This window comes from Virgifigura deserti (assembly GCA_003576685.1).
GTDB lineage: Bacteria > Pseudomonadota > Alphaproteobacteria > Dongiales > Dongiaceae > Virgifigura > Virgifigura deserti.
The window spans coordinates 1-112,606 of record QOZR01000010.1 but is presented as its reverse complement, the minus strand read 5'-3'; the positions used below and the strand labels follow the sequence as shown (position 1 = coordinate 112,606).

Sequence of the window (112,606 nt, the reverse complement as noted above, 5' to 3'; positions counted from 1 at the left end):
TGCGGGAGACAGTTTCGTCGGCGGCTTGGCGCTGGCGCTCGCATGGGGCTGGCCACTGCCGGAAACCTGCCGGTTCGCCGCCGCCGCCGCCGCCGCAACCCTGCTGACGCCCGGCACCGAACTCTGCCGTCGCGAGGACGTCGAACGGCTTTACGCCGCACTCAGCGCCGGCCATGCCTGATCTCCACGACTGGCGGACAAGCGGAACCGTTTCCGCAGCTCTCGTAAGGCGCAGAAATCCCGAAGCGATATAGTTGCGACGGCGAAGACGTTTCGCCGCCCTTGCAGTGGTCCGGCGCACCGCCGAACATGCGCAGCTTCGCTCTCCTCTGCCATGACCCCGATGCACCGTCGGGTCTGTTCCAGCACTGGGCGGCCTATGACATACCGCGGGAGTGGACGGGACTTGCGGAAGGTCACGGGCCAGAGACGTTGGCCGACGGCTTCCGGCAGGCAATCAACGACTTCGGCCAGCGGGGCCGAAGTCGCGCGCCTAGCGCAGCCGGAGGTGCTCCCGAGGCCGAGTTGATCGGCGTCTATTCGCGCTGAATTCTTTTCCCTGCCTATCGAGGCTCGCATGGTCCGCTCATAGCCAGGTGTTTCCAGCCTTGTCGCGCATCCGAAGCGCTTAGCGCTGGACTTCCTACGGGTCGGCATGAGTCCTGCCGCGCTTATTCATCGGAAAATCCGATTTGAAGGCGCTATAAAATTCGTTTGTCAAAACTCATTCTCAGTTGCATTTCTTCTATATCGGTTGTTCATGCTGTCTGTGAGGACTTGTCCATGCAGCCCGCCCCATCGGACCTCGCGGAGGCGCCAGCCACCGCGAGGACTCTGCGCCCTGCCGAGGTCGTCAAGCTCCATGAGGACGACGAGGAAGTGTCCGTCCACCCGATCGTGGATCTCGTCCAGGGGATTATTTATTGGTCGATTCTTGCGATCGGTGTCGTGGTTCCGCCGATCGGCGCTTTATACAACGCCCTGAAAGGCTGATCGTCGGGTCCGCAGCGATCGGACGCGCCCGGCAGGTTTCAGTCCGTATCCGGCTCGTCGATCGGGACCGGGCAGGGCCAGTCTTTGGGCCGGACGAGCCCGGCCGGGAGTGCGGTGTCGAGATCACCGCAGGCCTGATCGAGCTGCGCCTGCGTCAACCCGCGGGTCTGCGCCAAGTCGACGCCGTGCAGCCGGGCGTTGTAGAGATCGGCGCCGGTCAGATCCGCACCTTCGAGCCGAACAGCTTTTAGGCTCGCTCGGTTGAGATCGGCCTTGATGAGGCTTGCCTGCCGCAAGTCGGCTCCGTCCAGCTTGGCCCGGCCCAGATCGGCCTTGTCAAGCTTGGCACGATTGAGCCGCGCCTCGACGAGAACAGCGCGGGCAAGCTCCGCCTTGGTCAGATCGGCATCGCTTAGATCGGCCTCGCTCAGATCGGTGCGGCCGAAATAGGTCTTGTGGAGCGTCGCCCCGTGAAGCCGGGTTTTGACCAGTGACGCCTTGCCGAGGTCCGCACCGCTCAGGTCGGCGCCGCCGAGGTCCGCGCCAGCAAGGTTGGCGCGGCTGAGATTTGCCGACGTCAGCGTCGCCGCGCGAAGGTCGGCGGCGCGCAGATTGGTCCGGCTGAGTTCGGCTCTGGCCAGATCGGCCTCGTGCAGGTCGGCCTTGCCGAGATCCAGCTTGTATTTGTCGCAGCCCGACCAGTCGACATTCGGTTCCGGCGAGTCACCGCAGTCGGCCAGCGCGGATGTCGCCGCCGGAGCCATCGCGAACCAGGCCGACGCGAAAGCAACTTTGAGCGCCATCCTCACCGAACCGCTCACGCCTTTGCTCTTCATCGGTGCTCGCGCCTCGCTCGTGGTCGTCCGGCCCGGTCGTCCGATGCCGAGAGGCAGTTGACGGGCATGATGGATCTTATACTGCCCTGCGGGCGATTCCAGTCGTATCGGCAGCGCCGTGGATTGCTATTGTCAGAGCAGCCCATAGGCGTCGCGGCGATGGAATCGCCAGTTCATCAGCAGCGCGGCCGAGGCGAGGCCGAGCGCCAAGCCCGTCCAAATGCCGACGCCGCCGAATCTGAACAGGAAGCCGAAGACGTAGGCCCCCGAGAGGCCGACGATCCAATAGCTGAAGAGGGCCATGATCATAGGGACGCGCGTATCCTTCAGACCGCGCAGCAGGCCGCTGGCGACCACCTGAAGGCTGTCGGCGACCTGAAAGGCTGCGGCGACGGCAAGAAGGGGAACCGCGACGCGTGCCACGCCGGCCGATTGCGGATCGGCATCGTCGAGAAACAGCCCGATCAACAGGTCCGGAATCAGCCAGAAAAGCGCAGCCCCCGTGACGGACACGGCCGCGGCGATGACAAGCGCCGCCTTCGCCGCCCGATCGAGATCGTCCAGGTCGTTGCGCCCGTGGGCTTGCCCGATGCGGACCGTCGCGGCATGCGACAGGCCGAGTGGGATCATGAAGGCGATCCCCGCGAGCTGCACCGCAATCCCGTGCGCCGCGAGCGGGATCGTTCCCAACCACCCCATCATCAGCGAGGCCATCATAAACAGCCCGATTTCGGCAATGATCGTCATCGAGATCGGCAGGCCGAGCCGCAGCACGTCGAAAAATGCGTCCCAGTCCGGGCGCCAGAGCCGAACATAGAGATCGTAGACACGGAAAGCCGGCTTCGCGCGGGAGTAGACGATCAAAACGGCGGCAATCAGCAGATTGGTGGCCAGCGACCCCACGGCCGCCCCCACGACACCAAGGGCCGGAGCGCCGAAATGCCCGAAAATGAAAGCATAGTTGAGGATCGCGTTGAGCAGAGCGCCCGACAGCGTCGCCCAGAGAATGATCTGCGCCCGCCCGATCGCCGTGAAGAATGAGCGCAGCCCCATGATGACGAGCGCGGGGAACATTCCCCATTGCGCCACGTGCATATATTCGCCGGCAAGCCGCGAGAGCTCGGCATCCTGGCCGAGCCCGACGAGGATGGCTTCGGCGTTCCACAGCGGGACCATCACCACGGCGCTGTAGAGCGCCACGACCCACAACCCCATGCGCACCGACCGGCGCACGCCCGCCGCGTCGCCGCGCCCCTGGGCATGCGCGGCAATCGGCATGACCGCGTTGGTGAAGCCGGCCCCGAATATGTAGAAGATGAAGAACATCTGGGTCGCGAGAACGCCGGCCGCCAGTTGCGTTACCCCCAGCCACCCGAGCATCACCACGTCGGTCGTGTTGATCGCCATCTGCGCAAGCTGCGCACCGATCAGCGGCAGACCCAGCATCACCGTCGCGCGAAAATGCGCCGCCCATGACTGGGCGGCGGCCATTGGCTCCGTTCTGCTGACCGTATCGCTTGTCATCTTGTTCGCCTGAAACGCTCCGGTCCGCAACGGCCGCAAGCCGGACCCGGCTTATCGATGGATTCCGGTACCGATGCAAGCTTTGAGGTCGGGTGAGCGGAGACATTCAATGGCCAGACGCCGTTCGACGACAGCTCTCGGACTTGGACCAAACGGTTTCAGAGAGTCAGCCGAGCCCGATCAATTTCATGCGGGAACCGATATCTAACCGCAGGGTTGCGCGCCACGGTCGGGCATGATCCTCATCCGGGCCCGGATGGTCGCGGCACGCCGCTCGATATATCGCGTCGGCTGGCTTGCCGACCAGCGTCGCGGGTTGGGAAGCACGGCGGCGAGCAGTGATGCCTCGCGGCGGGTCAGCTCGTCGGCGGACTTGCCGAAATACGCCTGGGCGGCTGCCTCCGCGCCATAGATGCCGGCGCCCCATTCGGCCACATTCACATAGGTTTCGATGATCCGCCGCTTGTTCCAGAACAGCTCAATCAAAATGGTGAAATAAGCCTCCAGACCTTTCCGTAGGTAGGTCCGTGCCGGCCAGAGGAAGAGGTTCTTCGCCGTCTGCATTGTGATGGTGCTGGCGCCGAGGGTTTGCCCGCCCTCCAGGTTCTGGGCGACGGCCATTCGCAGCGCGTTCCAATCGAATCCGGAATGCTCGCAGAAGCGAGTGTCCTCGGACGCCAGGACCGCCTGGACGAGATGCGGTGAAATCTCGTCATAGGAGCGCCAATCCTTGCGGAGTTCCTCTCCCTCGACCATGCGAATTACCATCAACGGCGTCACCGGCGGCGGCAGAACGCCATAGAGCAGGACGAAGCCGACCGAAAGGACAAGAAAGCCCGCGACGAGGAGTATCAAGCCTCTGCGAATCTGCCTGAGGAGTGCTCCCGTGAAGCCCGACAGGAGGCGTACCAGACCGTTGCGAATCCGCCTGACGAACTTCACTCCATTCCCCCTAGAGCAGGATCCACCGATCAGGCTCCGGCCGCGACGCATGTCCAAGCATGGCGCAACTCTACGCGGCGACGGCGGGATTTTCCAGGCATCAGGGTCTCACGATGAATCATGGACAGCGCCACCGATTTGCGCCAAAGCTCTTGTTCCGTTCATATTCATCAACTCGTCCGCCGACCCGTTCATGTCCGTTCAGGAGACCGCACCTCCGCTCTGCGCCGATGATACCCGCTTCGCGGCCGTCCGGCTGGCTCGCGGCGTCTGTCGCGCCCTGGCGGAGCGCGGATATAGCGTGCTGACCGAATTTCCGCTGAGAACGGGGCGACGGGTCGATGTGATCGGTGTCGACGCCCGTGGCGGGACGGTCATCGTCGAGATCAAGACCTCGGTCGCGGATTTCCGCAGCGACCGCAAATGGCAGGACTATCTGGAGTTCTGCGACCTCTTCTACTTCGCGGTGCCGGCCACCTTCCCCCGCGACCTGCTGCCGACCGATTGCGGACTGATCGTCGCCGACGACTATGGCGCCGAGATCCTGCGCCAGGCGCCGGTTCTGGCGATGAACGGCAGCCGGCGGCGGGCGCAAATCCTGAAGATCGCCCGAACTGCGAGCCAGCGGCTGCAACGGTTGATCGATCCGCCGGTCTGACGTCAACTCTGCAGGAAGGAGCGAGCCTTGCCTTCGAGAACGAGGCAGGTCAGCCGATCGGAGGCGAAGGCGCCGGTATCGATGCCGATCCGGTTCGCCCGGTTCTCCGGCCAGGTCGAGATGCTGTGGCCATGCACGACGACCCGGCCATGGTCGATGGTCGAGGTCAGGAACTCGCGCCGGATCCACAGCAGATCCTCGGGCTTCTGCCGATCGAGCGGGACGCCCGGCCGGATCCCGGCATGAACGAACAGGTAGTCGCCCTCGACATGCATCAGTTTGAGACCCTTCAGAAACTCCAGATGGCGCGGCGGCAGGCGACGGCGCAACTCCGCCTGCATCCGCAGAATCGGATCTTCTCCGGCGGGAAGCTGTGCGGCCGGGTTGATCCCATAACTCGCGACGGTCGCCTCACCGCCATAGAACAGCCACGGTGGACCGGCAACGGTATCGTCGAGGAAGCGCAGCAGACTGTCCTCGTGATTACCGAGGAGATGGATCGCCTCGAATCCGGGGAGAGGCCGGTCGAGCAGCAGGTCGATCACCTGGCGAGAGCTGCTGCCCCGGTCGATGTAGTCGCCGAGATAGACAACGACCCGCCGCTTCGCCCTGCGGGATGCCGCATCCTCGCAGATCTTCCGATGCAGGATTTCCAGCAGATCAGCGCGTCCGTGAATGTCGCCGATCGCGTAGACGCAACTGCCCGGCGGCACGATCGGGTCCCGCTTCAAGGCTGTTTCGGGCATCGCGTTCGACACTTTCATCCTTAGAATCCGGAGACGGTCGCGGTTTCGACCTTACAACTAAGACGCGACCGCGGGATCTTCCAGGTCCGACCAACGGGCGCGCCCCCCGTGATTGTCGAGATAGTTGATCAGGGCGGCGACGACGCGCCGGTCGAAGCTGGTGCCGACCTCGTCGAGCAGCACTTCGATCGCCTGATCCATGGTCAGCGCGGCACGGTGCGCCCGTCGGCTGATCATGCCTATGAAAGCATTCGCGACGGCGATGATCCGCGCGGTGATCAGGATATCCTCGCCAGCGAGGCCCGCGGGGATGCCCGTGCCGTCCCAACGCGCCTGCGCCTGGCGCAGGGTCTCGACCACCGGGCCGTCGAACTCGATCCCTTGCAGCATGTCGGCGCTGGTCTGCATGCTGATCCGCACCTGCTCGCGCTCGCTGTCGCTCAGCGCGCCGCTGCGGGTCAGCAGGTCGGGCGTGACCAGGATCTTGCCCAGATTAAGCAGGTTTCCGGCCGTCTCGGCGGTGTCGATGTCGGTGACGCTCAGGCCCATCTCGGCGGCGATCGCGCGGGCGATCAAGGCGACGCGCGACGAATGGTCCGCGGCGAACGGATCGCGGCGATCTACGATGCCGACCAGGGTTTTCACCAGCTGGTCGAGGATCCGCGACCGCTTCTCGCGCTCGGTGACCGCATCGGTGATATCGCGCTCGACCACCAAAACGCCACCGGCAACACCGTCCGGCATGCCATTAGGTGCGTCGAGCGGGATATGCTCCGATTGCATCACGCGGAGTTGGCCGTTGCCGTCGCTGCGCATGATGTTGGAGACACGCTGCCCGGACTCGAGGGCCTGACGGTTCAGAGTCAGATACCGCTTCGCCACGTCCGGGCCGAGCACATTGCCGATCGGCTTGCCAGTCATGTCCGCAGCCGCGATGCCGGCTATTCGGCTCACCTGGCGGTTGGCGAACCGGTAGCGGCCCTCCGGGTCGAGAATGAAGATGCTGGTCGGCTGGCTGTCGGTCACCACGCGCAAGAGACGGCGCTGGCTGTCGAGCTGCTCCGCGGTCTGCCGATACTGGCTCGCGGATCGAGCGGCGCGGCGCGAGCTGCCATGGCGCCAGACCGCGACGATGACCACGCCGGCCAGGGCGATGGCGAGCAGAAGCATCGCGAGCAGGCGGTGAAGCCGCGTTTCGCTGTCGGCGAGGGCCTCGTCGCGATCGATCTGATAGATCAAGGTCCAGGGAGCTATCGTGGGAGCTGTCGCGATGGGGCGGCTGGTCAGCAGCACCTCGTGATTGGTAATGTCGTGTCGAACAGCGAAGCCACCCGGATTCTCGATCGCGAAGGCGGCGGCGAGGTTCGGGGTGTCGCGCGCCATCTTGACGCTCAGCGGCGGCTCTCCGCCCGGCAGCGGCGACAGATACTCGATCATCGCGCCGGCGGGACGCACCAGCACGGCCCGACCGGTCCGGCTGGTTTCGCCGGGTTGGCGCAGCAGCGGATAGAGCTCGTCCGCGACCTCCTTGACGCCGACGACGAAGCCGATCTGCGTGCTCGGGTCCGGGTTGCTCTGGATCGCGAAGACCGGCGCGGCGAAGGCCATCGACGGCGCGCCGGCCCGATTCAGGAACGGATCGAGGAGGCCGCGTTCGGCCGGCGGCATGGCGCGGATGAATTCGCCGAGCGCGCCGTCGACCGGCGGCATGCCCGGCGTGGCAACGACAACCCGTCCGCTGCGATCGACCAGCGCCAGACCGGCCGCCCCGATGCGCGGCAGGTTGGCCTGAACCGGCGTACCGCCGCCCGGCGCCGCGAACCCGGAGCGATCGGCCGTGACGACGAGCAGGTTGCGCAGGTAGTCGGTCTGCGCCTGCGCGCGCGCGAGGCGCTCGGGGTCGTCGCCCGCAAGCACGATTTCCGACAAGTAAAGCTGCAGCGCCGCATTCTCGGCCAAGCCGGTCATCTCGTCGAGCTGCGCGGTCAGCCAGCCCTGGACGGCCGAGGACCGGCTTTCGGCGACGATGCCGAGGCGTGCCTGCCAGATCCGGAACTCGCGCTCGCGCTCCGCCTCGATGAAGCGGAAAACGAGCAGAACTCCGACCAGCCCGACTAGGAGCAAGGCTGCGGCGGAAAGCGCCAGCTTCAGATCGGCCGGTCGCCGGACGGCGGATGGAGCGGTTTCACTCTGCTGTGCCAAAAAGCGCCTCGATGTTCGTCCGCGCCCGGCAAGGCGATATCGGTCCAGGCCCAAATTCAAGTCCGGCCATGAACCCGGAGTTCTATGCCTTAACCGCTTAATGGACGGTTATCAATTGCGGACCGCCGGTTCCGGACCCCATCGAAGCTCCCTAATGTAGGGGGCGTAGTCACGACGTCGGGACAGCATCACATGAACCAGCGAACGCTGACTCTCACTGGTCCGCAGATCAACATCCTGGCCGAACTGGTGCGGGTCTGGCCGAGGCAGCCCAACGCCGCCTGGGACAGGCTGTTGCGGAGCCTGGAGCAGGAAGACCGGCTTATCCCGATGGCGGAGGGAGTCGGCCGGGACGAGAGCATGCATCAGGAGAATGCCGAGCTCGCCGAACTGTCCAAAGCGCTCAGCTACGGCAAGGCTAGGCTGTCCGAGCACGGCGAAGCCGAGTCTTGACGTCGGCCCCGGTCCTCTTGAATTGACCCCGGTCCGCCGAATTAACGAAGTCTTAGAGACGCCCCGCTAGCCTTCCGTTCCCTCGGTAAGGCCGCCTAGGCGGCCCTGGGTTGCGAACGGAGGCTCCGGTGCAGCATCGCCTTGCTCAGGGCCAGGCAAAAGCCAGTGGCGCCAGCGGCGATTGATGAGGCGTGCGCTTCGCGGGCGCGGCCGCCTCGGCTGGCTTCGGCGAGTGTCCCGAACGGCCGCGATCGCGCTCCCTCTCGTTCTTAGCCCTCCCCCGGAGGCTGCGGCCGCGGCGGCGGTGCAAACCTATCCGGCCCTCTTCGGCACGCACGAGTTCCACTCGTCGAACCTGTCGCTGTTTCCCAAATGGCGCGGCGCCCTCGATCGCTATCACGCCGAGCTGAAGTCCTGCGCGGCAAACTTGTGCGACCGGGAGGGATGGCGCGCCCTTATCAACCGGCTGCGAGACCTCGACCCATCGAGCCAGATCGCGGAGGTCAACCGGGAGATGAACAGGATGCCCTATATCGTCGACTCGATGGGTTGGGGCGTGAACGACTACTGGGCGACACCGTTCGAGTTCCTGCGCAAGAGCGGCGATTGCGAGGACTACGCGATCGCGAAATACCTAGCCCTGCGCGCCCTCGACGTTCCGACGGAAGCGATGCGCATCGTCGTGCTGCAGGACCTGAATCTACAGCTCGCCCATGCGATTCTGGTCGTCTATGTCGATGGGAAGGCGCTGGTGCTCGACAACCAGATCAGGAGCGTGGTCCCGGCCGACAGCATTCACCACTATCAGCCCATCTACTCGGTCAACGAGGACGGCTGGTGGCTGCATCGGCCCTGATCTGTCGGAACCGGGCCGCAACCGAAACAGTTGATTTGATGTATTCGCAGCGGTGGGACCGACAACACGCGACGATAGGACGACCGATGCGCTCGACCGTCATATTCCTGGCCTTCGCCCTTCTCGGTGCCGTGGTCACGTCCTGCGCCTCCGCCGATCCGATCGTGGGGCCTCCGCCGCAGCCGGTGCAAGACATATACGTCCCCGACCCGCCCGGCTATCGCGCCGTGGCGTGGGTCGAGGGGCTGGAGGTGCCCTGGTCGCTCGTCTTCCTGGGCGATGGCCGCGCCCTCGTCAGCGAGCGGCCTGGCCGCATCCGGCTGATCCGGGACGGGGTGTTGCAGCCGCATCCCTATGCCGCGTTCGAGATCACGGAAGGCGCCGCCAACAGCCTGACCGACTTCTTTGTCGGCCTGGTGACCGGCGGCGAGGGCGGCCTCATGGGGCTCGCCGTCCATCCGGACTTTCCGGAGCAGCCTTTCATCTACGCGATGTACACCTATCGCGACGCCGACGGCGACAATGCCAACCGCGTCGTCCGCCTTCGCGACATGGGCGATGATATGGGCGACCGCGCCCGCTTCGACCGAGTCATCATCGACGGCATCCCCGCGTCGCGGTTCCATAATGGCGGTGGCCTCGCCTTCGGCCCGGACGGCATGCTGTATGTCACGACCGGCGACGCCTCGAAGCCCGAGATCGCGCAGGATCTGAAGTCGCCGGGCGGCAAGATCCTGCGCCTCACGCCGGAGGGCGGGATTCCGGACGACAACCCGTTCCCCGACTCGCCGGTCTATTCCTACGGCCATCGCAATCCCCAGGGGCCGGCGTGGCATCCGAAGACCGGCCACCTGTTCGCGACCGAGCACGGGCCTTCCGGCGAGTTCGGCCTCGGCGCCTATGATGAGATCAACCTGATCGATCCGGGCGGGAACTATGGCTGGCCGGAAGTCGTCGGCGCCCCCGGCCTAGTCGACTTCATCGATCCGATCGTCGTCTGGACGCAAGACGCGGTGCCTCCAGGCGATGCGGCGTTCCACGACGGCGCACTTTTCGTGGCGACGATGAAGAGCGAGTCGCTGGTGCGGATCGAGCTCGCGCAGACAGCGGACGACTATCGGGTCAAGCGGATCGCCCACTGGTTTGCGGACGAGTGGGGAGAAGGCCGGTATGGGCGGCTGCGCGACGTGACCGTCGGCCCCGATGGCACCCTGTACTTCACCACCACCAATCGCGACGGCCGCGGCGACCCGCGACCCGGCGACGATACGATCTATAGGCTGGAGCGCGTGGACTGACCGGCCGTCCGTTAATGCTGCCGTATCATATTCGGAAGCCCCAAGCCGTCGCGATAGAAGGCCACGACCTCCTCGAGCTTGTCCGTAGGCCGGGCTATCCGGACCTGCACGACGTCGGTTCCGTCCGGCCACGTCTCCGATCGCACCGCCTCTTCTCCCGGCTGCTTGAGCGTTGCAGGCCGAAGCCTCTAACCCCGCGGTGCGTATTTGTTGAGGATGCGCTGCAGCGTGCGCCGGTGCATGCGCAATCGCCGGGCCGTCTCGGAAACGTTGCGGTCGCATTGCTCGTAGACCCGCTGGATATGCTCCCAGCGCACGCGATCGGCGGTCATCGGCTGCTCCGGCGGCGGCGGCAGCTTGTCCTCCAGCGCCAGCAAGGCGGCCTCGATCGCATCGGCGTCGGCCGGCTTCGACAGGTAATCGACCGCGCCCGACTTCACGGCCGCCACCGCGGTAGCGATGTTGCCATAGCCGGTCAGGACGATGATTCGGGTATCGGCGCGAACCTCGCGTAGCACCGACACGACTTCGAGGCCGCTGCCGTCGCCGAGCCGGAGATCGACAATGGCGAAGGCCGGCGGCCGCGTCTCCGCCGCCTCGATGCCGGTGGCGACGCTCTCCGCCGTCGAGACCGAGAAGCCCCGCCGCTCCATCGCCACCGCCAATCGCTGACGGAACGGCGCGTCGTCGTCGACGATCAGCAGGCTGCGATCGCCGGTCTCGGCGCCGCCTACCGGATCATCGGATATCTGCCGTCGCGGTTCCTGCTTCACCGACATTGCGCGATCATCCCCGTGACTTGTCCTGCCTGGCGTGTCTTCATCCTAGATCTCCGTCGGCTCGACCTCCAGGGCCTCGCGTCGCCAGCTCGCCTTCACCTCCGCCCCGCCGCCGACACGGTTCCGGAAGCGCAAGGCGGCCCCGGTCCGCTCGAGCAGCGTCTGCGCGATGAACACGCCCAGACCCATATGGATGACCTTGCCGTCGCGGTCCTGGATGCCGCCGGACAGATAAGGCTCGCCGAGGCGGTCGATCAGACCCGGATCGAAGCCGGGACCATCGTCCAGAATCATGATGGTGATGTATCGCTCGTCCCAGCGGATGACAACCCGAACCTCGGATGCGGCGAATTGGAACGCGTTCTCGAGCAGATTGCCGAGGCCGTGCAGGATTTCCGGGCTGCGCGCCACGATCGGCGCGTCCCCGGGCGGCACCGAATCGGACAAGAGCGTCCCGCCGCCATCCGCAGCGTCGTCGATCAGCAGCCGCACCCGCGCCGTCCGATGGGGCGCCGCCGCCGCCTCGACCAGCGCCGGCAGCGGCAGGCGGGCGAAGGGGTCGCCGCCGGTCTCTTCCGGCCGCGCCGCCAGCCCGGCGAGAATCTCCCGGCAGCGGTTGCTCTGGCTGAGCAGAAGATCGACATCCTCGCGCAGCGGGCTGTCCGGCGGCAGGTCGCGGGCGATCTCCTTGGCGATCACGGCAATGGTGCCGAGCGGGCTACCGAGGCCGTGCGCCGCCGCGGCGGCAAGCGTGCCGAGCGCCGAGACGCGCTGTTCGCGGGCAAGCGCCATCTGCGTCGCCGACAGCGCGTCCGAGCGGCGGCGCGCCTCCTCCGCGACGCTGAAGACATAGAGGGCGATGAACACGGCGGACAAGGCCAGCGCCATCGCCAGCCCGAGGATGAACAGCGGCTCGAGGTCGAAATCGGCGTCCGGCCAGGGCAGCGGCAGGTGAAAGAAGGCGAGGATCACGACGATCGCGACGGCGAGCACCGAGAGGGCGATCGTGCTGCGCCGGGACAAGACCGTCGCCGACACCGTGACGGGCGCGAGGACGAGGATCGCGAACGGGTTGTTCAGCCCGCCGGTGAGATACAGCAGCACGCCGAGCTGCAGCAGGTCGAAGCCGAGATAGAGCCGCGCCTCGCGATCATCGAGCCGGGCCGTCGGCGGCCGGCGCAGCGCCGCCCAGAGATTGACGAGCGCGGAGGCGCCGACGGCGATCATCGCCGCGACGATCGGCAGCTCGAAGCCGAGGACGAAGTTCACCACCAGAAGCGCCGTCGCCTGGCCCGCCACCGCGACCCAACGCGTCAGGACGAGCGTGCGCAGCCGCACGCGGCCGCGCGGGTTCGCGGCGATGGAGGTGAAGCCGTTGTCCAGAGTCTCGCTCACCGGCGCATCAGAAAGCGAACCGGGTCGGGACGCAAGCATCAAGGCCAACATCGCCTCTGCCGACCGGCAAACCTGCCAACGATATCGTCCCCCTTTCCGCCCGTCCTCGGATATACTCCGGCGCACCCGCCGATTTTTGTTCTCACCTTCCCAGGCGTTGCTGATGTCCGCGCAAACCTTTCTCGAAGCTGCCATCCTGGGCGTTCTCGAGGGGCTGACCGAGTACTTGCCGGTCTCCTCCACCGGCCATCTGATCCTGCTCGCCGACCTGATCGGGTTCTCCGGACCGCCGGGTCGGGTCTTCGAGGTCGTAATCCAGCTCGGGGCCATCCTCGCCGTCTGCGTCGTCTACGCACCCAAGCTGGCGCGCGTGGCCTTCGGCCTGTCGACCGACCCCGGCGCGCAGCGGTTTGCCTTGGCTATTCTCCTGGCCTTCCTGCCCGCGGTCGTCCTGGGCGTGCTGCTGCACGGCTTCATCAAGTCTGTGCTGTTCTCGCCCTATGTCGTCTGCGTGGCTTTGATCCTGGGCGGCGTCGCCATCCTGGTTATCGAGCGCGCCCGGCCGAATCCGCGGATCGACACTATCGAGCGGTTTCCACCTGCCCTCTCGGTCGGCATCGGCCTGATGCAATGTCTGGCCATGGTGCCCGGCGTCTCGCGCTCGGCAGCGACGATCCTGGGGGCGCTGTTGCTTGGGGTCGAACGGAAGACGGCGGCGGAGTTCTCGTTCTTTCTCGCCATCCCGACGCTGCTCGGCGCAGCCGTCTATGATCTGTGGCAGAATCGCGCCGGACTGACGGCGGACGGCGGGCTCATTGTGGCGATCGGCTTTCTGGCGGCCTTCGTGACCGCGCTTCTGGTGGTTCGATGGTTCGTCGGCTTCGTCGGGCGGCATGGGTTCTCGCCCTTCGCGTGGTATCGGATCGCCCTCGGTAGCGCCCTGCTGATCGCGCTTCTGCTCCGCTGAGGTCGAGCGGCGCACGACGCTCGCATTCAATTCGCGCAATGGAGGAAGCCCGCCGCAAGGACCTTCGTGCGCGGGTCAGGACCCTGGATCGGGACGTCCATTCCCTGACGAATCACGCCTCGTTCATTAATGCCGCCTGGCCAGAGGGCCTAGCCATTGGGCACCGATCTCCCTAAGTTTGTGGCCGGTTTCCGCCTCCCGTTCCTGTCAGCCATAGGCCCGCAGCTTTCCTCGTGTCCTCGCCCGTCATCAAAGTCGACTCCCTGACAAAGCGCTTCGACGCGGTCACCGCGGTCGACGGCGTCAGCTTTTCCGTCGCCGCCGGGGCGACCGTGGCGCTGCTCGGCGGCAACGGTGCCGGCAAGACGACGACCATCTCGATGCTGCTGGGATTGCTGCTGCCGACGGCGGGCGGCATCACCGTGCTTGGCCAGGACATGCTGCGCCATCGCCATCGGGTGCTGCCGCGGATGAACTTCTCTTCGCCCTATGTCGATCTGCCGCATCGGCTTTCGGTGCGCGAGAACCTGACGATCTACGCGCATCTCTATGGCGTGCGGAACACGCGCCGGCGCATCGCGCGGATGGCCGAGGACCTCGATATCGACCGGCTGATGAAACAGCGCACCGGCAGCCTGTCGGCCGGGCAGAAGACCCGGGTCGCGCTCGCCAAGGCGCTGCTGAACGAGCCGGAGGTGCTGCTGCTCGACGAGCCGACCGCGTCGCTTGACCCCGACACGGCCGATTGGATCCGCGGCTATCTCGAGACCTATCGCGACCGGACCGGCGCGGCGATCCTGCTCGCCTCGCACAACATGGCCGAGGTCGAGCGGCTGTGCAGCGACGTGCTGATGATGCGCCAGGGCAGCATTGTCGATCGCGGGCCGCCGGGCGAGTTGATCCGCCGCTATGGCCGGACCAACCTCGAGGAGGTGTTCCTCGATATCGCGCGCAACCGCCAGAGAGGCGCGCTCGACGGGCTTTCGCCGGCCTTGGAAGGGGCGTCGGACTAATGGGCGGACTTTCCGGGCGGCGCATCGGCGCGATGGTGCTGCGTCACCTCTATGTGCTGCGCGGCTCATGGCCGCGGGTGATCGAGCTCGCCTACTGGCCGACGATGCAGATGATCATCTGGGGATTCCTCACCGTCTTCCTCGCAACCAATAGCTCCTGGATCGCGAACGCCTTCGGCATTCTCCTGTCGGCCGTGCTGCTGTGGGACGTGCTGTTTCGCGGTCAGCTCGGCTTCTCGATGTCGTTCCTCGAGGAGATGTGGTCGCGCAACCTGGGCAATCTCTTCGTCAGCCCGTTGCGGCCCATCGAGCATGTGCTGTCGATGATGGCGATGAGCCTGATCCGGACGCTGGTCGGCGTCACCCCGGCGGCGCTGCTCGCGATCCCGCTCTACCACTACTCGGTCTTCGAGCTCGGCCTGCCGCTCGTCGCCTTCTTCGCCAACCTGCTGATCATGGGCTGGGCGATCGGGCTGATGGTGACGGCGCTGATCCTGCGCTTCGGCCTGGGCGCGGAGAACCTCGCCTGGTTCGTGATCTTCCTGCTGGCGCCGGTGAGCGCCGTCTATTATCCGGTGACGGTGCTGCCGGACTGGCTGCAATATGTCGCCTGGGCGCTGCCCTCGACCAACGTGTTCGAGGGCATGCGCGCCCTGCTGCTGACGGAGACCTTCCGGCCCGGGCTGCTGGCCAACGCCATGCTGCTGAACGCCGTCTATATGGGCCTCGGCGTCGTGATCTATCTCTATTCCTTCAAGCTGGCGCGGCAACGCGGCCTGCTGCTGCAGATCGGCGAATGATATTCAGCCGTCGCAGCGGCCGACGAGCGCCCGGCGCAGCTCGCGCGTGGTGCGCGTCGTAACCGCAACCTTGGCCGCGCCGGCGAGGCGCGCGATGCGGTGGAGGCCGACCCGCAGGGCCTCGGCGGGCACCGGGCGGCGCAGCTCCAGGCCGCGGATTTGCCAGACGCCGTCCGCGAGGCGCGCGTCGAGAAGCCCCGCAACCTCGTCGTCGTGGAGAATCGGCAAGGCGAAATAGAACCGGCGCTCGACCGCCGGGGTGTAGGCCTCGAACTTGTAGTCGAGGCCGAACAGCTCGGTGAGGCGGGCGCGGCTGAACAGCAGATTATCGAGCGGCGGCACCAGCCGGACCTGGGGCTCGCTCTCGCGCGCCGCCCGGTCCCACCCCGCCTCATCCGCCGGCCGGTACCAATAGACGGGCGCGTCGGGCAGGTCGGCCACCGTCACCGCACGGGCGACCGCCGGCAGCATCGCCTCGACCAGCGCGCGCCAGCGCCGGATCGAGGCGCCGCGCCACTGGCCGTAGTGGATCGCCACGCGCCGGGCGATCTGCTCGGCCGTGCCGATCTTCAGAACGGCCAGCGCCGACTCGACGAGGAAGCGCTCATAGGCCGCAGCGGGCGGTGGCTGCCAGCCGGCGAGCTCCGGCGCCACCCGTTCGGTCAGATCGAAGCGGCGGTGGAAATGCGCTGTCCGGCCGCAGATCTGCAGCACGCGGTCGGTATAGAGGAACTCCAGCGCCTTGGTGGTCACCTTGATCGTCGAGAAGCCGCCGGGAATCCGCTCGGCCGAGAACTGCGCGACGGTCACGGCGCCGTTCGCGCGGATATGGCTCATCAGCCGGTCCATGGTCGGGCGAAGCGCCGCGCGCGCCGCCTTCTGCTTTTCCGACAGGTCGGCGAAGGCGGCAATCAGCAGCGGCACCCAGTCCCGGCGCACGGCGAACAGCGGATAGTGGAGTTCGCGGAAGGCGCCGCGACCATAGAGAAGATCGTAGAGGGCGGCGGGCGCACTCTCGGCCCGCGCCGCCCAGGCGAGCTCGTGGTTGCGCAAGCCCGTGACCCGGATCGAATCGATCTGGATCATGCCGAGATCGACGGCCCGGTCCGCCGCCTCGGCCCCCCAGAACGGGCCGCGCAGCCCGAGCCGGTCGAGCAGGAAGGCGCGCAGTTCAGCCTGGGAGACAGAACGCATCGATGAGAGTTCCGCCTCGCCCTAATCGACCTTGCCGCTGACGCCCGCCTCGTCGAAAGTCGCCATGCCGGTGTGGCAGGCGACCGCCGCCTTGAGGATCGGAATCGCCAGCGCCGCGCCGGAGGCCTCGCCGAGCCGCATGTCGAAATCGAACAGCGCCCGTTTTCCGAGCCGGTCGAGCAGACGCCGATGGCCGGGCTCGGCGGAGACATGCGCGACGATACAATGATCGAGCGCCTTGGGATCGACGGCGAAGAGGACGGCGGCCGCGGCGGTGCAGGCAAAGCCGTCGAGCAGCACCGGCGTGCGGGCGAGGCGCGCGGCAATGATCGCGCCGCAGATCGCCGCCAGCTCCTGTCCGCCGAGGCAGCGCAGCACCTCGAAGGGGTCGGTCATGGCAGCCCGGTGGTGGGCGACGCCTGTCTCCACCACCGCCGTCTTGCGGGCGAGCGCCTCACCCGCGACGCCGGTGCCGGGCCCGACCCAGTCGGCGGCGTCGCCGTCGAACAGCGCCATCATCATCGCCGCGGCGCTGGTAGTGTTGGCGATGCCCATCTCGCCCAGGCCTAGAAGGTCGAGCCCCGGCTCCACCGCCATCATGCCGTAGGCGGCGGCGCGGGCGCAGATGTCTTCGTCCATCGCCGGCGCCTCGGTGAAATCCGCCGTCGGCATGTCGAGCGCCATCTCATAGACCCGCAGATCCGCGTCGGCCACCTTGCAGAGCTGGTTCACCGCGGCGCCGCCATCGATGAAGTTCGCCACCATCTGCGCCGTCACCGTCGCCGGATAGGCCGACACGCCACGCGCGGCAACGCCGTGATTCGCGGCGAAGACGCAGATGCGCGGCCGGTCGAGCTTGGGCGGGTGGCGCCCCTGCCAGCGGGCGAGCCACGCGCTCAGCTCCTCGAGCCGGCCGAGCGCGCCGGCCGGCTTGGTCAGCATCGCCTCGCGCCGGCTGGCCTCGCCCGCGGCCTCCAGATCCGGACCGGGCAGCTCGGCCATGATGGCGCGGATCTCGTCGAGGGTGGCGGGGGCAGGATGTTTCGTCATTGTCTGTCAATTGGGTCCGTCGATTGGCGATCGCGTCGGATGATCCGGCAAATAGGCGCGGCTTTCCTCCGGGCGTCAACATCCTATATAACCGGGGCCGTTTGGTGGGACCAAACCGCCGCCGATCCGAAACCCAGCGCCGAAGGCCCGATGTACCAGTCGACACCGCATGAGCCGCCGCCGCCAGGCAACTACCTAGCAGGCTGGTGGGCCGACCTGAAGACGGCCCTCGCCCTGCTCAGCCGCCTGCCGATTACCAGCCCGGTCGGGGGCGCCCTGCCGCGATCGGTGCGTGCCTTCCCGCTGGTCGGCCTTCTGATCGGACTGATCGGGGCGGTGACCTTCGCGCTGGCGAGCTGGCTCTCGCTTCCCGGCCTGCTGGCGGCGGTGATCGCGGTCGCGGCCACCATCCTCGCCACCGGCGCAATGCATGAGGACGGGCTGGCCGATGTCGCCGACGGGTTCGGCGGCGGCACCGACCGCGACAGCAAGCTCGCGATCATGCGTGACAGCCGCACCGGCAGCTATGGCGCGCTGGCGCTGATCCTGTCCGTCCTGCTGCGCGTGCTTGCGCTCTACGCCATCGCCGAGCCGCTGATCGCGCTGGGAGACACGGACGAAGCCGGCGCGCTGGTGGCGGGTGCGCTGATCGCCGCCCATGCTGTGTCGCGCGCGGTTCTGCCGGTGGTGATGTACCGCGAGACGCTGGCGCGCGACTCCGGGCTTGCCGTAGCGGCGGGACAGCCGGAGCAGGACTCGGTCCTCTGGTCCTTGGGACTCGGCGCGCTCATCGCGCTGCTGGCGCTGGGGCTCGGGACCGGCCTGATCGCCTTTGTCGTCGCTGGGCTGGCGGCGCTCGCAATGACCGGGCTTGCCCGGCGGCAGATCGGCGGCTATACCGGCGATGTCCTCGGCGCCATCCAACAACTCACCGAGATTGCCATGCTGCTGGCGATCGTCGCTCTGCGATGACGATTCCATAATGACGACCGTAACCCGCTGGTGGTGGATCCGGCATGCGCCGGTCACCTGTCATGGCGGCCGTATCTACGGCCATGACGACCTGGCCGCCGACTGCTCCGACGCCGCGCTGTTCACGGGCCTCGCCACCGCCTTGCCGGCCGATGCCGTGTGGGTGGCCAGCCAGCTGAAGCGCACCCATCAGACGGCGGAGGCGATCGGCGCGGCAATTCGCGCGGCGAACGGCCTTGATCCAAAGCTGCCCGCGCTGGTGATCGAGCCTGGATTGGCCGAACAGCATTTCGGGGAGTGGCAGGGCCTGACGGTCGAGGAACTGCGCGCGCGCCGTGACGGCGCCTGGCACCGTTTCTGGCTGGCGCCCGCCCATGAGGCGCCGCCAGGCGGCGAGAGCTTCGAGCAGGTCGTCGCACGGGTTGCGGACACTGTCGACCGCCTGACCGACGCCTATCGCGGACGCGACATCGTCGCCGTCGCCCATGGCGGATCGATCCGCGCGGCGCTGGCGATGGCGCTCGGCATCGAGGCGGAGCGCGCGCTGGCCTTCTCGATCGACAATTGCTCCCTGACCCGGCTCGACCATATCGGCACCCCCGATCCCGGCGCGACGCATGGAAGCTGGCGCGTGACAACCGTCAATCTCCACCCAAAGGCGCCGCTGCTGCACTGATCTTACCGGCCCGACACGTCGTCGGAGACGTCATTTGACAGAGCGGGCCTTTGCCCCGAAATTGCCAAACTCCAGCGCTTTTCTCACGCTCCGAGGTCGCGCGACGCGACCTGTAGGGGAATCCCAGGAGATCGATCGATGACACGCATCAAGCCGTTACTCGCCTGCCTTCTTCTGCTGGTGTTCAGCCTCGGCGTCATGGGACCGGCGGCGGCGCTGTCGGATCAGCAGGAGATCATCGACGAGGCCCGCATCACCTTCGACAAGCTGACAACCGACCCGGAGTTCGCCGAGCTTCCGGGATACATCAATCGGGCCAAAGCGCTGCTGATCTTCCCGACGCTGGTCAAGGGCGGCTTCATCATCGGCGGCGAGGGCGGCACCGGCGTCCTGGTGGTTCGTGGCGGGGGCCGACAGGGGTGGAGCTATCCGGCCTTCTACACGCTGGCGGCGGCCAGCGTCGGCCTGCAGATCGGCGGCCAGGTCTCCGAGGCCATCCTCACGATCATGAGCCAAAAGGCGCTCGATGCGGTTCTCGACAACCAGATGAAGTTCGGCGGCGATGTCAGCCTTGCCGCCGGGCCGCTCGGCAAGGGGCTGGGCGCCGACACCACGACCAATCTGAAGGCCGACGTCTACAGCTTCGCCAAGACCTCCGGCCTGTTCGGCGGTATCTCCTTCGAAGGTGCCGGGATCCTGAAGCGCGATGAGTGGAACGAGGCCTATTATGGCAAGGGGACGACGCCCTATGGCATCGTGATCGAGCGGCGCGTCTCCAATCCGAACGCGGAGAATCTGCGCAACGCCCTGGCGCCGTACTAATCGTTAGAGACTTTCCTTCGCGGAATGAAGGGGGCTTCCTCAGACGCGGTCATTTGCCGCGTTTGAGGGCGTTGTGAGACCGTGACAAAGCCGGTCTTGCCCCCTACCTATAATCCAGCAAGCTCTCACTGAGACCGGTTCCACCTTCCTCTCATGCCCAAGACACTCCTCGCCCGCACCATCGCCCTCCTTTCCCTCGCGCTTAGTTTGGTCTTGGCCGGTTTCGTCGGCTGGACCCTGTTGCGGGCGCCGGACGATCGGACCGCAGTCAGGGCAGGAGCGGGCGCGGCAGCGATCGGTGGACCATTCACGCTCACCGACCAGCATGGCGAGCGCCGCACCGAGAAGGATTTCGCAGGTCAGTTCAAGCTGATCTATTTCGGCTTCACCTACTGCCCCGACATCTGTCCCACGGAGCTGCAGACGATGAGCGCGGCGCTGAAGTCCCTCGAGGAGTCCCAGGGATCGGCGGCGGAGCAGGTGACGCCGATCTTCATCACGATCGACCCCGAGCGGGACACGGTCGAGCAGATGCGGGCCTATGCCGCGCATTTCCACCCGCGGCTGGTGGCGCTGACCGGGACGGAGGCGGAGATCGCCTCCGTGGCCAAGGCCTACCGGGTCTATTACGCGCGGGTCGAGGACGAATCGGCCGACTACTACATGATGGACCACTCCTCAATCATCTATCTGATGGGTCCCGACGGCGAGTTCCTGACCCATTTCGGCGCCGGAACCTCGGCAGATCAGATGGCTGAGAGCATCGAACAGTATCTCTGACGGCCGTCGCCCCCGATTCGTCAACGATACCTTAAGCCCGATAAGCCATTTTCACCTCGGTCGGAACGCGCAATAATCCTTCGGGGACTCCGGATTCGAGGTATTTGATGCTTTATCAGGCGCGCGATGCGCAACTGTCGGCGCTCGGCCCGGCGCGGCTGGCCGCCGAAACGTTGCACCATGTCTTCACGCACCCGCTGATGCCGCCGTCCTATACCTTCGCCGGCCGGGCCACGGCCGCAGCCTGCGAGCTGTTCGAGCGGGTCACCCGGCACTATGGGAAGCCGGCCTTCGGGCTGGATTATGTGGTGGTCGGCGGCCGGCGCATCGCGCTGCGCGAGGTGCCGGTCGCCCAAAAGCCGTTCTGCACATTGCTGCATTTCGAACGGGATGAGCCGGTTGCGGATGCTGAACTGCCCCGGGTTCTGGTGGTGGCGCCGATGTCCGGCCACCACGCGACCCTGCTGCGCGGCACGGTGCAGGCCCTGCTGCCGGAGCACGACGTCTACGTCACCGACTGGATCGACGCCCGGACCGTGCCGGCGACCCTCGGCCTGTTCGATCTCGACGACTATATCGATTACGTGATCGAGTTTCTGCAGCTGCTCGGGCCCGACATCCATGTGCTGGCGATCTGCCAGCCCTCGCCGCCGGTTCTGGCGGCCGTGGCGCTGATGGCCGCGGCCGGGGACCCGGCGCAGCCGCGCTCGATGACCCTGATGGGCGGGCCGGTCGATACGCGGGTCAACCCGACCGAGGTCAACCGGCTCGCGACCTCGCGGCCGATTTCCTGGTTCGAGCAGACCGTGATCCATCGCGTGCCGTTGTATTATCCAGGCTGTTCGCGACGAGTCTATCCCGGTTTTCTGCAGCTCGGCGGCTTCATGTCGATGAATCTAGACCGCCACGTCGATGCCCATCTGGACCTGTTCCGGCATCTTGTCGAGGGTGACGGCGAAAGCGCCGCGGCGCATCGGCGGTTCTATGACGAGTATCTGTCGGTGATGGACCTGTCGGCCGACTTCTTCCTGCAGACGGTGCGGGCCGTGTTCCAGGAACATGCCCTGCCGCGCGGCCGCATGGTCCACCATGGCGAGCCGGTCGTACCGGCGGCGATCGAGAAGACGGCGCTGATGACCGTCGAGGGCGAGCGGGACGACATCTCCGGCATCGGCCAGACGCACGCCGCCCATGCGCTCACGCCCAATATCCCCGATGAGCGGCGCGACCACCTGTTGCAGCCCGGCGTCGGCCATTACGGCATCTTCAACGGCCGACGCTGGCGTGAGACAATCCGGCCGAGAATCAGCGCATTCATCCGCGCCAATGCCTAGTGAATGATTCGGACATGAGGAGCGCGCCGATGGCCGAGGCGCCGTTCTGGAGGACCAAGAGCCTCGCCGACATGACCCGGTCGGAATGGGAGTCGCTCTGCGACGGCTGCGGCAAGTGCTGCCTGCTGAAGCTCGAATATGAGGATACCGGCGAGGTCGACCACACCAACGTCGCCTGCCGGCAACTCGACCTGAAGACTTGCCGCTGCCGCAACTACCGGCTGCGCAAGACGCTGGTCGAGGACTGCATCCAGCTTACCGCGGCCATGGTCGGGAGCCTGTCCTGGCTGCCGGCCACCTGCGCCTATCGCCTGGTCGACGAAGGCCGCGATCTTCACTGGTGGCATCCGCTCGTCTCGGGCGACCCGGATACGGTGCACAAGGCTGGCATTTCCGCCCGCGGCCGCGCCGTCAGCGAGAACGACGTCCAGGACATTGAGGACTACGTCGTCGACTGGGTGGAGTAGTTCACGCGGCCAGCATGCAGCTTACGTGGCGAAGATCTGGCTCTTGTCGCGGAAAGCCTTGAATTCGAGCGCGTTGCCGCTGGGGTCGAGGAAGAACATCGTCGCCTGCTCGCCGACCTCGCCCTTGAAGCGGACATGCGGCTCGATGATGAAGCGCGTGCTGGCGGCCGCAAGGCGGTCGGCCAGGGCCTGCCAGTCATCCCAGTCCAGGATCGCGCCGAAATGGCGTACCGGCACCTGGTCGCCATCGACCTCGTTGGTCTCCGCCCGGCGGACCTCAGACGGCCGCAGATGGGCCGAGATCTGGTGGCCGAAGAAGTCGAAATCGATCCAGCGCTCTGCGCTGCGGCCAACCCGGCAACCGAGCAGCCCCTCATAGAACTGCCGGGTCGCGGCCAGATCGGCGACCGGAAAGGCCATGTGAAAGGGAGGCATCGCCATTATTCAAGCTCCTTCATGAAGCGCGGCCGCCCCGCGACGACCGCCAATTGATCAGTGCCACCGCCGCCCGGATCCAGGCGCTGTAGTGCTCTGCGAACAGCACGCTGCTCCAGGCAAGCGCCGTCAGCGCGATGATGTAGCCGACCTAACTGAGATAGACTACTCCGGCGACGCGCAGAAGCTCGAAGACCAGTACATAGGCCAGGGAAGAAATCAGAATCTGGCCGAAGTCGCCCAGTCGGCCGCAGCCAAGGGCGGTCAGATCGGATGAAAGCCGCCGGTCGGGAGGTGGGCGAGAGCTCCCATCATCCGCATACCGGCCTTGGACGACCCCGCGCGCGAACCGCAAGCATCGGATAGAATGGCTGGCCGCCGCAGCCTATTCATGGCGCGATAGAGCCAACCGGTACAAGGACGAATCGCCATGCTGCAGATGAAGGAGGAGAGCCCGACGACAGAGTCGCCGCACCGGCAGCCGGATACCGAGCCCCGGTGCATCCCGCAGGTCGCGGTCGTGCAGCGCGCCTGCCGGTTCATCGAGGGACGGGTCGGGGCGGGCTCGGCAGAGGCGGCCGACGATATCGGTGCCGACGGCGGCGGCAACGGCGTCGTGACGCTGGCCGAGCTGGGGGCCCATTGCGGCATCAGCCCGTGGCATCTGCAGCGGCTGTTCAAGCGGATCATGGGCGTCAGCCCGCGGCAATATGGCGACGCCTGCCGTCTGGCGCGGTTCCGCAGCGGGCTGCAGCAGGGCGACGGCGTTGCAGCCGCCACCTATGATGCCGGCTTCGGCTCGTCGAGCCGGGTCTATGAGCGGGCCGCCGGCGCGCTCGGCATGACGCCGGCGACCTACGCCAAGGGCGGGCGGAACGCGCGCATCCTCTATGCGCTGGCCGACTCGGCGCTCGGCCGGCTGCTGGTCGCCGCGACCCGGCGGGGCATCTGCTTCGTCAGCCTCGGCGGCGACGAGGCGGCGCTCGAGGGCGCGCTGCGCCGGGAGTTCCCAGCGGCCGAGGAGATCCGCCGCGACGACGCCTCGCTGGGGGCGGTGGTCTCGGCTCTGCTGCGCTATATCGCGGGCGAGGAGCCGCATGTCGATCTGCCGCTCGATATCCGGGCCACGGCCTTCCAGCGACGGGTCTGGGAGGAGTTGCGGCGGATTCCGCACGGCCAGACCCGAACTTACAGCGAGATCGCCCGGGCCGTGGGGAAACCGCAGGCCCGACGCGCCATCGGCCGGGCCTGCGCCACCAACCCGGTCGCGCTGATCGTGCCCTGCCATCGCGCAATGCGCCAGGATGGCGGGCTTGGGGGCTATCGTTGGGGTGCCGAGCGCAAGCTAGCCCTGATCGAGCAGGAGGCCAAAGGCACCTCGAAGAATCGAGGAAAAAATGCCTAAAGCCGTCGGTCCATCTTGCCGGAATGGGGGTGCCGGGCTATAGAGTTGGCATGCCAAAAAGCCGCCCCAGCACCCGGTCCAAGCATCCCAGGTCCAGTGGCCAGGCGCCCAGCCGGAGCACCGGCCGGGGTCCTGGCCGGACCTCCAGCCAGGCTGGGGACAAGGCTGGGGGGCGGACGGTACGAGTTGCGGCGAACGAAGAATCCGACGGGAACTCGGACAGCCAGGTTCTGACCCTGGAGGACCGCCGCGTTCCCCTCGTGTTCCAGCAGAACAAGCGGGCGCGGCGGATCATCATTCGGCTCGACCACGGGACCGCCGGAATCGTGGTCGTTCTGCCGACCCGGGCGAGCCGTGACCAGGGCCGCCGCTTCGCGCTGCTGAACAAGGGCTGGATCCGCGACCGGCTGGACCTGCTGCCGCCGGCGGTGCGGTTCGAGCATGGCGCCATTATTCCGTTCCTGGGGGTCGAGCATCGGATCCGCCACCGCCGACAGCGGCGGGTCGCGATCTGGCGCGAGGGCAATGAGATTCATGTCGGCGGCGATCCCGAGCGGCTCTCGCAGCGGGTCGAGGAGTGGTTGAAGCGCGAGGCGCGCCGCGAGATCGAACGGCGCGCCCGTCGCAAGGCGGCCCTGATCGACCGGGAGATCTCCGGCATCGCGATCCGCGACCCGAAGAGCCGCTGGGGCAGCTGCTCGCCGACGGGGGCGCTGTCGTTCTCCTGGCGGCTGGTTCTCGCCCCGCGCTCGGTGCTCGATTACGTCGTCGCGCATGAAGTGGCCCATCTCAAGGAGTTGAACCACGGGCCGCGCTTTTGGAAGCTGTGCGCTGCGCTCACGCGCAATGCCGACGACGCGCGCGCCTGGCTGCATCGTCATGGGCCGGCACTGCATCGCTACGGCTGCTGATATAGGGCGGGTTTGAAACCCGCCCCTACTTCTTCTTCCGATTCAAGCCGGTGATACGCTCGAGCCATTCCTCGAGAGAGCTCTTCTCCGGTTCCGCCTCCGCCGCGACGGCCCGCCCGGCCGCGGGGCTTGTCGGCTCCGGCACCGGCTGCTGCGCCGCGATGACGGGGTTGAGCAGCGCCTGCGCGGGCCGGCCCTCCAGCGCCTTGCTCATGAAGGCCCGCCACAGCTTCGCCGGGAGCGTGCCGCCGGTGATCGCCGCCATCGGCGCGCCGTCGTCATTGCCGAACCAGACCCCGGTCACGAGCTCGGCGGTGAAGCCGACGAACCAGGCGTCGCGAAAATCCTGGCTGGTGCCCGTCTTTCCGGCGGCCGGACGCTCGAGGGCGGCCGACCGGCCGGTACCCCATTCGATCGCAGCCGACATCAAGTCGACCATCGCCGCCACGTTGCGTGGCGCGACGAGGCGGCCCGGCCCGGAGCCGACCCGGCTGTAGAGGATCACGCCGTTGGTGTCGCGGATCTCCTCGATGCCGCGCGGCCAGACGCCGTAGCCCTGGTTCGCGAACACGCCATAGGCGGCGGTGAGGTCGAGCAGCGAAACCTCGCTGGCGCCCAGCGCAATGCTGGGCCTGGGATTGAGATCGCTGGTGATGCCGAGCCGGTGGGCGGTTTCTACCACCGTATCGGGGCCGACCCGCTGGGACACCTGGATCGCGACGCTGTTCAGCGAGCGGGCGAAGGCCTCGCGGAGCGTCACTTCGCCATGATATTTGTCGTTGTAGTTGTCCGGCTTCCACTTGCCGATCGAGATCGGCCCGTCGACGAACCGGCTTTCGGGCGCGAGGCCGCTTTCCATGCCGGCGAGGAACACGAACGGCTTAAACGCCGAGCCGGGCTGCCGCAGCGCCTGCGTCGCGCGGTTGAACTGACTATGGGCATAGGCGCGCCCGCCGACCATCGCCCGCACCGCGCCATCGGGCGTGAGCGCCACCAGCGCGCCCTGCTTCACCTCGGCGGCGGTGCCCCGCTCCTCCAGCAGCCGGGCCAGCTCGGCCTCGGCGAGGCGCTGCAGCGCGGGATCGAGCGTGGTGACCACGACCAGATCCTGACCCGTATAGCCGACATAGCTCGACACCTGGTCGAGCACCCAGTCGGCGAAATACCGGCCGGTCCGCGATGCGGTCACGATGCCGTTGCCCGCCTGGGTGCGCGCCACATATGTCGCCTGGTCGTCCGTCAGATAGCCGGCCGCGACCATGTTGCGCAGCACCAGCCGTGCGCGGGCGTCGGCCCCCTCCGGGTCGCTCAGCGGATTGTAGCGCGACGGCGCCTTCAGCAAGCCCGCCAGCATCGCCGCCTCATAGACGTTCACCGCCGCCGCCGGCTTGCCGAAGAAGCGCCGCGCCGCCGCGTCGACGCCATAGGTACCGGCGCCGAAATAGACCCGGTTGAGATAGAGACTGAGGATCTGGTCTTTGGTGAAGTTGCGCTCGAGCCAGAGGGCCAGCAGCAGCTCCTGCCCCTTGCGGCGGATCGTCCGCTCCGGGGTCAGAAAGATGTTCTTTGCGAGTTGCTGGGTGATGGTGCTGCCGCCTTGAGACAGCTCCCAATCGCGCAGATTGACATAGATCGCCCGGGCGAGGCCGATCGGATCCACCCCGGGATGGCTGTAGAAACGGCGGTCCTCGGTCGCCAGCACCGCCTGCGGCAGATAGGGCGGCAGATCGGACAGCCGCACCGATTTGCCATAGAGATCGCCGTAGGTCGCGAGCGTCGACCCGTCTTTGGTGAGCAGAGTGACGCTGGGTCTTCGGTCGATATCGTCGAGCGTCTCGACGCTGGGCAGGTCGTAAGCGAGCCAGGCCATCACGCAGAGGCCGAGGAACACCGCCCAGACCATGGCGACCAGGGACCATTTCAGGAGGAAGGGGAGCGGCGACGGGCGCGGCGGACGCGCCCGGGAACCACCCCCATTAGCGTTGGCGCGCCGCGCTCCGTTGCGCCCGCCATTGGCGGATCGGGTCTTCTTCTGTGCCATTGCCCGCTGTTTAGGCGATTTGGCGCCGCGACGCCAGTCGCGTCCGCACCATCCGTTTGAATTGCGGATGCAGGGCCGGCGGATTGCCTCTCTGAAGGCGACAAGGCATGATCGTCTCGGCCCGTCGATACCGGTCAATAAGGATCATGCCCGCTCCCCCGTCACCCCTCGTCATCCGTGCCGCCACGCCCGGCGACGGCGAACGCGTCGCCGCGATGGCGGCCGCGCTCAGCCAGGACGAGGGCGGGCCGCCCTCTCAATTCTCGGCAGAGGCCTTTTGCCGCGACGGATTCGGCCAGGCGCCCGCCTTCGCCTGCCTGATCGCCGAGCGCGACGGCGCGACCGTCGGCTATGCTCTCCATTACCCAGATTACGACACCGACCGACTCGTTCACGGGGCTTATTTAGCCGATCTTTATGTCGAAAAGGCGGCGCGGCGGGCCGGCGTGGGACGCGCCCTGATGGCGGCCGTCGCGCGGATCGGGCGGGAGCGGGGCGCGCGCATGATGCGATGGGGCGTCCTGCAACATAACGGCGCGGCCCGGCTGTTCTACAGCGGCATCGGCCGAGAGCAGCAGGATCTGCGGGTCTGCTCCGTATCGGGGGACAGGTTCCGGACCCTGGCGGAGGCCGCGCCGCGATCCGCAGCGATCCGCCCGGCCCGGCCAGCCGATGCCGGCGCCCTCGCGACAATGCTGGAGGCGCTGAACCGCGAGCTGGACTGCCGCCCCCCGCGGGCCGGCATCGAGGCTGCCTTGCGCGCCGACGGCTTCGGTCCGAACGCGGCCTTTACCTCCCTTTTCGCCGAACGGCAGGGGGCGCCCGTCGGCTATGCCCTGTTTCTGCCGGCCTATGACACCGAGACCGGCGCCCGTGGTGCGTTCCTCTCCGACCTCTATGTAATGCCGCGGACGCGCGGGCACGGCCTGGGCCGGGCGCTGATCGCCGCGGCGACCCGGGCGACGACGCAGCGCGGCGGCGACTTTCTCTATTGGGAAGTGCTGCGAACCAACACCCGCGCCCGCCGCTTCTATCGCAGCCTGGCGGGGGAGTTGGAGGACGTGATCATCTGCATTGCCGAAGGGGAGGCGTTCGAGCGACTGGCGGTAGACGGTGGGATGCGCTGATGCGGCGCCCCGAGCGCATGTCGACGAACGCCTTGATCGCCTGCATCCGCGCGCTCGCGGCCGAGAGCCAGCGGCTGGAGCGACGCCTCGCAGAAGGCGATCTCACCGACGAGGCGGCGGAGGATCTCGGCCTTTACGCGAAGGATCTCAACCAGGCGCTCTGGTGGATCATGCAGGACTATGAAGATAGCCGGTCGGCCGTGCCGGACCTGCCTCCCGCCGACCGGCTCCTGGAACGGTTCACCGACGACCGCGAACTTTAGGCGGACTCATCGCGCGATGAAGTAGGCGTTAAACGGATCGTGCGGCAGGCGTTCGACCGTCACCTCCCGGAAGCCGGCACGCTCCAGCATCGCCATCGCGAGTTCCTCGCCCCACATGGTGCCGAGCCCCGGCCCGCCCTGCGCGAGGGAGACGGGCGTGCAGTGCAGGCAGGAGATGGTGTAGAGGAAGGGCGCCGGCGGGTGGTCGAGGTTCTTCTCCAGCCGGCTCGACCCGGCAATATCCTGCATCAGGAAGACGCCGCCGGGCTTTAGCGACCGCGCGACCGCGTCGAGCAGGCCCTGCGGATCCTTCTGGTCGTGCACGGCGTCGAAAGCGGTGACGAGATCATAGGCGCCGAGCGTCTCCTCAGTCGATAGATCGCGCATTTCGAAGTGGAGGTTGGCGAGGCCCTTCTCGCGTGCCGCCTCGCGGCCCCGTTCGATCGCCTCGGCGCAGAGATCGAGCCCCAGGAAGCGGCTCTTCGGGAAGCGCTCCGCAAGCGTCACCAGCGCGCGCCCCGAGCCGCAGCCGGCATCGACGACGTCGATTCCGTTCTCGAGCCGCCCAGCGAGGCCGGGAACCAGCGGCAGGATATGATCGAACAGCGCGGCAACGACCGTCTGGCCGCTATCCTCGGCCATAACCTCATGGAACCGGGGATAATCGTGGTAATGAAGGCCGCCGCCCTTGCGGAAGCGCTCGATGATCGCGTCCTCCACCCGCGCGGTGAGCGGGATCATCTGGGCGGTCACCGCGATATTGTCGGGCGTGGCGGCGCGGGTGAGGAAGGCCGCATGCTCGGCCGGCAGGCGATAGGTCGCGGTCTCCGCGTCATAAACGACGACACGGCTCGTAACCATCACGGCGAGCCATTCGCGCACATAGCGCTCCACAAGGCCGGCCCGCGCGGCGATCTCGGCAACGGTCGCGGGCGGCATCTCGGCCATCACGTCGAACAGGCCGGTGCGGTGGCCGATTGACGTCATGGCGATCAGACTGGCCTCATTGAGTGCGCCGAGTAGGCGCTCGGCAAACCGCTCGGCCTGCCGGCTGTCGTAGGCCGTTTCGGCCGGCTGGACGGAAGTGTCGATTGCAAGTGCCATGGCAAAATCTCCTGATGGCGTGGAAAGCGGGCCGGACCCTATTCCCGGTGCGACAATGCTGCTAGTCTTGAATCGGAAGAAACCGGTCCAAATCGGCAACATCGGCAAGGGTCATGCGCGAGACGACAATGCTCGAGGATAAGGAGCGAACATTGCTGACGGCCGTCGTGGCGACGCCGGATGTCGGCGCCTCAAGCCTGTTCACGCTCGTCGACGTGCTATGCTCGGTCGGACGGGACTGGGAACTGCTGCATGGCCGGCCGCCGCGGACGCCGCGCTTCCTCCCGCGAATCGTCTCGGTCGACGGCCGCGGCTTCACCGGGCCGAACAACATTCGGATCGAGCCACACGGGTCCTTGGACGATTTTCCCGACCCGGACATCGTGCTGCTGCCGGATTTCATTATTGCGCCGGACGCGCCGCTGCCGCCGCTTTATGAATCGATCGCGGCCTGGATCCGCCGCGCCCATGATCGCGGCGCGATCGTCGCCTCGATCTGCTCGGGCGCGCTGGTGATCGCCAAGAGCGGGCTGCTCGACGGTGCCGAGGCGACGACGCATTGGGGCTATTGTGACGCGCTTGCGCGGAACTTTCCCAAGGTCGTCGTCCGGGGTGAGCGCATTCTCGTCTCGGCCGGGGCCGGGCATCGGGTGATCACCGCCGGCGGCGCCTCGTCCTGGACCGATCTGCTGCTTTATCTGATCGCGCGCCTCGCGGGTCCCGAGGAGGCGGTGAGGATCGCCAAGCTCTATCTCCTGCAATGGCATGGCGAGGGGCAGCTTCCCTTCGCGGCCCTCTCCACGGGCCGCCAGCATGACGACCGGGTGATCGGCGAATGCCAGCGCTGGATCGCGGACAATTACGCCTGCGACACCCCGGTCGCGTCGATGGCGTCGATGAGCGGGCTTTCGGAGCGGACCTTCCATCGCCGATTCAGGCAGGTGACGGGGCTGTCGCCGATCGCCTATGTGCAGGCGCTCCGGATCGAGGAGGCCAAGCATCTCCTCGAGACGACGGAGATCAATGTGGACGAGATCGGCGCAGAGGTGGGATATGCCGAGCCCGCGAGCTTCCGCCGCCTGTTCCGCCGCGCGGTCGGCATCTCCCCCTCCGTCTATCGCCGCCGCTTCCAGCCGCTGTTTCGGCTGTGGCAGGCGGCGGCGTGAGGATGGCGAGAATTGACGGAGGTCATCGGACCCGGCTATCGATCCACTTCGCGACCTTCTCCAGTTCGGCCGTCGCCGAAGGTTGCTTTCCCGCTTCCTTCAGGAAGCCATGATCCATCCCGGCCGCGGACTCGAACAGGCTGGGAGAGCCGCTCTCGACCAGCTTCGCGTGGAGTGTCCGTGAATCGTCGAAGACGGCATCCATTTCTGCCGCGAGGATATAAGTCGGTTCGGTGATCTCCGACGCGAAGCCCAGCGGAGAAAGGCTGTCAAAGGATCGGGCCGAGCGTCCGTCGACAAGTCTCTGATACATGATCCGAAGCGTGTTCGTATCGAGCCCGTTCGCCGCCGTACCGAATCTTGAGACGCTCGGACTCTCGGTCAGCCCGTAGCCGCCGTAGAGAAGCGCCAGACCGGCGACCTTCGCGCGGAGAGCGGCAGGCAAGCCGTGCAATCCCCAGAGCGCGACGCAGGCTCCCGCGCTGTCGCCGCAAAGGAAGAGTCTTGGCGCTCCGCCCGTCGCGTCGGCCAGCCCCGCTGCGCGCTCGACCGCCGCGACCGCATCATCCCGTTGTGCGGGGTACCGGTTTTCCGGCGTCAGCCGGTAGCGCGCCGACAGGACACGCACGGCCGAGAGGGCAGCCAGCCATGAGGTCACGCAACGGTGTGTCCGCGGGCTGCCGGCAATAAAGCCTCCACCGTGGAAGTAGATGATGGCTGCTCCGGGGACCGGGTCAGGGGGCGTGAACATCAGGCCGCCTTGAAAGCTGCCCTCCGGAGACAGCTCCTCCTCATGCACGCCTTCGGCCGGAGGGCCTTCCCTTTCCAAGGCGTCGGCCAAGTGATGCGCGCGCAGCGTTGCGGGGTCCGAGTCGGCCCATGATATCTCGACTGTGTTGCTGGACTCCATGTGTCACCCTGAACTGCTTGGAAATGAGGCCGACCTACGGTCCGATCAGGCCGAACCAGCCTGATCGGATCAAGCTTGTCTTATGATTTTTCGCACCGATGAGGCGAGAAGGAATTACTAGGAGAGGCGGCCGCCCCTCCGGGCCATCGCCGACTTGGCAATTCGGCCCCGGGCTTCCGCAGACGCGCTCGAGCGCAGGTTTCGGCAGCAATATGCCAACGCTGAGCCAGGCAGGTGCGCCGATCGAGCAAACGGCTGCGGATCTTCGCACATCCCATGCGGATTACGGCGCATTTCCGGCGCTCTGGTTGATGCATCCTTCGGTGAACCAGGGGATGGGCCAATGAGCCAACCAGACGGGAGGACCAGATGACCGACTTCTCACGATTCAAACGCATCCTGCTGACCATCGCCGTGAGTCTTGGTGCGGCCGGCAGCGTGTCCGCGGCCGAGCTGACCGTCGGCGGCAAGAACTTCACGGAACAGTTGATCCTTGCCGAAATGACCACGCAACTGCTCGAAGCGGAAGGCTACGATGTCGAGAAATCGGACGGCATGGGAACGGCCGTCGTCCGTTCGGCCCTGGAGAATGGGGCGGTCGATCTTTACTGGGAATATACCGGAACGTCGCTCGTGACCTTCAACAAGGTCACTGAATCTCTGTCGCCGGAGGAAACCTATCAGAGGGTCAAAGAGCTCGATGGCACCAAGGGCCTCGTCTGGCTGGCGCCTTCCAAGGCCAACAACACCTACGCCATGGCGATTCGCAAGGACAATCCGAAGACCGACGGAATGGAGACGATTTCGGACATGGCCGCAGCCTACAATGCCGGCGAGTCATTGATCATGGCCACCACCGCGGAGTTTCCAAGACGAAAAGATGGGCTATTGGGGCTTCAAAAGGCCTATGAGTTCGAGGCCGGCCGCGCCAACGTCAGGCCGATGGATCTCGGCTTAGCTTATAAAGCGCTCGCGAACGGTGACGTGGACATCGTTTCCGTACAAGCAACCGATGGCCTTATCGCGGCCATGGACCTGACCCTGCTCAAGGACGACAAGGAGTTCTTTCCGAACTACGCTTTGACGCCGGTGATCCGCCAGGACACGCTGGAGGAGCACCCGGGACTCAAGGACATCCTGGAATCGCTTTCGACCGGACTCGACGATCCGACCATGCAGCGTCTGAATGGCGAAGTCGACGTACAGCAGAAGACGATCGAGGATGTCGCCAGGAGTTATTTGGAGGAGCAAGGACTCCTGTGAACGGCGCCTTTCAAGCAGGGACCGTCGGCGGAAGGCAAACCGCCGGCGGCCGCGTCTTGGCACCAATAAGCATGGCGACCGGACAGAACATTCGCCCCGACAACGCCAGTCCGATAGCCGATGGCAGATCAGCGTTGACCTGGTCTGTGCTCAAGAGAAGTATCGGCGGTTGGCGGGTCATGCACTCATCAAGCGCGCGGATGCAATTTGATTCGAGCTTCGACAACTCGAGGGCGGACAAAATCAGAAGTCGCGAATTCGGCTCCGCCGATCACGTTCGCAGTTCTGATCTTCCCCGGTTTTCCGATGATGGCGTTCAGCTCGGTCATCGAACCGCTTCGGGCCGCGAACATTCTTGCGGGGCGGCCTTTCTATCGCTGGATCACCGTCGGTCTTTCGGGGGAGAAGGTCGAAGCCTCTAGCGGCGTGGCCATCGAACCTGCCTATTCAGTGCATGATGCGCCGATGGTGGACCGCATCGTCGTATGCTCGGGCGGTGACGCCGACCGTCTGGTGGCCGATCGCGCGGTTGCCTGGATCAGGAAGAACCTGCTTGGCGGCGCCCAGGTCGGTGCCGTCGCGGACGCCGCGTTCTTCCTTGCCCGGGCCGGACTCCTCGACGATCACACCTGCACCCTGCACTGGACCAGCCAGCCGGCATTCATGGAAGCATTTCCCGAGATCGACCTGCGTCGCGACCTTTACGTGATCGACCGCAGACGCTTTACGTCGGCCGGCGGTGTCGGCAGCCTCGACATGATGCTGGAAATCATCGCGACGGATTATGGCGCGGAGCTGGCGGCAGGCGTCGCGGAGTGGTTCGTGCACAGTCCGCTGCGCTCCAGCGTAGACCGAAAGATGATGCCCCTGCGTCTCCGCACCGGCATTCAGAACGAGCTCGTCTTATCGGCGATCGCCGCCATGGAAGAGGCCGTCGAAGAGCGGCTGCGGATGGCGGATCTGGCAGTGAAGCTCGGCGTCTCGGCCGACAAGCTCGAACGTGCCTTCCGCTCGGAAGTGGGAGTCGCTCCCAGCGCCTATTACCGCCGACTGCGGCTGCGGCGGGCTGCCGACCTGCTCGCGCATTCGAGCCTACCGGTGCGTGACGTCGCGCTCGCCTGCGGCTTCGCGAGCATGTCGAGCTTCGCAAGGGCGTTCAAGGAATTCACGGGCCATCCGCCAGGCGCGGCGCGCAGGAGCTAAGATTCCATCAACTGCCCTCAAGCGGAATTTCGCACAGTATTTGCGGGAATTCGCACAAACAAAGCCGTCCCAGCATCGCATTCTTGGGCATCACGAGGAGGCGCCCGATGAGCATAGTCGTTTTCGATCCCGACAGCGTTGAAGATGTCGATTTTGTGGGCCGCATGCGCCATCCGGTCGCGGCGGATCCGGCCGGCGGCATGTGGCTGTCGGATACCGAACCGTCCTATATCGACACGGACGCGTTGCGGAAGGGCCGCCTGAAGAAGTTGCGGGACTGGATGGCCGAGGCCGGCTATGGCGCGGTGGTCCTGTTCGACCCCTACAACCAGCGTTACGCGACCGGCTCGCGCAACATGTTCGGCTACTTCCTGCGCAACTCGACGCGATATTTCTTCATTCCGACAGAGGGGCCGATCGTCCTCTTCGAGTATCCGCAGAGCTACCATGTCTCGACGGTGCTCGACACGGTCGACGAGGCGCGCCCTTCCAAGCTCGTCTGGTCGTCGGTTTCAAATCGGGACGGCGAGACCGCGGGCGCCTTTGCTGACGAGATCGCCGATCTGTTGAAGACCCACGGCGGCGGATCGATGAAGATCGGGCTCGACCGTTGCAGCCATCTGCAAGCGCTCGCGCTTGAGAAGCGGGGCTGCACCGTCACGGATTGCCAGGGCGAGATCCTCGCCGTGCGTGCAGTCAAGACGCCCGAAGAGGTCAGATGCCTCCAGGTCTCGATGGCCGGCGCGGAGGCGGCGGTGGCCGCCGTGCGCGAGGCGATCAGGCCGGGACTCTCGGAAAACGAGCTTTTCGCCATCCTGTACCATGAGGTGATCCGCCAGGGCGGCGAGTTCATCGAGACGCGGCTGCTTTCCTCCGGCCAGCGCACGAACCCGTGGTTCAACGAGGCGGGCGGTCGCAAGATCAGGCCGGGCGAGCTTATTGCGCTCGATACCGACACCATCGGCTGCTACGGCTATTTCTCGGATTTCTCCCGCACGTTCCGCTGCGGCCCGGGCAAGCCCACCGACTACCAGAAAATGCTCTATCGCATGGCCTACGACCAGGTTCAGCACAATATCGGCATCGTCAAGCCCGGCATGGCGTTCCGCGAGATCGCGGAGAAGGCGTGGAAGATACCGGAGCGTTTCATCGAGCAACGTTACACCTCCGTCATGCACGGCGTCGGCATGCATGGCGAGACCCCGTTCATCGCTCACGCCATGGACTACGAGACCTATGGCAGAGAGGGCCATCTCGTTCCCGGCATGGTGGTCAGCGTCGAAAGCTATATCGGCGAGAAGGGCGGGCGTGAGGGCGTCAAGCTCGAAGAAGAGATCCTGATCACCGAGACGGGCACCGAGCTTCTCTCGCGGTTCCCCTACGAGGACGAGCTGCTCGACGGGCGCTCCTGAATGAAGGCTGCGCTCTCCATCGATGCAAGCAAGGCGGCGGCGCTCTTCATCGACCTTCAGGAGGAGCACCGGAAGGACAGTCGCTACCTCGTCGAAGGGTTCGACGCGATCATCGCCAATGTCCGGCGCCTGCAGCAGACGGCGCGCGCGGCAGGCATTCCGGTCCTCCACTCGGCCTATGTCGTCGATCTCTCCACGCAGCCGGCGAAACCCTTCCATCCGGTGATGCCGGACGGCTCGTCCGCATTCAGCGACGTAAAAAACCCGCTGTCGGCGATCTGCCCTGAAGTCGGACCGGCCGGTGACGAGATCGTCCTGGTGAAGACGGAGGCGAGCACATTCGCCCAAGGCGATGCCGGCATGGCGCTCAGGGCGCGCGGCGTCGAGTGGGTGTTCATCGCCGGGGTCTGGACCGAGGCCTGTATCGCGGCAACGGTGAAGGATGCGATCGGGCTGGGCTTCCGCGTCATCCTCGTCAAGGACGCCTGCGGAAGCGGAAGTGCCGCGATGCACCAGACGGCCATTCTCAACCTCGCCAATCGGCTCTATGGCGGTGCCGTCACCGATACCGACGGCGCCTGTCGGATGATGGCCGGAGAGACGGTCAAAGCCTGGATGGTGGAAGGATCGGTCCCGCTTCGCTTCACCTACGAGAACGCGGCAGACCTTTATCTCGACCTTTGAAGATGGGAGGCAATCACAGGATCTCGACTATATGGAAACGCTTACCTACGCCTATGACAATCTCGACCTCATCGCCGAGCGCGCGATCGAGCATGTGTCCATCGTCGCCGTCGCGGTTTCGATAGCCGTCGTCACCGCCGTCCCCATCGGCATTGCGATCACGCAGTCCAAGCGCGTCGCCGACGCGGTTCTCTATCTCGCCTCGATGATGATCACCGTGCCGTCGATCGCGCTTTTCGGCCTGATGATTCCCCTACTATCGCCGTTCGGCCACGGCATCGGCTATGTTCCGGCCGTCATTGCGATCATCTTGTACTCGCAGCTTCCGATCATAAGGAACACCTACGCGGCCATAGCCGACGTCGACCCGGCGCTGCGTGAAGCCGGGATCGGAATGGGCATGAGTTCTTCCCAGCGATTGCGGCAGGTCGAAATTCCGCTGGCGATCCCGGTCATCATGGCCGGCGTCCGAACCGCCGCGGTCATGAATATCGGGGTGACGGCGATCGCGGCCTATATCGGCGCGGGCGGCCTCGGAGAATTCATCTCGCGCGGCATCAGCCAGTCGGATCCACGACAGCTCATCACCGGGGCGGTCGCCGTGTCCCTGCTTGCGATTGCCGTCGACCTTCTGCTGGCACTCGTCCAGAAGCTGCTCACCTCGAAGGGCCTCTCCATAGGAGCAGCAGCATGATCCGGCTCGAGCACCTGACCAAGGTCTTCGGCGCCCCGGGCAGCGGCGTCACGGCCGTCAACGACGTCAACTTCGAGGTTCCGGCGGGCGAGATCTGCGTCCTGCTCGGCCCCTCGGGCTGCGGCAAGACCACGACGATGAAGATGATCAACCGCCTGATCGAGCCGACAGGCGGTAAGGTGTACATCGACGGCCGCGACACCGACATGATCGACCCGATCCAGCTCCGCCGCTCGATCGGCTATGTCATCCAGCAGATCGGGCTGTTTCCGAACAAGACCGTCGCGGAGAACATCTGCGTGGTGCCCGACCTGTTGGGCTGGGACCGGAAGAAGTCGCGGGCGCGTGCGGCGGAACTCCTCGAAATGGTCGCGATGGAGCCGGCCAGCTTCATGGAGCGCTATCCGAAGGAGCTGTCCGGTGGTCAGCAGCAGCGCGTCGGCGTCATCCGCGCCCTGGCCGCCGATCCGCCGGTGATGCTGATGGACGAGCCTTTCGGAGCGCTCGATCCGATCAACCGCGAAGTGATCCAGGACGAGTTCCTGCGCATGCAGGAAACCTTGCGGAAGACCATCATCTTCGTTTCGCATGACCTCGACGAAGCGGTGAAGATGGCCGACAAGATCGCCATTTTCCGCGCTGGCCGTCTCGAGCAGTTTTCGACGCCCGACCGGCTGCTCGCCAATCCTGCGACGCCGTTTATCGAAACCTTCCTCGGCTCCGACCGCACATTGAAGCGGCTTCGGCTCCTGCGCGTCGCCGAAGCCATGCTTGCAGAGGTCGACGTCGTCCGGCGCGAAGATCCGGTCGAGAAGGCCGGCGAGTTGATGCGGGCCAAGGGCTATCCGGCCGTTCTGATGCTGGAGCCGGATGGGCGACCCGGCGGCGTGGTCTCCGGCGACGTGATCTCCGGCGGCCAGGCATCCGCCCGTAGCGGAACCTGCGGCGATCATGCCGAGCCGATACGCGCGGCCGTTCCCGTAGAGGCCGATCTGCACAGCACGGTCGCCCTCATGTTCACGCACGACATGCCGATCATGCCTTGCGTCGACGAGGACGGCCAATTCCAGGGCGCGGTGACATACCGCTCGATCATCAAGAGCCTGTCGATTCCGGAAACGCCGGCATGAACGGGGCGAGTGCGGAGAGAGCGTGGAGAGGGAGGCCGCGGCCATCGGCGGGTGCCGGAAGGCCTGTTCGGACCAGCCGCACGGCAGCGCTCCCCTGGCTCCTGCTGGCAGCGGCGGTGGGCGCATGGTGCCTGTCGAGCGACATGCCCGCCGAAATCCTCTCCTATCGCGAGGACATCATCTTTCTCGGCCGCCAGCATATCGAGCTTGTTTGCTGGGCCGGCAGCCTCGCCATTCTGACCGGGCTCCCGGTCGGTGCGATATTGTCGCGGCCCGCCTTTCGGAGGACGTCGGAATTCATCCTCCAGATCTTCAACCTGGGAACGACCATTCCCACGCTGGCGATCCTCGCCCTCTCCATGACCATCCTCGGGATCGGCATTGTTCCGTCGATCTTCGGACTATGGGCGGCAACCTTGCTGCCGATCGTCAGGAACACGTTCACGGGCCTCAGAAGCGTACCCGCTCCGCTCAAGGAGGCCGCCCGCGGAATGGGCATGACGGCCAGTCAGGTCTTCTGGCGTGTCGAGCTTCCGAATGCGCTGTTCATCATATTCGGCGGCATCCGGACGGCGCTTGCGATCTGCGTCGGTACCGCACCGCTGGCCTTCCTGATCGGCGCAGGCGGCCTGGGCGAGCTCATCTTCACGGGCATCGCCCTCTACGATCTGCCGATGATGCTCGCCGGCGCCATTTCGACCGCCCTGCTCGCGGTCCTCACCGATTTTCTCGTCGGCAGGCTTCAGTACTACCTCGTGCCGCGAGGAATAAACCCGCTTCGCTGAGACGAAGCGACAAGGCCACCAAGACAGGGATGCATCATGATGATGAGTTCGACACTGAAACGAATCGCGCTTTCCGCAATTGCGCTCCTCGCGCTCGGCGGCACGGCCTGCGCAGCCGAGCTGACCGTGGGCGGCAAGGACTTCACCGAACAGTTCCTGATTGCCGAGATGACCAAGCAGTTGCTGGAAACCAAGGGCTACGAGATCGACAAGAGGGATGGCATGGGGACCAACATCGTCCGCGCGGCCTTGGAGAACGGCCAAGTGGATCTCTACTGGGAATATACCGGCACGTCGCTCGTCACCTTCAACAAGGTCACCGAATCTCTGTCGCCGGAGGAAACCTATCAGAGGGTCAAAGAGCTCGACGGCGCCAAGGGGCTTGTCTGGCTGGCGCCCTCCGAGGTGAACAACACCTATGCCTTGGCCATTCGAAAGGACAACCCGAATACCGAAGGGATGACGACGCTTTCCGATCTGGCGGCTGCCTATAACGACGGGAAGGACGTCATCATGGCAACGACGGCAGAGTTCCCCAAGCGGCAGGACGGGCTGATCGGACTGGAAGAGGCCTATGATTTCGAGGCCGGGCGCGCCAACATCCGCCCGATGGAAATCGGCCTCGTATTCCCGGCCCTCGCCGGCGGAGACGTGGATGTGTCCGTCGTCGCCGCGACCGACGGCCGGATCGCCGCCATGGATCTCACGCTGCTGAAAGACGACAAGAACTTCTTTCCGAACTACGCGCTTGTTCCCGTCGTCCGCAAGGAGACCCTCGAGGCGCATCCCGACCTCAAGGAGACCCTGGAGGCCTTGGCATCCAAGCTCGACGACGCCACGATGCAACGTCTCAACGGCGAGGTTGACGTCAACAAAAAATCGATCGACGAGGTCGCCACGACCTACTTGAAGGAGCAGGGCCTATTGTGACCAGGTCCGCCATTGCGCTCTTCAGATAGGGATGGGTTTCAGACCCGCCCCTACAACGGTTGGTCGGTCACTCTCAAGGGCCGCCGACACCAGGATGCGCGTCGAGCAGTAGGCGCCGTGGACTTTGCTTGAAAGTCCACGGCGTCCGCGTCACACGTCCAGGTTCGCCACGCTCAGCGCGTTGGACTGGATGAATTCGCGGCGGGGCTCGACGACGTCGCCCATCAGGGTCGAGAACACCTCCTCGGCCTCGTCGACATGGCTGATCTTGACCTGCAGCAGGGCGCGGACCTCGGGGTCGAGGGTGGTTTCCCAGAGCTGGTCCGGGTTCATCTCGCCCAAGCCCTTGTAGCGCTGCACGGCGACGCCCTTGCGGCCGGTCTCCAGGATCGTCTCGATCAGGCTGATCGGGCCGGTGATCTCGACCTCGCGATCCTTAACGACGAGCGTGGCGTGCCGCTCATAGGTCTGCTGCAGCTCCGCCGCCATGGCGTCGAGCCGGTGGCTCTCGCCGCTGCGAATCAGCGGCGCGTCGATCACGACGCGGGTCATGTAGCCGCGCAAGGTTCGGCTGAAGGCAAGCCCGCCATCGGCATCGACCTCGCCGACCCAGCCGCGCTCCTCGACCGGCGAGAGGAGGTCGAGCCGCTGGGCGATGTAGGCCGCGGCGGCGGTAGCGCGATCGGTGTCGGCGAGCAGCGCCGGATCGAGCGCGCCGGCGATGGCCGCCTGCTCGACGACATCCTCGTTCTGCGTCTTGCGGCTCAGCGGCTGTATGTAGGAGCGCGCGAGGCTCGCCCGCTTGACGAGGTTGCGCAGATCCTCGCCGGCGATCTGCGTTCCATCGGCGAGCCGCAGCACCACCCCGTCGAGACCGGTATCGATCAGATAGTCCTCGAGCTGCCGGTCGTCCTTCAGATAGCGCTCGGAATTCCCCTTCTTCGCGCGGTAGAGCGGCGGCTGGGCGATGTAGAGATAGCCCTTCTCGATGATCTCGGGCATCTGCCGGTAGAAGAAGGTGAGCAGCAGCGTGCGAATGTGCGAGCCGTCAACGTCGGCGTCGGTCATGATGATGATCTTGTGGTAGCGGGCTTTGCCGACGTTGAACTCCTCGCGGCCGATCCCGGTGCCGAGCGCGGCGATCAGCGTGCCGATCTCGGCCGAGCCCAGCATCTTGTCGAAGCGCGCCCGCTCGACATTCAGGATTTTGCCGCGCAGCGGCAGGATCGCCTGAAACTTCCGGTTCCGGCCCTGCTTGGCCGAGCCGCCGGCGGAATCGCCCTCGACGATGAAGAGCTCGGAGAACGCCGGATCGCGCTCCTGGCAGTCGGAGAGCTTGCCCGGCAGCGAGGCGATGTCGAGCGCGCCCTTGCGGCGGGTGAGCTCGCGCGCCCGGCGCGCCGCCTCGCGGGCGGCGGCGGCCTCGACGACCTTGGCGACGACGCGCCTTGCCTCGGCCGGATGCTCCTCGAACCACTGGTTCAGCCGCTCGTTGACGACGCTCTCGACTATCGGGCGGACTTCCGAGGAGACCAGCTTGTCCTTGGTCTGCGAGGAGAACTTCGGATCGGGCACCTTGACCGAGAGCACGCAGGTGAGGCCCTCGCGCGCATCGTCGCCGGTCAGCGCGACCTTCTCCTTCTTGGCGAGGCCGCTTTCGCCGGCATACTGGTTCATCTGCCGCGTAAGCGCAGCGCGGAAGCCGGCGAGGTGGGTTCCGCCGTCACGCTGCGGGATGTTGTTGGTGAAGCACAGCATCGTCTCGTGATAGCTGTCGGTCCACTCCATCGCGACCTCGACGGTGATGCCCTCCCTCTCGCCCGCCATGGCGATGACGGGCGTGTGGAGGGCCGTCTTGGTGCGGTCGAGATAGCGGACGAAGGCCTCCAGCCCGCCCTCATAGAACAGCTCCACCGTCTTCGGCTCGACACCGCGCATGTCGGTCAGGAACAGTCGGACGCCGGAGTTCAGGAAGGCCAGCTCGCGCAGGCGGTGCTCCAGCGTCGCGAAATCGAACTCCGTCTTGGTGAAGGTCCGCTTCGAGGGCAGGAAGGTGATCTCGGTGCCGCGCTGGCCCGCCGCCTCGCCGACCACGGCGAGCGGCGCCTCAGCCTCGCCGTCGTGGAAGCGGACGAAATGCTCCTTGCCGTTACGCCAGATGCGGAGGTCGAGACGCTCGGAGAGCGCGTTGACCACCGACACGCCGACGCCGTGCAGGCCGCCCGAGACCTTGTAGGAGTTCTGGTCGAACTTCCCGCCGGCATGGAGCTGGGTCATGATCACCTCGGCGGCGGAGACCCCCTCCTCGCGGTGGATGTCGACGGGGATACCGCGGCCGTTGTCGCGGACCGTGACCGAGCCGTCACCGTCGAGCGTCACGTCGATCCGGTCGCAATGGCCGGCCAGCGACTCGTCGATCGCATTGTCGACGACCTCATAGACCATGTGATGCAGGCCCGAGCCGTCGTCGGTGTCGCCGATATACATGCCCGGCCGCTTGCGCACGGCATCGAGCCCGCGCAAGACCTTGATCGAGTCCGCGCCATATTCGGTCGCCGCGACGGCGGACGATTGCTGTCCCGCGTTCTGCATTTTTTCCTCATCCAATCATTGTCGGCGCGCCGCAGCGGTTCGCGCGGGCGACCGACGAACACCGAAATCGGTGCTCATCGCTGGGTAATGACCGCGTCCCGGACGCGGAAGAACTGGGCCCGGTCGCCCAAGGGGTGAAACAGGTCCTCTTCGGTGCCGGTGAGCCAGGCCTGCGCGCCGAGCGCCAGCATCTCCTCGAACAACGCCGCCCGGCGCACGACGTCGAGGTGGGCGGCTACCTCGTCGAGCAGCAGGACGGGGGCCGCGCCGCGCGCCGCTGTCTGCAGCCGCGCAACGGCGAGGACGATCGAGATCAGCAGCGCCTTCTGCTCGCCGGTCGAGCAGTCGCCGGCCGGCATGCCCTTGGCGAGATGCGTCACCGCCAGATCGCTGCGATGCGGCCCCAGCGCCGCGCCGCCCATTTCGGCATCGCGGGCTCGCGAGTCCGCCAGGCGTGCGCGGAAGCGGTCCTCCGCCGCCAGTGCCGGCATCTCGTCGAGCCAGGATTCGACCGTGCCGTCGACGCGCAGGCCCGCTTTCGGAAACGGGCCGACGCCGTCGGTGACGGCATGGTCGAGGCGCGCCGCGAAATCCCGGCGGGCCGCCGCGATGGCGACGCCGCGCGCGGCGATCTGCTCCTCGAGCGCGGCCAGCCACGCGCCGTCATGAGACGCTCCGGCCCGAAGCAGCCGAGCCCGTTCGCGCAGCGCATGGTCATAGGCCGCGACCCGCGACGCGTGATCGGGATCGAGGCCATAGACCAGCCGGTCGAGAAAGCGCCGCCGCGCCGAGGCGCCTTCCAGGAACAGGCGGTCCATCTGGGGGGTCAGCCAGACCACGCCGAGCCGTTCCGCCAGCGGGGCCTGGCCACGGACGAAGGCACCGTCGATCTTCACCAGCCGACGCTCGCGCCCAGTTTCGGTGGCCGGGTCGCGCCCTGTGCCGATCTCGGTCGCGCCGTCCGGCCCGGTGAGGCGCGCCGCGACGGCCCAAGCGCAGGCGGCAGCCGCATCCGTGCCGCTTTCCGTCGTCTGCTGGGGTGCGCCGTTCGCCTGTGGCGGCCGCCGGTCGATCGCGCCGAGGCTGGCTTGACGCAGCCCCCGGCCGGGCGCCAGGAAGGAGATCGCCTCCAGCAGATTGGTCTTGCCGGCGCCGTTGGGGCCGGTCAGCACCACCGGCCGCGGATCGACCGCCATCACGGCCCGCCCATAGCACCGGAAATCGGTCAAAGCGAGGCGGGCGAGCGTCACGGAGACGGTTTCGCGACATCCCTCGCGCCCCCTCTCTGGCGCAACGGGCCCCGTATGGCCGGTCGCGCCATAGGGCGCGCTATGGGCCTGCTGATGAAATGATGTCAGAATCGAGTGCCTCCAGGAGGAATTCGGACTCAGACCCGCATCGGCATCAGGACGTAGAGGGCGCTCGTGTCGGCGACGTCGCGCACCAGCGTCGGCGATGCGGCATCGGCCATGGCGAACTGGGCGCCATCGCCTTCGATCTGGTGAGTGATGTCCAATAGATAGCGAGCGTTGAAGCCGATTTCGATCCCCTCGCCGTTGAAATTCACTTCCAATTCCTCGCTGGCGCTGCCGTTTTCTGGGCTGGTCGCGGACAAAGTGAGGTTTTCGCCCTTGACGCTCAGCTTGACGGCCCGGGACTTCTCGCTCGAGATCGTCGAGACGCGGTCCACCGCCTCGGCGAAGCTGCGCCGGTCGACCTCCAGCACCTTGTCGTTTCCGCTCGGGATCACGCGCTGATAGTCGGGAAAGGTCCCGTCGATCAGCTTCGAGGTCAGCACGACATCGTCGAACGCGAAGCGGATCCGGGCATCGGACAGGGCGACCTCGATCGTCTCGTCCGCCTCCTCGATCAGCTTGCGCAGCTCGCCCACGGTCTTGCGCGGGATGATCACGCCCGGCATCTCGCCGGCGCCCGACGGCAGCGGCCGCTCGACCCGGGCCAGGCGGTGGCCGTCGGTCGCGACGGCGCGCAGCAGGCGCTGATCGTCGACCGTGGCGGCGTGCAGATAGATGCCGTTCAGGTAATAGCGCGTCTCCTCCGTCGAGATGGCGAAGCGCGTGCGGTCGATCAACCGGCGCATCTCGTTGACCGTGAGGGTGAACTGATGCGGCAGCTCGCCGGCGCCCATCGTCGGGAAATCCTCCTTCGGGAGGGTCGCCAGCGTGAACCGGGAGCGGCCGGCGCGCAGGACGAGCTGGCCGCTGTCGCCGCTGCCGTCGAGCTGGACCTGCGCGCCCTCCGGCAGCTTGCGGACGATATCGTAGAGCGTGTGCGCCGGAATGGTGGTGGCGCCGCCTTCGGCGATCATCGCCGGCACCTTTTCGACAATCGTGAGATCCATGTCGGTGGCGACGAGGCTTACCGCACCCTCGACCGTCTCGAGCAGGACGTTCGACAGGATCGGGATCGTGTTGCGGCGTTCTACGACGCTCTGAACATGCGCCAGGGACTTCAGAAGGTCGCTCCGTTCGAGGGTCAGTTTCATGGGTCTACACGGTCTGAAATGGAGTCAAATCGAAGGGTCCGCGGAGCATTCCCGATCGGCTGCCGATAGGGCTCCGAAAAGCGCCTCAGCAGCGGCATTCCGGGTTTTCGCCGGGGTTTCCCGAGTGCTGACGGAGGCGACGCGCCAAGCCGACGCGGCATCCTCGCGCATTATATCAGAAGGTTGACGGAAGGTAAGGATTTTACGCGGGGCCAGGCGGGCGGGGCCCCATGTTTCGACAAGCTCACCATGAGGGCCTCATCCTGAGCGACGCCGAAAGATGAGGGGCGGGCGGGGACCTACCCCTCGAGCATGCGGCGGAGCAGCTCGACGTCCTCGGAGAAGCTGTTGTCGGTCGCCCGCAGTTCCTCGATCTTGCGCACGGCATGCATCACCGTGGTGTGGTCGCGGCCGCCGAATTTGCGGCCGATTTCCGGCAGCGAGCGGGAGGTGAGCTGCTTGGCCAGATACATGGCGACCTGACGCGGCCGGGCGACCGCGCGGGCGCGCCGCGCCGAATGCATGTCGCCGATCTTGATGTTGAAATGCTCGGCGACCCGCTTCTGGATCTCCTCGATCGTGACGCGCCGGTCGTTGGCGCGGAGCAGGTCATGCAGCACCTCCTGCGTCGTCTCCAGCGTGATCGGCCGGCCGACCAGCGTGGCGTGCGCGACGATCCGGTTCAGCGCGCCTTCCAACTCGCGGACGTTGGAGGTGATCTTATGGGCGAGGAATTCCAGCACCTTGAGCGGCATCTCGGTGCCGAGGTTCTCCGCCTTGGCCTGCAGGATGCCGAGCCGCAGCTCGTAGGTGGTCGGGTGGATGTCGGCGACCAGCCCCCAGCCGAGACGGGAGCGCATCCGCTCCTCCAGCCCCTCGAGATCGGAAGGCGACTTGTCGGCGGAGATGATGACTTGGCGGTTCTGATCGACGAGCGCGTTGAAGGTGTGAAAGAACTCCTCCTGCGTCGAATCCTTGCCGCTGATGAATTGGACGTCGTCGATCATCAGCACGTCCACCGAGCGGAACTGCTCCTTGAAGGCCATGGTGTTCTTGTGCCGCAGCGCGCGGATGAACTGGTACATGAACTTCTCGGCCGACAGGTAGATCACGCGGCGGCCCGGGGTGCGCCGCTTGATGTGCCAGGCGGTGGCATGCATCAGATGGGTCTTGCCGAGCCCCACGCCGCCATAGAGGAACAACGGATTGAACGGCACGGTCTTCGCCTCCGCGACGCGGCGGGCGGCCGCATAGGCAAGCTCGTTCGACTTGCCGACGACGAAGTCATCGAAGGTGAAGCGGGGATCGAGCGGCGCGCTGACATCGTCTTGCGCGCTGGCGGCGCCATTGAGCGTCAGCGCCGCAGCGTCGCCTTCGGGGCTCTCCGTCGCGGAGGACAGGCCGGCGGACATGGACGCGCTGGGAACCGCCTTGGCGAGCTGCGGGCGGCCGCTGTCGACGACGATCTCCACGGCGCGGATATCGGGATTCTCGCCCGACCACAGCGCCTGCAGCCGATCGCCGTAATGCGAGACAATCCAGTCGCGCATGAAGCGGGTCGGCACCGCCACGCGAATTTCGGCGCCGCGGTGGCTGACCAGCGTCAGCGGCTTCAGCCAGCTGCGAAAGGCCGCTTCGCCGAACTCGGCCCGAAGCCGGCCGCGTACACGGGCCCATTGCGCGTTGAGCTGGGTATCGGGTCCGTCGAGCTTCATGGCGCTGCCCCCTTCCGCCTAATCCTGCATCCAGGGCAAGCCAGCCGCCTTCCATCCGGCGGCTTGGCCGCGATGCCGATCAGCATCGAGATTGCCTTCGAATCCATCCGACACGTTGAAGCAGCGGCTGTAGCCTTGCGCCGCCATTGCCGCGGCCGCGGCGCGGGATCGCGCGCCGCTGCGGCACAGGAACAGGATCGGCGCCTCCCGCGACGGGACCGCATCGGCGAGCCGCTGAGTGAAATCCGTGGCCAGGTTCATGTCCGGGAAGACCTGCCAGGACAGCAGGATCGGCATCTTGCCGACTGACGTGAGGTCAGGAACGCCGACGAACGTCCACTCGGGTCGGGTGCGAACGTCGACGAGAAGTGCGTTCGCGTCCCGAGCCAGCATCCCCCAAGCCTCGGTCGGCCGCACATCCCCAGCATAGGTCATTGTCGCTTGAAACCCTTCCGCATGCCCTGCCCGCCTTCACGCGCCAGCCTCGGGCGCCAAGCTCAGGCGCCAAAACACACCTCTTCCTGCGGCCGCCGCCACCAACAGGTCCCCCAGAACGCCGCAGTCTCGACTATAGGTCAAACATAGAATTGGAAAATCACGCAAGTGACTTTCTTAGATCCACGAATGACAAATCGAAGTGAAGACTAGGATACAACCATTACTTGCGTTTTATTTTAACGCCTAGCCTCGGACTGTCCTCCCGTCCACGGCGAGTGACTCTACTCGCGGGGCCGGGCGATGGCAATATGATCGAAAAGAGAACGCAAGAAAAATTCCACTCCGGCCCGACCGTGTCGCACCTTCGGGCCGCATCATCGGCCCACATAAGCGGAGGGCACGAATCGCGGCCGCGTCCGCCCGGCGATGCCGGGAGGACGGCTGGACAACCGACCGGAACGCGGCGGGAAACGCGCCCTAAAGCTGGTTGATTCGCGCCGACAAGCGGGACAGCTTGCGCGCCGCCGTGTTGCGATGGAGCACGCCATGGGTGACGCTGCGGTGAATCACCGGCTGCGCCTCTTGCAGCGCCGTCTGCGCGCTCGGCTTGTCGCCGCTCGCGATCGCCGTCTCGACCTTCTTGATGAAGGTCCGCATGCGGCTCGTCCGGGCGCGGTTCATCGCGGTGTGCTTCTCGGTTTGGCGAATGCGCTTCTTCGCCGACTTGTGGTGGGCCATGCCAAAAGCTCGCTCTAGCTGGAATCAAATTGGGGCGGCGGGTTATATCGCTCGACCCGGTAGCGCGTCAAGGGTGCGCGTCGGGATGCACGCCCGAGGGTGTACGTTAGGGGATTGCCGGCGCCCGCTCCCTCCGGATCGCCGCGAACCAGAAGCCGGCGGCGACAAGTCCGGAGCCGAGGGTCGCCGCCACGAGAACGGCGTCGTAGGACCCGGCCGCCGCCCACAGGAGGGCCGCGGCGACGGGCGCGATCGCCTTCGCGGCGGTGGCCGGAACCGCAAGCAGGCCGTTGATCGCGCCATAGGCCTCGCGCGTCAGCATCTCAGGCACGGCGAGGCCGCGCACGATCGTCATGATCCCGTTCGCGGCGCCGTAGACCATGGCAAAGATCGCGAGCGACGCGAAGCCCGACGGGAGGAGCAGAAGCAGCAGCAGGCTGACCGGAAAGGCCAGGACGGTCGCCATGCCGATCGCCCGCACCGACCTTTCACGCATGAAGACCCAGATCGCGATGCGGCCGGCCACCTGCGACGGCCCGATGATCGCGATTGCGGCGACGACCGTCGCGGCGTCGAATCCGCGCTCGATCAGCATCGGATAGAGATGGAACGTCAGCCCCGAGAAGGTGCCGTAATAGACCGTGAAGGCGACGAGCAGGCCCCAGAAGGCCGGTCTCCCGAAGGCCCAGCCCACGGCCTGCCGGCCCGCCAGCGGCGGACGGCCGTCCGTTGTCGATGCAAGGGCGGCCCTCGGCGCATCCGCCCCGGCATCGATCACCAGGAGATGAAGCAGGACGCAGAGCCCGAGATTGATCAGCCCCAGCGCCATCAGGGCGTCGCGCCATCCGAGTTGGTCGAGGAGAAGCTGCGTCAACGGCACGAAGACCGTGCTTGCGAACCCGCCCCAGAGCGTGAGCGCGGTGATGCCGCGACGGGCCTCCACGCCATAGCGGCGCGCGACAACGGCGAAGGCCGGGTCGTAGAGGGTCATCGCCTGGACGAGGCCCACGCCGGCAAACAAGGCGTAGAGCGACCAGAGGCTGCCGATCTGCGCCCAGGCGAGCAGCAACAGCCCGCCGGCGGCAGAGCCGAGGGTCATTACTGCCCTGCCGCGGCCGCGATCGATGGCCGCTCCGATCGGATAGGCGGCAAGGCTTGCGATCATCAGGCCGAAGGTCGCCGCGCCGTAGATCTCGGTCTTGCCGAAGCCGAGCTCGCGCCCCATCGGCTCCGCGATCAGCGGAAAGCTGTAATAGAGCGAGCCCCAGGACACGATCTGGCCGATTCCGAGGCCCGCGATGAAGCTGCGACGATTCCGGCGAGGCTTCGGAAGCGGCGCCTCGCCGACGGTCTTCGCTTCACTCATCTAGCTGCAGCAGGGGGCCGCATCCGGCCCGCGGTCGCTGCCCGCGGCCACGCGTCCCGATTCGATCAGACAGCGCGTCACGTCCATCCACGCCTCCACCGCGACCTTGAATGCATCCCGGCCCTTGTCGGTCAAGGTGTAGACCTTGCGTTCCCGGCCCGAGACCACTTCGCTTTCCGAGGTGACATATCCCCCCTCTTCGAACTCGCGAAGCGCAGGGTAGATCGTGCCTTCCGTCGGCGAGCAACATCCGTTCGTCGTGCGCTCGACCGCGCCGGCGATGTCATAGCCGTGCATGGGCCGCTGATGCAGCACGCAGAGAATGAAGAACTTCGACAAGCTCATCTTGATCGTGCCGTTCCAATAGGCCCGGCTCGTGAAGTCGGGCGCGGGCTTCGGGACGGCACGCGGACGGGTGGAAGGCTTTGGCATGGCGAAAGCCTATGCCTCGAAGGTCAATGCGTCAATGGGCAATGCATGTGCGGCCGGCGGACCGACGCATGCAAGCTGCGAACGAATCCGTCGGCGGTCCCGTCGATTACGACGGCAAGATCTGCAGCACGGTTTCCGCGGGCCGGCAGAGCCGGACTCCCTGCGGCGTGACCACGAAGGGACGGTTGATGAGGATCGGGTTCGCGAGCATGGCGTCGAGAAGCTGATCATCGGTGAGCGACTGATTATCCAGCCCAAGCTCATGATAGAGCGTTCCCTTTTCGCGAAGAGCGTCGCGGACACCAAGCCCCGCGCGGCGGATAAGGTCGACCAGTTCCGGCCGCGTCGGCGGAGCCTTCAGATATTCGACGATCCGCGGCTCGATGCCCGCATTCCGGATCAGGGCCAGGGTGTTGCGCGACGTGCCGCAGGCCGGATTGTGATAGATCGTGATGTCAGCCGAAGGGTGGGTAGATTGGGGCATGTCGTCTCGCTCAGCGGTTCTTGAAGTCCGGCTGCCGCTTCTCGGAGAAGGCGGTCATGCCTTCCTTCTGGTCCTCGGTCGCAAAGGTCGAATGGAACAGGCGCCGTTCGAACCGGATCCCTTCCGCCAGCGTCGTCTCATAGGCGCGGTTCACCGCCTCCTTCGTCATCATCACGATCGGCTGGGACAGGCCGGCGATGCGGTCGGCCACCTTCAGCGCCTCCTCGACGAGGCTTTCGTTCGGCACCACGCGGCTGACCAGCCCGGCGCGCTCCGCCTCCTCGGCATCCATCATGCGGCCGGTGAGGCACATCTCCATGGCCTTCGACTTGCCGACGAAGCGGGTCAGGCGCTGGGTGCCGCCGGCGCCCGGCAGGGTGCCGAGGGTGATCTCCGGCTGGCCGAATTTGGCGTTCTCCGCGGCCAGGATGAAATCGCACATCATCGCGACCTCGCAGCCGCCGCCCAGCGCGTAGCCCGCCACCGCCGCGATCACCGGCTTGCGGCAATGGGCGACCCGCTCCCAGCCTCGGGTGATGAAGTCCGAGCTGTAGACGTCGATATAACTGCGATCCTTCATCTCCAGGATGTCGGCCCCGGCGGCGAAGGCCTTCTCGCTGCCGGTCAGGACGATGGCGCCGATCTCGCCATCCGCCTCGAACGCGTCGAGCGCCTGGCCGAGCTCGCCGATCAGCGCATCCGACAGGGCGTTGAGCGCCTTCGGACGGTTGAGGGTGATGAGGCCGACGCGGCCCTTCTTCTCGGCGATGATATGGCTGTAGGGCATGTATCCTCTCGCGGCGACCCCGCATCAGCGGGAGGGGGTGGGGTAAGTTTCTCGAACGAACGGCTTTTGGGCGAACGGCCTTCGGGGTCAATCCGGTGACAGGGTGAAGCGAACGGTCAGCTCCTCGCCATCGAGGAAGTCCAGCCGCAGCATTTCCCCCTCGCGGTGAAACTGCGTCTGCTGCTCGCTGGTCCAGCCGAGCTCGGGCAGCGTCGCCCCGTAGAAGGCGAGAACCTGATCGCGCGTGACCGGCCCGGCGGCATAAGCTTCGACGATCCGTCCGCTCGGCGCATCGAACACGATGCTGGCGGTTTCGATCTCCGATAGGCCGGGCATCAGCGGCAGGTCCTCGACCCCGGCGACGAAATCGCCCGCTTCTCTGCCCTGGGCCTGCAACCAGCCCGCTCCTTTCCAGGCCGTCGGCATCGCGACGGCCAGAAGCAGCGCCGCCACCGCGGCAAGGAGGTGTCGATGAAGCATGGCTCGGTGTACCTCAGCGCTGCCGCCGAGCACAATAGAAAGTCGCGCGGCCGGATTGGACGATGCGGCGGATGCCGGATACCGCTCCAGGGGCAACTCCAGGCGCAACCGCACCATTCACGCAATCGCAGCCGGGGCAGGGCTCGCCAGCACGGTCATAGACCGCCCAGCGGTGCTGGAAATAGCCGAGCTCGCCGCTGGTCTGGACATAGTCGCGCAAGGACGAGCCGCCGGCCGCGATCGCCTCGGTCAGCACCCGACGGATCGCCGCCGCCAGCCGCTCGGCGCGTTCGCCCTGCACGGTGTGCGCCAGCCGGCGCGGCGACAGCCCGGCCCAGAACAGGCTTTCCGAAACATAGATGTTGCCGAGCCCGGCGACCACCCGCTGATCGAGCAGGGCGGCCTTGATCGGCGTCGCCTTGCCCTTCAGCGCCGCAGCCAGGACAGGGCCGTTGAAAGCGTTGCCGAGCGGCTCCGGCCCCAGATTGGCGAGCATCGGGTGTGCCCCAAGATCCGTTTCAGGGGTCAAATCCATGAAGCCGAAGCGCCGGGCGTCGTTGAAGCGGACGACGGCGCCGTCGTCGGTCTCGAAAATGATGTGATCATGCGGCAGCGTCACAGCGGGCGCGCCGTCGCTCACCAGCATCCGGCCGGACATGCCGAGATGGCAGATCAGCACCATCCCGTCGTCGAGATGCATCAGGATGAACTTCGCCCGCCGGGCGATCCGCTCGACACGCCGGCCGGTGAGGCGGGTCGCGAAATCGGGCGGGAGCGGGAACCGCAGGTCCGGCCGACGCTGCTCGACTCGGGCGAGCCGCCGGCCCTGCATGCAGCGCGTCAGCCCACGGCAGACGGTTTCGACTTCGGGAAGTTCGGGCATGGCGGATATCTTGGGACTGCGGAGACCGGTCTCAAGCTAGCGCAGTGACCGCCGGCGCGCTATGGTCCGCCGCATGATGAACGAGGAAGAGCAGAGAGCCTGGTTCGGCTTCCGCGAAGTGCACGAGACGGAAAAGGCATCGCTGGTGCGCGGCGTCTTCGACAGCGTCGCCGGCCGCTATGACCTGATGAACGACCTGATGTCGGGCGGCGTCCACCGGCTGTGGAAGGCGTCGATGATGGACTGGCTGGCGCCGCGCCCGGGGCTGCATCTGGTCGACGTCGCCGGCGGGACGGGCGACATCGCCTTCCGCGTCCTGGACCGGATCGGCGGCCCGGACGCCGCCGCGGCGAGCGGCAGCAGCATCACCGTCTGCGACATGACGCCGGCGATGCTGCAGGTCGGCCGCGACCGCGCGATCGATCGCGGCCTTCTCGGCCATGACTGGCGCATCGACTGGGTCGCCGGCAATGCCGAGGACCTGCCGCTGGCGGACCGGAGCTGCGACGCCTACACGATTGCCTTCGGGCTGCGCAATGTGACGCGGATCGACCGCGCGCTGGCCGAGGCGCGGCGCGTGCTGAGGCCGGGCGGCCGCTTTCTCTGCCTCGAGTTCAGCCAAGTCGCGCTTCCCATCCTGGCACGCCTCTACGACCTCTATTCCTTTCGCATGCTGCCGCTGCTCGGCCAGATGGTGGCGGGCGACCGCGAGTCCTACCAATACCTAGTCGAGAGCATCCGCCGCTTTCCGCCGCAGGAAGCCTTGGCCGCGCGGATCGCGGCGGCCGGCCTGTCTCAGGTCAAGTTCCGGAACCTGACCGGCGGCATCGCGGCGCTGCATTCCGCCTGGCGACTTTAGAGAGGCGGGCGCAAGGACCGCGATGCTTCGAGCGCTGCGCAATCTCCTTCGGCTGCTGACGATCGTCCGCACGCTGGCGCGGTACGGCGCGCTGGGCCCGCTACGCGCCGCGGTCGAGGGCGCCGGGGTCGCGCCGACCATGCTCGTCGCCGGGCGGCTGCTGACCACCCGGCGCGCCCGGCGCTGGTCCGGGGACAAATGGCCGGAGGACAAGCGGCCGGGCGAGCGGATCGCCGCGGCGTTCGGCGAGCTAGGCCCCGCCTTCATCAAGCTGGGCCAGATGCTGTCGACCCGCTCCGACCTGCTCGGCGAGGCGGTCGCGGCCGACCTGTCGACGCTGCAGGACCGGCTTCCGCCGTTCGATCCCGCGGTCGCGCGGGCGACGATCGAAGCCGAGCTGGGCGCGCTTATCGACGAGCTGTTCACGGGCTTCGACGACCGGCCGGTTTCGGCCGCCTCGATCGCGCAGGTTCATTACGCGACCATCGCGAGAGAGGACGGCGAAACGGAAGAGGTGGCGGTGAAGGTCCTGCGCCCCGGCATCGAGCAGGCTTTCGCGCGCGACCTGGACCTGCTGATGTGGCTCGCCGAACTGGTCGAGCGCACCCAGCCGAAGCTGCGCCGGCTCCGGCCCGTCGAAGTCGTCCGGACCTTCGCCGAAACGGTGCGGATCGAGATGGATCTGCGGCTGGAGGCGGCGGCGGCGGCGGAGCTGGCGCAGAACTTCGCCGGCGACCCGACCTATCGCGTGCCGGCGGTCGACTGGCGCCGAACGGCGCGGCGGGTCATGACGCAGCAGCGGCTGACCGGCATTCCGATGGACGACCGCGCAGCGCTGGTGGCCGCCGGCTTCGACATTGAGGCCGTGCTGACGCGGGCCGCCGCGATCTTCTTCAAGCAGGTGTTCCGCGACGGCTATTTCCACGGCGACCAGCATCCGGGCAACATGTTCGTCGGCCCGGACGGAAATATCGGCGCGGTCGATTTCGGCATCATGGGCCGCCTCGACCGCAAGACCCGGTACTATCTGGCGGACATGCTGCTGGGTTTTCTCGAGCGCGACTACCGGCGCGTGGCGCAGGTGCATTTCGATGCCGGCTATGTGCCGCCGACACAGTCGCTCGACCATTTCGCCCAGGCGATCCGGTCGATCGGCGAGCCGATCTTCGGGCGGCCGCTGAACGAAATCTCCTTCGCCCGGATGCTGGGGCATCTGTTCCGAATCGCCGAAGCGTTCGAGATGGAGGCACAGCCGCAGCTTCTCCTGTTGCAGAAGAACATGCTGATGGCTGAGGGGGTGAGCCGGCAGCTCGATCCGAGCCTCAATATCTGGACGCTGGCTCAGCCGCTGATCGAACGCTGGATGCGCGAGAACCGCGGCCCCGAGGCGCGGATCCTGGAGGCGGTCGAGGACGCCCTGCGCGCCGCGGGCCGACTGCCCGACCTGCTCGCCGCGGCGGAGCGCGCGGCGGTTGCCGTCGCTGACACTGGTGTGAAGCCACATCCCACGGCGCTGCGCGCCCGCGACCGTGAGATCCGTCGGGCGGTGTTGCCGCTCTGGGTTGCGGTGGGGCTGCTGGCGGCGCTGATCCTGCTGGCCTTGTGAGCCAGGCACCGAGGCAGCGGGTCAGTTCGAACCGACTGACTCAGCGACGGCCGGGGGCGCTACATCAACGGTCGGTGTCGATTGGCTACCGCCGAAGCTCGTCGAACGGATGCGGCTTCGTCGCGGTAGACTGCAAGCTTTCGAGACGCTGGACGCCCGACGCACGGCTTTGGTGGTGATCGACCTGACCGTTTTGCTCTCAAGTGGCACAGGGAGCGGCCCAGGGACGCCCCGAGGGTCATCGCGATCGTGAACCGGCTTGCCGCGGCGGTGCGTGCCGGCGGCGCAATCGCGCCGCGACGACTGAAGGCGACCCGCGTGCAGTCCTCCACCCCGATCCATCCTGCCGGACGACCTCCACGCCGGGAAATCAGGTTACGGCGCCTTCTGACCAGGCGCTTGCGATCTTCGCGAGCAACTCGCTGCGCGCGGCATCGATACAGTGTTGATTGCCGGGGCCGTCAGCAACGTATGTTGCGAAGCGTCCGCACGAGACGCCCACTCCTGCGGCTTCTGTGTGGTCATGCTCGACGCGCGAACATCGGGAGCGAGATTGAACATCGCGGCGCACTGGCCGCGATCTATCGTAATTTCGGCGATGTTCGCACGGCTGATGAAACGATAGCCCTGCTCGCAAGTCCTTAGGATTATGGTTAGATACACCGGCCGACGACCGGGGCCGCTCCAAGCTTGCGCCCGATCGCCTCACACCCTACTTTAAGGACAGGCTGTCGCTGTGAAATTCCGGGATTTACAAGATGCTTAACGGCAAGCGCGTCCTTCTGGTCATCTCCGGGGGGATCGCCGCTTACAAGAGCCTCGAGCTGATCCGCCGCCTGCGCGAGCGCGGGGCGGCGGTTCGCTGTATCCTGACGAAGGGCGGCGCCGAGTTCGTGACCCCGCTCTCGGTCGCGGCCTTGAGCGAGGAGAAGGTGTTCATGGAGCTGTTCTCGCTCACCGACGAGAGCGAGATGGGGCATATCCGGCTTTCGCGCGAGGCCGATCTGGTCGTCGTCGCCCCGGCCAGCGCCAGCATCCTGGCGCGGATGGCGCAGGGGATCGCCGACGACCTCGCGACCACGGCTCTCCTGGCAACGGACAAGCCGGTCCTGGTCGTGCCGGCGATGAACCTGATGATGTGGGCGCATCCGGCCACGCAGGCGAACATCGCGACGCTCGAGCGGCGCGGGGTCGCACGCGTGGGGCCGGGCAGCGGCGATCTCGCCTGCGGCGAGGTCGGCGCCGGCCGCATGGCCGAGCCCATGGAGATCCTGGCCGCGATCGAAGAGCATTTCATCGAGCGCACCAGCCTGACCGGCCTCCGGGCGCTGGTCACCAGCGGGCCGACGCATGAGCCGATTGACCCCGTGCGCTTCATCGCCAACCGCTCCTCCGGCCGCCAGGGGCACGCCATCGCGGCCGCGCTGGCGCGGCGCGGCGCCGACACGCTTCTCGTCTCAGGCCCGTCAGCCGAGCCGGACCCCGCCGGAGTCGAGGTTCGCCGGATCGAAACGGCGGAGGAAATGCTGGCCGCCTGCCGCGGGGCGCTGCCGGTCGATGTCGCCGTCTGCGCCGCCGCCGTCGGCGACTGGCGGGTCGCGACGCCCGCCGGGCAGAAGCTGAAGAAGGACGGCGGGGCGCCGCCGCAGCTGACGCTGACCGCGAATCCGGACATTCTGGCGAGCCTCGCCGAGGCGGGGAATCAACGCCCACGTCTCGTCGTCGGCTTCGCCGCCGAGACGGAGAACGTTATCGAGAACGCAACCGCCAAGCGCGCCGCGAAAGGCTGTGACTGGATTCTCGCCAACGACGTCTCGCCGGGCACCGGCACCTTCGGCGGCGGCGAGAACACGGTGCATCTGGTTTCGGCCGGGGGCGTGGAGAGCTGGCCGACCCAGGCCAAGCAAGCGGTGGCGGACCGGCTGGCCGAGCGGATCGCGCGTCACCTGATAGCGGCCCAGCCGGCCGCCGCATCATGACCGTCCCATTGAGTGCTGAGGGCCACATGCCCGCTCTGACAGTGGCGCTGCGGCGGCTGCCGCATGCGGCCGACCTGCCGCTGCCCGCCTATGCGACGGCGTCGAGCGCCGGCATGGACCTGGTGGCGGCGATCGAGGGCGAGGCAACGCTGACACCCGGCGCCCGGGCGCTGGTCCCGACCGGCATCGCCATCGCCCTTCCCGATGGATACGAGGCGCAGGTCCGGCCGCGCTCCGGCCTGGCCTTGAAGACGGGCGTGACGGTCCTCAACAGTCCCGGCACGATCGACGCCGATTATCGCGGCGAGATCCAGGTCATCCTGATCAATCATGGCGCCGACCCGGTCGCGGTCCGGCGCGGCGACCGCATCGCGCAGCTGGTCGTGGCGCCGGTCACCCGGATCACCTGGGCGGAGCGGAGCAGCCTCGACGATACGGATCGCGGGCCGGGCGGGTTCGGCTCCACCGGGAGCTCCATTGGGAGCTCGACCACGTTGACAGCGCGGCGATAGGGGACCGAACCGTATGTTGCGCCTGTCACGAAAATTGCTGTTCGCCATCGAGGCCGTGGTCGACATCGCCTATCACAGCGTCAGCGGCCCGGTGCAAAGCGGCGAGATATCGGAACGCCAGGGAATCCCGCGCCGTTATCTGGAGCAGGTGCTTCAGCACCTGGTCCGGTCGGGCGTTCTCGCGGGTCAGCGCGGTCCCCGCGGTGGCTATCGCCTCGCGCGCGAGCGGCGGCGGATCACGGTCGGCGAGATCGTCCGCACGGTGCGGCAGATCGAGGCCGTCCCCGATCCCGCCGAGGAGGACAACGGCTCGGCGATCGGCATGGAAGTCGTTCGGCCGCTTTGGCGCGAAATGCAGGAGAAGATCATGCAAGAGCTCGACGCGGTGACGGTCGAGGATCTGTGCGAGCGGGCCCGCGCCGTGGGAATCCAGACAGAGCTGCCGGCCCGCCTCGATTTCAGCATCTGACGTCACCGCCCCCGAGACACAGCCGAGAGCACATTATGAGTCTGAAGTCCCGAAAGCCCGATGTCCGATCGCCCGAGTCGCAGCCGGGGGAATTCCGCGGCCGCGTCTATGACAGCGTTCTCGACACGATCGGCGCGACGCCGATGATCCGCCTGTCGAAACTGGCGGCGGAGGCCGGAATCGCCGCCGAGATCGTCGGCAAATGCGAGTTCTTCAATCCGCTGTCGTCGGTGAAGGACCGGATCGGGTTGGCGATGATCGAGGCGCTGGAGGCCGCGGGAAAGATCCGCTCCGGCACGACGATCATCGAGCCGACCAGCGGGAACACCGGGATCGCACTCGCCTTCGTCTGCGCGGCCAAGGGATATCGCCTGATCCTGACCATGCCGGAAAGCATGTCCGCTGAGCGCGGCAAGATGCTGCGGCTGCTCGGCGCCGAGATCGAGCTGACGCCGGCCGCCAAGGGCATGACCGGAGCCATCGCGCGGGCAGAGGAGCTGATGCAGGAGATCGGCGACGCGGTCATTCCGCAGCAGTTCCGCAATCCCGCCAACCCGGAGATTCATCGGCGCACCACCGCCGAGGAGATCTGGCGCGACAGCGGCGGCGAAGTCGATGCGGTGGTGTCCGGCATCGGCACCGGCGGCACGCTGACTGGCGTCGGCGAGGTGCTGAAGCCGCGCAAGCCGACTCTCAGGATGATCGCCGTCGAGCCCGAGGACAGCGCCATCCTGTCAGGCGGCGCACCCGGCCCGCACAAGATCCAGGGTATTGGCGCCGGCTTCGTGCCGGAGATCCTGAACCGCGACATGATCGACGAGGTGATCCGGATCGGCAACGAAACGGCTTTCGCCACGGCGCGCCGGGTGGCGGCGCTGGAAGGGCTGCCAGTCGGCATCTCCTCGGGCGCGGCGCTCGCCGCAGCGCTGGAGATCGGTGCCCGGCCGGAGATGGCCGGCAAGCAGATCGTGGTGATCCTGCCGTCCTTCGCCGAACGCTATCTTTCGACGCCGCTGTTCGACGGCTTGAGCTGAACGGCGGAGTTCCGGTTTTGGACCTGACCGACAGCCAGTTTCATCGCTATGCCCGGCATCTGATCCTCGACGAGGTCGGTGAGGAAGGGCAGGAGAAGCTGCTGGAGAGCCGGGTGCTGGTGGTCGGCGCCGGCGGGCTGGGCTCGCCGCTCCTGCTCTATCTCGCCGCCGCCGGCGTTGGAACTCTCGGCGTGATCGACGACGATGTGGTTGAGCTGTCGAACCTGCAGCGCCAGGTGATCCACAAGACGGCGAGCCTCGATCAGCCAAAGGTCGACAGCGCACGGGCGACGGTGGCGGAGATTAATCCCGACGTGCGGATCGTTCCCCACCGGACGCGGCTGACGGCGGCGAACGCGGCCGAGATCCTCGCCGGTTATGACTTAGTCGCGGACGGCAGTGATAATTTCGCGACCCGCTTTCTGCTGAACGACGCCTGCTATTTCGCCAGGATCCCGCTGGTGAGCGCCGCGTTGCTGCGCTTCGACGGACAGCTCTCGACCTACAAGGCCCATCTCGGCGGCGCGCACCCCTGCTATCGCTGCCTGTTCCCGACGCCGCCGCCAGCGGACCTGATTCCCCGCTGCGAGGAGGCCGGCATCCTCGGCGCCATCGCCGGCGCGGTCGGCTCGCTGCAGGCCGTCGAGGTGCTGAAGGAGCTGCTCGGTCTGGGCGAGAGCCTGTCCGGCAGTCTGCTGGTCTATGACGGCCTCGCCACCACTTTCCGCAAGATCCGCCTCAAGCGCGATCCGGCCTGCCCGCTCTGCGGCCCGCAGGCGACGATCCGGGATCTGAGCGGGCATGGAACGGAGCACCCCCTCCCATAAGGGGAGGGGTAATCATCTAAAACATCGTCTCGAGTACGCGGTCGGGCGGCTTGTGGCCGTCGACGAAGGTCTTGATGTTGATGATGACCTTCTCGCCCATGTCGATGCGGCCCTCGATCGTGGCCGAGCCCATATGCGGCAGCAGGACGACATTATCGAGATTGACCAGCTTCGGGTTCACCGCCGGCTCCTGCTCGAAGACGTCGAGGCCGGCGCCGGCGATCTCGCCGCGCTGGAGCATGCGGGTGAGCGCGTTCTCGTCGATCACTTCGCCGCGCGAGGTGTTGACGATATAGGCGTGGCGCGGCAGCAGCTTCAGGCGACGCGCCGACAGCAGATGGAAGGTCGCCGGCGTGTGCGGGCAGTTGATCGAGATGATGTCCATCCGCGCCACCATCTGGTCGAGGCTCTCCCAGTAGGTGGCTTCCAGCTCCGCCTCGAGATCGGGATGGACGCGTCGGCGGTTATGGTAATGCACGGCGAGGCCGAAGCCGCGGGCGCGGCGGGCGACGGCGCTGCCAATCCGGCCCATGCCGATGATGCCGAGCCGCTTGCCCCAGATGCGGTGGCCGAGCATGGTGGTGGGGCCCCAGCCTGTCCAATTTCCCGAGCGGATCAGCCGCTCGCCCTCGGCCAACCGGCGCGGAACCGCGAGGATCAGCGCCATGGTCATATCGGCCGTGTCCTCGGTCAGGACGCCGGGCGTGTTGGTGACGGTGATGCCGCGCTGCCGTGCGGTCGCCAGATCGATATGGTCGACACCGGTGCCGAAGGACGCGATTAGCCGGAGCTTCGGGCCGGCCTGCGAGAGGACGGCCGAATCGATCCGATCGGTCACGGTGGGCACCAGCACCGTCGCCGTCCGGACCGCCTCGACGAGCTGCGCCTGCGTCATCGGTTCGTCGTCCAGATTCAGGCGGACGTCGAACAGCTCCATCATCCGGGTTTCGATGGCGTCCGGCAGTTTGCGCGTGACGACGACAAGCGGTTTCGGCGGCATTCGGCGGATTCCCGGACGGAGTCTTGGGGCATCGCAGCCCAACGAGCGGCCCAATGGGCGGCGTGGCGTCTGCCATAGCAAGACGGCCGCGCCTTGTCCAGCGATTGCCTATCGTCGAGCGTGCGCTACGGCTTGACCCGGCCAACTACGGCCGGTAGGTGAAAGGGACGATCATTCCCACCAGCCGGAGCACCCATGGCGCGACTCTCGGCCCTGGCCGAAGCCCTTCGATTCTTTTCAATCGACCGTTCATCGAGCCTTTCGCTGGCCATCGCGGCCATCGCGGCAATCGCGATTATCCTTGCGACATTGCCCGCGGCCTGGGCGCAGACCGGCCTGCCGGTCCCGCGCTTCGTGTCCTTACGGTCGAACGAAGTCAATCTGCGGACCGGGCCGGGCCTGAACTACCCCGTGGAGTGGGTCTATGTCCGTCGCGACATGCCGGTCGAGATCATCGCGGAGTTCGACACCTGGCGTAAGATCCGTGACTGGCAAGGGACCGTCGGTTGGGTCCATCAAAGCCTGCTGGCCGGCGACCGCACCGCCGTCATCCGCGGCACCGTGCGACAGGCGCATCGGGAGCCGAGGGCGGACGCCGGCACGGTCGTTCGCCTGGAGCCGGGCGTCATCGTCCGCCTGCTGGAATGTCAGCCCAACTGGTGCCGGATCACGATCAAGGACTTCGAGGGCTGGCTCCCGCGCGACGCGTTCTGGGGCGCCTATCCCGGCGAGACGTTCAACTGACGGCCGGCAATTGACGACCGGTGACCTGATCAGTCGAAATCCGCCGCCAGCGACTCGCGCACGGCATCCGGCATGACGACCATGTGCCCGTACTCCGGATGCTTGAAACCGACGACCACCTGCGTGCCTCCGGCGCGGAAGGCTTCGACTTGCGCGGGGCTGAAGGGGAAGTGGATGAACTGCACGGACGAGGCCTTGCCGTCGGCCGTGGTTCGATCGACGTCGGCCTCCGGCACACCGGCCACGGTCTCGCCGGCGAAGCTGAGGAAGGCCGTCTCCTCGATCCCGCCGAGGCGTCCCAGAAAATTCTTCCGACGGACCGGGTCGTCGACCTCGAACATCACAGTGGCGACGAGTTCGCGACCGTTCGGAATCAGCGGATTGTAGGCCGCCAGCTCGTCGTCGATCTGGGCCTCACCGCCCTTCTCGATGTACAGCATCTCCTGCACCTGCAGCCACATGCTGTCATAGTTCTCGAACAGAAAGATCGCGACCGGGCCGACCTCGACCCGCCGGTTGCGCTTCTTCTCCAGAACCGCCCGGCGGCGCTCCTTGCGAACCTTGGCGTAGTCTTCGAGCGGCAGGATATCGGCACGGGTGATCTGGCGTTGTGCGGTCATCGTTCGTCTCTCCTCTTGGACCGGCATCGCCGGACGGCGCGTCGAGGCGCCGGCTCCACCGGTCATCGTTGGTTTACCAAGCCTCGAAACGAGATCTTGAGGCGGCGGTGACATCCTGCTCCGGCATTGCAGCCCGGTGGCCATCCGAACGGGGGCCATCCGAACCGGAGGTCATCCGGTGCATGGTGATGCGCTCATGGGGGATGTCATGCCATCGCTGCGGCGGCGGGACCTGCTTGTCGGACTTGGGGGCGCGGCGACCGCCCTGGCAGCTGGCTCGATGCAGGCGATGGCGGGACTCGCGAACGAGTCCGAAGAGATCACCGCGCCGCCCGCCGGTCATCCGCGGCTGTTCGGCAGCGCCGAATCCATCACCGAAGGGCTGCTGACCCTGGTACCGAAGGCGGAGGTCGTGCGGCGCAGCCTTGCCGACGGCCCGGTGCTCGCCTCGGCGGAGGGTATCGGCGCGACCTTGTCCGTCGAAGAGCGGACGGCCCTGGCGCGCTGGGCCTGCTTTCTCGCCGCCTTTCGTCATGCCGAACCGATGACCCGGCTCGTCGCGGTCAACGATTTCGCCAACGCCGTTCCTTATGTCTCCGACCGGAGGAACTATGGCGTCGACGACTATTGGGCGACGCCGACGCGGTTCCTCGCCGCGGGCGGCGACTGCGAGGATTTCGCGCTGGCCAAGTTCGTTTCGCTTCATCGCCTCGGCTTCCACGAGGACCGGTTGCGCATCGCGCTTGTGCTCGATCGAGAACGGCAGGCCCATCATGCCGTGTTGGCGGTCTATCTCGCCGGCGAGATTTATGTGCTCGACAACCAGATTCAGAGCGTGACTTCGCACGGTCGAATCTCCCATTACCGCCCCATCTGCTCGTTCAACAGCCATCGGCTCTGGGTCCATGCCGGCTAGAGTACGATCCGATCAGGTTGATCCAACCTGATCGGTGAATCGTCCTCTCATTCAAATCACTAGGGACTGATTCACCGACCACATCGTTTCGATGTGATCGGATCAGCCCCTAGAGCCGCGGACCGGCCGTTTCATAGACCATAGGCGCGGGCGAACAGCTCGATCGGGTGAACCGCGTGGTCGGCGTTCGGCGGGCCCTTGTCCAGCCGCTCGATGCCCTGGACGATATGCTCACCGGCCAACGGACATTCGGATGCGATGAACGCCTTTCCGCTCTGATGCGTCTGGCGCGCCACCGGCTTGCCGACCTTGAGCGCGGTCGGAAAATGCTCCTTCATCACGCCCCAGGACCCGCCATGTCCCGAGCAGCGCTCGATCACCGCAAGGTCCGATTGCGGGAGCAGTCGCAGCATCTCCGCCGCCTTCTGCCCCATGTTCTGCGCGCGCGCGTGACAGGCGATATGCAGGGCGACGCCGCCGTCAAGCGGCTTCAGCCCGTCGGCGAGCCCCTCCTTCTTGGCAATCGCGACGACATATTCGCTGACGTCGAAGGTCGACTGGGCGAGCCGTTTCACCGCCGCGTCGTCGGGTAGGATCAGCGGCCATTCGAACTTCAGCATCAGGGCGCAGGACGGGACGAGGGCGATCACGTCGTACCCCTTGTCGATCCAGGGCGCCAACTCCGACGACACGGCGCGCGCCTTGGCGGCCACCGCCGGCATGTCGCCCTGCTCGAGCTGCGGCATGCCGCAGCAATTGGGGTACAGAACCTCGGTTTCGACGCCGTTCTTCGCCAGCACGGCACGCGCCGCCTCACCGATGCCGGGATTGTTGTAATTGACGAAGCAGGTGGCATAAAGCACGGCCTTGCGGCCATAGGCCGGCGCGGCGCGGTTGACCTCCGGCGCGGCGTTCTTCGCGCGCAGCATGAAGGTCTTGCCGTGGAATTTCGGCAGCGCCGCCTCGCGGTGGACTCCAGCCATCTTTTCGAGCAGCGGCCGGGTCAGCTTGTTCTTGGCGTCGCTCGCCCAGTTGGCGAGCGGCGCGACCGCACCACCAAGCTTTCCGTTGCGGTCGGTCTTGGTCAGTTCCCGCGCTATCCGCCCCGGCGCCTTGCCCTCGCGCATCTCGGCGGCACGATAACGCAGCATCAGATGCGGGAAGTCGAGATCGAACTCGTGCGGCGGCACATAGGGGCACTTCGTCATGAAGCACATGTCGCAGAGCGTGCAGGCATCCACGACGGGCTTGAAGTCCGCGCTGTCGACCGCATCGAGCTCGCCGGTCTTCGACTCGTCGATCAGATCGAAGAGGCGCGGAAAGCTGTCGCAGAGATTGAAGCAGCGCCGACAGCCATGGCAGATGTCGAAGACCCGACGCATCTCGGCGTCGATCTTCGCCGGATCATAGAAATCCGGGTCCTCCCAGGCGATCGGGTGACGTGTCGGAGCGTCGAGGCTGCCTTCTCTCATCACGGATAACCCATGTCTGGAAGATCATCGCCGGGGTCGTTACAGGCGGGGCTGTCACGGGTGGACCCGCCGGGTCAGGGGACCGTAGGAGATCCCCTGTCCGAAGATGACGAGCCCGAAGATGATCGCCCTTTCAGGTCGAAACGGCGCCGCAGGAACCCCGCGGCGGTTTCGGACAGGCTTAGGAAAGCGTTTCGAGCGCCTTCTGGAAGCGGCCGGCGTGAGACTTCTCCGCCTTCGCCAGAGTCTCGAACCAGTCGGCGATCTCGTCGAAGCCCTCTTCGCGCGCGGTCCGCGCCATGCCCGGATACATATCGGTGTATTCGTGCGTCTCGCCGGCAATCGCCGCCCGCAGATTCTTCTCGGTCGATCCGATCGGCTCACCGGTCGCGGGATCGCCCACCTCCTCGAGGAACTCGAGATGGCCGTGCGCATGCCCGGTTTCGCCCTCGGCGGTCGAGCGGAACACGGCCGAGACATCGTTGTAGCCCTCGACGTCCGCCTTCTGGGCGAAATAGAGATAGCGGCGGTTGGCCTGGCTTTCGCCGGCGAACGCGGCCTTAAGGTTCTCGACGGTCTTGGATCCCTTCAACGACATGGCTTGTCTCCCTCTCCAATGCAGCGATCGGCGCTCCGCCCGATATGGTGAAACCGCCGGTCGCGACTCCGTTATATTGCCGAGGGCTGGGGCCTGTCAATAGTTTGGAAAAACTCCAAACTACTGCTCAACCGGCGAAAGAATCTGAATTTAACTCTTCGAACCGCCGAGGCGAACAATCACGTCGACGCGCCGTACCTGGGTCCCGGCCGGCGGCTCGGGCAGCCGGGCAAGCTCCACCCGTTCGCCGGGGATGTCCTGCAACTGGCCGTCGTCCTCGAAGAAGAAATGATGATGATCGCTGATGTTGGTGTCGAAATAGGACCGTCCCGGCTCGACTACCACCTCGCGCAGCATGCCCAGCGTGGTGAACTGGTGCAGCGTGTTGTACACGGTGGCCAGAGAGACTCGGACATTGGCCTGGAGCGCCTCGTCATGCAGCTGCTCGGCACTGACATGCCGATCGCCCTGCTCGAACAGCAGGCGGGCAAGAGCCAAGCGCTGCCGCGTCGGACGAAGACCGACGGCCTTCAAGCGGTCCAGAACGCGGGCAAAAGGGCGATTCGTCGGCATCACTTCCAATATTAGGCGACCAACCGTCGATTTGAAGGCCGGGAACGGTAGCCCAGTGCCCTTTCTAGAACAACTAAAATGTGCGGGCGCAGCCCCTGCCCAGGACTGGGACCGCGCCCGCCGCATCAATCGCCGGTTTGGATACGCGCCACCAATTGCTGCACCGTCGGAACGAAGCCGTTGGCGTAGAACGGGTCGGACTTGAACCGGTAGGCATTATGGCCGGCGAACATCAGCTGGTCCTCCGTCTGGTCGGAGTGGCCGATCGCCTGCAGCGTCTTCTGGATGCAGTAGGAGCGCGGATCGGCCTTCTTGCCGGTCGTTCCGGCGTCGTTCTGCGCCCAGTTGGAGAACGAGCAGGCGCTGAGGCAGCCCATGCAGTTGATCTGGTCCGTCAAGATCTCGTTCGCCTTGGCCGGTGTCACGAAGATCAGGGTCGAGTCCGGCGTCCGCATCGCCTCGGTGAAGCCTTGCGCCACCCATTCCTCGGCCCGCAGCTTGTCCGCCGCAGTGAGATAGACCAGGCGGCCCCGCGCGCCCACGGGGAACGGCCACTCATGCTCGCCGACCGGCGAATGGCTGTAGGCGACCTGACGCTCGGAACGCTGACGGAGTTCCTCGATGAACGGATTGCTCACCGCCGACGAGTAGAAGCCGGTCGGGCTGAACCGGTTGAGGAAGATATCGCCCTCTTCAAGCGTCAGCAGGCGCCGCTTCCACGCGTCGGAGATGGGACTCTCCTGGGTCAGCAGCGGGCGTGTTCCGAATTGGAATGCGATCGGACCGATCTCCGGATTGTCGAGCCAGTCCGCCCATTCGCGCAGGTACCAGACGCCGCCGGCCATGAAGATCGGCGTCTCGTCGAGCCCGCACTCCACCATCAGCCGGCGCAGCTCGGCAACGCGCGGATAGGGCGATTCCGGCCGGTTCGGATCCTCGCTGTTCGACAGGCCGTTATGCCCGCCGGCGAGCCAGGGATCCTCATAGACGACACCGCCGAGCCACTCGCGGAAGCGGTGATAGGCGCGTTTCCACAGCGCCCGAAAGGCCCGGGCGGACGAGACGATCGGATAGTAATAGACTCCGTGCGCGGCACAGATCTCCGCGACCCGATAAGGCATCCCGGCGCCGCAGGTGACACCGTGAATGAGGCCGCCCGCGCCCTCCAGGACTCCGTTCAGGATCCGCTCGGCCGCCCCCATCTCCCACAGCACGTTCATGTGGATGCGGCCTTCGCCCTTCGCGGCCTCATGCGCGATTTGCGCCTGGTGGACGGCGCCCTGAATGGCGAAGGCGATCAGCTCCTCATGGCGCTCGCGACGCGTCTTTCCCCGATAGATCTGCGGAATGATCTCGCCGTTCTCGTCATAGGAGTCGGCGTTCACGCCGGAGAAGGTCCCGACGCCGCCGGAGGCCGCCCAGGCGCCCGAACTTTCGCCATTGGACACGGCGATGCCCTTGCCGCCCTCGACCAGTGGCAGCACCTCGCGTCCCGAGATAATGATTGGTTTCAACGGCTTCACGAACCCTCCGCCCCTTCAGTCGGCGACTGCAGGAATATCGCCGTTGATATAGAACCGTTTCGAAGCAAAAGCCATACTTCGGCGCCCGTTAAGAAATGCCTGCGGTCGCGACCGAAACAGCCGGAATGAGCAGTTCCGGACAATCGGTAATGATACAGTCGATACCCCATCGCATCAATTCGGCGGCACGCGCCGGATCATTGACCGTATAGACGGCAAGACCGTAACCGCCGCGCCGGATCTCTTGCGCCCAATCTGGGGTCAGATGCACGTCGGCGCAATGCACTGTGCGACAGGCGAGATCGGCGGCGAGGCCGGCCCAGTCCGGCGGCCGCTCCCAGATCAGCAGGCCGCGCGGCATCTCCGGCGCATTCTGCTTCGCCGCAGCCAAGCTGGCGATGGCGAAGCTCGACAGCAAGGGCCAAGGCCGGTCACCGGGCCAGACACGGCGAATCGTCTCCACGGTGATCGCCGCCGTCTCGGCCTCGCGCCCGGGGCAAGGCTTGATCTCGACATTGGCATGGAGATCGAGCGCCGTCAGCAGCGCCAGCGTTTCTTCCAGGCTCGGCACGCGCGTATTCTTCCAGGACGGGCCGAACCACGCGCCGGCGTCGAGACCGCGAAGCGCCTCGAACGGCGTGTCTGCGACGCGGCCGCAGCCGTCCGTGGTGCGCTCCAACGTCTCGTCATGGAAGAGGACGGGAACCGCGTCGGCGGTCAGCTTGACGTCGAACTCGACCCAGGCGGCGCCGAGCCGAGCCGCCGCCTGGATTCCTTCGAGCGTGTTCTCGGGAGCCGCCGCAGCGGCTCCCCGATGGCCGATCACCCTCGGCAGCCGGACATCCGGCCTCCGCTCCGTTTCCGCCATGGACGCGTTGACAGGTCCTGCCGCCGTGCCATGCAGGATCACGGCTAGGAGGCCGCCTCCGCGTTCTGGGTGAGATCCTCGCCGGTTTCCTGGTTGACCGCCTTCATGCTCAACTTGACCTTGCCGCGATCATCGACGCCGAGCACCTTGACTTTCACCGTGTCGCCGACCGAGACGACGTCGGAGGTCTGCTTCACCCGCTGCGGCGCGAGCTCGCTGATATGGACCAGGCCGTCGCGGTTGCCGAGGAAGTTCACGAAGGCGCCGAAATCCATGATCTTCACCACCTTGCCGGTGTAGATCACGCCGACCTCGGGCTCGGCGACGATGCCCCGGATCCAGTCGATCGCCGCCTGGGAGGCGCTGGAGTCCACCGCCGCCACCTTGATCGTGCCGTCGTCCTCGATGTCGATCTTGGCGCCGGTCTGCTCGGTGATCTCGCGGATCACCTTGCCGCCAGAGCCGATCACGTCGCGGATCTTGTCCTTCGGGATGCTGATTACCGTGATCCGCGGCGCGTTCTGGCTGACCGCCTCGCGTGATCCCTCGAGGCCCTTCGCCATCTCGCCCAGGATGTGCAACCGGCCCTCGCGGGCCTGCTCCAGCGCGATCTTCATGATCTCGTGAGTGATCGAGGTGATCTTGATGTCCATCTGCAGCGCGGTGACGCCGATCTCGCTGCCGGCCACCTTGAAGTCCATGTCGCCGAGATGGTCCTCGTCGCCGAGAATGTCGGAGAGCACGGCGAAGGCTTCCGGCTCCTTGATCAACCCCATGGCGATGCCGGCGACTGCGCGCGGCAGCGGCACCCCGGCATCCATCAGCGACAGCGACGTGCCGCAGACCGTAGCCATCGAAGACGAACCGTTCGATTCCGTGATCTCGGAGACGACGCGGATGGTATAGGGGAAGGCGTCCGCAGCCGGCAGCAGCGGTTTCACCGCCCGCCAGGCCAGCTTACCGTGGCCGATTTCGCGCCGTCCGGGAGAGCCGAACCGGCCGGCCTCGCCCACCGAATAGGGCGGGAAGTTGTAATGCAGCAGGAAGTTCTCCCGATATTCGCCTTCCAGCGCATCGATGATCTGCTCATCCTGGCTGGTGCCCAGCGTCGCCACGACGAGCGCCTGCGTCTCGCCGCGCGTGAACAGGGCCGAGCCGTGCGTGCGCGGCAGGACGCCCACCTCGCAGGAGATCGGCCGGATGGTCTTCGTGTCGCGGCCGTCGATCCGACGGCCGGTCTTCAGGATGTTGCCGCGGACGATGTCGCTCTCGAGCCCCTTGAAGAGCTTGGTGACGAGCTCGGGCTTGAACTCCTCGGCCGTCATGGTCTCGACGACGTTCGCCCGAATCGCGCCGATTTTTTCGACCCGCGTCTGCTTGACGGTCTCGCCATAGGCCTCGCGCAGGTCGGCCTCGGCAAGGGCGCGCAGCCGCTCGGTCGCCCGCTCCAGGTCGTCCGGCGCCTCGGGCAGCTCCCAGGGTTCCTTCGCGCATTTCTCCGCCAGGTCGATGATCGCGTCGATGACCGGCTGGAAGCTTTCGAAGCCGAACATCACGGCGCCGAGCATCACCTCTTCCGACAGCTCCTTCGCCTCGGACTCGACCATCAGCACGCCTTCATTGGTGCCGGCGACGATAAGGTCCAGCGCCGTCTCCGGCATCTGGTCGAGCTGCGGATTCAGCACATACTGGCCGTCGACATAGCCGACGCGCGCGGCGCCGATCGGGCCGAGGAACGGAATGCCGGAGATCGTGAGAGCCGCCGAAGCGCCGATCATCGCCACGATGTCCGGATTGTTCTCCAGATCATGGCTGAGGGTCGTGCAGATGACCTGCGTCTCGCTGCGATAGCCGGCCGCGAACAGCGGCCGGATCGGCCGGTCGATCAGCCGCGAGGTCAGGACCTCCTTCTCGCTGGGCCGCCCCTCGCGCTTGAAGAAGCCACCCGGGATCTTGCCGGCGGCAAAGGTCTTTTCCTGGTAGTGGACCGTCAGCGGGAAGAAGTCGACGCCCGGCTTCACGCCCTTCTGGCCGACCGCGGTGCACAGAACCACCGTGTCGCCATAGGTGACCAGAACGGCGCCATCCGCCTGTCGGGCCATTCGACCGGTTTCGAGGACCAGCTTGCGGCCGCCCCAGTCGAGTTCCTTGCGGAATATATTGAACATGTAGGTTATCCTTCTCGGTCAAGGCCGGTTGTCAGGGCCGGACCCGCGCAAAGGGCGATCATCTGGAATCGCGGTGTGGCGAAGCGGCCGGCAGAGGCGGCATCCGCTGCCGCATCTGCCTCTTGCCGTCGCCCCTTGCGTCGGCCCGGCATTCGGGCGTACCGCCCGGCCGGATCATGTACGCTCCCGTAATGAATCATATAGTTATATCGAGGCGTCCGGAAACCTGCCCATCACGGGCGGGACGGGCAGGTCCGGCTTGGCCTGCGTCGATGAATGCTAGCGGCGCAGGCCAAGGCGCTGGATCAGCTCCTGATAGCGGGCCGCATTCTTGCGCTTGAGATAGTCCAGCAGGCTCCGTCGCTGGCCGACCATCATGAGGAGGCCGCGACGCGAGTGGAAGTCCTTTTTATGCGTCTGAAGATGACCCGTCAGGTTGCGAATGCGTTCGCTGAGAATCGCGACCTGAACCTCGGGCGAGCCGGTGTCGCCGGCCGTCGTGGCATATTCCGAAATGAGTTCCTGTTTCCGCTCGGCGGTAATCGACATCGTCTTTCCTTTCGTCAAAGATTCAAGACACGCACCGGGCGAAGATCGCCGGACTCGAAGCGGGCAAGTGCGACCGGCTTGCCGCCGGCCATGGCACAGACCATCGATCCGCTTTCGAGATGTCCGATACGCTCGCGATCCGCCCGGCGGAGAAGTCCGACCGGTTGACCGCTGCGCAGGCGGTTCGCCTCGGTGTCGGTCAAGGCCAGCGCCGGGATGTCGTCCAGCGCGGTCTCGACCGGTAACAGGTGCCCGGAGGCGGCGGCACTATGCCCCACGGCCGACAGCGTTTCCAGCGAAATCGCGTCGGCCTCGGTGAACGGCCCCACGGCCGTGCGGCGCAGACTGGCGATATGGCCGACGGTCCCCAACCGGCGGGCGAGATCGCGGGCGAGGCTGCGCATATAGGCGCCCTTGCCGGACTGGACCTCGAACGTCGCATGGTCCGCATCCGGCTGGTCGACCAGCGTGAACCGGTCGATCCGGATCTGCCGGGCCGCGAGAGCCACCGCTTCGCCCGCCCGCGCCAGGTCGTAGGCCCGCGCCCCGTCGACCTTCAGCGCCGAGAACTGCGGCGGCAGTTGCTCGATCAGGCCGATGAACTCGGACAGGGCGGTCCGGATCTCGGCCTCCGGCGGCCGATGATCACTGGTGGCCGTCACGGCGCCCTCGGCATCGTCGGTGCTGCGCTCCTCGCCCCAGCGAATCGTAAATCGGTAGCGCTTCGTCCCGTCCATGACGTAGGGCACCGTCTTCGTCGCCTCGCCGAGGGCAACCGGGAGCAGGCCGGTGGCCAGCGGATCGAGCGTGCCGCCATGGCCGGCCTTGGCCGCCCCGGTGCTGCGCCGCACCGCGGCGACCGCCTGGGTCGAGGTCATGCCGAGGGGCTTGTCGAGCACGACCCAGCCATGCACCGGCAGCCCGCGTCTTCTACGCGCCATCTTCGTCGTCTCTGCGGTCGGTCCGGCGATCGCCGCCAGCCGGTGCGGTCCCGACGTCCTGCGCGACCTGCGGATCATGCAGCAACTGCTCGATGCGGCTGGCCCGTTCGAACGAGCGGTCCGCCTCGAACCGGAGCGCCGGAACGACCCGGAGTGCGACCTCATCGGCGAGTTGACCGCGCAGGAACGCGGCGGCCCGGCGGAGCGTCGCGGCCAGCGTCGCCGCATCGCCGCCACCGAACGGCACGACATAGACGGTGGCGTTCCGAAGGTCCGGACTCATCCGCACCTCGGTGACCGTGATCTGCGTCTCGGTGAGCTCAGGGTCGCGCAGTTCCCCCCGTCCGAGAATGCGGACGAGGGCGTGCCGCACCTCCTCGCCGACGCGCAGCTGTCTCTGGCTCGGCTGTTTCTGGCTTCCGCCGCGGGTTCTGCTCATCCGTGTCCTGAACTCGGCCGGTTCTCTAAAGGTTTCACAGCTTCTTCTTTGTCATTGCCGGGCTTGGCCCGGCAATCCAGGGCGCTACGCAGTAACCGGGCATCGCGCCCTGGATGCCCGGATCAAGTCCGGGCATGACAATTCAAGGAAGATCTCCGAGCCAGTCGGGTTCTAGTGGCCTGATCGCAATGCTTGGGAACGAAGCATTGCGTGAATCAGTCCACCAGATTGTCGACTCTCGTGTGATTCAGCTTCCAACGCTTGGGAGGCAAGCGTTGGAAGCATCACACTAGAGGTCGCGGGCGACCTCCTCCATCTCGAAGCATTCGATCACGTCACCTTCCTGGATGTCGTGATAGTTCTCGAAGGCCATGCCGCATTCATAACCTTCCTTCACTTCGCGAACCTCGTCCTTGAACCGCTTCAGGGTCTTCAGGTTGCCTTCGTGGATGACCACGTCGTCGCGCAGCAGCCGCACTTTGGCGCCCCGCCGCACGACGCCTTCGGTCACCATGCAGCCGGCGATCTTGCCGATCCTGCTGATGGCGAAGACCTGACGGATCTGTGCATAGCCCAGGAACTTCTCGCGGATCGCCGGCGCCAGCAGCCCCGACAGCGCCGCTCTGATGTCATCGACGACGTTGTAGATGATCGAGTAGTAGCGGATATCGACATTGTCGCGCCGCGCCATCTCGCGCGCCTGCGGGTTGGCGCGGACGTTGAAGCCGATGATCATGGCGCCCGAAGCACGGGCGAGCGTCACGTCGGATTCGTTGATGCCGCCGACCGCCGCATGCAGCACGCGCGCCGACACCTCGTCGGTGCCCAGCTTGCCGAGGCTGGCGGTGATCGCCTCGAGCGAGCCCTGCACGTCCGACTTCACGACGACCGGGAGCTCCTTGGTCTCGCCGGCGGCGATCTTCGAGAACATCTGCTCGAGCGTGCCGCGGCCGGCGGTCGCGGCCTGCGCCTCGCGCTGCCGGTGCTGACGGAACTCGCTGATTTGACGGGCGCGCGCCTCATTCTCGACGACGACGAAGTCGTCACCGGCCATCGGCGTGCCCTGCAGGCCCAGCACCTCCACCGGCATCGCCGGGCCGGCGCTGTCGATATTCTCGCCCCGATCGTTGATCAGGGCGCGCACACGCCCCCATTCGCTGCCGGCAACGAAGATGTCGCCGACACGGATCGTGCCGCGCTGAACCAGCAGGGTGGCGACGGCGCCGCGGCCGCGCTCCAGCCGCGCCTCGACGACGGCGCCGCTCGCCGGCCGGTCGGGATTGGCGCGCAGCTCGAGAAGCTCGGCCTGCAGCAGGATCGCCTCTTCGAGCTTGTCGAGATTGGTCCTGGCCTTCGCCGAGACTTCGACCGTCAGCACATCGCCGCCCATCTGCTCGACGACGATCTCGTGCTGCAGCAGCTCCTGGCGGACCCGGTCGGGATTGGCGTCCGGCTTGTCCATCTTGTTGATGGCGACGATCACCGGCACCCCGGCGGCGCGCGCATGATGAATCGCCTCCACCGTCTGCTGCATGATGCCGTCGTCGGCGGCGACCACCAGGACCACGATGTCGGTCACATTGGCGCCACGTGCGCGCATCTCGGTGAAGGCCGCGTGGCCCGGCGTGTCGATGAAGGTGATCTTCTGCCCCGACGGACGCGTGACCTGATAGGCGCCGATATGCTGGGTAATGCCGCCGGCCTCGCGCGCCGCCACGTCGGACGAGCGCAGGGCGTCGAGCAGCGACGTCTTACCGTGATCGACGTGGCCCATTACCGTCACCACCGGCGGCCGCGACTGCAGCAGCGCCGCCTCGTCCTCGTCGCCCATCAAGCCGACCTCGACATCGGCCGAGGACACGCGCTTGATGCGATGGCCGAACTCCGCGGCGATCACCTCCGCGGTGTCCGCGTCGAGCGACTGATTAATGGTGGCCATGATCCCCATCCGCATCAGCGCCTTGATCACGTCAGCGCCGCGCTCGGCCATACGGTTGGCGAGCTCCTGCACCGTGATCGTCTCGGGAATGACAACGTCGCGAATCACCTTCTGTCCCTCGCTCCGCAGCTGCTGTACGCGCTGCTTCTCGCGCTCGCGGGCGCGGCGCACCGAGGCAAGGCTGCGCATCCGCTCCTGGTCGTTATCGTCGAGCGCCTGGACGATGGTCAATTTACCGGCTCGGCGACGTGGCTCTCCGCGCCGCACCGGGGTCGCCGGCTTGGCTGGCGCCGGGCGCGCACCGGGCCGCTTCGCGCGGGTCGGCTGCTCTTCCTCCTCGGCGGTTTGGGCTGCCCGCGGGGCCTGTGCTGCAGGCGTCGCGGCAGGCGCGGGCGCCTCGGCCTCCGGCGCGGTTGCCGCGGGAGCATGCTCCTCCGTCGCTTCCGTCGCCTGGGGCTTGCCAGCGGCGGCGGCCTCGCGCTGTCGCGCCCGCTCCTCCTCCTGCTGGCGCTCCAGCTCGGCGGCGCGCTGCCGGGCCTCGGCCTCGGCCTGCCGGCGCAACTCGTCATCGCGCCTAGCGTCTTCCAGCGCACGCATGCGCGTGGCGCGCTCGCCAGCCGTCAGGTGGCGATGTGGGTGACCCCGCTCGTCGACGAGCAAGTCGGCCGAAGCGACGACCGGCGCCTCTTCCGCCGGCAAGCCCGGCTCGGCGTCCTGCACCTCGGTCATCCGCCCGCCGTCGCCCGGAGCATAGGTCCGCTTGCGCTTCACCTCGACGGTTACGGTCTTGGACCGGCCATGCGGAAAGCTCTGGCGAACCTGTCCGGCCTCCACCGTCTTCTTCAGCTCCAACCGGCCGGGCCGTGACAGCGTCAGTGGCTTCTTCGGTTCCTGCTCGTTTCTATTCATTCTCTCCGATCCAACTTCGTTCAGTCTCGTCCACCAATTCCGAGACGCGAATTCCGGCAAGGCGTTCAGCATCGACGGCCAAGCGGTCGGCAAACCCACCTGCCGCCACGGCCGCATGGACGACGGTTTCTCGCCCCAGGGCACCCGCGAGCTCCGCGCCGCTGAACAGATCGATCACCGGCAGGCCCGGCACCAAGTTGCGGAGCTTCCGACGCCCGTCCGCCGCACCGTCGCTCGCCGCCAGCAGAAGGCCGGCCCGGCCCGTCGACAGCCAGCCACGTACCTTCTCGAAACCAGCGACCGCTTGACCGGCCCGACGGGCGAGCCCGATCAGGTCAAGGCAGCGGCGCGTCAGAAACTGCTCGACCCGGTCGGGCAGATCGGCCGGCACCTTGACCGACGACCGCGCCGCCTTGGCGAACAGATTCTTCCGCACGGCCGTCGCCACTATATCCCGAGCCGGGCTCAGCCACAAACCGCGACCGGGCAACCGGTTCTCGATATCCGGGACCACCGTTCCGTCCGGCCCGACGACGAACCGCAGCAGCGACGCTTTCGGCCGCACCGTGCGGGTGACGAGGCAGCGACGCAGCGGACCCTTCGGCTCTCCCGATTCCGTGGCGCTCTCCGAGACGGCTTTTGTCTCAGTAGGCCCAGTGGGCAGCCCCGCCGGATCGCGCCGGTCCTGCATTCGCGTTCCCCTCTCCGCCGTCACGGCGCTGGCCCATGCCCTACGCGCCCGCAGTCTGCGACGTGTCGCCAGACGGCGTGTCGCCAGACGGCTTGGAAGCGTCGGGCGCCGACTCGTCGCCCTCGAACCAATGGGCGCGGGCGGCCATAATCACCGCGTTGGCATCGGCCTCGCTCATGCCATAGCTGCGCAGGATGCCATCGCCGGAGTCGACCAGCTCGGCCGAAGACAGGTCGGCGAGATCGTCCAGCGTCTTGACGCCGTTCTCGCCCAGGGTCACCAGCATCGCCGCCGTCAGACCCTCAATCGCGGACAGTTCCTCGGCAACGCCCAGCTCGCGACGCCGTTCCGTCAGCCGCTCGTCGCGCTGCTGGAGATAGACGCGGGCCCGCTCGCGCAGTTCCTGCGCCACATCCTCGTCGAAGCCCTCGATTCCGCTGAGATCCTCGGTCGGAACGAAGGCGACTTCCTCGACTTCGGTGAAGCCCTCGGTGACCAATAGATGGGCGATCACGTCATCGATGTCGAGGGCATCGATGAACATCTTCGACCGGGTGCGGAACTCCTCGGACCGCCGCTCCGACTCCTCCGCCTCGGTCAGAATGTCGATGTCCCAACCGGTCAGCATCGAGGCAAGCCGCACATTCTGCCCGCGACGGCCGATGGCGAGGCTCAACTGATCGTCCGGCACGACCACCTCGATGCGGCCGGCGTCCTCGTCGAGCACCACCTTCGACACTTCGGCCGGGGCAAGCGCATTGACGACGAAGGTCGCGGGATCCGGCGACCAGGGAATGATGTCGATCTTCTCGCCCTGCAACTCGCCGACCACCGCCTGGACGCGGCTGCCGCGCATGCCGACGCAGGCGCCGACCGGATCGATGCTGCTGTCGTTGGACAGCACGGCGATCTTCGCGCGGCTGCCGGGATCGCGCGCGACGGATTTGATCTCGATGATCCCGTCATAGATCTCCGGCACTTCCTGGGCGAACAGCTTGGCCATGAACTGAGGATGCGAGCGCGACAGGAAGATCTGGGGACCGCGCGCTTCCTCCCGCACGTCGTAGATCAGCGCGCGCACGCGGTCGCCGTTGCGGAAATTCTCCCGCGGCAGCAGTTCGTCGCGGCGCAGCATGCCCTCGGCGCGGCCGAGATCCACGGTGACATTGCCGAACTCCACCCGCTTGACGAGCCCGTTGACGATCTCGTTCTTGCGGTCCTTGTACTCGTCGTACTGGCGCTTGCGTTCCGCTTCGCGGACCTTCTGGACGATGACCTGCTTGGCGGTCTGCGCGGCGATCCGGCCGAAATCGATCGGCGGCAGATCATCGACGAGGAACTCGCCGACCGCGACGTCGGGCTTGCGCACCCGGGCGTCGACCGGCGAGATCTGAGTGAACTCGTTCTCCACGGGGTCGGCGACCTCGCGATAGCGCATCAGCCTGATTTCGCCGCTTTTTCGGTCGATCCACGCCCGAATGTCATGCTCGTGCCCGTATTTGGAGCGGCCGGCCTTCTGAATCGCCTGCTCCATCGCCTCAAGCACCTCGTCCCGCTCGATTCCCTTTTCACGGGCCACCGCATCGGCGACCTGGAGAAGTTCAAGCCGGGGGACGGCAATCGTCGTATCCATAACTAACCTCGGATTATCGGTTCACGCGTCTATCGGTCGCAGCGATCAGATCGTCGGTCAGGACGAGCTTCGCGCGCTGAATATCATCGACCGGCACCGCCGCCTCGCCCTCGGGCGTGGCGATCCGGACGAAGCCGTCCTCGAACCCGAGGAGCCGTCCGCGAAAGCGCTTGCGCCCCTCGACCGGGGCTCGCGCCTCCAGCTTCGCCTCGAAACCGGCGAAACGCTCGAAATCGGCGGGCCTCGTGAGCGGCCGATCGATGCCGGGCGAACTCACCTCGAGCGTGTAGGCGCTGGCGATCGGATCCTCGACGTCGAGCAGCGCCGAGACGGCGCGACTGATCTCGGCGCAGTCCTCGACCGTCATCTCCTGCTGGTCGGTGCGCTCGGCCATCACCTGGAGTGTCGACCGTTGTCCGCCCATCAGCATCACGCGGACGATGTCATAGCCCATCGCCGCGAGCGAGGGTGCGATCATGCGTTCGATCTGAGCCGCCTTGTCCATATTGCTGCCCGGGTTGCTGTCCGCCATTTCGTCCGACCGGCATCGCGGGGCCGGGTAACAAAAAAGGCGGGCCGCTGGCCCACCCTTTTTTCTTGGTTCCGCTCAAAAGGCAGAACTATGGGATTACTGCGGAATATAAGAGTTTCCGGCGCGACTGCAAGGTCTTTCTGGGGCTTTCCCTGGCAATCAGGAGCCGTCGACCGACGATGTGCGAGGTCGGCGGACGAAGCGGAAGAACACTGGCTTACGCCCCTCGCGCAGTGCCTTCTGCTCGTAGCGCGTCGGCGGCCAGTCGGCGGAACGCTCGCGCCAGTCACCCGGACGCCGCGCGAGCCACTGGAAGGCCGGATGGGGCAGGACCTGCTCCAGCACCCAGCGGATATAGGTCGGATCGTCGCTGGCCACGCGCAGCTCCGCGCCGTCGGCGAGCAGCCGCGCCAGACGATCCAAATTCTCGCGGCCGAGGAAGCGGCGGCGCTCATGGCGCGCCTTCGGCCAGGGGTCGGGAAAGAGCAGGAAGGCCCGGGCGATGCCAGCGTCCGGAAGCCGATCGAGCAGCGGCCGCGCATCGTCCGGGTAGATCCGGACGTTCTGGAGCGCCAGGCGGTCGATATGCCCCAGCAGGCTCGCGATGCCGTTGACGAAGACCTCGCAGCCGATGATGCCGACCTCGGGGTGCGCTCGCGCCTGTTCGGCCAGATGCTCGCCGCCGCCGAAACCGATCTCGAGCCAGACCTCCTTGCGCGGCGGGTCGAACAGCGCGACCGGGTCCAACGGCGCGCCTACCGGCGCCGGGTCGATGGCGAGACGCGGCAACAGCTCTACATAGAGCCGCTGCTGTCCGGGCCGGAGCTTCCGGCCGTAACGGCGACCGTAGAAGTTCGGCTGGCGCGCGAGTCCTGTCCCGATCATCCCCGGCAGGCGGAGAGCTCAAGCCAGGGCCGACTTCAGGTCGTCGACGAGATCGAGACGCTCCCACGAGAAGCCACCGTCCGGATCGGCGGCGCGGCCGAAATGGCCATAGGCCGCCGTCCGCGCATAGATCGGCCGGTTCAGCTCCAGATGCTCGCGGATCCCGCGCGGGCTGAGATCCATCAGCTTGCACAGGACCGATCCGAGACGGTCTTCACCGATCTGACCGGTGCCGTGCGTATCGACATAGACCGACAGCGGTTTCGCCACACCGATCGCGTAGGAGAGCTGAATCGTGCAGCGCTCCGCGAAACCGGCGGCGACGACGTTCTTCGCGAGATAGCGGGCGGCATAGGCGGCCGACCGGTCGACCTTGGTCGGGTCCTTGCCGGAGAAGGCGCCGCCGCCATGCGGCGCGGCACCGCCATAGGTATCGACGATGATCTTGCGGCCGGTCAGACCGGCATCGCCGTCGGGACCGCCGACCACGAAGCGGCCGGTCGGATTCACGTAGAAATCCTCCTCCGGACACATCCATCCGTCCGGGAGCACGTTCAGCACATGCGGCCGAACGATCTCGCGCACCGCGTCCTGGTCGAGGTCCGGGCCGTGCTGGGTCGAGACGACGACCGAGGTCGCGCGCACCGGCTTGCCGTTCTCATAGAACAGCGTGACCTGGCTCTTCGCGTCCGGGCCGAGCCCCGGCTCGGCCCCGGAATGACGGGCTTCGGCGAGCGAGCGAAGAATGTTGTGCGCGTAATAGATCGGCGCCGGCATCAGCTGCTCGGTCTCGTCGCAGGCATAGCCGAACATGATGCCCTGGTCGCCGGCCCCCTCGTCCTTGTTGCCGGCGGCGTCGACGCCGCGCGCGATGTCCGCCGACTGCGCATGCACCAGGACCTCCACCGCCGCGTTCTGCCAGTGGAACCCCTCCTGCTCATAGCCGATGTCCTTGATCGCGTGCCGCGCGACCTCTTCCAGCAGTTCCTTGGTGACGGATGCCGGGCCGCGCACCTCGCCCGCGAGGACCACGCGGTTCGTGGTCGCCAGAGTCTCGACGGCGACGCGGGAATAGGGGTCCGCGGTCAGGTAGGTGTCGACGATCGCGTCGGAAATGCGGTCGCAGACCTTGTCCGGATGGCCTTCCGCGACGGATTCGCTGGTAAAGAGATAGCTGCTTCTGGGCACGCCTGACCCCTATCGTTTGGAAACTCGAAAAACCGGAAATGCCATGCGCCGGCCTCGATGCAATGGGAGGCAGCCGCGACGGGCGATGGATCATGTTGCAAGGGGCGCAGCCGGGTCAAGCGTCTTCGCTATCCCGCCCTGCGCTGAGGTGGGTGCGATCAGGCCTCGGTCTTACTGGTATTGGCGAGAGATTTCGTCAGTTCGAAGATGCGCTTGCGCACCTGCGGATCGGTGATCCGGTAATAGGCGCGCACCAGTTCCAGGGTTTCGCGCTTGGCCATCGGATCGGGCTCGAACGGCTCCGGCTTCTGCTCCGCCAGCCCCTTGAGGCGGCTCGGAGAGCGCGAGGAGGTGCCGGGCGCCATGTCCTCGAAGAAGAAGGAAACCGGCACGTCCAGAACGCGGGAGAGATCGAACAGCCGGCTGGAGCCGATCCGGTTCGCGCCGCGCTCGTACTTCTGAACCTGCTGGAATGTCAGGCCGATCGCCTCGCCGAGCTTCTCCTGGCTCATGCCAAGAAGCGTGCGGCGCAGCCGAACCCGGCTGCCGACATGAATGTCGATCGGATTAGGATTTCCGATGCTGGCTGTGCGGCCGGACGGTTTGCGACCACGAGGCATGACGCCGATATCCTTCAGGTTCGATCAAGCCGATTCAACTTCGACGCGAACCTTAATTAAACAGGCGCAGGAAGACGGTCAACACGAGACTTTCCGGTGGCCGTCCGGGTGGCTGTCGGGCGGAGCGCCCCATCTCGTATCGGTTTAATGGGGTAACATACGACTTGTGGATCACAACGATCGAGGGATCCAACGCCGCAGCGCGACCGCCACCAGCCCGACAAGCGCCAGAAAGGCTGCCAAGCTCCAGTCGCCGAACCGGGCGTAAGGGGTGAGGCCGGGCGCCGGTTTCGGCAGCGGAACATCGAGAACGCCGGTTTCGCCGAGCCCGAGCCGTGCCGTCACCCGCCCATAGGCATCGACGACGCCGGAAATTCCGGTGTTGGCGGCCCGCACCAGCGGCAAACCCTCCTCGACCGCCCGCAGCCGCGCGCTCGCGAAATGCTGATACGGGCCGGAACTGATGCCGAACCAAGCGTCGTTCGTGAGGTTCAGCATCCAGCCCGGGCGCGCCTCGTCGTCCACGACGGCGCCCGGGAAGATCACCTCATAGCAGATCAGCGGACTGACCGGCGGCAACCCCGGCAGCCGCAGGGTCTGCGGCCCCGGCCCGGCGGAAAAATCGATGCTGCCCGGCGTGATCTTCGACAGGAAGGGAAGGAAATCGCGCAACGGGACATATTCCCCGAGCGGCACCAGGTGAAACTTGTCGAAGGTGCCGAGGACCGTCCCCGCCTCGTCGATCGCGACCATGCTGTTCCAGACCTGCGCGAGCGGACCGGAGGCAGGCGCGCCGCGCGGCGCGCCGGTGAGCAGCATCCCGCCCGCCGGCGCCGCTGTCGCGAGAGCGGAACGGATCTGCGGCTCCCGTTCGATCAGGAAGGGGACCGCGGTTTCCGGCCAAACGACATGGCTGACCGAATCGAAGCCCGGCGTATCGAGGGTCAGGCGCAGATGCTTCGCGAGCTGCTCTTCCCGAGACCCGTCGCGGCCTTTGCGGCTGGGGTCGATGCCGGCCTGCACCAGCCGCAGCGTGACGCCCTCGACCGTCTGCTCGTCGGCACTGACCAGGCGCAGGGCGCCACCGACCCAGAGTCCGGCCAGGATCAGCAGACTGGCCGCGACAGGGCCCATGCCGCGCGACCAGCTCAGCCACTGCCGGGCATGATGGCCGGCCGGAGAAGCACCAGCAGCCGGGGAGAAATCCCGAGAAATCCCGTCGGCGCATACCGCCGGCAGTCCCGCGGCAATAAGCGTGACGAGGCTGAGTCCCCAGATTCCGGCGATGGCGGCGAACTGGATCATCGGCTCGGAGAAGGCCCAGACATAGCCGAGAAGGTTCCAGGGAAAGCCGGTGAAGATCCAGCCGCGCAGCCACTCAAACCCAGTCCAGGCGATTGCGAGGACGAGAATACGCGCCACTCCGCCGCCCAATCCGGCGTTCCAGGCGAGCCGCGCCGTCAGCGCCGCGAGCCCCGGGAAGACCGCGAGCAGCGCCGCGAGACCGCCGACCACGAACGGAATCATCCAGGCGAACTTCTCCGGCTCAGTCAGCAGGGCATGGGCGATCCAATAGATGCCGACGCTGAAATGGCCGAGACCGAACCACCAGCCAACGGCGAAGGCGGCGGCGGGCCGGCGCACGCCGTCGATCAGCCAGATCAAGCCGGGAAAGGCGATGAAAAGCAGCGGCACCGCGTGCACCGGAGGCATGGCCAGGGCGGCGAGGGCGCCGAGCAGCAGCGCGAACCGGGCGCGGCGCCATCCTTCCAGGCCGCGCACCCACAAGACCAGGGAGGCGATGGTGACCCGCATCCTGCCGCCGCCGACGCCCGGCAGCAGAATGCCGGCCGGATCGCGAGCGTCCGCTCTCCGAGGCCGAGCTCCCCCGGAGTCGAATCGCCTGGGGTCAGCCGTCATCGGCCACGGATGGCAGGTTGCGGACCCGCAGGCGCTTGATCCGGCGCGGATCGGCATCGAGCACCTCGAATGCGACGCCGGACGGGTGGGTGATCAGTTCGCCTCGGCTGGGAATCCGGCCGGTGAGGGAGAAGACGAGGCCGCCGAGGGTATCGATATCCTCCTCGCGCTCCTCGTCCGACAGGATCGGGCCGACCCGCTCCTCGAACTCGTCGATCGTGGCGCGCGCGTCGGCGATCAGCGTCCCGTCCGGCCGGTCGATCAGCTTCGGCCCCTCGTCAATGTCGTGCTCGTCCTCGATCTCGCCGACGATCTCCTCGACGACGTCCTCGATCGTGATCAGGCCGTCGATGCCGCCAAACTCGTCGACCACGAGCGCCATATGGATCCGGCTGAGGCGCATCTGCAGCAGGAGGTCGAGGGCCCGCATGGACGGCGCGACGAACAGCACCTGACGGGCGATCGACGCCAGATTGAACTTGCGGTCTCCTGTCGAGCAGGCCAGCACATCCTTGATATGGACCATGCCGACGACATCGTCGAGCGTTTCCCGGTAGACGGGAATCCGCGAATGGCCATGCGTGCTCATCATGCGGACCAGGTCGGTCAGCTCGATATCGATCGGCACGGCGATGATGTCGGCGCGTGGAACCATCACGTCGTAAGCCGTGAGATCCCGCAGCTTCAGGATGTTCAGCAGCAGACTGGTTTCGTCGCGGCCGATCGGCAGCTCGTCGGATTCGGCTTCTCGCTCCTCGATCAGCTCCTCGATCGCGTGACGGAGCGAATCCTCGCCGTTGCGGCCGCGTCGCAGGCTGCGCAGCCAGTTTCGCAGGAATTGTAAGGGAGATGAGTCATCGGAGGCCCCGTCAGCACGGGGCGATCGCATAGGGGCTGGGTCGCTCATTTCATTTTACGGGTCGACGCCGACATGGCCGCCTGTGAGGCTCAACAGTCCTCTCAGACATGCGCCGGCGAACCCGGATCCACCTCCATCGAATAAGGGTTGGCAATGCCGAGCTTCGCGAGGACCGACACCTCGAGGGCCTCCATCATCTCGGCTTCGCCCGCATGCTCGTGATCATAGCCCAGAAGATGCAACACACCATGAACGACCAAATGACTGAAATGATCGGCCAGGGCCTTGCCTTGCATCGCCGCCTCGGCGATGACGGTCTCGCGGGCGAGGACGACGTCGCCCAGCATCACGGGCATATCGGCGGGCGCCGCAGGCTCCGCCGACAAACTGCCGAAGGATAACACATTCGTCGGTCGATCGATGCCCCGATACTGCCGGTTGAGCCGATGCACGAGGCCGTCGTCCGCCAGGACGAGGCTGAGTTCGATCGGCGCGTCACCGGACGCGAGGCCCGCTAGAGCAGCCCCCTCGAGCGCCGCCCCCTTGAGCGCGGCCCGGACGGCGCGTCGGCCGAGCGCGGCCGCAGCCGGCATGTCCTCACGCCAGTCCGGCGACAACAGGCTTACGACAATGTGGGTGCGTCTACCCATCTCTTACGGCGTGAGCGAAGCGCCGCCGGCATGCGTCACGACGGCTGCCTATCCCCCCGATCCGCCCCCCCGTCCGCCCTCTGGCGTGCGGCCGGAGCGGCTTTCTCTCCACGGTCGCGGGCATCATAAGCGCGCACGATGCGCGTCACCAGCGGATGACGGACGACATCGGCATCGGTGAACCGCACGAAATCGACGCCGGTCACGCCCTGCAGCGTCTCGACGGCGTCATGCAGTCCCGATCGGGTCCCGCTCGGCAGGTCGATCTGGCTGAGGTCGCCGGTCACCGCCATCCGCGAGTTCTCGCCGAGGCGCGTCAGGAACATCTTCATCTGGATTGGCGTCGTGTTCTGCGCTTCATCCAGAATCACGAAGGCGTTGGTCAGCGTGCGGCCCCGCATGAAGGCAAGCGGCGCGACCTCGATCTCACCGGTCGACAGCCGCTTCATCACCTGCTCGGCCGGCATCATGTCATAGAGCGCGTCGTAGAGCGGCCGCAGATAGGGGTCGACCTTCTCGCGCAGGTCGCCCGGCAGAAAGCCCAGCCGCTCGCCCGCTTCGACCGCGGGACGCGAAAGAACGATCCGATCGGCCTTTCCCTTCATCAGCATGGTCACCGCGACGGCGACGGCAAGATAGGTCTTGCCGGTTCCGGCTGGGCCAAGGCCGAAGACAAGATCGTGGTCGTGCAGCGCGCGCATATAGGCGGCCTGGGCGGCGGAGCGCGGCGTGATATGGCGCCGCTGCGTCCGCAATGCCGCGTCTTCGGGGTTCAGCTGGCCGAACAGACCCGGCTCGCCATTGCCGTCGTCGGCACGGGCCATGCGCAGGGCGGCATCGACCTCGGTGCGATCGACATCGAGGCCGCGCTTCAGCCGCTGATAGAGGGCGTTCAACGCGGCCCGAGCGGCGTCGACCGACGCCGCCGGCCCCGAAATCGCCACTTGGTTGCCGCGGGACACCACAGAGACACCCAGCTCCTGCTCGATCCGGGCGAGGTGCTGATCATGCTCGCCGAACAGCATCGGCAGCAGGCGGTTGTCGTCGAACTCGAGATGGATCGGCGGCTCGACCGTGGTGGCGGGCAAATAGCTCAAAGGCAAAACCCTCTCTGTTATCCGCCCCCCTCTCGGGGGCGGAGCGCCGCTCCGGCGGCAATGGCCCCGCCGAGGCTGTTGGTATGGACGGCATCGATCGCGACATCGGCGACGGCGCCGAGCAATTCGTCCGGCGCCGCGACATGGACCCCCTGCAGATAGGGGCTGCGGCCGACCAACTGACCCGGATGGCGACCGTGCCGATCGAATAGGACCGGCAGGACCCGGCCGACGGTCGCTTCGTTGAACGCCGTTTGCTGCCGATGCAGGAGATCCTGCAGGCGCTCCAGCCGTTCGCTCTTCACCGGGTCCGGAACCTGCCCCGGCATCGCGGCCGCCGGGGTCCCGGGACGTGCGCTGTATTTGAAGGAGAAGGCCTGCGCATAGCCGACCTCCTCGACCAGCCGCAGGGTGGCCGCGAACTCCGCCTCCGTCTCCCCCGGAAAGCCGACGATGAAGTCCGACGATAGCGCGAGATCCGCACGGCGGTCCCGCAGCCGGTCGACGATGCGCCGATAGTCGTCGGCGCCATGCCGCCGGTTCATCGCCGCAAGGATGCGGTCCGAGCCCGACTGCACCGGCAGATGCAGGAACGGCATCAGGGCCGGCACCGCGCCATGCGCCTCGATCAGCTCCTCGTCGACATCGCGCGGGTGCGAGGTCGTGTAGCGGATGCGGACAAGCCCGTCGATCTCCGCCAAATGCCCGATCAGCCGGCCCAAGCCCCATTCGGCCGGCGCGCCGCCAGTACTGCGCGGCGCGGCACCATGATAGGCGTTCACGTTCTGTCCCAGGAGCGTGATCTCGCGGGCGCCGGCGGCGACCAGGCGGCGCGCCTCGGCCTCGATGTCGGCCACCGGCCGCGAGAACTCCGCGCCCCGGGTATAGGGAACGACGCAGAAGGTGCAGAACTTGTCGCAGCCCTCCTGCACCGACAGGAACGCACTGAGCCCTTGAGGGGCCGCGGCTTCCGGCAAGTGATCGAACTTGGATTCGACCGGGAAGTCCGTCTCGAGCACACCACGGCCCGCCGGGTCGCCTGTCTTTCCGACTGACCCCACAGCGGCCCCCGCGCGATGGGCGCGCGCCACCATCTCCGGCAGCCGATGGTAGGTCTGCGGCCCAAGGACGATATCGACATAGGGGGCGCGGCGCAGGACCTCGGCTCCCTCGGCCTGCGCGACGCAGCCCGCGACGGCGATGACCATCCGGCCGCCCTCGGCCTCCTTCGCCGATTTCACCGGCCGCAGCCGGCCCAGCTCGGAATAGACCTTCTCGGCCGCCTTCTCGCGGATATGGCAGGTGTTCAGGATCACCATGTCGGCATCCGCCGCGCTGTCCACGGGGGCGTAGCCGAGCGGTGCCAGGACGTCCGCCATGCGACCGGAGTCGTAGACGTTCATCTGGCAGCCGTAGGTTTTTATGAAGAGTTTCTTTGCCAAGGAAGCTCTTGCTACCCGGCCTCGGGGCGATTGCGGCCCAGCACGATCAGGAATCCTACGCTATATTGCGTCATTGATAGACATTATAATGTTTCATCAGGTCGGAGCTTTCAAGAGTTCCGCTTCGCTTAGCCGACCTGCGCCCGGACTTCGACCTCAGCCGAGGCCGCGGGACCGGCGAGAGGCCGACCGGTGATCGCCCGCACCATGCCGTCTGCCACCGCACGCTGGCAGTACTCCGCGAGCGCCTTGCGCGACCCCGTATCGTCGATGCTGACCGGCTGGTGAAACTCCACGACAATCGTGACCTTGCCGAGCCCGGCCAGGCACCACAGGTGGCCGGCCAGCTCCATATCGCCGTACCAGGCGAAGAACGGCCGCAGGCCGCGCCCGATCGGGATTCCGTTGAGCCGCGCATAAACAATGGAGACGGGCTGTACCGGGAGGGCCGCGCCGCTGTCGAGACGGCGCTCCGCGGTGCTGAAAAGGGCGCTGCGGAAGGGGAGGAGGCGATTGCCGTCGTCGCTGGTGCCCTCCGGGAACAGGATCAGGTTCTGGCCGGCCTCCAGCCGCTTCGCCATGTCGTCGCGCTGATTGCGCGTGCTCCGCCGCTGACGGTCGATGAACACGGTGCGCTGCAGCTTGGCGAGCAGGCCGAAGAGCGGCCATGCCGCCACCTCGGCCTTGGCGACGAAGCAGCCGGGGATCAGGCCGCCCAGCACGGTGATGTCCGCATAGGAGCTGTGATTGGATACGAACAGCGTCGGCCGGGCCGTCGACATCGTTCCGCGGCACTCGACCTGCAGCCCGAGAATCCGCCAGCAGAGACGGTGATAGAAGACCGGCAACCGCTCGGCCAGGCCGCTGCCGATGGCCACCGCGACCGCCTGCACCGGGATGAGCGTCACGGTCAGCCCCAGATAAAGCGTCAGCCGAAGGATCGCGCGGAAAGGCGAACCGAGCGGCGCCGGCCCATCGGCTGCCCGGGGCGTGGTGGGACGTATTACGCGGGGCGGCTTTGACGGCACCGCTGCCGTCGCCTCGGTCATGCGCTCCAACCGTCGATCATCATAGGCGTTCAGTCGACACCCGGCCGGCTCGCCGCGTCCTCGCGGGTGTAGTGCCGATAATATTTGGCCGTAACTAGATCGGTCTTCACGACGATGCAGACGTCGGTGGTGTCGAACTGCGGATCGACCACGGCGCCGTCGCCAACGAAGCCGCCCAACCGCAGATACCCCTTTATCAGCGGCGGGAGCAACGCGATCGCCGCCCGGGGATCGATGTCGTCCGGCTTGAGCATATTCATGTCGACATAGCGCTCGGGCAGCGCCCGGGCGCGCAGCTCGGGCGGCGCCAGATGATGGTGATAAAGATAGGAAAGCGGCAGGGCCAGTTGCGCCGGGTTGGTCCCCGTCAAGCTCGCGCAGCCGAACATCAACGCAATCTCGTAATGCATCACGTAATCGGCGATGCCGCGCCACATCAACTGCATCACGGCGCGGGACCGATGGTCGCGACCGACGCAGGAGCGGCCAAGTTCCAGGATCTCTCCCGGAATGGCGAGAATGGCGCCGAGATCATACTCGTCGACCGAATAGAACTGGCCACGCTGCGCCGCCGTCGCCCGCCGCATCAGCCGATAGGTTCCGACCACCCCGGCCGCCCCGGCCCCGCGCCGATGATCAATGACGAGCAGGTGGTCGCAATAAGGGTCGAAGGAATCGAAATCGCGCCGCAAGGCCGCCATCTCCGGCGTCGGCTTGGCCGACATTTCCTCGTAGAAGACCGTGTAGCGCAGCGCCTGGGCGGCCTCGATCTCCTGGCGTGTCTCGGCAAGCCGCAACTGCAGGTCGCCGACGCGAATATCGACGGGTTTCGTTTTATCGAGATGCGCGACTGCCATTATGCGATTGTCCCCTTAGAATGTGATGTCGGCATGGCTCGGCCCTGCGCCAACCCTGAATCAACCCGCTCAGGACAGAGCGCAGGGCTGTCGCCCGGCTGCCGTGATGCCAGATGCCGCGTTGGATGTCGGTCGGCGCTCGCGATGCGCCCAACATCGCTCCCCTTCATCAGGCGCCGCGCAGTTCGCGCGCCGAACGGGCGCGGCCCTCTTGATCCACGGCCGGATGATGGCGCAGACCGCCGACAGGGTCTGTCAGACACTCTCAGCCTTCCGATTTCTTCCCTGCTTTCCCCGACTTCGAGTCGAGCGGCACCGCATATAGTTCCAGCCGGTGATCGATCAGCCGATAGCCCAGTCGCTCCGCGACCCTCTGCTGCAGCAGCTCGATCTCCTCATTCTGGAATTCGATGACCTCGCCGGTCTGCACATTGATCAGATGATCGTGATGCGTCTCGGGCGCCTCTTCATAGCGGGCGCGGCCATCGCGAAAATCGTGCCGTTCGAGAATATTGGCCTCCTCGAACAGCCGCACGGTCCGGTACACGGTGGCAATGCTGATATGCGGGTCGACATCCGTCGCCCGGCGATAGAGCTGCTCGACGTCAGGATGATCGGAAGCATCCGACAGCACGCGCGCAATCACGCGGCGCTGCTCGGTCATCTTGAGGCCCTTTTCAACGCACAGCCGTTCTATCCGCGAAGACATAACCCTACCGTAAGCGACACGTCCATTTGGTTTCAGTATAAACCAAACGGAGACTCCCGCCTATCGCTTAGGTCACCCAACCCGCGTCTCTATGTCTCGTCAACTGCTGCGGCGGCGTCTCGGCTGCGTGCCAAGCCCGATATCCTTCGCCAGCTTGCTGCGCTGTTTGGCGTAGTTTGGCGCCACCATCGGATAATCGGGCGGCAGGCCCCAACGTTCGCGATACTCCTCCGGGGACATGCCATAGGCCGTCCGCAGATGCCGCTTCAGCATCTTCAGCTTCTTGCCGTCCTCCAGACACACAATGTAATCCGGCATCACCGACTTCTTGATCGGAACCACCGGGGTCGGCCGCTCCGACGCCGGAGTCTGGACGCCACCCAGCATCGCCAAGGTCTGATAGACCTCGCGGATCAATTGCGGCAGATCGGAAACCGCCACCGTGTTATTGGAAAGGTGAGCCGACACGATATCGGTCGCCAGCGGCAATAGCTCATTGACTTTCGACTGCTCGCTCATCAAGCGTCTTTGCCTCCATCGAAGAGCAGGACGTTATGAAAAATAGGCATGTACCGATCAAAAGCAACATAGAAGATTCGAAAAATAAAAATTTTCGCAGACCTGGGCAGTTGTTTGTGACTACTTCTCCAACGCAACAGCCGAGGGGTCCGGAGCCCCGAATCCTGATGCGAGATGAGAGGTGCAAGAGACTTCCCAACGCGGACGAATAGACGGCGCGTCAAAGATCCGAACGGGGATCCGAACGGGACCTGTCCACCGTCTGCGCCGACATGATCAGCGCCGCGACGGGCGGGCCAGCGGCGCGACGGTAATAGCCGGATCGCCGACCGACGACCGCAAAGCCGTAGCGGAGATAAAACGCCCTCGCGGCGATGTTGTCCTCCGCCACTTCTAGAAGGACCCGCACGGCGCCGCCGCCCGCCGCGCAATCCAACGCCCGTTCGAGGAGATACCCGCCGACGCCCCGGCGCCGACGATCCGGCGCGACGCCGATCGACAGGATCTCGGCCTCGTCCGCCGCCACACGCGCCAGGAGGAAGCCGGCCGGCAGGCTCGCGGCCGAGGCCAAGAAACCGAACGCGCCCGGCATCGCCAGCAGCGCCGCGATGGCCGGCTCGTCCCACCGATCGTCGAAACAGGCCGCATGGAGAATGGCTAGGACCTGCAGATCAAATGGCCCGACGCTGTCGACGCGGATATCTTGGTCGTCCATCGGGCCGTTCATCGGCCGGCGTCGCGCGGCGCAGTCACAGCCGGCGCACGGAGATAGAGCGGCACCGCCGGCAGTCCCCCCGGTGTTTCCCCGGACGTCCCCCTGGACGTTCCTGAGGCAAACAGCCGCGCCGCGATTCGGGCGACATGGGCGGCGTCGGGCAGGTCGCCGGCCGTGGCGTAGGCGATGTCGGCGGCGCACCGGGTCGCCAAGCCGGAGAGCACCGGGCGCGCGAGAGCCACGCCGTCCCCGGCCACGATCACGGGGCCGTCCGGGATCCAGTCTTCCAGTGCATCGACCGACAGGACGGCCGGCGCACCAAGCGCTTCCAGTTCGGCATCGAAGCGCTGGGCGAACAGGTCGCTCCGCTTGGTGTCGAGCAGGACGAGCAGCGTGCGGCCGGTACGCTCGGCCGGCGGCACAGCCTCGGCGACGGCCGCGAAGGTGGTCACACCGAGAGCCGGAACGCCGGTCGCAAGCGCGAGTCCGCGCGCCGTCGCCAGCCCGATCCGCAGCCCGGTGAAGGCGCCGGGCCCGACGGTCGCGGCAATCAGGTCGAGTTCGTCGAACCCGGCCCCGGCCGCGGCCATCGTCTCGATCACCATCGGCAGCAGCGCCTCGGCATGACCGCGCGCCATCGCCCGGTAACGATGGCCGGCCAGCCTTCCCTGCCGCCACAGCGCGGCCGAGCAGGCGCCGGCGGCGGAATCGAGCGCGAGAACCGTGGGAGATGCGGTCCGGGACACGGTCATCGGACGCGCCAAGGCCGGTTGCCGGCGAGCGTGCGATCTTGAATTCGCCCGTCTTGAATTCGCTTGGCGGCATGATAGGACTGGGCGCCGCACCGATATGCCTGGACCGTTCGACCGAGGACCGCCCCTTCATGAGCCTTCTGGAAATCACCCCGCCCGAGTACGACATCGAAATCGCGCTGGCTTACGCCACGCCCGACAATGTGACCGGCGCCCCGATCTATCGTCATGCGCGATGCTATCTGCATCCGGATGCGGCCGCCTGCCTCGCCCGCGCCATCGAGCTTGCGGCAGCGCTCGGTCTGCGCATCAAGATCTTCGACGCCTACCGCCCGACCGAGGCGCAATGGGTCTTGTGGAACAAGTTCCCGAATCCCGAATTCGTTGCCGATCCGCGACGCGGCTCGCCGCATTCGCGCGGCGCGGCCGTTGACCTGACGCTGGTCGACGCAAGCGGGCGAGAGCTCGAGATGGGAACCAAATTCGACGATTTCACACCGCGCGCGCACCACGCCAATCTGGAGGTGTCGGTCGAGGCGCAGCGAAACCGCGCCATCCTTCTCGGCGTGATGACGGCGGCGGGATGGGACTTTTACCGGAATGAATGGTGGCATTATCAACTGTTCAACGCGCGGCAATATCCACTTTACAGCGACTCGGCGCTGAAGGCCGGTCTGATGTAGCCCGGCTAAAGCACCGAGCAAGCCTCGTCGAATGCGAGGCGCGGGCTGCGCGGCTGCAGAGCCGATCGATCGCCATAGCCGAGATTGCATAGAAAATTGCTCTTGATGCGCCCGTCAGGGAAGAACTCCGCATCGACCTTGGTATTGCTGAAGCCCGACATCGGCCCGCAATCGAGGCCGAGCGCCCGCGCCGCGATGATGAAATAGGCGCCCTGCAGGGATCCATTGCGGAACGCCGTGGACTCGATCGCCTTCGGCTTTCCGGCGAACCAGCTCCGGGCGGCCGGGTCTTCGGGGTACAGCCGCGGCAGCAGCTCGTAGAACTCGAGATCGCGGGCGATGATCGCCGTGACCGGCGCGCTCATGGTCTGCCGGACATTGTCCTCGCTCAGCGCCGGCCGCAGGCGCTCCTTCGCGTCCGGCGACTTGACGAAGACGATCCGCATCGGGCTGCAATTGGCGCTCGTCGGCGCCATCTTCGCCAGATCGTAGGCGGCCTCCAGGACGACATCCGACACCGGCTTGTCGGTCCAGTGCCGGTGCGTTCGAGACTCGCGAAAGATTCGGTCGAGCGCCGCGTCGCTGAGAATTTGGTCCATGCTCCGCCCTATCCCCTTCGCCCGTCCGGCGCCGCAGGACTCGGTTCGGCCCGTGCGGGCGAACCGAGCCGGTGGGCATCTATTGGATCGCGCGGACCTCGAGCACTTCGGGAACATAGTGCCGCAGCATGTTCTCGATGCCCATCTTCAACGTCGCCGTCGAGCTCGGACAGCCGGAGCAGGCGCCCTGGAGATGGAGATAGACGACGCCGTCCTCGAACCCGCGAAAGATGATGTCGCCGCCATCCTGCGCGACGGCCGGGCGCACCCGCGTGTCGATCAGCTCGCGAATCTGCTCGACGATCTCGCCTTCCTCGCCATCCTGTTCGGCAACGGGCTCGGCCGCGGCGTCGGCCAGGATCACCGGCCGGTTCGCCGCGAAATGCTCCATGATGATGCCGAGAAGGGCGGGTTTCAGCACGGACCACTCCTTCCCCTCGACCTTGGTGATCGTGACGAAGTCGCTGCCGAGGAATACGCCGGCGATGCCTTCGACCTGGAACAGGCGCTGTGCCAGCGGCGACCGCTTCGCCGTCTCGGCCTCGGGGAAATCGGCCGTGCCCGTTTCCATGACCGTGCGGCCCGGCAGAAACTTCAGCGTTGCCGGATTGGGCGTCTGCTCGGTCTGGATAAACATGCCTGACCTCCTGGTTGACCGATTGAAAAGGGGAGCGACTGGAAGATGGCCCAGGTAATGCCTAAGTTCAAGTCCTCAGCCTCTGGTCCTGGACCTGTGGCCCTGAAGTTATGGACGGGATTTCGCGACATGACTGGATTGTGCCCAATGCGCCCGCTGATCCCGGAGATCGCATGATGGCGCCCGACACCGCCGTTCTCCCGGACGCTGCCTCAGCCACCGCCTCAGCCGCTCAGGGGCAAAGCTGCGTCCACGGGGTCGCGGCGTGGCTGCTGCGGGAAGGGCGGGACCTGCCGGACTCCAAGGCGGTGATCGGCGAGTTCTGCCGGCGGCTCGTGGCGGAAGACTTCCCGCTGGCGCGCCTATCCGTGGGCACGCGGACGCTGCACCCGCAGGTGCTCGCCATCGGCTTCGTCTGGCGTCGCGGCGACGCGGAACCGACGGAAAGCCAGCGCGAGCACGGGATCCTCGAAAGCCCGATGTATCTGAAGAGCCCGATGAAGGCGCTCCATGACGGGGCGCCCGAGGTGCGGCGGCGCCTCGAGGGGCCGGAAGCGGTGTTCGACTATCCCATTCTCGTGGAGTTGCGCGAGGAGGGGATGACGGACTATCTCGCCTTGCCGATGCGGTTGAGCGAGGGGCGGTGGAGCACCGTCACGATCGCCACCGACCGGGCGGGCGGCTTCACCGACCGGCAGCTCGCGAGCTTCGCCGATCTCATTCCGGTCCTGGCGCTGGTTCTCGAGGTGAAGGAGACGCAGCGTATCACCGCAACGCTGGTGGAAACTTATCTGGGACGCGACGCCGGCCGCCGGGTGCTGAGCGGCTTGGTGAAGCGCGGCGACGGCGTGACCATCGCCGCCGCCCTATGGTATTGCGACCTGCGAGGCTTCACCCGCATGTCGAACCAGTTGTCGCGCGATACGGTGATTAGCCTGCTCAACGACTATTTCGAATGCATGGCCGGCCCGGTCCACGCCCGTGGCGGTGACGTGCTGAAATTCATCGGCGATGGGCTGCTGGCGATCTTTCCGATCCGCGACGACCTCGACCGCGACCGGGCCTGCACGACGGCGCTCGAGGCGGCGCGCGAGGCGCTGGACGGTCTGGGCCGGCTGAACGGCCGCCGCCGGGAAGCCGGGGAACCGCCGCTTGAGATCGGCCTTGCGCTCCATACCGGGGCGGTCATGTACGGCAATATCGGCGCGCCGCAACGGCTCGACTTCACGGTCATCGGCCCGGCCGTCAATCTCGTGTCACGGATCGAGGGCCTGTGCCCGGTGCTTGGATATCCGCTCCTCGCCTCGAAACGCTTCGCCTCGCCCTGCGGGTCCGAGCTGGTTTCCGTCGGCCGTCATCGGTTGAGGGGAATCGAGGAGGAGCAGGAACTCTTCACCCTGCCGGAGGCGATGCAGGCGCGATAGGCGCAAGCGGGAGAACCGGAGCATCAGCTGATGCTCTCGATATCCTCCTCGGACAGGCCGCCGGGAACGATCGTGATCGGCACCCGCAGGCGGCCGATGAACTTGCCGGTCAGAGCGGAGATCAGGGGCCCTGGTCCCTTCTGACTGGTTGCGGCGCCCAGAACCAGGATCGAGATATCCGGCTCCTCGTCGATCAGCTTCAGAAGCTGATCGCGTCGGTCGCCTTCGCGCAGATAGAGCACCGGCAGCGTGCCGGAGAGACGGTTCACCTCGGCGGCAACATTCTGGAGGAGCTGTTCTGCCGCCTGCCGGCTCTCCTCCTGCATCAACTCGCCGACGGTCATCCAGTGCTGGAACTCCGCCGGTTCGATCACGTGGAGCAGGGCGACGTGGCCGCCGGTCGCGCGCGCGCGCCGGCAGGCATAAAGCAACGCGACCTTGAGCTCCGGCGTCTCGTCGACGACAACCAGGAAGACGCGGCCCGGTTTCTTGTCCGGAGCTTCCGGCGCGGCGGCGGCCGAAGCCGGAGTTTCGGGATCACTCATGCCGATCAAACCCTTCGGAACACGAGGTGGGCGGACCATCCTGCCATCAGGGCGCCGATGATCGCAAGAACGCCATAGAGAGCCGCCCTGTTGTGCGCGAAGTCGAAGATCTCCGCGCCGATGCCGATCTTGCTGATGATCAGCGGCGAAGTCTGCGCGCTGACCACCTCCCCATCGCGAACCAGCAGGACTTCGACAAGATAGCTGCCGGTGGGCACGTTGGCGGGAAAATAGATCTCGGTGCGGAACAGCCGCTCGCCCAGGAAGGTCACCTGCCCGACCTCGCCGCTGAACAGGCCGGCCCGCTGCTTGTTCCGGATCAGCGCATCGTGATATTTCTTCAGCCGCGACTCGCGGATGCCCTCCGGGGCCTGGAACTGCAGGTTATCGACACCGATCTGCTGCCGCGACAGCACCTCCGGCTGGACGATTTCGGCGAGCGGGCGGCTGCTCGCCACCGCGTAGAAGCTCGGCACGCCCTCGAAGGTGATGCTGCCGCGATTGACCCAGATGCCGAGCGTCCGCCGCTTTCGCCGGACCGTCACCTCGCTTTCCGGCCCGCGGACGACGACGATCACCTCGCCCTCGCCTTCGGTCGCGCCGAACAGCAGAACCTCGGTCCCGGTGAACCCGGCCGTGATCGCGATAAGATGGCTGGAGAGATCGGCGACCAGGGTTTGGGACCGCGCCTCGGCCGTGACCGCGATCAGGATCAGCCAGGCCGTGGCCAGCCGGGCAAGAGTCGACCCCGGCGTCGCCCCCGGGCTCGACACCGAGGCCGCCTCCGGCTGGCCGGATCGCTCTTGCGACTTGGATCGGCGGCGAGGGATCAAAGGCCGCCCTCCGTCGTCGCGATCGAATAGAGGTCGCCGGGCGGCGCCGTCATTTCATAGGCGAGGCGACCGCAGACGACGAGAACGAGAAGGGCAAGCAGGATGCGAAGGTGCTCGGCCGGCAGCCGCGCGCCCGTCCGACCGCCGATTTGTGCGCCGATGACGCCGCCGATCACCAGCAGTAGCGCCAGCACCACATCGACGGTCTGATTCTCGACCGCCTGCAAGAAGGTGACGTTCGCGGCCACGAAGATGATCTGGAACAGCGACGTGCCGATGACGATCGCCGTCGGCATGCCGAGGAGATAGATCATCGCCGGCACCATCAGGAAGGCACCGCCGGTCCCCATGATCGCCGCCAGCATGCCGACGATGAAGCCGACTCCGATCGGCAGCAACGCGCTGATATAGAGCCGCGACTTGCGGAACCGCATCTTCAGCGGCAGGCCATGCACCCAGGTATGCTGGTGCAGCTTGCGGGGCGCGCCGGGGCGGCGGCGGCGGCGCAGGAGGGCGCGCACGCTCTCGAACAGCATCAGGGCCCCGACCAGCCCCAGAAACAGCACGTAGGTCAGGCCGATAACGAGGTCGATCTGGCCGACGCTGCGCAGCAGGCTGAAAAGGATGACGCCGATCGTCGACCCGATGAGGCCGCCGATCAGCAGCACCAGCCCCATCTTGAAATCGACATTATCCCGGCTCCAATGAGCGAGCACGCCCGATACCGAGGAGGCGACGATGTGATTGGCCTGCGTCGCGACGGCCACGGCGGGCGGCACGCCGATGAAGATCAGGAGCGGCGTCATCAGGAAGCCGCCGCCGACGCCGAACATGCCCGACAGAAACCCGACGAGCCCGCCCAGCCCCAACAGGAGGAAGACGTTGAGGGACATCTCGGCTATCGGCAGGTAGATCTGCATCGCCGAGATTTATGCTGCCAGAACCATTAAAGAACCGCGCACGCTTCTTCTTGATCATTGCGCCGGCGCCGATTTCGACTGGGCTGTTCGACCGGGCGTGGCGTGTCTTCCGCCAGCTTACACGGGCGGTGGCGGCGAGGAAAGAGCGAGCAGCGGCTTATCTTGTGCTTATCCTGCGGATGTCGGTGCCATGGACAGCTTCTGTTGGAGGCTTTTAGTCTGCGAGCACGCCATCCTGCGACAGGCGCAAGGAAACGGAGGCGAGAACATTTGGCAAATCTTCTGCTCGACCGGACCGTCCGGCTTGCGGTGACGGGCCTCAGCGGTGCCGGCAAGACCGTCTTCATCACGTCCGTCATTCACAATCTGCTGAGCGCAGCACACCGGCCGTCACTTCTGCCGCTGCTCGGCGTGCAGGCGCGAGGCGCGGTCGCGGCGGCGCAGATCATCTCCGGCGCCACGCTCTCGCGGCCGCTCTTTCCCTACGCGGAGGCGATCGCCGCGATGGCCGGAACGCCGCCGACCTGGCCGGAAGGGACCAGGGACATCAGCCAGATTCGCGTCGCGATCCGATACCGGCCGGAGGGAATCGTCAGCCGGCAGCTCGGCCGCGTGGCCACGCTCGGCCTCGACATCATCGACTATCCGGGCGAGTGGCTGATCGACCTGCCGATGCTGGAGCAGAGCTTCGCCCAGTGGTCGGCTGGCGTGCTGGCCCTCTGCCGGCAGGAGCCGCGGCAGAGCCTTGCGGCGGATTGGCTCGGCTTCCTCAAGACCCTGGCGCCGGAGGGTCCGGCCGACGAGAGCAAGGCGCGCGAGGCGGCTGCCCGCTACACCGACTTCCTGCGCCGCTGCAAGGAGCCGCGCCATGGGCTGAGCCTAGTCCAGCCCGGGCGCTTCGTGCTGCCCGGCGCCTATGAGGGGGCGCCGATCCTGTGGTTCTGTCCACTTGAAGGAACGGGGGACATGAAACCGGCCCGGGGTTCTCTGCGCGCCCTCATGGAATCGCGCTATGACGCCTATCGGCGGGAGATCGTCCGCAAATTCTACCGCGAGCATTTTCGCACCTTCGACCGCCAGATCGTGCTGGTCGACCTGCTGCGCGCGCTCGACGGCGGGCGCCATGCCTTCGAGGATGCGCGCGCCGCGCTAACCGCCATTCTCGGCAGCTTCGACTTCGGCAGGCCGAGCTGGCTTGCGCCGCTGCTGGGATCGCGGATCGATCGGGTGCTGTTCGCCGCCACCAAGGCGGATCACGTCACGCCGGGCCAGTACGGCAATCTGCGCAGCCTGCTGGGTGAGATGATGGCGGCGCCGAGCCTCGATATGCGTTTCGCCGGCGGCTCGGTCGCCGTGCGGGCGCTCGCCGCGGTCCGCTGCACGGAGGTCGGCCGGGGTCGCGTGAACGGCCGGGAGGTGCGGATGATCCGCGGGATTCCGGTGGGCGAGAGCGAGCCCCGGCTGCTTTATCCCGGTGACGTGCCGGCAAGCCCGCCCCCGCCCGGCCACTGGGAGGCGCCGCCGGCCGAGTTCCCGAATTTCCGGCCGCCGCCGATTTCGGCTGCGCCGGTCGCCGGCATTCCCCATATCGGTCTCGACGAGGCACTGGAGTTCCTGATCGGAGACAAGTTCCGATGACCCGCACCCGATGGATCGAGCCCGACACCGAATTCGTGATCGAAACAGAGCAGCCGACGGCGGACCGGGCGGTCGTACCCGTTTCCGACACGCCGCCGGAGCCGCCGCGCCGCTCGCGCCCGGCGCGCCGGTTCTTGCTTATGCTGGCGCTTCTGATCCTCGCCCTGATCGGCTTCGAGCTGGGCAGCTTCGTTCATGCCCGCTTCGAGCAGCATTGGGCGCTCGGCGCCGGATATGGCGTGCTGATCGGCGTGGTGGCGATCAGCGGTCTCGCCTGGGCCAGCATCGAAGTCCGGGCCCTGCGCCGGCTCGAGAGCGTCGACCGGGCGCGCGCCCGGTTGCAGGCGAAGGCCGGGCAGGACGCGACGGCGGAGACCGCGCGGCTGATCGCGGAGGTTTCCGCCGTGCTGTCGCGCCGCCCCGCGCTCGCCGGGGCCATCCGGCGGTATGAGCAGAAGGTCCAGGACACCCATGAGGCGCCGCAGCGTCTGGCCCTGTTCAAGCAGGAAGTTCTGAGCGTCGTCGACGACCAAGCCTATCGCGTCGTCGGTCGCGCCGCGCGCGATGTCGGCATCATCACCACTGTGGTGCCGACCGCGCTGGCGGACGCGGCGGTGATGGTCTGGCGCAACATCCGCATGGTGCGGGAACTCGCCGAGCTTTACGGCTATCGCACGGGTCCGGTCAGTACCTGGGTGCTGATCCGGCGCCTGCTGTCCGGCGTGGCGCTGGTGGCGGCGACCGATGTGGCCGGAACGGTCCTGGCGCAGCAGCTCGGCGGCGCCCTGACGGACGTCGTGGCGACAAGGCTGGGCGGCAGCGCCGTCGCCACCACGCGCACGCTGCGGCTGGGCCTGCTGGCGATGCAGCTCTGCCGGGCAGTGCCGTTCGGAGAGGACGAGTTGCCGACCCTGCGCCGGTTCACCACGGCGGTGCTGGGGCAGGGAAAGAACAGGGACGCAACAGGCGCCGATGACCGTCATCGATAAGAGCGACGTGCCGACGCCCCCGCAGCGCGAGAGGCCGCTGTTCTAGCCGCGCGCCGCTTATTTCAGCAGGATGTTCGAGATCTCGCGGAGCTGGGTGCGGGCGCGGAGCAGGAAGAAGCCCTGCGAGGCAAGATGGCTGGGCACGAACTGCGCGTCGGGCTCGCCGTTCACGACGACGAGCGGCTGAAGGGTCGAGGCCTGCTCGAAGCTGTCCATCATCTGGTCCCAGGCCGCCTGCAGCTCCCGCTCGGCGATCACCGACTGGTAGTCGACGCCGATCCCCCGCAGGAGCAGTCCATAGGCATAGAGGCGGCCCTTGATGTTGTAGAAGATGTCGTCCGCCCGGAAATCGAGGATGCCGCCGGCGTTCTGCGCCAGATGCTGGTCGAGAACCGCCGACGCCGAACCGAGGTCGGCGGCCATGCGGTCGAGCGTGGCGAGCAGGTTGTCGGAGCGGCGCTCGAACACCGCATTGCCGGCGGCAAGCCGCTGGTTATAGGAGATCAGCGCCCGCTGGGCGGCGCGGTACTGAGTCTCCGAGGAGGCGGTCGGCGCCCAGGAGGTCGACAGATCGAAGATCCAGACGTCGCCCGGATATTTCAGGAGGCCGGCGGCCTTCTCCAGATCGGCGTCGGCCCGGCTCGAGCCCCGGGTGCGGCCGATCTGGTCGGTCATTTCGACGGCGAAGCGGCTCAGCGCGGCGATGATGCCCTGCTGGAAGTTGGGCATGTTGTCGAGCGCGGCGCCGGGCAGGAAGAAGGGGTCGTTGGCGGTCCAGTGGTTCTCGTCGACCTCACGCGTGATAAGCGCGGCCGCCGTCGCAATGGCATGGCTGGCCTCGGGCGCGACTTCGGCCGGCGCGAACGCCGGATCGTCGTCGATCTCATGCACCCAGACCATGCCTATCGGGTAATAGAGGAGCAGAAGCGCGAGCAGCAGGAGCGCCAGGAAACCGAGCGTCCGCCACCTCGGCCGGCCGAAACGCCAGGGTGCCGAAAGGCGGAAGCGCCGCTTCGGCTGATCGTCGAGAAGGAAATCGTCCTGCATTCCGGCCTCCGGCCCTAGAGCGCCTTCTTAGATGAGAGTGCCGAGGCCACGGCGCAAGGCGCCGTTCAGGCCGCGCTCCGTCACGGCCGCAGATAGCCGACGATATCCTCGACCTCCGCCATGATCGGTCCGGCGATCGCCCTTGCCCGCTCGGCCCCCTGCCGGAGGACCGAATCGACATGCCCGGGCTCGGCGAGAAGCCGCTTCATCTCGCCGCCCATCTCGCCGAGCGTGGCGACCGCGAGATCGGTCAGCGCCCGCTTGAAGGCCGAGAACTCCTGGCCCGCGAATTCGTCGAGAACCGCCCTCGCCGGCTTGTCGGCCAGCGCGGCATAGATGCCGAGCAGGTTGAAGGCCTCGGGACGCGCCGATTCGGCGCCCGGGTCGACGGTCCCGTCGGCGCGCAGGACTTCCGGCCCCGGCAGGGGGTTCGGATCGGTCTTCGCCTTGCGGATCTTCAGCGCCACCGTGTCGGCATCGTCGGTCATGTTGATCCGGCTGTAGTCGGACGGGTCCGACTTGCTCATCTTCTTGGCCCCGTCGCGCAGGCTCATGACGCGCGTGGCCGTGCCCAGGATCTGCGGCTCGGGCAGGGGGAAGAAGTCGACCTCATAGTCGTTGTTGAACTTCTGGGCGATGTCGCGGGCGAGCTCCAGATGCTGCTTCTGGTCCTCGCCGACAGGCACATGGGTCGCCTTGTAGGCGAGGATATCGGCCGCCATCAGGTTCGGATAGACATAGAGCCCCGCCGAGGCGTTCTCGCGGTCCTTGCCGGCCTTCTCCTTGAACTGCGTCATCCGGTTCAGCCAGCCGATCCGGGCGACGCAGTTGAAGACCCAGGCGAGCTGGGCGTGCGCCGGCACCTGGCTTTGGTTGAAGACGATGTGACGGTCGGCATCGATCCCGGCGGCAAGGAAGGCGGCGGCCACCTCGCGGGTCTGGGCGCGGAGCTGGGCTGGATCCTGCCAGACGGTGATCGCGTGCATGTCGACGATGCAGTAGATGCACTCGAACCGGTCCTGCAGCTTCACCCAGTTGCGGATGGCGCCGAGATAATTGCCGAGATGCAGGTTGCCGGTGGGCTGGACGCCGGAGAAGATTCGGTTCATGTCGTGAAATACCCATGCAGAGGCGCGGTGTTATCGCCCCATCGGGGCCCAGGGTCAAGCAAGGGGGCAAGGGCGCTGTCCCGGTTTGGATCTCGGCTCCCGATCCGAAGGGAATGCTGGGGGCCGATCGGGAACCGCATCCCACGTGGATGTTTGAACTTCGTAAACTCATCATGTAACCAGCGAGCATGAAAGCCTTGGTTACAGGAAGCGCCGGACATCTTGGTGAGGCGCTGGTCCGGACCTTGACGGACTTGAAGCAGGAGGTCGTTGGCCTCGACATCCTTGAATCCCCGTTCACCACTCATCTCGGTTCGATAACCGACCGCTCCTTCGTAAAGCGTTGCATGCGCGGCGTGCAGGCCGTCTTCCACACGGCCACCCTGCATAAGCCTCATGTCGTCACCCATAGCCAACAGGACTTTATCGACACCAACATCACGGGCACGCTCACTCTGCTGGAAGAAGCCGCGGCCGCCGGTGTCGAATCCTTTGTCTACACGAGCACAACCAGCGTCTTCGGCGACGCCCTGGTACCGCCTGCCGGTGCTCCGGCGGCATGGGTGACGGAGACTGTCACGCCCGTTCCCAAGAACATCTATGGCGTGACCAAGGCGGCGGCGGAGGATCTTTGCCAGCTATCCCATAGGAATCAGGGGCTTGCATGTCTCGTGCTTAGAACGTCGCGCTTCTTCCCCGAAGAGGACGACAACAAGGCTGTGCGGGAAGCCTATCCAGACGCCAATATCAAGGCGAATGAATATCTCTTCCGGCGCGTGGATATCGAAGATGTCGTAAGCGCACATCTGCTGGCCGCCGAACACGCGCCCGCAATCGGGTTTCGCACATATGTCATCAGCGCAACCACGCCGTTTCTGCCTGACGACCTGCCAGACCTGCGTTCCGATGCGCCGCTGGCGGTTCGGCGGCGCGTTCCGGACTATGAAGTCGAGTATGAGCGTCGTGGCTGGACGATGTTTCCAAGCATCGACCGGGTGTATGTCAACGAACGCGCTCGAACTGATCTCGGTTGGCGACCGCGATATGACTTCAACGACATCCTCGCCCGCCTGAGAACGGGGAACGACATCGGAAGTCCTTTGGCGCGGACCATCGGATCGAAGGGGTACCATGCCGAGGCGTTTGCCGATGGGCCTTATCCCGTGGAATCATCCCGTTCCTTCACCAACTCTTCTCGGTGACTCCCTGTCATCGCCGAGTCAGGCCGTCCTTTGCCGGCGGCGCAGGAGTTGGCGGAACTCGTCGGCCTTGAGGGCACCGCAGGCCAGCGCCAGCCCCCCGAAGAGTCCCATCCCGCCGAACACGAGAACCGCCAGGGCCGCGGCGGCGAGCGGGAGCGGCCCGGCGAGCGCCGGTTCGAGGAGCTCGGCCGCCACCCACAGGGCGCCGCCCATCACCAGGCTGCAGACGAGGGTTCGCGGCAGGCGCTCGCGCAGCCGCGCATCGGTCTTCAGGAACCCCGACCGGTGGAGGCGCCAGGCCAGCAGCCCGACATTGATCCAGGAGGCGATCGCGGTGGCCAGCGCGATTCCGACGAAGGCGAAGACCTGGAACAGAAGCAGGCTGAGGACGACATTGGCGACGACACTGATCGCGCCGAACCGGAACGGCGTCGCCGTGTCCTCGCGGGCGAAGAAGGCGGGCGCCAGCGCCTTCACCAGCACATAGGCCGGCAGGCCGGTGGCGAAGGCGGCGAGCGCCAAGGTCGTGGCCTCGGCCGCCGCCGCGTCGAAGGCGCCGCGCTCGAACAGGACGGAGATGATCGGTCCCGGAATCGCGATCAGCGCCGCCGCCGCCGGCAGGGTCAGGAGCAGCGCGAATTCGAGGCAGCGGTTCATCGAGTCCATCGCCGCCGCCGGCCGGTTCGCGCGCAGGCTGCGCGTCAGCTCCGGCAGCAGCACGACGCCGACCGCCGCACCGATCACGCCGAGCGGCAGCTGATAGATCCGGTCGGCGTAATAGAGATAGGAGACCGCGCCCGGCTGGAGCGTGGCGATGATGGTGCCGACCAGCAGGTTGATCTGCATGACGCCGGCACCCAGCACGCCCGGCCCCATCAGCCGGAGCAGCCGGCGGACGGGCGGCGTGAGCCGTGGCATCGGCAGGTGGAGCGCCATGCCGGCCCGGTGGCAGGCGGCGACGAGCCAGAGGAACTGGCAGATGCCGGCGACGGCGACCGCCCAGGCGAGGACATGGCCGGGCATGCCGGTCAGCGGCGCGACGACGGCGAGCGCCAGGATCATCACGATATTGAGCAGGATCGGCGCCGCAGCGGCATGGCCGAAGCGGTGCAGCGAGTTGAGGACCCCGCTCTGCAGCGCGATCAGCGACATGAACAGCAGATAGGGAAAGGTGATCTGGGTGAGCTGCACCGCGAGGTCGAACTTCGCCGGCTCCTCTGCGAAGCCGGGGGCAATCAGCATCATCAGCCAGGGCATGGCGATCTGCGCCAGGACCGTCAGCGCCAGAAGCGCCGTCAGGAGGACCGCCAGCGCCTGCTCGGCGAAGCGCCGCGCCGCCTCGCGCCCGTCCTCCTCCAGCCGCCGCGCGAACAGCGGCACGAAGGCGGAATTGAACGCGCCCTCGGCGAACAGGCGACGGAATAGGTTCGGAAACCGGAAGGCGACGAAGAAGGCATCGGCGACTGGCCCGGCCCCAAGGACGAGGGCGATCAGGATATCGCGGACGAAGCCCAGAACCCGGCTGACCATGGTAAGGCCGCCGACCGTGGCAAGAGACCGGAAGAGCACCATGGCGTCGGTGTTTAGCGGATTACGCCGAGCTTAGGAAGCGAGAGCTTGGCGTGGACCGAAGACACGTCGGATATGGTTCCGCGCCGCTACTCCGCCGCAGCCGTGTCCTTCGCCGCCTTCGCCGCCGAGGATGCCTCCGCCGCCGGCTCCTCCAGCACCTCTATCAGCCGGGCTCGGATCGCCTTCAGCTTTATCTCGTTCTCGACCTTCAGGCCGAACAGGTCCTTGACGTAGAAGACGTCGACGGCGCGCTCGCCATAGGTCGAGATCTTGGCGCTGGAGATCTGGAGATTGAGGTCGGTGAGCGCCCAGGTGAGCTGGTGCAGCAGCCCCTTGCGGTCGCGGCCATTGACCTCGATCACCGTATGGCTGTTGCTCGCCCGGTTGTCGATCAGCACGCGGGGCGCCACCTTGAACACCGCGAGGCGGCTGGGAAAGGCCGGCTTGCGGCGCTCCAGCTCGGCCATCGGGCCGGGGCCGCCCGCCAGAACGCGCGCCACCGTAGCCTTCAGCCGCGTCAGCCGCTCCAGCCGGTCGAAGGCGCGGCCTTCGTCGTCCTGGACCCAGAAACTGTCGAGCGCCATGCCGTTCGCGAGCGTGAAGATGCGGGCGTCGACGATGTTGGCGCCGCTGATCGCGAAGGCGCCGGCGAGGCGCGAGAACAAGCCGGGCTGGTCGGGCGTGTAGACCGTCACCTCGGTCACGGCGCGCCAGAGGTCGATCTGCACATTGATCGACAGCATTTCGCCGGCCGCCTCGGCCGCCTGCACCTGCCGCGCATGGCGGGCATGGGTCGTCGCATCGAAGGACAGCCAGTAGGACGGATAGCCGCGAGCGATGTGGGCGGCGCGCTCGGCGTCGCTCCAGTCGGGCAACTCGGCGGTCAGCGCGGCGATCGCAGCGGCGACGCGCGCCTCGCGGCCTTCGGTGACGAGGCCGCCGGACAGCTGCTCCTCGGTCCGGTAATAGAGCTCGCGCAGCAGCGCCGCCTTCCAGCCGTTCCATGTCTTGGGGCCGACGGCCCGGATATCGGCCACGGTCAGCACCAACAGCAGGCGCAGCCGCTCCAGCGACTGAACCTGGTCGGCGAAGTCGGCGATGGTCTTGGGGTCGTCGATGTCGCGCTTGAAGGCGCTGTTGCTCATCAGCAGGTGATGGCGGACCAGCCAGGCGACCGTCTCCGTCTCCTCGTCGCTGAGGCCGAGGCGGGGGCAGAGCTTCTGCGCGACGCGGGCGCCCAGCTCCGAATGATCGCCGCCGCGGCCCTTGGCGATATCATGCAGCAGCACCGCGAGATAGAGAACCCGGCGCGACAGGACCTTGTGCACCGCGTGGCTGGCGATCGGCACCTCATCCTTCAGCACGCCCTGCTCAATCCGATGCAGGATGCCGATCGCGAAGATCGTGTGCTCGTCGACCGTGTAGTGGTGGTACATGTCGTACTGCATCTGCGCGACCACCCGGCCGAAATCGGGAATGAAGCGGCCGAATATGCCGGCTTCGTTCAGGCGGCGTAGAGTAGCTTCCGGTCCCTTGGGCGAAGTCAGCATCTCGACAAACAAGCGGTTCGCCTCCGGATCGGCGCGGAGCTGCCGATTGACCAGCTTCAGATGCTGCGTCACCAGCCGCAGCGCCGCCGGATGGATGTCCAGCTCGTAGCGCTGGGCGACATGGAAGAGCCGCAGCAGATTCACCGGGTCGGCCGTGAAGGTCTGGGCATCCGGGACGGTCAGGCGGCCATTGTCGAAGCCGAACCCCTCGATCTCGCGGCGGAGGAGCCCCAGGGTCGGCAGGCGGAAGAGAGGCTTGCGCTGATGCTCGGCCTCGAGCATCGCGCAGAAGATGCGCGTGAGATTGCCGACGCTCTTGGCGATCAGGAAATAGTGCTTCATCAGCCGCTCGACGCCCTTGGTGCCGGCATGGTCGGTGTAGCCCATGCGGCGGCTGATCTCGGCCTGGACGTCGAAGGTCAGGCGCTCCTCGGCGCGCGCCGTCAGATAATGGAGATGGCAGCGGAGCGTCCAGAGGAAGGTCTGCGCCTTCTCGAAGATCTTCACCTCCTTGCGCGTCAGCACGCCACGATCAATCAGGACCGCAACATCGTCCACGCGGTAGAGATATTTCGCGATCCAGAACAGCGTGTGGAGGTCGCGCAGGCCTCCCTTGCCCTCCTTGATGTTCGGCTCGAGGGCATAGCGGGAATCGCCCATGCGGCGGTGCCGTTCGTCGCGTTCGGCCAGTTTCGCCTCGACGAAGTCCGGGCCGCTGCCGGTAACGATCTCCTTCTGGAACCGGCTTCGCATCTCCTGGAAGAGCGCGGGTTTGCCGGCGAGGAACCGAGCCTCGAGAAGGCTGGTGCGGATCGTCATGTCGCCCTTCGCCTGGCGCATGCAGTCGTCGATCGAGCGCGTCGCGTGACCGACCTTCAGCCCGAGGTCCCACAGCCGATAGAGTATGTATTCCACCACCTGCTCGGTGGAGGGCGTCAGCTTGTAGGGCAGCAGGAACAAGAGATCGACGTCGGAATGCGGCGCCATCTCGCCCCGGCCATAGCCGCCGACCGCGACGATTGCGACATGCTCGGCGGCGCTGGGATTGGCGACCGGATAGACATGGATGGCGGTGAAGTCGTAGAGCGTGCGGATCAACTGATCGACCAGGAAACAGGTCTCGCGCGCGACCGCGCGGCCGTCGGCGCTCGCGTCGAAGCGGCGGCGGATCTCCTCCCGGCCGGCGGCCAGGACGGTGCGCAGCGCGACCAGCACGGCAGCGCGCTCGGCCGTCGCGTCGAGCTTCACCGCCGCGATGTCGGACAGCGCCGCCGCGAGCTTTCGCCGGTCGATGATGGCGCGCTGATCGCGGATGGATTCCATGGCGTTGAGATGTCCTTCCGATCGGGAAAGGGCAAGACCCGGCCCAGGCATCATGATATCGGGCTACTATGCCACAGCGGCGGCGCTGGTGTCCCGTTACTGACGCGTGGTAACCGAGCGCGCGGTAACCGGGTGTTAGCGGCGGAACACCTAGTTTGGAATTACTGGGCGAGAGGCAAAATGCGTGCCGAGCCTTCGCTTACGCGCGGCGACACCTAAATTGATGAACGAACCTTATCAAAGAGACCTCTTATGAAACGCGGCCTCTCGATCTTGTTTTCCGGCTTTTTGCTGACGGCCTGTGCCGGCGACCGCGATGAGCGGACGTTCGAGAGGCCGGTGACGGCCAGCTTCGTCGCCGAGGAAGCTGACGTCGTCGAGGTGCGGGTGACGGACGAGCAGCCCGTCGAGGCGGTGGAGCTGGTCGGCCCCGACGGTCGGGTCTACAGGGCCCACCAGATCCTGCGCGACCGGATCGTCGAGGAGCGCGGCGGGGCGCTCTCGAATCTCGGAATCGGGGTCGGCGTCACCGGCGGCAGCAGCAGCCGCATTGGCACCAGCATCGGACTCGGCTTTCCCCTCGGCGGGTTCGGCGGCGCGGCCGACGAGCCCGAGGTGCTCAGCCGCGCCCGCATCCAGATCGAGGATATGGCGGCCTATCGGGCCGATTGGCAGGATTGGACGGTCAGGATCCAGCTCGGCACCTCGGAAACCGGCCTGCGCTTCATGGAAGTGCCGGCGCCATCCCCGCCGCCGGCGGAATGATCATCGGGGATGACGCGGACCGGTCCGCTATAAGAAGGGTGCTTCCCGGTGCCGCGCCGGGAAGGGGCTCCCGCCCGGGGCGGCGACCGATCGCGCGGCCGGCTGCGCCAGATAGAGAATTTCCGCATACAGATAGGCCGAAAGGCCGAGGACAAAGAACGTAAGCCCCTGATCGCCGGGTGACTGTACAAGCAAGGGGAGCGCCGCCGCCACCGCGTACATCGCCAGCGTTCGCCGATTGAACTGGTCCAGACCGGCGAGCAAGACGCCCAGAACCGCGAGTTGATAGGCATAGGCGACGTGAAAATTCACCGGCAGCCACTCGATGATGGTCATGCCGGGCCACCAACGGTCGAAGCGGACGCTGATCAGAGCCGAACAGACCAGCAGGAACAGCGCCAACCCGCCCCACAGACTGGTCCTTTCCTGTTCTCCCCTATCCTGCTCCGGATCGATAATACGCCGAGCGACATGGCAGGCGAGCAGAAGGTAGATCGCGGCCGGGTACCATGCGGCCGGATTGCCGTGGCGGGTCAACGGGTCGAGCAGCGGAATGTAGAGCAGGCTGACGGCCGCATGAACGATCAGCAGCGCGAGCAGCACTGGGCGGATCGCGATGAGCGCGCGTGTGTCAGGCAGGATCTGCGCCAGCCCGCCCCGCAGTTCGGGCCGCTGGGCCGCGATCGCGCAGAGGACCAGGAAGTCCGCGACGAGTTCGGTCCCTTCCTCGACGCCTGTTCGCAGGCCCTTCGACCAGTATGGCCATTCGACCTTGTGCTCCAGGAATTCCTGAATGCCGATGCTGCCATAAAGAGCGAAGGCGAAGAAGAGAAGCCAACCGCTGGTGCGCGTCTCGGTTCGGGCGATGAGGCGGCAGACCGCATAGAGCGCGGCCGCGGCGAATAAGGCACCGACCAGAAGCAAGCCCACCAGTGCGACACCGAACCCGGAATCAAAGGTCCGCTCATGCAGCGAGCCGAGTTCATCCCATGACAGGACCAGGAAGATCACGGCGAGCAGAAGCCATGGCGCGCGATGACCCGCGACCCCCCGGCAGAAGAACTCGTAAAATGACAGCGTGCACAAGAGAAGGAGGGCACTGATCCACCACACCGCGAAGTTCATCTCCGAGCCGATATTGACGGCGAAGACGAACGCATCGAGGCGCCAGCTTTGCCACGCGAAATAAGTCCAGACGGTGACGATCGCCACGAGGATCAGGCTGACCGACAACACGAATTTACGCCAGGATACGGCCAGCGCCGCTCTGATGATCCCATCCATCGGGTACGATCGGGGACTCCGCTGAGATATGAACGTGAAAACACGCCGGTTTACGGCGGTCTTGCGGTCCGCATGAAGTGTAACGGCAAGATGTTTGTAATGTTCCAGACTGCCACGCAGGGTGAGCTGCCGTAGCGCCCTCCCATCGTGCCGCAAAGACGTCGTCCATCCTGTCAGACGTTCCCGGCCGATCGCGCCACAATTTGGACAAGATATGCCGCTTGCCTCTTGCGGCGCGAAGCGAGGCGGAACAAGGACGACGCAACGACAATGGATCAGCAAGATCGAAGGGAGGGTTCCGACGAAGCGAGCGGACAGAGTTCCCGCCTGGACAAGGCCCTTTTCGTCGCCTTCATCGCGGCGTTGATGCTGATCGCCCTAATGGCAGGCGCCATCGTCACCGCGGCTGATATCTTCCCCGGTACCCAGATCGCCCGCGCCTATCAGGGCGCGAAGGCCTATTACGAGAAGCTCACCGCCTATCAGGACGTCTATGCGTCCGACCTGTGGCAGCCGGTGCGCGGCCCCGATCAAGGGGTCACGACCTACCGTCCGTCACAGGCACAGGACGGCGTCACGCTCTATAGCTCGGGCCACGATGCCGCGGCATTTCTCGTCTCGATGGAGGGCGAGGTGCTGCATGAATGGCGCCGTCCCTTCAGCACGGTGTGGAACGAGAATGCCGCGGTGAAGAACCCGCAGCCCGACTCCTATGTCTATTTCCGCAAGGCGACGGTCTATCCGAACGGCGACCTCCTCGCGGTCTATGAGGGGGCCGGCGACACGCCCTATGGCTATGGCGTGGTCAAGCTGAACCGCGATTCAGAGGTGATTTGGAGCTATCTGAGCCATACCCATCATGACATCGACATCGGTCCCGACGGCCGGATCTACCTCCTGACGCACGAATTCGTGCAGGAGCCGTTGGACGGGTACGGCAACCTGGCGTCTCCACGGCTCGACGACTTCCTGGTCGTGCTGTCGCCCGAGGGCGAGGAACTCGAGAAGATTCCGCTGATTCAGCGCGTCTCGAAATCGCCGTACCGGCATCTGCTCCATACCGTCTCGTCCTATGCGGTCGCGGACCCGCTCCACGCGAATGGGGTGGACGTGATCACCGAAGAGGCCGCCGCGAACTTTCCCTTCGGAAAACCGGGCCAGGTCCTGCTGTCCTTTCGCGAGCTCGGCGCGATCGGCGTGCTGGATCTCGACAGCGAAGAGTTGGTCTGGGCTGCGCGCGGACCCTGGATCGGCCAGCATGATCCCGACATCCTGGCCAATGGCGACATCCTGCTGTTCGACAATTACGGGCATTTCAGACTGCCGGAAAGGCAGTCGCGGGTAATTGAGTTCGATCCGCGGACGATGGAGATCGTCTGGCAATATGCCGGCACCGCCGACCGGCCGCTCGACAGCGCGATCCGCGCGTCCCAAGAGCGGCTGGCGAACGGCAATACGCTCATCACCGAGTCGAACGGGGGACGCATTCTCGAAGTCACGCCGGAAGGCGAGATCGTCTGGGAATTCGTCAATCCGGTCCGCGGCGGCGCGGACGACGCGAAGCGTCCCATCATCTGCTGGGCGCAGCGATTGGACCCGGCCAGTCTTGACCCGGCCCTTTTGACGCCGGGTCAATAGGCGGCTCAGCGGGGCAGGAGGCCTCGCAGCCGGTAGAGCAGCTCCAGCGCGTCCTTCGGCGCCAGCTCGTCCGGATTGACCGCGGCGAGCGCCTCTTCCACCGGAGAGGGACCGGGCGCCATGACAGGCTGTTGCGCCGCGGCGGAGAACAGCGGCAGGTCGTCGGCGAGCCGGGTAAGCGCGCCCGCCTGCTCGCCCTGCTCCAGCGTCTCCAGCACCTGCTCGGCCCGTGCCACCGCCGCCGGCGGCAGGCCGGCGAGCTTGGCCACATGGATGCCGTAGGAGCGGTCTGCCGCGCCCGGCGCCACCTCATGCAGGAACACCACCTCGTTCTGCCATTCCTTCACCCGCATCGAATGCGGCGCCAGCGCGGGCAGCTTGGCGGCGAGCGCCGTCAGTTCGTGATAATGGGTGGCGAAGAGCGCGCGGCTGCGGTTGACCTCATGCAGGTGCTCGACGCAGGACCAGGCGATCGACAGCCCGTCGAAGGTCGCGGTGCCGCGGCCGATCTCGTCGAGGATGACGAGCGCGCGCGGACCCGCCTGGTTCAGGATCGCCGCCGTCTCGACCATCTCGACCATGAAGGTGGAGCGGCCGCGCGCCAGATCGTCGGCGGCGCCGACCCGGCTGAACAGGCGGTCGACGACACCGATATGGGCCGCCGCCGCCGGCACGTAGGAGCCGATCTGCGCCAGCACCGCGATCAGCGCGTTCTGCCGCAGGAAGGTCGATTTGCCGGCCATGTTGGGACCGGTCAGGAGCCACAGGCGGCGCTCCTGCCCGAGGTCGCAGTCATTGGCGACGAAGCTGCCCTCCTGGCTGCGGGCGAGCGCCGCCTCGACCACCGGATGCCGGCCCTGCTCGATGCGGAAGGCGAGGCTGTCATCGACAACCGGCCGGCAATAGCGCTGCTCGACCGCGAGCTCGGCCAGGGCCGACGCCATGTCGAGGTTGGCGAGCGCTCGCGCGGCCAATGCGACCGGCTCCGACCGCGCCACGATCTCGCCGACGAGATCTTCGAACAGCGCCAGCTCGACCGCCAGCGCCTTGTCCGCTGCGCTGGCGATGCGGCGCTCCAGCTCCCCCAGCTCGACGGTGGTGTAGCGCACCGCGCTCGCCAGCGTCTGGCGGTGGATGAAGGGCGACGAGGCGTCTGCCCGCGCCAATTTGTCGGCGTGGGTCGGCGTCGTCTCGACATAATAGCCGAGCACATTGTTGTGGCGGATCTTCAGCGAGCCGATCCCGGTCTCGTCACGATAGCGCGCCTCGAGCCCGAGGATCAGCTTACGGCCCTCGTCGCGAAGGCTTCGAAGCTCGTCGAGCTCGTTCGAATAGCCGCGCGCGACGAAGCCGCCGTCGCGGGCGAGGAGCGGCGGGTCGGCGGCGAGCGCCCGCTTCAGGCGGTCGACCAGATCGGCATGATGGCCGAGGCCGCGCGCGGCGGCGGCGATGCCCTCGGGCGCTGGCGCCAGCCCCGGCGCGCCCAGCATCTCGCGCAGCGCCGCGGCCTCGGCCAGCGCATCGCGAACGGCGGCGAGGTCGCG

111 protein-coding genes and 1 pseudogene (1 of these 112 cut by a window edge) are annotated in these 112,606 nt (G+C 66.4%); 46 read left to right on the top strand and 66 right to left on the bottom strand.

Features of this window, described 5'->3' with window-relative positions:
• From DT069_RS17515 to DT069_RS17505, 3 genes are all read left to right on the top strand, one after another.
• Positions 1-181: the 3' portion of a 1-phosphofructokinase family hexose kinase gene (locus tag DT069_RS17515; protein WP_119461608.1), read on the top strand. Its footprint begins 758 nt before the window's first position; 181 of the gene's 939 nt are visible here — the last part of the coding sequence; its start codon lies beyond the left edge, outside the window; the stop codon is at positions 179-181.
• A gap of 56 nt (positions 182-237) precedes the next feature.
• The gene (locus DT069_RS17510) at positions 238-549 is read left to right on the top strand and encodes a YbhB/YbcL family Raf kinase inhibitor-like protein (protein WP_119461607.1); all 312 of its coding nucleotides are present in this window, start codon (positions 238-240) and stop codon (positions 547-549) included.
• A gap of 234 nt (positions 550-783) precedes the next feature.
• Positions 784-993 (top strand): hypothetical protein, encoded by a 210-nt coding sequence (locus tag DT069_RS17505; RefSeq protein ID WP_119461606.1) that lies wholly within the window; start codon positions 784-786, stop codon positions 991-993.
• A gap of 38 nt (positions 994-1,031) precedes the next feature.
• Here the strand turns inward: DT069_RS17505 and DT069_RS17500 are convergent, their stop codons facing one another.
• From DT069_RS17500 to mtgA, 3 genes are all read right to left on the bottom strand, one after another.
• Positions 1,032-1,829, bottom strand: coding sequence for a pentapeptide repeat-containing protein (locus DT069_RS17500; protein WP_119461605.1), 798 nt, complete (start codon positions 1,827-1,829; stop codon positions 1,032-1,034).
• A 132-nt stretch (positions 1,830-1,961) separates the two neighbouring features.
• Positions 1,962-3,353 carry an MATE family efflux transporter gene (locus tag DT069_RS17495; protein WP_119461727.1) on the bottom strand — a complete coding sequence of 464 codons (1,392 nt, stop codon included), beginning with the start codon at positions 3,351-3,353 and terminating at the stop codon, positions 1,962-1,964.
• Positions 3,354-3,557: 204 nt separating this feature from the next.
• Positions 3,558-4,295 (bottom strand): monofunctional biosynthetic peptidoglycan transglycosylase, encoded by a 738-nt coding sequence (gene mtgA / locus DT069_RS17490; RefSeq protein ID WP_425450338.1) that lies wholly within the window; start codon positions 4,293-4,295, stop codon positions 3,558-3,560.
• 193 nt (positions 4,296-4,488) lie between these two features.
• On the opposite strand from mtgA, the gene DT069_RS17485 reads away from it, so the two are divergent.
• Positions 4,489-4,953 (top strand): MmcB family DNA repair protein, encoded by a 465-nt coding sequence (locus DT069_RS17485; protein ID WP_119461604.1) that lies wholly within the window; start codon positions 4,489-4,491, stop codon positions 4,951-4,953.
• Positions 4,954-4,955: 2 nt separating this feature from the next.
• Here the strand turns inward: DT069_RS17485 and DT069_RS17480 are convergent, their stop codons facing one another.
• Both DT069_RS17480 and DT069_RS17475 read right to left on the bottom strand, forming a co-directional pair.
• A complete protein-coding gene (locus DT069_RS17480; RefSeq protein ID WP_425450337.1) occupies positions 4,956-5,717 on the bottom strand; it encodes a metallophosphoesterase family protein in 762 nt (253 codons plus the stop codon).
• 39 nt (positions 5,718-5,756) lie between these two features.
• Positions 5,757-7,901 (bottom strand): HD domain-containing phosphohydrolase, encoded by a 2,145-nt coding sequence (locus DT069_RS17475; RefSeq protein WP_119461603.1) that lies wholly within the window; start codon positions 7,899-7,901, stop codon positions 5,757-5,759.
• A gap of 192 nt (positions 7,902-8,093) precedes the next feature.
• On the opposite strand from DT069_RS17475, the gene DT069_RS17470 reads away from it, so the two are divergent.
• The 3 genes from DT069_RS17470 to DT069_RS17460 all read left to right on the top strand — a co-directional run bounded on the left by DT069_RS17470 (position 8,094) and on the right by DT069_RS17460 (position 10,508).
• Positions 8,094-8,354 (top strand): hypothetical protein, encoded by a 261-nt coding sequence (locus DT069_RS17470; protein WP_119461602.1) that lies wholly within the window; start codon positions 8,094-8,096, stop codon positions 8,352-8,354.
• A gap of 184 nt (positions 8,355-8,538) precedes the next feature.
• Positions 8,539-9,210, top strand: a complete 672-nt coding sequence (locus tag DT069_RS17465) for a transglutaminase-like cysteine peptidase (protein ID WP_119461601.1) — start codon at positions 8,539-8,541, stop codon at positions 9,208-9,210.
• A gap of 86 nt (positions 9,211-9,296) precedes the next feature.
• Complete coding sequence (locus tag DT069_RS17460) at positions 9,297-10,508, top strand: PQQ-dependent sugar dehydrogenase (RefSeq protein WP_119461600.1); 1,212 nt, start codon at positions 9,297-9,299, stop codon at positions 10,506-10,508.
• An 11-nt stretch (positions 10,509-10,519) separates the two neighbouring features.
• Here DT069_RS17460 and DT069_RS25020 read toward each other — a convergent pair whose 3' ends face one another.
• Genes DT069_RS25020 through DT069_RS17445 form a run of 3 tightly spaced genes read right to left on the bottom strand, consistent with a single transcriptional unit; the run spans position 10,520 to position 12,682 of the window.
• Complete coding sequence (locus DT069_RS25020; protein WP_425450336.1) at positions 10,520-10,654, bottom strand: hypothetical protein; 135 nt, start codon at positions 10,652-10,654, stop codon at positions 10,520-10,522.
• Positions 10,655-10,696: 42 nt separating this feature from the next.
• The gene (locus tag DT069_RS17450) at positions 10,697-11,287 is read right to left on the bottom strand and encodes an ActR/PrrA/RegA family redox response regulator transcription factor (RefSeq protein ID WP_119461599.1); all 591 of its coding nucleotides are present in this window, start codon (positions 11,285-11,287) and stop codon (positions 10,697-10,699) included.
• Between the two features lie 45 nt (positions 11,288-11,332).
• Positions 11,333-12,682 carry an ActS/PrrB/RegB family redox-sensitive histidine kinase gene (locus tag DT069_RS17445; protein WP_425450335.1) on the bottom strand — a complete coding sequence of 450 codons (1,350 nt, stop codon included), beginning with the start codon at positions 12,680-12,682 and terminating at the stop codon, positions 11,333-11,335.
• A gap of 163 nt (positions 12,683-12,845) precedes the next feature.
• Here DT069_RS17445 and DT069_RS17440 point away from each other — a divergent pair, with 163 nt between their 5' ends.
• From DT069_RS17440 to DT069_RS17430, 3 genes are all read left to right on the top strand, one after another.
• Entirely contained in the window at positions 12,846-13,649 is an 804-nt protein-coding gene (locus DT069_RS17440; protein ID WP_119461723.1) for an undecaprenyl-diphosphate phosphatase, read from the top strand.
• A gap of 233 nt (positions 13,650-13,882) precedes the next feature.
• Complete coding sequence (locus tag DT069_RS17435) at positions 13,883-14,662, top strand: ABC transporter ATP-binding protein (RefSeq protein ID WP_119461598.1); 780 nt, start codon at positions 13,883-13,885, stop codon at positions 14,660-14,662.
• On the top strand, positions 14,662-15,462 hold the full coding sequence (locus tag DT069_RS17430) for an ABC transporter permease (RefSeq protein ID WP_119461597.1): 801 nt from the start codon (positions 14,662-14,664) through the stop codon (positions 15,460-15,462). Before DT069_RS17435 ends, DT069_RS17430 begins: the two co-directional genes overlap by 1 nt.
• Before the next feature lie 3 nt (positions 15,463-15,465).
• Here DT069_RS17430 and DT069_RS17425 read toward each other — a convergent pair whose 3' ends face one another.
• Together DT069_RS17425 and cobT are read right to left on the bottom strand one after the other, a co-directional pair.
• Positions 15,466-16,656 carry a winged helix DNA-binding domain-containing protein gene (locus DT069_RS17425; protein WP_119461596.1) on the bottom strand — a complete coding sequence of 397 codons (1,191 nt, stop codon included), beginning with the start codon at positions 16,654-16,656 and terminating at the stop codon, positions 15,466-15,468.
• Between the two features lie 21 nt (positions 16,657-16,677).
• Positions 16,678-17,706, bottom strand: coding sequence for a nicotinate-nucleotide--dimethylbenzimidazole phosphoribosyltransferase (cobT, locus tag DT069_RS17420; protein WP_119461595.1), 1,029 nt, complete (start codon positions 17,704-17,706; stop codon positions 16,678-16,680).
• Between the two features lie 150 nt (positions 17,707-17,856).
• Between cobT and cobS the strand changes: the two genes are divergently transcribed.
• From cobS to DT069_RS17390, 6 genes are all read left to right on the top strand, one after another.
• Entirely contained in the window at positions 17,857-18,678 is an 822-nt protein-coding gene (gene cobS, locus DT069_RS17415) for an adenosylcobinamide-GDP ribazoletransferase (protein WP_119461594.1), read from the top strand.
• A 10-nt stretch (positions 18,679-18,688) separates the two neighbouring features.
• The gene (locus DT069_RS17410) at positions 18,689-19,354 is read left to right on the top strand and encodes a histidine phosphatase family protein (protein WP_162913254.1); all 666 of its coding nucleotides are present in this window, start codon (positions 18,689-18,691) and stop codon (positions 19,352-19,354) included.
• 138 nt (positions 19,355-19,492) lie between these two features.
• Positions 19,493-20,176, top strand: a complete 684-nt coding sequence (locus DT069_RS17405) for a lipid-binding SYLF domain-containing protein (protein WP_119461592.1) — start codon at positions 19,493-19,495, stop codon at positions 20,174-20,176.
• A 153-nt stretch (positions 20,177-20,329) separates the two neighbouring features.
• Positions 20,330-20,956: an SCO family protein gene (locus tag DT069_RS17400; protein WP_119461591.1), complete on the top strand. Its 627-nt coding sequence runs from the start codon at positions 20,330-20,332 to the stop codon at positions 20,954-20,956.
• A 107-nt stretch (positions 20,957-21,063) separates the two neighbouring features.
• Positions 21,064-22,290, top strand: coding sequence for a polyhydroxyalkanoate depolymerase (locus DT069_RS17395; RefSeq protein ID WP_119461590.1), 1,227 nt, complete (start codon positions 21,064-21,066; stop codon positions 22,288-22,290).
• Positions 22,291-22,319: 29 nt separating this feature from the next.
• Positions 22,320-22,757, top strand: a complete 438-nt coding sequence (locus DT069_RS17390) for a YcgN family cysteine cluster protein (protein ID WP_119461722.1) — start codon at positions 22,320-22,322, stop codon at positions 22,755-22,757.
• 21 nt (positions 22,758-22,778) lie between these two features.
• Here the strand turns inward: DT069_RS17390 and DT069_RS17385 are convergent, their stop codons facing one another.
• Complete coding sequence (locus tag DT069_RS17385) at positions 22,779-23,198, bottom strand: VOC family protein (RefSeq protein ID WP_119461589.1); 420 nt, start codon at positions 23,196-23,198, stop codon at positions 22,779-22,781.
• 424 nt (positions 23,199-23,622) lie between these two features.
• Between DT069_RS17385 and DT069_RS17375 the strand changes: the two genes are divergently transcribed.
• Complete coding sequence (locus DT069_RS17375) at positions 23,623-24,597, top strand: bifunctional transcriptional activator/DNA repair enzyme AdaA (RefSeq protein WP_119461587.1); 975 nt, start codon at positions 23,623-23,625, stop codon at positions 24,595-24,597.
• A 50-nt stretch (positions 24,598-24,647) separates the two neighbouring features.
• Positions 24,648-25,508: a M48 family metallopeptidase gene (locus DT069_RS17370; RefSeq protein WP_119461721.1), complete on the top strand. Its 861-nt coding sequence runs from the start codon at positions 24,648-24,650 to the stop codon at positions 25,506-25,508.
• Positions 25,509-25,533: 25 nt separating this feature from the next.
• Here the strand turns inward: DT069_RS17370 and DT069_RS17365 are convergent, their stop codons facing one another.
• A complete protein-coding gene (locus DT069_RS17365) occupies positions 25,534-27,549 on the bottom strand; it encodes a transglycosylase domain-containing protein (protein WP_119461586.1) in 2,016 nt (671 codons plus the stop codon).
• A 146-nt stretch (positions 27,550-27,695) separates the two neighbouring features.
• Between DT069_RS17365 and DT069_RS17360 the strand changes: the two genes are divergently transcribed.
• Entirely contained in the window at positions 27,696-28,676 is a 981-nt protein-coding gene (locus DT069_RS17360; RefSeq protein WP_162913253.1) for a GNAT family N-acetyltransferase, read from the top strand.
• Positions 28,676-28,939 (top strand): hypothetical protein, encoded by a 264-nt coding sequence (locus DT069_RS17355; RefSeq protein WP_119461584.1) that lies wholly within the window; start codon positions 28,676-28,678, stop codon positions 28,937-28,939. The genes DT069_RS17360 and DT069_RS17355 overlap by 1 nt, the downstream gene beginning before the upstream one ends.
• Positions 28,940-28,945: 6 nt before the next feature.
• Here the strand turns inward: DT069_RS17355 and DT069_RS17350 are convergent, their stop codons facing one another.
• Positions 28,946-30,043, bottom strand: coding sequence for a class I SAM-dependent methyltransferase (locus DT069_RS17350; protein WP_119461583.1), 1,098 nt, complete (start codon positions 30,041-30,043; stop codon positions 28,946-28,948).
• A 113-nt stretch (positions 30,044-30,156) separates the two neighbouring features.
• On the opposite strand from DT069_RS17350, the gene DT069_RS17345 reads away from it, so the two are divergent.
• The gene (locus DT069_RS17345; protein WP_119461582.1) at positions 30,157-31,209 is read left to right on the top strand and encodes a GlxA family transcriptional regulator; all 1,053 of its coding nucleotides are present in this window, start codon (positions 30,157-30,159) and stop codon (positions 31,207-31,209) included.
• A 22-nt stretch (positions 31,210-31,231) separates the two neighbouring features.
• Here DT069_RS17345 and DT069_RS17340 read toward each other — a convergent pair whose 3' ends face one another.
• A complete protein-coding gene (locus tag DT069_RS17340; RefSeq protein WP_119461581.1) occupies positions 31,232-32,119 on the bottom strand; it encodes an alpha/beta hydrolase in 888 nt (295 codons plus the stop codon).
• Between the two features lie 369 nt (positions 32,120-32,488).
• On the opposite strand from DT069_RS17340, the gene DT069_RS17335 reads away from it, so the two are divergent.
• The 8 genes from DT069_RS17335 to DT069_RS17300 all read left to right on the top strand — a co-directional run bounded on the left by DT069_RS17335 (position 32,489) and on the right by DT069_RS17300 (position 40,220).
• Positions 32,489-33,382, top strand: coding sequence for a glycine betaine ABC transporter substrate-binding protein (locus DT069_RS17335; protein ID WP_119461580.1), 894 nt, complete (start codon positions 32,489-32,491; stop codon positions 33,380-33,382).
• A gap of 207 nt (positions 33,383-33,589) precedes the next feature.
• Positions 33,590-34,585 (top strand): GlxA family transcriptional regulator, encoded by a 996-nt coding sequence (locus tag DT069_RS17330; protein WP_425450334.1) that lies wholly within the window; start codon positions 33,590-33,592, stop codon positions 34,583-34,585.
• Positions 34,586-34,692: 107 nt separating this feature from the next.
• Positions 34,693-35,997 (top strand): M24 family metallopeptidase, encoded by a 1,305-nt coding sequence (locus DT069_RS17325; protein WP_119461578.1) that lies wholly within the window; start codon positions 34,693-34,695, stop codon positions 35,995-35,997.
• Positions 35,998-36,681 carry an isochorismatase family protein gene (locus DT069_RS17320; RefSeq protein ID WP_119461577.1) on the top strand — a complete coding sequence of 228 codons (684 nt, stop codon included), beginning with the start codon at positions 35,998-36,000 and terminating at the stop codon, positions 36,679-36,681.
• A 31-nt stretch (positions 36,682-36,712) separates the two neighbouring features.
• Positions 36,713-37,375: an ABC transporter permease gene (locus tag DT069_RS17315; RefSeq protein WP_119461576.1), complete on the top strand. Its 663-nt coding sequence runs from the start codon at positions 36,713-36,715 to the stop codon at positions 37,373-37,375.
• Positions 37,372-38,505 carry an ABC transporter ATP-binding protein gene (locus DT069_RS17310; RefSeq protein ID WP_119461575.1) on the top strand — a complete coding sequence of 378 codons (1,134 nt, stop codon included), beginning with the start codon at positions 37,372-37,374 and terminating at the stop codon, positions 38,503-38,505. Before DT069_RS17315 ends, DT069_RS17310 begins: the two co-directional genes overlap by 4 nt.
• A gap of 143 nt (positions 38,506-38,648) precedes the next feature.
• Positions 38,649-39,290 carry an ABC transporter permease gene (locus tag DT069_RS17305; RefSeq protein WP_119461574.1) on the top strand — a complete coding sequence of 214 codons (642 nt, stop codon included), beginning with the start codon at positions 38,649-38,651 and terminating at the stop codon, positions 39,288-39,290.
• A gap of 36 nt (positions 39,291-39,326) precedes the next feature.
• Positions 39,327-40,220, top strand: a complete 894-nt coding sequence (locus tag DT069_RS17300) for a glycine betaine ABC transporter substrate-binding protein (protein WP_425450333.1) — start codon at positions 39,327-39,329, stop codon at positions 40,218-40,220.
• Between the two features lie 150 nt (positions 40,221-40,370).
• Here DT069_RS17300 and gyrB read toward each other — a convergent pair whose 3' ends face one another.
• The 12 genes from gyrB to mutM form a co-directional block, all read right to left on the bottom strand.
• On the bottom strand, positions 40,371-42,812 hold the full coding sequence (gene gyrB, locus DT069_RS17295) for a DNA topoisomerase (ATP-hydrolyzing) subunit B (protein ID WP_119461573.1): 2,442 nt from the start codon (positions 42,810-42,812) through the stop codon (positions 40,371-40,373).
• 74 nt (positions 42,813-42,886) lie between these two features.
• The gene (gene recF / locus DT069_RS17290) at positions 42,887-44,062 is read right to left on the bottom strand and encodes a DNA replication/repair protein RecF (RefSeq protein ID WP_119461572.1); all 1,176 of its coding nucleotides are present in this window, start codon (positions 44,060-44,062) and stop codon (positions 42,887-42,889) included.
• A 137-nt stretch (positions 44,063-44,199) separates the two neighbouring features.
• The gene (dnaN, locus tag DT069_RS17285; RefSeq protein WP_119461571.1) at positions 44,200-45,318 is read right to left on the bottom strand and encodes a DNA polymerase III subunit beta; all 1,119 of its coding nucleotides are present in this window, start codon (positions 45,316-45,318) and stop codon (positions 44,200-44,202) included.
• 299 nt (positions 45,319-45,617) lie between these two features.
• Positions 45,618-47,033: a chromosomal replication initiator protein DnaA gene (gene dnaA / locus DT069_RS17280; protein ID WP_119461570.1), complete on the bottom strand. Its 1,416-nt coding sequence runs from the start codon at positions 47,031-47,033 to the stop codon at positions 45,618-45,620.
• Between the two features lie 18 nt (positions 47,034-47,051).
• Positions 47,052-47,468 (bottom strand): rhodanese-like domain-containing protein, encoded by a 417-nt coding sequence (locus tag DT069_RS17275; protein ID WP_119461569.1) that lies wholly within the window; start codon positions 47,466-47,468, stop codon positions 47,052-47,054.
• A 480-nt stretch (positions 47,469-47,948) separates the two neighbouring features.
• Positions 47,949-48,209, bottom strand: a complete 261-nt coding sequence (rpsT, locus tag DT069_RS17270; protein ID WP_119461568.1) for a 30S ribosomal protein S20 — start codon at positions 48,207-48,209, stop codon at positions 47,949-47,951.
• A gap of 106 nt (positions 48,210-48,315) precedes the next feature.
• On the bottom strand, positions 48,316-49,575 hold the full coding sequence (locus DT069_RS17265; protein WP_119461567.1) for an MFS transporter: 1,260 nt from the start codon (positions 49,573-49,575) through the stop codon (positions 48,316-48,318).
• Positions 49,576-50,007: a PadR family transcriptional regulator gene (locus tag DT069_RS17260; RefSeq protein WP_425450332.1), complete on the bottom strand. Its 432-nt coding sequence runs from the start codon at positions 50,005-50,007 to the stop codon at positions 49,576-49,578.
• Positions 50,008-50,113: 106 nt separating this feature from the next.
• Entirely contained in the window at positions 50,114-50,491 is a 378-nt protein-coding gene (gene arsC / locus DT069_RS17255; RefSeq protein ID WP_119461566.1) for an arsenate reductase (glutaredoxin), read from the bottom strand.
• Between the two features lie 10 nt (positions 50,492-50,501).
• A complete protein-coding gene (locus tag DT069_RS17250; RefSeq protein ID WP_119461565.1) occupies positions 50,502-51,278 on the bottom strand; it encodes an enoyl-CoA hydratase in 777 nt (258 codons plus the stop codon).
• 87 nt (positions 51,279-51,365) lie between these two features.
• Positions 51,366-51,758 (bottom strand): hypothetical protein, encoded by a 393-nt coding sequence (locus tag DT069_RS17245; protein ID WP_119461564.1) that lies wholly within the window; start codon positions 51,756-51,758, stop codon positions 51,366-51,368.
• A gap of 13 nt (positions 51,759-51,771) precedes the next feature.
• Positions 51,772-52,641: a bifunctional DNA-formamidopyrimidine glycosylase/DNA-(apurinic or apyrimidinic site) lyase gene (mutM, locus tag DT069_RS17240; protein ID WP_119461563.1), complete on the bottom strand. Its 870-nt coding sequence runs from the start codon at positions 52,639-52,641 to the stop codon at positions 51,772-51,774.
• 76 nt (positions 52,642-52,717) lie between these two features.
• Here mutM and DT069_RS17235 point away from each other — a divergent pair, with 76 nt between their 5' ends.
• From DT069_RS17235 to DT069_RS17200, 8 genes and pseudogenes are all read left to right on the top strand, one after another.
• Positions 52,718-53,500 carry a class I SAM-dependent methyltransferase gene (locus DT069_RS17235; protein WP_483887793.1) on the top strand — a complete coding sequence of 261 codons (783 nt, stop codon included), beginning with the start codon at positions 52,718-52,720 and terminating at the stop codon, positions 53,498-53,500.
• Between the two features lie 22 nt (positions 53,501-53,522).
• Positions 53,523-55,106 (top strand): 2-polyprenylphenol 6-hydroxylase, encoded by a 1,584-nt coding sequence (gene ubiB / locus DT069_RS17230; protein WP_119461562.1) that lies wholly within the window; start codon positions 53,523-53,525, stop codon positions 55,104-55,106.
• A gap of 415 nt (positions 55,107-55,521) precedes the next feature.
• Positions 55,522-55,731 (top strand): annotated as a pseudogene (locus DT069_RS17225) (isochorismatase family protein); the annotation flags it as partial.
• A gap of 133 nt (positions 55,732-55,864) precedes the next feature.
• The gene (gene coaBC, locus DT069_RS17220; RefSeq protein ID WP_119461560.1) at positions 55,865-57,085 is read left to right on the top strand and encodes a bifunctional phosphopantothenoylcysteine decarboxylase/phosphopantothenate--cysteine ligase CoaBC; all 1,221 of its coding nucleotides are present in this window, start codon (positions 55,865-55,867) and stop codon (positions 57,083-57,085) included.
• Positions 57,086-57,111: 26 nt separating this feature from the next.
• Positions 57,112-57,597, top strand: coding sequence for a dUTP diphosphatase (gene dut / locus DT069_RS17215; RefSeq protein ID WP_119461559.1), 486 nt, complete (start codon positions 57,112-57,114; stop codon positions 57,595-57,597).
• A gap of 13 nt (positions 57,598-57,610) precedes the next feature.
• A complete protein-coding gene (locus DT069_RS17210; RefSeq protein WP_119461558.1) occupies positions 57,611-58,066 on the top strand; it encodes an RrF2 family transcriptional regulator in 456 nt (151 codons plus the stop codon).
• Positions 58,067-58,101: 35 nt separating this feature from the next.
• The gene (cysK, locus tag DT069_RS17205; protein ID WP_119461557.1) at positions 58,102-59,100 is read left to right on the top strand and encodes a cysteine synthase A; all 999 of its coding nucleotides are present in this window, start codon (positions 58,102-58,104) and stop codon (positions 59,098-59,100) included.
• Between the two features lie 17 nt (positions 59,101-59,117).
• A complete protein-coding gene (locus DT069_RS17200; protein WP_119461556.1) occupies positions 59,118-59,927 on the top strand; it encodes a HesA/MoeB/ThiF family protein in 810 nt (269 codons plus the stop codon).
• A 16-nt stretch (positions 59,928-59,943) separates the two neighbouring features.
• On the opposite strand, the gene DT069_RS17195 is transcribed toward DT069_RS17200, so the two are convergent.
• Complete coding sequence (locus DT069_RS17195) at positions 59,944-60,927, bottom strand: 2-hydroxyacid dehydrogenase (RefSeq protein WP_119461555.1); 984 nt, start codon at positions 60,925-60,927, stop codon at positions 59,944-59,946.
• A gap of 195 nt (positions 60,928-61,122) precedes the next feature.
• On the opposite strand from DT069_RS17195, the gene DT069_RS17190 reads away from it, so the two are divergent.
• Positions 61,123-61,671: an SH3 domain-containing protein gene (locus tag DT069_RS17190; protein ID WP_119461554.1), complete on the top strand. Its 549-nt coding sequence runs from the start codon at positions 61,123-61,125 to the stop codon at positions 61,669-61,671.
• Positions 61,672-61,700: 29 nt separating this feature from the next.
• On the opposite strand, the gene DT069_RS17185 is transcribed toward DT069_RS17190, so the two are convergent.
• Complete coding sequence (locus DT069_RS17185) at positions 61,701-62,291, bottom strand: DUF3501 family protein (RefSeq protein ID WP_119461553.1); 591 nt, start codon at positions 62,289-62,291, stop codon at positions 61,701-61,703.
• 208 nt (positions 62,292-62,499) lie between these two features.
• Here DT069_RS17185 and DT069_RS17180 point away from each other — a divergent pair, with 208 nt between their 5' ends.
• The gene (locus DT069_RS17180) at positions 62,500-63,207 is read left to right on the top strand and encodes a transglutaminase-like cysteine peptidase (protein ID WP_162913251.1); all 708 of its coding nucleotides are present in this window, start codon (positions 62,500-62,502) and stop codon (positions 63,205-63,207) included.
• Between the two features lie 131 nt (positions 63,208-63,338).
• Here DT069_RS17180 and DT069_RS17175 read toward each other — a convergent pair whose 3' ends face one another.
• From DT069_RS17175 to tsaB, 27 genes are all read right to left on the bottom strand, one after another.
• A complete protein-coding gene (locus DT069_RS17175; RefSeq protein ID WP_119461551.1) occupies positions 63,339-64,679 on the bottom strand; it encodes a heterodisulfide reductase-related iron-sulfur binding cluster in 1,341 nt (446 codons plus the stop codon).
• 181 nt (positions 64,680-64,860) lie between these two features.
• A complete protein-coding gene (locus tag DT069_RS17170; protein ID WP_119461550.1) occupies positions 64,861-65,277 on the bottom strand; it encodes a rubrerythrin family protein in 417 nt (138 codons plus the stop codon).
• Positions 65,278-65,427: 150 nt separating this feature from the next.
• A complete protein-coding gene (gene irrA / locus DT069_RS17165; RefSeq protein ID WP_119461549.1) occupies positions 65,428-65,850 on the bottom strand; it encodes an iron response transcriptional regulator IrrA in 423 nt (140 codons plus the stop codon).
• Between the two features lie 125 nt (positions 65,851-65,975).
• Positions 65,976-67,373, bottom strand: coding sequence for an NAD(P)H-dependent flavin oxidoreductase (locus DT069_RS17160; protein WP_119461548.1), 1,398 nt, complete (start codon positions 67,371-67,373; stop codon positions 65,976-65,978).
• 88 nt (positions 67,374-67,461) lie between these two features.
• Positions 67,462-68,283 carry a glycerophosphodiester phosphodiesterase gene (gene ugpQ / locus DT069_RS17155; RefSeq protein ID WP_425450331.1) on the bottom strand — a complete coding sequence of 274 codons (822 nt, stop codon included), beginning with the start codon at positions 68,281-68,283 and terminating at the stop codon, positions 67,462-67,464.
• 2 nt (positions 68,284-68,285) lie between these two features.
• Positions 68,286-70,409: a polyribonucleotide nucleotidyltransferase gene (gene pnp / locus DT069_RS17150; protein WP_119461547.1), complete on the bottom strand. Its 2,124-nt coding sequence runs from the start codon at positions 70,407-70,409 to the stop codon at positions 68,286-68,288.
• A gap of 279 nt (positions 70,410-70,688) precedes the next feature.
• Positions 70,689-70,958: a 30S ribosomal protein S15 gene (rpsO, locus tag DT069_RS17145; protein WP_119461546.1), complete on the bottom strand. Its 270-nt coding sequence runs from the start codon at positions 70,956-70,958 to the stop codon at positions 70,689-70,691.
• 14 nt (positions 70,959-70,972) lie between these two features.
• Positions 70,973-71,899: a tRNA pseudouridine(55) synthase TruB gene (gene truB, locus DT069_RS17140; RefSeq protein WP_119461545.1), complete on the bottom strand. Its 927-nt coding sequence runs from the start codon at positions 71,897-71,899 to the stop codon at positions 70,973-70,975.
• A complete protein-coding gene (gene rbfA, locus DT069_RS17135) occupies positions 71,889-72,338 on the bottom strand; it encodes a 30S ribosome-binding factor RbfA (protein WP_119461544.1) in 450 nt (149 codons plus the stop codon). Before rbfA ends, truB begins: the two co-directional genes overlap by 11 nt.
• Positions 72,339-72,627: 289 nt before the next feature.
• Positions 72,628-75,186: a translation initiation factor IF-2 gene (gene infB, locus DT069_RS17130; RefSeq protein ID WP_119461543.1), complete on the bottom strand. Its 2,559-nt coding sequence runs from the start codon at positions 75,184-75,186 to the stop codon at positions 72,628-72,630.
• Positions 75,179-75,877, bottom strand: coding sequence for an RNA-binding protein (locus DT069_RS17125; protein WP_119461542.1), 699 nt, complete (start codon positions 75,875-75,877; stop codon positions 75,179-75,181). Before DT069_RS17125 ends, infB begins: the two co-directional genes overlap by 8 nt.
• Positions 75,878-75,917: 40 nt before the next feature.
• Entirely contained in the window at positions 75,918-77,510 is a 1,593-nt protein-coding gene (nusA, locus tag DT069_RS17120) for a transcription termination factor NusA (RefSeq protein ID WP_119461541.1), read from the bottom strand.
• A gap of 13 nt (positions 77,511-77,523) precedes the next feature.
• The gene (rimP, locus tag DT069_RS17115; protein ID WP_119461716.1) at positions 77,524-78,015 is read right to left on the bottom strand and encodes a ribosome maturation factor RimP; all 492 of its coding nucleotides are present in this window, start codon (positions 78,013-78,015) and stop codon (positions 77,524-77,526) included.
• A gap of 186 nt (positions 78,016-78,201) precedes the next feature.
• Positions 78,202-78,927, bottom strand: a complete 726-nt coding sequence (gene trmB, locus DT069_RS17110; RefSeq protein WP_119461540.1) for a tRNA (guanine(46)-N(7))-methyltransferase TrmB — start codon at positions 78,925-78,927, stop codon at positions 78,202-78,204.
• 18 nt (positions 78,928-78,945) lie between these two features.
• Positions 78,946-80,115, bottom strand: coding sequence for a methionine adenosyltransferase (gene metK / locus DT069_RS17105; protein ID WP_119461539.1), 1,170 nt, complete (start codon positions 80,113-80,115; stop codon positions 78,946-78,948).
• Positions 80,116-80,273: 158 nt separating this feature from the next.
• Complete coding sequence (locus DT069_RS17100; RefSeq protein ID WP_119461538.1) at positions 80,274-80,735, bottom strand: helix-turn-helix domain-containing protein; 462 nt, start codon at positions 80,733-80,735, stop codon at positions 80,274-80,276.
• 171 nt (positions 80,736-80,906) lie between these two features.
• Positions 80,907-82,550, bottom strand: coding sequence for an apolipoprotein N-acyltransferase (gene lnt, locus DT069_RS17095; protein WP_119461537.1), 1,644 nt, complete (start codon positions 82,548-82,550; stop codon positions 80,907-80,909).
• A gap of 94 nt (positions 82,551-82,644) precedes the next feature.
• The gene (locus DT069_RS17090) at positions 82,645-83,544 is read right to left on the bottom strand and encodes a hemolysin family protein (RefSeq protein ID WP_425450330.1); all 900 of its coding nucleotides are present in this window, start codon (positions 83,542-83,544) and stop codon (positions 82,645-82,647) included.
• Between the two features lie 71 nt (positions 83,545-83,615).
• A complete protein-coding gene (ybeY, locus tag DT069_RS17085; protein ID WP_119461535.1) occupies positions 83,616-84,164 on the bottom strand; it encodes an rRNA maturation RNase YbeY in 549 nt (182 codons plus the stop codon).
• Positions 84,165-84,199: 35 nt separating this feature from the next.
• Positions 84,200-85,189 (bottom strand): PhoH family protein, encoded by a 990-nt coding sequence (locus DT069_RS17080; RefSeq protein WP_119461715.1) that lies wholly within the window; start codon positions 85,187-85,189, stop codon positions 84,200-84,202.
• Between the two features lie 89 nt (positions 85,190-85,278).
• On the bottom strand, positions 85,279-86,703 hold the full coding sequence (gene miaB / locus DT069_RS17075) for a tRNA (N6-isopentenyl adenosine(37)-C2)-methylthiotransferase MiaB (RefSeq protein ID WP_119461534.1): 1,425 nt from the start codon (positions 86,701-86,703) through the stop codon (positions 85,279-85,281).
• A 128-nt stretch (positions 86,704-86,831) separates the two neighbouring features.
• A complete protein-coding gene (locus DT069_RS17070; protein WP_119461714.1) occupies positions 86,832-87,752 on the bottom strand; it encodes a lysophospholipid acyltransferase family protein in 921 nt (306 codons plus the stop codon).
• A 29-nt stretch (positions 87,753-87,781) separates the two neighbouring features.
• Positions 87,782-88,609 carry a GNAT family N-acetyltransferase gene (locus tag DT069_RS17065; protein WP_119461533.1) on the bottom strand — a complete coding sequence of 276 codons (828 nt, stop codon included), beginning with the start codon at positions 88,607-88,609 and terminating at the stop codon, positions 87,782-87,784.
• 265 nt (positions 88,610-88,874) lie between these two features.
• Positions 88,875-89,318, bottom strand: coding sequence for a Fur family transcriptional regulator (locus tag DT069_RS17060; RefSeq protein WP_119461532.1), 444 nt, complete (start codon positions 89,316-89,318; stop codon positions 88,875-88,877).
• Positions 89,319-89,417: 99 nt separating this feature from the next.
• On the bottom strand, positions 89,418-89,837 hold the full coding sequence (locus DT069_RS17055; RefSeq protein ID WP_119461531.1) for a Ros/MucR family transcriptional regulator: 420 nt from the start codon (positions 89,835-89,837) through the stop codon (positions 89,418-89,420).
• 220 nt (positions 89,838-90,057) lie between these two features.
• Positions 90,058-90,552, bottom strand: a complete 495-nt coding sequence (locus DT069_RS17050) for a GNAT family N-acetyltransferase (RefSeq protein ID WP_119461530.1) — start codon at positions 90,550-90,552, stop codon at positions 90,058-90,060.
• A gap of 8 nt (positions 90,553-90,560) precedes the next feature.
• Entirely contained in the window at positions 90,561-91,304 is a 744-nt protein-coding gene (tsaB, locus tag DT069_RS17045) for a tRNA (adenosine(37)-N6)-threonylcarbamoyltransferase complex dimerization subunit type 1 TsaB (RefSeq protein ID WP_119461529.1), read from the bottom strand.
• A 131-nt stretch (positions 91,305-91,435) separates the two neighbouring features.
• Between tsaB and ddpX the strand changes: the two genes are divergently transcribed.
• The gene (gene ddpX / locus DT069_RS17040; RefSeq protein WP_119461713.1) at positions 91,436-91,987 is read left to right on the top strand and encodes a D-alanyl-D-alanine dipeptidase; all 552 of its coding nucleotides are present in this window, start codon (positions 91,436-91,438) and stop codon (positions 91,985-91,987) included.
• 5 nt (positions 91,988-91,992) lie between these two features.
• Here the strand turns inward: ddpX and DT069_RS17035 are convergent, their stop codons facing one another.
• A complete protein-coding gene (locus DT069_RS17035) occupies positions 91,993-92,586 on the bottom strand; it encodes a malonic semialdehyde reductase (RefSeq protein WP_119461528.1) in 594 nt (197 codons plus the stop codon).
• Positions 92,587-92,665: 79 nt separating this feature from the next.
• Positions 92,666-93,223, bottom strand: coding sequence for a NifU family protein (locus DT069_RS17030; RefSeq protein WP_119461527.1), 558 nt, complete (start codon positions 93,221-93,223; stop codon positions 92,666-92,668).
• 173 nt (positions 93,224-93,396) lie between these two features.
• Here DT069_RS17030 and DT069_RS17025 point away from each other — a divergent pair, with 173 nt between their 5' ends.
• Positions 93,397-94,647: an adenylate/guanylate cyclase domain-containing protein gene (locus tag DT069_RS17025; protein ID WP_162913250.1), complete on the top strand. Its 1,251-nt coding sequence runs from the start codon at positions 93,397-93,399 to the stop codon at positions 94,645-94,647.
• A 23-nt stretch (positions 94,648-94,670) separates the two neighbouring features.
• On the opposite strand, the gene DT069_RS17020 is transcribed toward DT069_RS17025, so the two are convergent.
• The 3 genes from DT069_RS17020 to DT069_RS17010 are packed head-to-tail and all read right to left on the bottom strand — an operon-like array spanning position 94,671 to position 96,945.
• Positions 94,671-95,192, bottom strand: a complete 522-nt coding sequence (locus DT069_RS17020; RefSeq protein WP_119461712.1) for a universal stress protein — start codon at positions 95,190-95,192, stop codon at positions 94,671-94,673.
• 5 nt (positions 95,193-95,197) lie between these two features.
• Entirely contained in the window at positions 95,198-95,965 is a 768-nt protein-coding gene (locus DT069_RS17015) for a TIGR02186 family protein (RefSeq protein WP_119461711.1), read from the bottom strand.
• A gap of 56 nt (positions 95,966-96,021) precedes the next feature.
• Positions 96,022-96,945, bottom strand: coding sequence for a sulfite exporter TauE/SafE family protein (locus DT069_RS17010; protein ID WP_119461525.1), 924 nt, complete (start codon positions 96,943-96,945; stop codon positions 96,022-96,024).
• Positions 96,946-97,215: 270 nt separating this feature from the next.
• Between DT069_RS17010 and DT069_RS17005 the strand changes: the two genes are divergently transcribed.
• Together DT069_RS17005 and DT069_RS17000 are read left to right on the top strand one after the other, a co-directional pair.
• Positions 97,216-98,583, top strand: coding sequence for a YcjX family GTP-binding protein (locus DT069_RS17005; protein WP_162913249.1), 1,368 nt, complete (start codon positions 97,216-97,218; stop codon positions 98,581-98,583).
• Positions 98,580-99,572: a TIGR01620 family protein gene (locus DT069_RS17000; RefSeq protein ID WP_119461523.1), complete on the top strand. Its 993-nt coding sequence runs from the start codon at positions 98,580-98,582 to the stop codon at positions 99,570-99,572. The genes DT069_RS17005 and DT069_RS17000 overlap by 4 nt, the downstream gene beginning before the upstream one ends.
• Positions 99,573-99,629: 57 nt before the next feature.
• Here DT069_RS17000 and DT069_RS16995 read toward each other — a convergent pair whose 3' ends face one another.
• Positions 99,630-100,619 (bottom strand): DUF2333 family protein, encoded by a 990-nt coding sequence (locus tag DT069_RS16995; protein ID WP_119461522.1) that lies wholly within the window; start codon positions 100,617-100,619, stop codon positions 99,630-99,632.
• Positions 100,620-100,699: 80 nt separating this feature from the next.
• The gene (gene trpS / locus DT069_RS16990) at positions 100,700-101,728 is read right to left on the bottom strand and encodes a tryptophan--tRNA ligase (RefSeq protein ID WP_119461521.1); all 1,029 of its coding nucleotides are present in this window, start codon (positions 101,726-101,728) and stop codon (positions 100,700-100,702) included.
• A 188-nt stretch (positions 101,729-101,916) separates the two neighbouring features.
• On the opposite strand from trpS, the gene DT069_RS16985 reads away from it, so the two are divergent.
• The gene (locus tag DT069_RS16985; RefSeq protein WP_119461520.1) at positions 101,917-102,930 is read left to right on the top strand and encodes an NAD-dependent epimerase/dehydratase family protein; all 1,014 of its coding nucleotides are present in this window, start codon (positions 101,917-101,919) and stop codon (positions 102,928-102,930) included.
• Between the two features lie 18 nt (positions 102,931-102,948).
• Here the strand turns inward: DT069_RS16985 and murJ are convergent, their stop codons facing one another.
• Both murJ and DT069_RS16975 read right to left on the bottom strand, forming a co-directional pair.
• Positions 102,949-104,502: a murein biosynthesis integral membrane protein MurJ gene (murJ, locus tag DT069_RS16980; protein WP_119461519.1), complete on the bottom strand. Its 1,554-nt coding sequence runs from the start codon at positions 104,500-104,502 to the stop codon at positions 102,949-102,951.
• Between the two features lie 86 nt (positions 104,503-104,588).
• The gene (locus DT069_RS16975; RefSeq protein ID WP_119461518.1) at positions 104,589-107,375 is read right to left on the bottom strand and encodes a [protein-PII] uridylyltransferase; all 2,787 of its coding nucleotides are present in this window, start codon (positions 107,373-107,375) and stop codon (positions 104,589-104,591) included.
• A gap of 252 nt (positions 107,376-107,627) precedes the next feature.
• On the opposite strand from DT069_RS16975, the gene DT069_RS16970 reads away from it, so the two are divergent.
• A complete protein-coding gene (locus DT069_RS16970; RefSeq protein WP_119461517.1) occupies positions 107,628-108,140 on the top strand; it encodes a hypothetical protein in 513 nt (170 codons plus the stop codon).
• A 27-nt stretch (positions 108,141-108,167) separates the two neighbouring features.
• On the opposite strand, the gene DT069_RS16965 is transcribed toward DT069_RS16970, so the two are convergent.
• The gene (locus tag DT069_RS16965) at positions 108,168-109,424 is read right to left on the bottom strand and encodes an Asp23/Gls24 family envelope stress response protein (protein ID WP_119461516.1); all 1,257 of its coding nucleotides are present in this window, start codon (positions 109,422-109,424) and stop codon (positions 108,168-108,170) included.
• 270 nt (positions 109,425-109,694) lie between these two features.
• Here DT069_RS16965 and DT069_RS16960 point away from each other — a divergent pair, with 270 nt between their 5' ends.
• Positions 109,695-111,062, top strand: coding sequence for an arylsulfotransferase family protein (locus tag DT069_RS16960; RefSeq protein ID WP_119461515.1), 1,368 nt, complete (start codon positions 109,695-109,697; stop codon positions 111,060-111,062).
• Positions 111,063-111,067: 5 nt separating this feature from the next.
• On the opposite strand, the gene mutS is transcribed toward DT069_RS16960, so the two are convergent.
• A partial coding sequence (gene mutS, locus DT069_RS16955; RefSeq protein ID WP_119461514.1) for a DNA mismatch repair protein MutS occupies positions 111,068-112,606 on the bottom strand: 1,539 nt, incomplete at its 5' end.

Excerpts from the sequence above, each read along its gene's own strand:
- DT069_RS17195 (WP_119461555.1), bottom strand. The coding sequence starts at position 60,927 with ATGCCGCCGAAACCGCTTGTCGTCGTCACGCGCAAACTGCCGGACGCC.
- DT069_RS17465 (WP_119461601.1), top strand. The coding sequence starts at position 8,539 with ATGAGGCGTGCGCTTCGCGGGCGCGGCCGCCTCGGCTGGCTTCGGCGA.
- mutM (WP_119461563.1), bottom strand. The coding sequence starts at position 52,641 with ATGCCCGAACTTCCCGAAGTCGAAACCGTCTGCCGTGGGCTGACGCGC.
- DT069_RS17050 (WP_119461530.1), bottom strand. The coding sequence starts at position 90,552 with ATGGACGACCAAGATATCCGCGTCGACAGCGTCGGGCCATTTGATCTG.
- lnt (WP_119461537.1), bottom strand. The coding sequence starts at position 82,550 with ATGCGGGTCACCATCGCCTCCCTGGTCTTGTGGGTGCGCGGCCTGGAA.
- DT069_RS17265 (WP_119461567.1), bottom strand. The coding sequence starts at position 49,575 with ATGAGTGAAGCGAAGACCGTCGGCGAGGCGCCGCTTCCGAAGCCTCGC.
- DT069_RS17350 (WP_119461583.1), bottom strand. The coding sequence starts at position 30,043 with ATGGCACTTGCAATCGACACTTCCGTCCAGCCGGCCGAAACGGCCTAC.
- DT069_RS17375 (WP_119461587.1), top strand. The coding sequence starts at position 23,623 with ATGCTGCAGATGAAGGAGGAGAGCCCGACGACAGAGTCGCCGCACCGG.
- DT069_RS17260 (WP_425450332.1), bottom strand. The coding sequence starts at position 50,007 with ATGCCAAAGCCTTCCACCCGTCCGCGTGCCGTCCCGAAGCCCGCGCCC.
- ddpX (WP_119461713.1), top strand. The coding sequence starts at position 91,436 with ATGAGCCTTCTGGAAATCACCCCGCCCGAGTACGACATCGAAATCGCG.
- DT069_RS17185 (WP_119461553.1), bottom strand. The coding sequence starts at position 62,291 with ATGACCGCACAACGCCAGATCACCCGTGCCGATATCCTGCCGCTCGAA.
- DT069_RS17305 (WP_119461574.1), top strand. The coding sequence starts at position 38,649 with ATGCCCGCCGAAATCCTCTCCTATCGCGAGGACATCATCTTTCTCGGC.
- DT069_RS17025 (WP_162913250.1), top strand. The coding sequence starts at position 93,397 with ATGATGGCGCCCGACACCGCCGTTCTCCCGGACGCTGCCTCAGCCACC.
- rpsT (WP_119461568.1), bottom strand. The coding sequence starts at position 48,209 with ATGGCCCACCACAAGTCGGCGAAGAAGCGCATTCGCCAAACCGAGAAG.
- cobS (WP_119461594.1), top strand. The coding sequence starts at position 17,857 with ATGTACCAGTCGACACCGCATGAGCCGCCGCCGCCAGGCAACTACCTA.
- DT069_RS17245 (WP_119461564.1), bottom strand. The coding sequence starts at position 51,758 with ATGCTTCATCGACACCTCCTTGCCGCGGTGGCGGCGCTGCTTCTGGCC.
- irrA (WP_119461549.1), bottom strand. The coding sequence starts at position 65,850 with ATGCCGACGAATCGCCCTTTTGCCCGCGTTCTGGACCGCTTGAAGGCC.
- DT069_RS17470 (WP_119461602.1), top strand. The coding sequence starts at position 8,094 with ATGAACCAGCGAACGCTGACTCTCACTGGTCCGCAGATCAACATCCTG.
- DT069_RS17390 (WP_119461722.1), top strand. The coding sequence starts at position 22,320 with ATGGCCGAGGCGCCGTTCTGGAGGACCAAGAGCCTCGCCGACATGACC.
- DT069_RS17320 (WP_119461577.1), top strand. The coding sequence starts at position 35,998 with ATGAAGGCTGCGCTCTCCATCGATGCAAGCAAGGCGGCGGCGCTCTTC.
- DT069_RS17300 (WP_425450333.1), top strand. The coding sequence starts at position 39,327 with ATGATGATGAGTTCGACACTGAAACGAATCGCGCTTTCCGCAATTGCG.
- DT069_RS17170 (WP_119461550.1), bottom strand. The coding sequence starts at position 65,277 with ATGTCGTTGAAGGGATCCAAGACCGTCGAGAACCTTAAGGCCGCGTTC.
- DT069_RS17460 (WP_119461600.1), top strand. The coding sequence starts at position 9,297 with ATGCGCTCGACCGTCATATTCCTGGCCTTCGCCCTTCTCGGTGCCGTG.
- gyrB (WP_119461573.1), bottom strand. The coding sequence starts at position 42,812 with ATGCAGAACGCGGGACAGCAATCGTCCGCCGTCGCGGCGACCGAATAT.
- DT069_RS17325 (WP_119461578.1), top strand. The coding sequence starts at position 34,693 with ATGAGCATAGTCGTTTTCGATCCCGACAGCGTTGAAGATGTCGATTTT.
- pnp (WP_119461547.1), bottom strand. The coding sequence starts at position 70,409 with ATGTTCAATATATTCCGCAAGGAACTCGACTGGGGCGGCCGCAAGCTG.
- DT069_RS17315 (WP_119461576.1), top strand. The coding sequence starts at position 36,713 with ATGGAAACGCTTACCTACGCCTATGACAATCTCGACCTCATCGCCGAG.
- DT069_RS16970 (WP_119461517.1), top strand. The coding sequence starts at position 107,628 with ATGAAACGCGGCCTCTCGATCTTGTTTTCCGGCTTTTTGCTGACGGCC.
- DT069_RS17430 (WP_119461597.1), top strand. The coding sequence starts at position 14,662 with ATGGGCGGACTTTCCGGGCGGCGCATCGGCGCGATGGTGCTGCGTCAC.
- nusA (WP_119461541.1), bottom strand. The coding sequence starts at position 77,510 with ATGGATACGACGATTGCCGTCCCCCGGCTTGAACTTCTCCAGGTCGCC.
- DT069_RS17180 (WP_162913251.1), top strand. The coding sequence starts at position 62,500 with ATGCCATCGCTGCGGCGGCGGGACCTGCTTGTCGGACTTGGGGGCGCG.
- DT069_RS17360 (WP_162913253.1), top strand. The coding sequence starts at position 27,696 with ATGCCCGCTCCCCCGTCACCCCTCGTCATCCGTGCCGCCACGCCCGGC.
- DT069_RS17440 (WP_119461723.1), top strand. The coding sequence starts at position 12,846 with ATGTCCGCGCAAACCTTTCTCGAAGCTGCCATCCTGGGCGTTCTCGAG.
- dnaA (WP_119461570.1), bottom strand. The coding sequence starts at position 47,033 with ATGAAGCTCGACGGACCCGATACCCAGCTCAACGCGCAATGGGCCCGT.
- DT069_RS17505 (WP_119461606.1), top strand. The coding sequence starts at position 784 with ATGCAGCCCGCCCCATCGGACCTCGCGGAGGCGCCAGCCACCGCGAGG.
- cobT (WP_119461595.1), bottom strand. The coding sequence starts at position 17,706 with ATGACGAAACATCCTGCCCCCGCCACCCTCGACGAGATCCGCGCCATC.
- DT069_RS17020 (WP_119461712.1), bottom strand. The coding sequence starts at position 95,192 with ATGAGTGATCCCGAAACTCCGGCTTCGGCCGCCGCCGCGCCGGAAGCT.
- DT069_RS16995 (WP_119461522.1), bottom strand. The coding sequence starts at position 100,619 with ATGCAGGACGATTTCCTTCTCGACGATCAGCCGAAGCGGCGCTTCCGC.
- DT069_RS17055 (WP_119461531.1), bottom strand. The coding sequence starts at position 89,837 with ATGAGCGAGCAGTCGAAAGTCAATGAGCTATTGCCGCTGGCGACCGAT.
- dnaN (WP_119461571.1), bottom strand. The coding sequence starts at position 45,318 with ATGAAACTGACCCTCGAACGGAGCGACCTTCTGAAGTCCCTGGCGCAT.
- DT069_RS17175 (WP_119461551.1), bottom strand. The coding sequence starts at position 64,679 with ATGAGAGAAGGCAGCCTCGACGCTCCGACACGTCACCCGATCGCCTGG.
- DT069_RS16960 (WP_119461515.1), top strand. The coding sequence starts at position 109,695 with ATGGATCAGCAAGATCGAAGGGAGGGTTCCGACGAAGCGAGCGGACAG.
- DT069_RS17395 (WP_119461590.1), top strand. The coding sequence starts at position 21,064 with ATGCTTTATCAGGCGCGCGATGCGCAACTGTCGGCGCTCGGCCCGGCG.
- tsaB (WP_119461529.1), bottom strand. The coding sequence starts at position 91,304 with ATGACCGTGTCCCGGACCGCATCTCCCACGGTTCTCGCGCTCGATTCC.
- murJ (WP_119461519.1), bottom strand. The coding sequence starts at position 104,502 with ATGGTGCTCTTCCGGTCTCTTGCCACGGTCGGCGGCCTTACCATGGTC.
- rbfA (WP_119461544.1), bottom strand. The coding sequence starts at position 72,338 with ATGAGCAGAACCCGCGGCGGAAGCCAGAAACAGCCGAGCCAGAGACAG.
- trmB (WP_119461540.1), bottom strand. The coding sequence starts at position 78,927 with ATGATCGGGACAGGACTCGCGCGCCAGCCGAACTTCTACGGTCGCCGT.
- cysK (WP_119461557.1), top strand. The coding sequence starts at position 58,102 with ATGAGTCTGAAGTCCCGAAAGCCCGATGTCCGATCGCCCGAGTCGCAG.
- infB (WP_119461543.1), bottom strand. The coding sequence starts at position 75,186 with ATGAATAGAAACGAGCAGGAACCGAAGAAGCCACTGACGCTGTCACGG.
- DT069_RS17335 (WP_119461580.1), top strand. The coding sequence starts at position 32,489 with ATGACCGACTTCTCACGATTCAAACGCATCCTGCTGACCATCGCCGTG.
- DT069_RS16985 (WP_119461520.1), top strand. The coding sequence starts at position 101,917 with ATGAAAGCCTTGGTTACAGGAAGCGCCGGACATCTTGGTGAGGCGCTG.
- DT069_RS17125 (WP_119461542.1), bottom strand. The coding sequence starts at position 75,877 with ATGCAGGACCGGCGCGATCCGGCGGGGCTGCCCACTGGGCCTACTGAG.
- coaBC (WP_119461560.1), top strand. The coding sequence starts at position 55,865 with ATGCTTAACGGCAAGCGCGTCCTTCTGGTCATCTCCGGGGGGATCGCC.
- DT069_RS17400 (WP_119461591.1), top strand. The coding sequence starts at position 20,330 with ATGCCCAAGACACTCCTCGCCCGCACCATCGCCCTCCTTTCCCTCGCG.
- DT069_RS17485 (WP_119461604.1), top strand. The coding sequence starts at position 4,489 with ATGTCCGTTCAGGAGACCGCACCTCCGCTCTGCGCCGATGATACCCGC.
- rimP (WP_119461716.1), bottom strand. The coding sequence starts at position 78,015 with ATGGACAAGGCGGCTCAGATCGAACGCATGATCGCACCCTCGCTCGCG.
- DT069_RS17495 (WP_119461727.1), bottom strand. The coding sequence starts at position 3,353 with ATGACAAGCGATACGGTCAGCAGAACGGAGCCAATGGCCGCCGCCCAG.
- DT069_RS17355 (WP_119461584.1), top strand. The coding sequence starts at position 28,676 with ATGCGGCGCCCCGAGCGCATGTCGACGAACGCCTTGATCGCCTGCATC.
- DT069_RS17080 (WP_119461715.1), bottom strand. The coding sequence starts at position 85,189 with ATGCTGTTCGGCGAGCATGATCAGCACCTCGCCCGGATCGAGCAGGAG.
- DT069_RS17010 (WP_119461525.1), bottom strand. The coding sequence starts at position 96,945 with ATGCAGATCTACCTGCCGATAGCCGAGATGTCCCTCAACGTCTTCCTC.
- DT069_RS17100 (WP_119461538.1), bottom strand. The coding sequence starts at position 80,735 with ATGCCTCGTGGTCGCAAACCGTCCGGCCGCACAGCCAGCATCGGAAAT.
- DT069_RS17345 (WP_119461582.1), top strand. The coding sequence starts at position 30,157 with ATGCGCGAGACGACAATGCTCGAGGATAAGGAGCGAACATTGCTGACG.
- DT069_RS17405 (WP_119461592.1), top strand. The coding sequence starts at position 19,493 with ATGACACGCATCAAGCCGTTACTCGCCTGCCTTCTTCTGCTGGTGTTC.
- DT069_RS17500 (WP_119461605.1), bottom strand. The coding sequence starts at position 1,829 with ATGAAGAGCAAAGGCGTGAGCGGTTCGGTGAGGATGGCGCTCAAAGTT.
- DT069_RS17090 (WP_425450330.1), bottom strand. The coding sequence starts at position 83,544 with ATGCGATCGCCCCGTGCTGACGGGGCCTCCGATGACTCATCTCCCTTA.
- ybeY (WP_119461535.1), bottom strand. The coding sequence starts at position 84,164 with ATGGGTAGACGCACCCACATTGTCGTAAGCCTGTTGTCGCCGGACTGG.
- DT069_RS17235 (WP_483887793.1), top strand. The coding sequence starts at position 52,718 with ATGAACGAGGAAGAGCAGAGAGCCTGGTTCGGCTTCCGCGAAGTGCAC.
- arsC (WP_119461566.1), bottom strand. The coding sequence starts at position 50,491 with ATGCCCCAATCTACCCACCCTTCGGCTGACATCACGATCTATCACAAT.
- truB (WP_119461545.1), bottom strand. The coding sequence starts at position 71,899 with ATGGCGCGTAGAAGACGCGGGCTGCCGGTGCATGGCTGGGTCGTGCTC.
- DT069_RS17035 (WP_119461528.1), bottom strand. The coding sequence starts at position 92,586 with ATGGACCAAATTCTCAGCGACGCGGCGCTCGACCGAATCTTTCGCGAG.
- DT069_RS17385 (WP_119461589.1), bottom strand. The coding sequence starts at position 23,198 with ATGGCGATGCCTCCCTTTCACATGGCCTTTCCGGTCGCCGATCTGGCC.
- DT069_RS17340 (WP_119461581.1), bottom strand. The coding sequence starts at position 32,119 with ATGGAGTCCAGCAACACAGTCGAGATATCATGGGCCGACTCGGACCCC.
- DT069_RS17065 (WP_119461533.1), bottom strand. The coding sequence starts at position 88,609 with ATGGCAGTCGCGCATCTCGATAAAACGAAACCCGTCGATATTCGCGTC.
- DT069_RS16965 (WP_119461516.1), bottom strand. The coding sequence starts at position 109,424 with ATGGATGGGATCATCAGAGCGGCGCTGGCCGTATCCTGGCGTAAATTC.
- DT069_RS16975 (WP_119461518.1), bottom strand. The coding sequence starts at position 107,375 with ATGGAATCCATCCGCGATCAGCGCGCCATCATCGACCGGCGAAAGCTC.
- rpsO (WP_119461546.1), bottom strand. The coding sequence starts at position 70,958 with ATGTCGATTACCGCCGAGCGGAAACAGGAACTCATTTCGGAATATGCC.
- DT069_RS17310 (WP_119461575.1), top strand. The coding sequence starts at position 37,372 with ATGATCCGGCTCGAGCACCTGACCAAGGTCTTCGGCGCCCCGGGCAGC.
- DT069_RS17450 (WP_119461599.1), bottom strand. The coding sequence starts at position 11,287 with ATGTCGGTGAAGCAGGAACCGCGACGGCAGATATCCGATGATCCGGTA.
- DT069_RS17365 (WP_119461586.1), bottom strand. The coding sequence starts at position 27,549 with ATGGCACAGAAGAAGACCCGATCCGCCAATGGCGGGCGCAACGGAGCG.
- DT069_RS17210 (WP_119461558.1), top strand. The coding sequence starts at position 57,611 with ATGTTGCGCCTGTCACGAAAATTGCTGTTCGCCATCGAGGCCGTGGTC.
- DT069_RS17275 (WP_119461569.1), bottom strand. The coding sequence starts at position 47,468 with ATGACCTATGCTGGGGATGTGCGGCCGACCGAGGCTTGGGGGATGCTG.
- DT069_RS17480 (WP_425450337.1), bottom strand. The coding sequence starts at position 5,717 with ATGAAAGTGTCGAACGCGATGCCCGAAACAGCCTTGAAGCGGGACCCG.
- DT069_RS17370 (WP_119461721.1), top strand. The coding sequence starts at position 24,648 with ATGCCAAAAAGCCGCCCCAGCACCCGGTCCAAGCATCCCAGGTCCAGT.
- DT069_RS17410 (WP_162913254.1), top strand. The coding sequence starts at position 18,689 with ATGACGACCGTAACCCGCTGGTGGTGGATCCGGCATGCGCCGGTCACC.
- DT069_RS17425 (WP_119461596.1), bottom strand. The coding sequence starts at position 16,656 with ATGCGTTCTGTCTCCCAGGCTGAACTGCGCGCCTTCCTGCTCGACCGG.
- DT069_RS17060 (WP_119461532.1), bottom strand. The coding sequence starts at position 89,318 with ATGTCTTCGCGGATAGAACGGCTGTGCGTTGAAAAGGGCCTCAAGATG.
- DT069_RS17030 (WP_119461527.1), bottom strand. The coding sequence starts at position 93,223 with ATGTTTATCCAGACCGAGCAGACGCCCAATCCGGCAACGCTGAAGTTT.
- trpS (WP_119461521.1), bottom strand. The coding sequence starts at position 101,728 with ATGAACCGAATCTTCTCCGGCGTCCAGCCCACCGGCAACCTGCATCTC.
- DT069_RS17000 (WP_119461523.1), top strand. The coding sequence starts at position 98,580 with ATGACCCGCACCCGATGGATCGAGCCCGACACCGAATTCGTGATCGAA.
- DT069_RS17250 (WP_119461565.1), bottom strand. The coding sequence starts at position 51,278 with ATGCCCTACAGCCATATCATCGCCGAGAAGAAGGGCCGCGTCGGCCTC.
- DT069_RS17190 (WP_119461554.1), top strand. The coding sequence starts at position 61,123 with ATGGCGCGACTCTCGGCCCTGGCCGAAGCCCTTCGATTCTTTTCAATC.
- dut (WP_119461559.1), top strand. The coding sequence starts at position 57,112 with ATGCCCGCTCTGACAGTGGCGCTGCGGCGGCTGCCGCATGCGGCCGAC.
- DT069_RS17070 (WP_119461714.1), bottom strand. The coding sequence starts at position 87,752 with ATGACCGAGGCGACGGCAGCGGTGCCGTCAAAGCCGCCCCGCGTAATA.
- ubiB (WP_119461562.1), top strand. The coding sequence starts at position 53,523 with ATGCTTCGAGCGCTGCGCAATCTCCTTCGGCTGCTGACGATCGTCCGC.